The sequence below is a fragment of the Streptomyces sp. NPDC002138 genome (assembly GCF_040296485.1).
In the GTDB taxonomy this organism is placed as follows: domain Bacteria; phylum Actinomycetota; class Actinomycetes; order Streptomycetales; family Streptomycetaceae; genus Streptomyces.
This window is the reverse complement of sequence record NZ_JBEOXE010000032.1, coordinates 1-86900: the sequence shown is the minus strand read 5'-3', so window position 1 is coordinate 86900 and position 86900 is coordinate 1. Positions and strand designations below refer to the sequence as shown.

Annotated in this window: 74 protein-coding genes, 3 pseudogenes and 1 riboswitch; of the genes and pseudogenes, 48 read left to right on the top strand and 29 right to left on the bottom strand. The window is 72.6% G+C overall.

What is annotated here, in order from left to right:
• The first annotated feature begins 250 nt into the window (after nt 1-250).
• From uvrC to pgi, 11 genes are all read left to right on the top strand, one after another.
• Nucleotides 251-2278 carry an excinuclease ABC subunit UvrC gene (gene uvrC, locus ABT084_RS21670; protein WP_351046260.1) on the top strand — a complete coding sequence of 676 codons (2028 nt, stop codon included), beginning with the start codon at nt 251-253 and terminating at the stop codon, nt 2276-2278.
• The gene (rapZ, locus tag ABT084_RS21665; protein ID WP_351046258.1) at nt 2275-3222 is read left to right on the top strand and encodes an RNase adapter RapZ; all 948 of its coding nucleotides are present in this window, start codon (nt 2275-2277) and stop codon (nt 3220-3222) included. The genes uvrC and rapZ overlap by 4 nt, the downstream gene beginning before the upstream one ends.
• Nucleotides 3219-4289 (top strand): gluconeogenesis factor YvcK family protein, encoded by a 1071-nt coding sequence (locus ABT084_RS21660; protein WP_351046255.1) that lies wholly within the window; start codon nt 3219-3221, stop codon nt 4287-4289. Before rapZ ends, ABT084_RS21660 begins: the two co-directional genes overlap by 4 nt.
• Nucleotides 4280-5275: a DNA-binding protein WhiA gene (whiA, locus tag ABT084_RS21655; RefSeq protein WP_283452083.1), complete on the top strand. Its 996-nt coding sequence runs from the start codon at nt 4280-4282 to the stop codon at nt 5273-5275. The genes ABT084_RS21660 and whiA overlap by 10 nt, the downstream gene beginning before the upstream one ends.
• A 158-nt stretch (nt 5276-5433) precedes the next feature.
• A complete protein-coding gene (locus tag ABT084_RS21650) occupies nt 5434-8388 on the top strand; it encodes a M14 family metallopeptidase (RefSeq protein WP_351046252.1) in 2955 nt (984 codons plus the stop codon).
• A gap of 209 nt (nt 8389-8597) precedes the next feature.
• Nucleotides 8598-9602, top strand: coding sequence for a type I glyceraldehyde-3-phosphate dehydrogenase (gene gap / locus ABT084_RS21645; RefSeq protein ID WP_351046250.1), 1005 nt, complete (start codon nt 8598-8600; stop codon nt 9600-9602).
• 140 nt (nt 9603-9742) lie between these two features.
• Nucleotides 9743-10954: a phosphoglycerate kinase gene (locus ABT084_RS21640; protein ID WP_351046248.1), complete on the top strand. Its 1212-nt coding sequence runs from the start codon at nt 9743-9745 to the stop codon at nt 10952-10954.
• Nucleotides 10955-10960: 6 nt separating this feature from the next.
• Entirely contained in the window at nt 10961-11737 is a 777-nt protein-coding gene (gene tpiA / locus ABT084_RS21635) for a triose-phosphate isomerase (RefSeq protein ID WP_351046245.1), read from the top strand.
• A gap of 145 nt (nt 11738-11882) precedes the next feature.
• A complete protein-coding gene (gene secG, locus ABT084_RS21630) occupies nt 11883-12116 on the top strand; it encodes a preprotein translocase subunit SecG (RefSeq protein ID WP_351046282.1) in 234 nt (77 codons plus the stop codon).
• Between the two features lie 179 nt (nt 12117-12295).
• Nucleotides 12296-12631, top strand: a complete 336-nt coding sequence (locus ABT084_RS21625; protein WP_008741068.1) for an RNA polymerase-binding protein RbpA — start codon at nt 12296-12298, stop codon at nt 12629-12631.
• A gap of 159 nt (nt 12632-12790) precedes the next feature.
• Nucleotides 12791-14443 (top strand): glucose-6-phosphate isomerase, encoded by a 1653-nt coding sequence (gene pgi, locus ABT084_RS21620; protein ID WP_351046281.1) that lies wholly within the window; start codon nt 12791-12793, stop codon nt 14441-14443.
• A gap of 77 nt (nt 14444-14520) precedes the next feature.
• On the opposite strand, the gene pgl is transcribed toward pgi, so the two are convergent.
• From pgl to tkt, 5 genes are all read right to left on the bottom strand, one after another.
• Complete coding sequence (gene pgl / locus ABT084_RS21615) at nt 14521-15303, bottom strand: 6-phosphogluconolactonase (protein ID WP_351046242.1); 783 nt, start codon at nt 15301-15303, stop codon at nt 14521-14523.
• A 148-nt stretch (nt 15304-15451) separates the two neighbouring features.
• A complete protein-coding gene (gene opcA, locus ABT084_RS21610) occupies nt 15452-16501 on the bottom strand; it encodes a glucose-6-phosphate dehydrogenase assembly protein OpcA (protein WP_351046239.1) in 1050 nt (349 codons plus the stop codon).
• A complete protein-coding gene (zwf, locus tag ABT084_RS21605; protein WP_351046236.1) occupies nt 16498-18027 on the bottom strand; it encodes a glucose-6-phosphate dehydrogenase in 1530 nt (509 codons plus the stop codon). The genes opcA and zwf overlap by 4 nt, the downstream gene beginning before the upstream one ends.
• Nucleotides 18028-18032: 5 nt before the next feature.
• Nucleotides 18033-19151, bottom strand: coding sequence for a transaldolase (gene tal, locus ABT084_RS21600; protein WP_351046234.1), 1119 nt, complete (start codon nt 19149-19151; stop codon nt 18033-18035).
• 34 nt (nt 19152-19185) lie between these two features.
• On the bottom strand, nt 19186-21288 hold the full coding sequence (tkt, locus tag ABT084_RS21595) for a transketolase (RefSeq protein ID WP_351046232.1): 2103 nt from the start codon (nt 21286-21288) through the stop codon (nt 19186-19188).
• A 308-nt stretch (nt 21289-21596) separates the two neighbouring features.
• On the opposite strand from tkt, the gene ABT084_RS21590 reads away from it, so the two are divergent.
• The 3 genes and pseudogenes from ABT084_RS21590 (at nt 21597) to ABT084_RS21580 (ending at nt 25113) form a co-directional block, all read left to right on the top strand.
• Entirely contained in the window at nt 21597-22538 is a 942-nt protein-coding gene (locus tag ABT084_RS21590) for a heme o synthase (RefSeq protein ID WP_351046229.1), read from the top strand.
• Between the two features lie 24 nt (nt 22539-22562).
• Nucleotides 22563-22907 (top strand): annotated as a pseudogene (locus ABT084_RS21585) (hypothetical protein); the annotation flags it as partial.
• A gap of 1069 nt (nt 22908-23976) precedes the next feature.
• A complete protein-coding gene (locus ABT084_RS21580) occupies nt 23977-25113 on the top strand; it encodes an amidohydrolase family protein (protein ID WP_351046226.1) in 1137 nt (378 codons plus the stop codon).
• On the opposite strand, the gene ABT084_RS21575 is transcribed toward ABT084_RS21580, so the two are convergent.
• From ABT084_RS21575 to ABT084_RS21560, 4 genes are all read right to left on the bottom strand, one after another.
• Entirely contained in the window at nt 25110-26102 is a 993-nt protein-coding gene (locus tag ABT084_RS21575) for a COX15/CtaA family protein (protein WP_351046223.1), read from the bottom strand. The two genes, ABT084_RS21580 and ABT084_RS21575, sit on opposite strands and share 4 nt — an antisense overlap.
• Before the next feature lie 4 nt (nt 26103-26106).
• Nucleotides 26107-27264, bottom strand: coding sequence for a hypothetical protein (locus ABT084_RS21570; RefSeq protein WP_351046220.1), 1158 nt, complete (start codon nt 27262-27264; stop codon nt 26107-26109).
• 132 nt (nt 27265-27396) lie between these two features.
• A complete protein-coding gene (locus tag ABT084_RS21565; protein ID WP_351046217.1) occupies nt 27397-28164 on the bottom strand; it encodes an ABC transporter permease in 768 nt (255 codons plus the stop codon).
• Nucleotides 28161-29087, bottom strand: coding sequence for an ABC transporter ATP-binding protein (locus tag ABT084_RS21560; RefSeq protein ID WP_351046214.1), 927 nt, complete (start codon nt 29085-29087; stop codon nt 28161-28163). Before ABT084_RS21560 ends, ABT084_RS21565 begins: the two co-directional genes overlap by 4 nt.
• 399 nt (nt 29088-29486) lie before the next feature.
• On the opposite strand from ABT084_RS21560, the gene ABT084_RS21555 reads away from it, so the two are divergent.
• From ABT084_RS21555 to ABT084_RS21500, 12 genes and pseudogenes are all read left to right on the top strand, one after another.
• A complete protein-coding gene (locus tag ABT084_RS21555) occupies nt 29487-30248 on the top strand; it encodes a helix-turn-helix transcriptional regulator (RefSeq protein ID WP_351046211.1) in 762 nt (253 codons plus the stop codon).
• Nucleotides 30245-31660, top strand: a complete 1416-nt coding sequence (gene sufB / locus ABT084_RS21550) for a Fe-S cluster assembly protein SufB (protein ID WP_351046208.1) — start codon at nt 30245-30247, stop codon at nt 31658-31660. Before ABT084_RS21555 ends, sufB begins: the two co-directional genes overlap by 4 nt.
• A gap of 74 nt (nt 31661-31734) precedes the next feature.
• Nucleotides 31735-32913 (top strand): Fe-S cluster assembly protein SufD, encoded by a 1179-nt coding sequence (gene sufD, locus ABT084_RS21545; RefSeq protein ID WP_351046205.1) that lies wholly within the window; start codon nt 31735-31737, stop codon nt 32911-32913.
• Nucleotides 32913-33230 (top strand): non-heme iron oxygenase ferredoxin subunit, encoded by a 318-nt coding sequence (locus ABT084_RS21540; RefSeq protein WP_330329787.1) that lies wholly within the window; start codon nt 32913-32915, stop codon nt 33228-33230. Before sufD ends, ABT084_RS21540 begins: the two co-directional genes overlap by 1 nt.
• 7 nt (nt 33231-33237) lie before the next feature.
• Nucleotides 33238-34005, top strand: coding sequence for a Fe-S cluster assembly ATPase SufC (sufC, locus tag ABT084_RS21535; RefSeq protein ID WP_330329786.1), 768 nt, complete (start codon nt 33238-33240; stop codon nt 34003-34005).
• Nucleotides 34002-35258, top strand: a complete 1257-nt coding sequence (locus tag ABT084_RS21530; protein WP_351046202.1) for a cysteine desulfurase — start codon at nt 34002-34004, stop codon at nt 35256-35258. The genes sufC and ABT084_RS21530 overlap by 4 nt, the downstream gene beginning before the upstream one ends.
• 32 nt (nt 35259-35290) lie before the next feature.
• Nucleotides 35291-35752, top strand: coding sequence for a Fe-S cluster assembly sulfur transfer protein SufU (sufU, locus tag ABT084_RS21525; protein WP_053681643.1), 462 nt, complete (start codon nt 35291-35293; stop codon nt 35750-35752).
• Complete coding sequence (locus ABT084_RS21520) at nt 35749-36093, top strand: metal-sulfur cluster assembly factor (RefSeq protein ID WP_351046198.1); 345 nt, start codon at nt 35749-35751, stop codon at nt 36091-36093. Before sufU ends, ABT084_RS21520 begins: the two co-directional genes overlap by 4 nt.
• Nucleotides 36094-36290: 197 nt before the next feature.
• Nucleotides 36291-37718, top strand: coding sequence for a DUF3616 domain-containing protein (locus ABT084_RS21515; RefSeq protein WP_502968990.1), 1428 nt, complete (start codon nt 36291-36293; stop codon nt 37716-37718).
• Nucleotides 37715-39082 carry a DUF3616 domain-containing protein gene (locus ABT084_RS21510; RefSeq protein ID WP_351046196.1) on the top strand — a complete coding sequence of 456 codons (1368 nt, stop codon included), beginning with the start codon at nt 37715-37717 and terminating at the stop codon, nt 39080-39082. The genes ABT084_RS21515 and ABT084_RS21510 overlap by 4 nt, the downstream gene beginning before the upstream one ends.
• 55 nt (nt 39083-39137) lie before the next feature.
• Nucleotides 39138-39458 (top strand): DMT family transporter, encoded by a 321-nt coding sequence (locus ABT084_RS21505; protein WP_351046275.1) that lies wholly within the window; start codon nt 39138-39140, stop codon nt 39456-39458.
• Nucleotides 39455-40054 (top strand): annotated as a pseudogene (locus ABT084_RS21500) (TetR/AcrR family transcriptional regulator); the annotation flags it as partial. The gene ABT084_RS21505 and the pseudogene ABT084_RS21500, both read left to right, overlap by 4 nt.
• Nucleotides 40055-40561: 507 nt before the next feature.
• Here the strand turns inward: ABT084_RS21500 and ABT084_RS21495 are convergent.
• Entirely contained in the window at nt 40562-41437 is an 876-nt protein-coding gene (locus ABT084_RS21495) for a winged helix-turn-helix transcriptional regulator (protein WP_351046193.1), read from the bottom strand.
• 120 nt (nt 41438-41557) lie between these two features.
• On the opposite strand from ABT084_RS21495, the gene ABT084_RS21490 reads away from it, so the two are divergent.
• Nucleotides 41558-42745 (top strand): MFS transporter, encoded by a 1188-nt coding sequence (locus ABT084_RS21490; RefSeq protein ID WP_351046191.1) that lies wholly within the window; start codon nt 41558-41560, stop codon nt 42743-42745.
• 43 nt (nt 42746-42788) lie between these two features.
• Complete coding sequence (gene dapD / locus ABT084_RS21485) at nt 42789-43769, top strand: 2,3,4,5-tetrahydropyridine-2,6-dicarboxylate N-succinyltransferase (RefSeq protein ID WP_351046188.1); 981 nt, start codon at nt 42789-42791, stop codon at nt 43767-43769.
• Between the two features lie 138 nt (nt 43770-43907).
• Here dapD and ABT084_RS21480 read toward each other — a convergent pair whose 3' ends face one another.
• A complete protein-coding gene (locus ABT084_RS21480) occupies nt 43908-44162 on the bottom strand; it encodes a hypothetical protein (protein WP_351046186.1) in 255 nt (84 codons plus the stop codon).
• A gap of 218 nt (nt 44163-44380) precedes the next feature.
• Nucleotides 44381-46225: a DUF8508 domain-containing protein gene (locus ABT084_RS21475; RefSeq protein ID WP_351046272.1), complete on the bottom strand. Its 1845-nt coding sequence runs from the start codon at nt 46223-46225 to the stop codon at nt 44381-44383.
• A gap of 247 nt (nt 46226-46472) precedes the next feature.
• On the opposite strand from ABT084_RS21475, the gene ABT084_RS21470 reads away from it, so the two are divergent.
• The gene (locus ABT084_RS21470; protein WP_351046183.1) at nt 46473-48050 is read left to right on the top strand and encodes a hypothetical protein; all 1578 of its coding nucleotides are present in this window, start codon (nt 46473-46475) and stop codon (nt 48048-48050) included.
• Between the two features lie 291 nt (nt 48051-48341).
• Nucleotides 48342-49787 carry an alkaline phosphatase PhoX gene (locus ABT084_RS21465; RefSeq protein WP_351046181.1) on the top strand — a complete coding sequence of 482 codons (1446 nt, stop codon included), beginning with the start codon at nt 48342-48344 and terminating at the stop codon, nt 49785-49787.
• 91 nt (nt 49788-49878) lie between these two features.
• Here ABT084_RS21465 and ABT084_RS21460 read toward each other — a convergent pair whose 3' ends face one another.
• The 4 genes from ABT084_RS21460 to ABT084_RS21445 form a co-directional block, all read right to left on the bottom strand.
• Nucleotides 49879-50058 (bottom strand): hypothetical protein, encoded by a 180-nt coding sequence (locus ABT084_RS21460; RefSeq protein WP_351046178.1) that lies wholly within the window; start codon nt 50056-50058, stop codon nt 49879-49881.
• Between the two features lie 104 nt (nt 50059-50162).
• Nucleotides 50163-51362 carry a TerD family protein gene (locus tag ABT084_RS21455; RefSeq protein WP_351046175.1) on the bottom strand — a complete coding sequence of 400 codons (1200 nt, stop codon included), beginning with the start codon at nt 51360-51362 and terminating at the stop codon, nt 50163-50165.
• Nucleotides 51363-51473: 111 nt separating this feature from the next.
• Entirely contained in the window at nt 51474-51695 is a 222-nt protein-coding gene (locus tag ABT084_RS21450) for a hypothetical protein (protein WP_351046172.1), read from the bottom strand.
• 65 nt (nt 51696-51760) lie between these two features.
• Entirely contained in the window at nt 51761-53320 is a 1560-nt protein-coding gene (locus ABT084_RS21445; RefSeq protein ID WP_351046170.1) for an aldehyde dehydrogenase (NADP(+)), read from the bottom strand.
• Nucleotides 53321-53463: 143 nt separating this feature from the next.
• On the opposite strand from ABT084_RS21445, the gene ABT084_RS21440 reads away from it, so the two are divergent.
• The 8 genes from ABT084_RS21440 to ABT084_RS21405 all read left to right on the top strand — a co-directional run bounded on the left by ABT084_RS21440 (nt 53464) and on the right by ABT084_RS21405 (nt 61746).
• Nucleotides 53464-54306, top strand: a complete 843-nt coding sequence (locus tag ABT084_RS21440; RefSeq protein ID WP_351046167.1) for an IclR family transcriptional regulator — start codon at nt 53464-53466, stop codon at nt 54304-54306.
• Between the two features lie 132 nt (nt 54307-54438).
• Nucleotides 54439-55464 (top strand): hypothetical protein, encoded by a 1026-nt coding sequence (locus tag ABT084_RS21435; protein ID WP_351046164.1) that lies wholly within the window; start codon nt 54439-54441, stop codon nt 55462-55464.
• Nucleotides 55465-55589: 125 nt separating this feature from the next.
• Nucleotides 55590-56942 carry a sensor histidine kinase gene (locus ABT084_RS21430; protein WP_351046269.1) on the top strand — a complete coding sequence of 451 codons (1353 nt, stop codon included), beginning with the start codon at nt 55590-55592 and terminating at the stop codon, nt 56940-56942.
• Complete coding sequence (locus ABT084_RS21425; protein WP_351046162.1) at nt 56939-57601, top strand: response regulator transcription factor; 663 nt, start codon at nt 56939-56941, stop codon at nt 57599-57601. The genes ABT084_RS21430 and ABT084_RS21425 overlap by 4 nt, the downstream gene beginning before the upstream one ends.
• A gap of 62 nt (nt 57602-57663) precedes the next feature.
• A complete protein-coding gene (locus tag ABT084_RS21420) occupies nt 57664-59124 on the top strand; it encodes a peptidoglycan D,D-transpeptidase FtsI family protein (protein WP_351046159.1) in 1461 nt (486 codons plus the stop codon).
• Nucleotides 59125-59198: 74 nt separating this feature from the next.
• Nucleotides 59199-59777, top strand: coding sequence for a GNAT family N-acetyltransferase (locus ABT084_RS21415; protein ID WP_351046156.1), 579 nt, complete (start codon nt 59199-59201; stop codon nt 59775-59777).
• A gap of 103 nt (nt 59778-59880) precedes the next feature.
• Nucleotides 59881-60588, top strand: coding sequence for a DsbA family oxidoreductase (locus ABT084_RS21410; protein ID WP_351046153.1), 708 nt, complete (start codon nt 59881-59883; stop codon nt 60586-60588).
• Between the two features lie 84 nt (nt 60589-60672).
• On the top strand, nt 60673-61746 hold the full coding sequence (locus ABT084_RS21405; RefSeq protein ID WP_351046151.1) for an aminotransferase class V-fold PLP-dependent enzyme: 1074 nt from the start codon (nt 60673-60675) through the stop codon (nt 61744-61746).
• 43 nt (nt 61747-61789) lie between these two features.
• Here the strand turns inward: ABT084_RS21405 and ABT084_RS21400 are convergent, their stop codons facing one another.
• Entirely contained in the window at nt 61790-62869 is a 1080-nt protein-coding gene (locus ABT084_RS21400; RefSeq protein ID WP_351046266.1) for a pyridoxal-phosphate-dependent aminotransferase family protein, read from the bottom strand.
• A gap of 76 nt (nt 62870-62945) precedes the next feature.
• Here ABT084_RS21400 and ABT084_RS21395 point away from each other — a divergent pair, with 76 nt between their 5' ends.
• Together ABT084_RS21395 and ABT084_RS21390 are read left to right on the top strand one after the other, a co-directional pair.
• Nucleotides 62946-64040: an amidohydrolase family protein gene (locus ABT084_RS21395; RefSeq protein WP_351046148.1), complete on the top strand. Its 1095-nt coding sequence runs from the start codon at nt 62946-62948 to the stop codon at nt 64038-64040.
• A 293-nt stretch (nt 64041-64333) separates the two neighbouring features.
• Nucleotides 64334-65293: an SCO1860 family LAETG-anchored protein gene (locus ABT084_RS21390; protein ID WP_351046146.1), complete on the top strand. Its 960-nt coding sequence runs from the start codon at nt 64334-64336 to the stop codon at nt 65291-65293.
• Between the two features lie 43 nt (nt 65294-65336).
• Here the strand turns inward: ABT084_RS21390 and ABT084_RS21385 are convergent, their stop codons facing one another.
• Together ABT084_RS21385 and cobC are read right to left on the bottom strand one after the other, a co-directional pair.
• A complete protein-coding gene (locus ABT084_RS21385) occupies nt 65337-66563 on the bottom strand; it encodes a CapA family protein (protein ID WP_351046143.1) in 1227 nt (408 codons plus the stop codon).
• Between the two features lie 196 nt (nt 66564-66759).
• Complete coding sequence (cobC, locus tag ABT084_RS21380; RefSeq protein ID WP_502968989.1) at nt 66760-68220, bottom strand: Rv2231c family histidinol phosphate aminotransferase CobC; 1461 nt, start codon at nt 68218-68220, stop codon at nt 66760-66762.
• Between the two features lie 80 nt (nt 68221-68300).
• On the opposite strand from cobC, the gene ABT084_RS21375 reads away from it, so the two are divergent.
• Nucleotides 68301-69047 (top strand): ZIP family metal transporter, encoded by a 747-nt coding sequence (locus tag ABT084_RS21375; protein ID WP_351046139.1) that lies wholly within the window; start codon nt 68301-68303, stop codon nt 69045-69047.
• Between the two features lie 2 nt (nt 69048-69049).
• Here ABT084_RS21375 and ABT084_RS21370 read toward each other — a convergent pair whose 3' ends face one another.
• From ABT084_RS21370 to ABT084_RS21340, 7 genes and pseudogenes are all read right to left on the bottom strand, one after another.
• Nucleotides 69050-70468, bottom strand: coding sequence for a cobyrinic acid a,c-diamide synthase CobB (locus ABT084_RS21370; RefSeq protein ID WP_351046136.1), 1419 nt, complete (start codon nt 70466-70468; stop codon nt 69050-69052).
• Nucleotides 70469-70473: 5 nt separating this feature from the next.
• Nucleotides 70474-71073: a cob(I)yrinic acid a,c-diamide adenosyltransferase gene (gene cobO, locus ABT084_RS21365; protein WP_351046134.1), complete on the bottom strand. Its 600-nt coding sequence runs from the start codon at nt 71071-71073 to the stop codon at nt 70474-70476.
• The gene (locus ABT084_RS21360; protein ID WP_351046131.1) at nt 71073-73214 is read right to left on the bottom strand and encodes a putative cobaltochelatase; all 2142 of its coding nucleotides are present in this window, start codon (nt 73212-73214) and stop codon (nt 71073-71075) included. The genes cobO and ABT084_RS21360 overlap by 1 nt, the downstream gene beginning before the upstream one ends.
• Before the next feature lie 61 nt (nt 73215-73275).
• A pseudogene (locus tag ABT084_RS21355) lies at nt 73276-74961 on the bottom strand (cobyric acid synthase).
• On the bottom strand, nt 74958-75944 hold the full coding sequence (locus ABT084_RS21350; protein ID WP_351046128.1) for a cobalamin biosynthesis protein: 987 nt from the start codon (nt 75942-75944) through the stop codon (nt 74958-74960). The pseudogene ABT084_RS21355 and the gene ABT084_RS21350 overlap by 4 nt, the downstream one beginning before the upstream one ends.
• 36 nt (nt 75945-75980) lie before the next feature.
• Nucleotides 75981-76125: riboswitch (cobalamin riboswitch) on the bottom strand.
• 94 nt (nt 76126-76219) lie between these two features.
• Nucleotides 76220-76441 (bottom strand): hypothetical protein, encoded by a 222-nt coding sequence (locus ABT084_RS21345; RefSeq protein ID WP_351046125.1) that lies wholly within the window; start codon nt 76439-76441, stop codon nt 76220-76222.
• A 20-nt stretch (nt 76442-76461) separates the two neighbouring features.
• On the bottom strand, nt 76462-77733 hold the full coding sequence (locus ABT084_RS21340) for an inorganic phosphate transporter (RefSeq protein ID WP_351046122.1): 1272 nt from the start codon (nt 77731-77733) through the stop codon (nt 76462-76464).
• A gap of 343 nt (nt 77734-78076) precedes the next feature.
• Here ABT084_RS21340 and ABT084_RS21335 point away from each other — a divergent pair, with 343 nt between their 5' ends.
• Nucleotides 78077-79216 carry an alpha/beta hydrolase family protein gene (locus ABT084_RS21335; protein WP_351046119.1) on the top strand — a complete coding sequence of 380 codons (1140 nt, stop codon included), beginning with the start codon at nt 78077-78079 and terminating at the stop codon, nt 79214-79216.
• A gap of 106 nt (nt 79217-79322) precedes the next feature.
• Nucleotides 79323-80762 (top strand): hypothetical protein, encoded by a 1440-nt coding sequence (locus ABT084_RS21330; protein ID WP_502968988.1) that lies wholly within the window; start codon nt 79323-79325, stop codon nt 80760-80762.
• Between the two features lie 120 nt (nt 80763-80882).
• On the opposite strand, the gene ABT084_RS21325 is transcribed toward ABT084_RS21330, so the two are convergent.
• Both ABT084_RS21325 and ypfJ read right to left on the bottom strand, forming a co-directional pair.
• Nucleotides 80883-81278, bottom strand: a complete 396-nt coding sequence (locus ABT084_RS21325) for a VOC family protein (RefSeq protein WP_351046116.1) — start codon at nt 81276-81278, stop codon at nt 80883-80885.
• Nucleotides 81279-81352: 74 nt separating this feature from the next.
• Nucleotides 81353-82243, bottom strand: a complete 891-nt coding sequence (ypfJ, locus tag ABT084_RS21320; RefSeq protein WP_351046113.1) for a KPN_02809 family neutral zinc metallopeptidase — start codon at nt 82241-82243, stop codon at nt 81353-81355.
• A 288-nt stretch (nt 82244-82531) separates the two neighbouring features.
• Here ypfJ and ABT084_RS21315 point away from each other — a divergent pair, with 288 nt between their 5' ends.
• The 3 genes from ABT084_RS21315 to ABT084_RS21305 all read left to right on the top strand — a co-directional run bounded on the left by ABT084_RS21315 (nt 82532) and on the right by ABT084_RS21305 (nt 85693).
• The gene (locus ABT084_RS21315) at nt 82532-84130 is read left to right on the top strand and encodes an ABC-F family ATP-binding cassette domain-containing protein (protein WP_351046110.1); all 1599 of its coding nucleotides are present in this window, start codon (nt 82532-82534) and stop codon (nt 84128-84130) included.
• A 397-nt stretch (nt 84131-84527) separates the two neighbouring features.
• Entirely contained in the window at nt 84528-84749 is a 222-nt protein-coding gene (locus ABT084_RS21310) for a helix-turn-helix domain-containing protein (protein WP_351046108.1), read from the top strand.
• A gap of 164 nt (nt 84750-84913) precedes the next feature.
• Nucleotides 84914-85693 (top strand): enoyl-CoA hydratase/isomerase family protein, encoded by a 780-nt coding sequence (locus ABT084_RS21305; RefSeq protein WP_351046105.1) that lies wholly within the window; start codon nt 84914-84916, stop codon nt 85691-85693.
• A gap of 14 nt (nt 85694-85707) precedes the next feature.
• Here the strand turns inward: ABT084_RS21305 and ABT084_RS21300 are convergent, their stop codons facing one another.
• On the bottom strand, nt 85708-85944 hold the full coding sequence (locus ABT084_RS21300; RefSeq protein ID WP_351046103.1) for a hypothetical protein: 237 nt from the start codon (nt 85942-85944) through the stop codon (nt 85708-85710).
• A gap of 106 nt (nt 85945-86050) precedes the next feature.
• Here ABT084_RS21300 and ABT084_RS21295 point away from each other — a divergent pair, with 106 nt between their 5' ends.
• Complete coding sequence (locus ABT084_RS21295; RefSeq protein WP_351046100.1) at nt 86051-86500, top strand: Asp23/Gls24 family envelope stress response protein; 450 nt, start codon at nt 86051-86053, stop codon at nt 86498-86500.
• Nucleotides 86501-86520: 20 nt separating this feature from the next.
• Nucleotides 86521-86754, top strand: coding sequence for a hypothetical protein (locus ABT084_RS21290; RefSeq protein ID WP_351046098.1), 234 nt, complete (start codon nt 86521-86523; stop codon nt 86752-86754).
• Nucleotides 86755-86900 lie beyond the last annotated feature (146 nt).

Genomic DNA, 86900 nt, shown 5'->3' with positions numbered 1-86900 from the left:
GTTCTCCGACCGGATCAACCCCTGGTTCCGGGAGATCTCGGCCGACTGGGTGGACGACGTGCACGCCCTCCCTCAAACGCCGGCGGGGCTGGGTTTGGCCGGGTCCGGGGCCGGATGTGCCCGGCGCCTCAAACGCCGGCGGGGCTGGGTTTGGCCGGGCTCGGGGCCGGATGTGCCCCGCGCCTCAAACGCCGGCGGGGCCGGGGTTGGGGTCGTCCCGGTTGTCAGAGGCCGCAAGTAGGCTGATGCCATGGCCGACCCTTCCAGCTACCGCCCCAGACCGGGACAGGTCCCCGACTCCCCGGGGGTCTACAAATTCCGCGACGAGCACCACCGGGTGATCTACGTCGGGAAGGCCAAGAGCCTGCGCCAGCGCCTGGCCAGTTACTTCCAGGACGTGGCGGGGCTGCACCCGCGTACCGCCACCATGGTGACCACGGCCGCCTCCGTCGAGTGGACCGTGGTCTCCACCGAGGTCGAGGCGCTCCAGCTGGAGTACTCCTGGATCAAGGAGTTCGACCCCCGGTTCAACGTCAAGTACCGGGACGACAAGAGCTACCCGTCGCTGGCCGTCACCCTCAACGAGCAGTACCCCCGCGTGCAGGTCATGCGCGGCCCGAAGAAGAAGGGCGTGCGCTACTTCGGCCCGTACGGACACGCCTGGGCCATCCGCGAGACCGTCGACCTGATGCTGCGGGTGTTCCCCGTCCGCACCTGCTCCGCCGGGGTGTTCAAGCGCTCCGCCCAGATCGGCCGCCCCTGCCTGCTGGGCTACATCGGCAAGTGCTCCGCCCCCTGCGTGGGCCGGGTCACCCCCGAGGAGCACCGGGAACTGGCCGAGGACTTCTGCGACTTCATGGCCGGGCGCACCGGCACCTACCTCACCCGGCTCGAGGCAGAGATGCAGGAGGCCGCCGAGGAGATGGAGTACGAGAAGGCCGCCCGGCTCCGCGACGACATCGGGGCGCTGCGCCGCGCCATGGAGAAGAACGCGGTGGTGCTCGCCGACGCCACCGACGCCGACCTGATCGCGGTCGCCGAGGACGAGCTGGAGGCGGCCGTCCAGATCTTCCACGTCCGCGGCGGGCGGGTGCGAGGCCAGCGCGGCTGGGTCACCGACAAGGTCGAGGCCGTCGACACGGCCGGGCTGGTCGAGCACGCCCTCCAGCAGCTGTACGGCGAGGAGAGCGGCGAGGCGGTGCCCAAGGAGGTGCTGGTCCCGGCCCTGCCCGAGGACGCGCCCGCCGTCGCCGAATGGCTCGGCGGCCGCCGCGGGTCCCAGGTCAGCCTGCGCATCCCGCAGCGCGGCGACAAGAAGTCCCTGATGGAGACCGTCCACCGCAACGCCCAGCAGTCCCTGGCCCTGCACAAGACCAAGCGCGCGGGTGACCTGACCACCCGCTCCCGGGCCCTGGAGGAGATCGCCGAGGCGCTGGAGCTGGACACCGCCCCGCTGCGCATCGAGTGCTTCGACATCTCGCACCTCCAGGGTGACGACGTGGTGGCCTCCATGGTGGTCTTCGAGGACGGCCTGCCCCGCAAGAGCGAGTACCGCCGCTTCGAGATCAAGAGCTTCGAGGGGCAGGACGACGTCCGCTCCATGCACGAGGTCATCTCCCGCCGCTTCCGCCGCTACCTCCGCGAGAAGCTCAGGACGGGGGAGTGGTCGCCGGCCGACGGCGAGGACGAGGTGGGCGGCGAGGTCCCCGCGGAAACGGATGACGGCCGTCCCAGGCGTTTCGCCTACCCGCCCCAGCTCGTTGTGGTCGACGGCGGCCAGCCACAGGTCGCCGCCGCCCAGCGGGCCCTGGCCGAGCTGGGCATCGACGACATCGCCGTGTGCGGTCTCGCCAAACGGCTGGAGGAGGTCTGGCTGCCCGGCGAGAGCGACCCGGTGGTGCTGCCCCGCACCAGCGAGGGGCTGTATCTGCTCCAGCGGGTCCGTGACGAAGCCCACCGCTTCGCCATCCAGTACCAGCGCGGCAAGCGGGCCAAGCGGCTGCGCTCCGGCCCGCTGGACGACGTACCCGGACTGGGCGAGAGCCGCAGGCTGGCGCTGATCAAGCACTTCGGTTCGGTGAAAAAGCTGAGACAGGCGACAATCGACCAGATCTGCGAGGTCCCGGGCATAGGCCGCAAGACGGCCGAGACCGTGGCCGTGGCCCTCGCCCAGGCGGCTCCCGCCGCTCCGGCCGTCAACACGGCCACAGGAGAGATCATTGAGGACGAGGCCCCCGCGCCCGCGGGAGCAACGTCCGAACGGGGGAGCGAGCAATGACCGAGCACGACACAGAGCGCGACCGAGACGGAGCACAGGTGAGTACGGGCACGACAGTGGAGCCCGGCGATACCGCCGAGGCGGCCATCCCCGAGCTGGTGATCATCTCTGGCATGTCCGGAGCCGGCCGCAGTACGGCCGCCAAGTGCCTGGAGGACCTGGGCTGGTTCGTCGTCGACAACCTGCCCCCGTCCCTGATCCCCACCATGGTGGAGCTGGGCGCCCGCTCCCAGGGCAACGTGGCGCGCATCGCCGTCGTCGTCGACGTCCGCGGCCGCCAGTTCTTCGACGCGCTGCGCGAGTCGCTCTCGGACCTCGAGGCCCGCGGGGTGACCCGGCGCATCGTGTTCCTGGAGTCCTCCGACGACGCGCTGGTGCGCCGCTTCGAGTCGGTCCGCCGTCCGCACCCGCTCCAGGGCGACGGCCGGATCGTCGACGGCATCGCCGCCGAGCGCGACCTGCTGCGCGAGCTGCGCGGTGACGCCGACCTCGTCATCGACACCTCCAGCCTCAACGTGCACGAGCTGCGCGCCAAGATGGACGCCCAGTTCGCGGGCGACGAGGAGCCCGAGCTGCGGGCGACCGTCATGTCCTTCGGCTACAAGTACGGCCTGCCCGTCGACGCCGACCTCGTCGTGGACTGCCGCTTCATCCCCAACCCGCACTGGGTCCCGGAGCTGCGCCCCTTCACCGGGCTCAACGAAGAGGTCTCGGGCTACGTCTTCAGCCAGCCCGGCGCCAAGGAGTTCCTCGACCGCTACACCGAGCTGCTCCAGCTCATCGCCACCGGCTACCGCCGCGAGGGCAAGCGGTACGTGACCATCGCGGTCGGCTGCACCGGCGGCAAGCACCGCAGCGTCGCCATGTCCGAGAAGCTCGCCGCCCGCCTCGCCTCCGAGGGAGTCGAGACCGTCGTCGTCCACCGGGACATGGGGCGCGAGTGACCGGAAGGAGCCTGCGGCTGCGCCGGCTGCGCCGACTGACCGCCGGCCGCGGCGACACCAGCGCCCCGGCCGCCGGGCTGCGGCGCGGCGTCGCGCCCGAGGCGGTCACGCCAAAGGTCGTCGCCCTCGGCGGCGGCATGGGCCTGTCCGCCTCCCTCGCCGCGCTGCGGCGGATCACCGGTGACCTCACGGCCGTGGTCACCGTCGCCGACGACGGCGGCTCCAGCGGCCGGCTGCGCGAGGAGCTGGGCGTCCTGCCGCCCGGCGACCTGCGCAAGGCGCTGGCCGCGCTGTGCGGCGACGACGAGTGGGGCCAGACCTGGTCCCGGGTCATCCAGCACCGCTTCGAGTCCCGCGGCGACCTGCATGGGCACGCGGTCGGCAACCTGCTGATCGTCGCCCTGTGGGAGAAGCTCGGCGACCCGGTGCAGGCCCTGGACCTGGTCGGCAAGCTGCTCGGCGCGCACGGCCGGGTGCTGCCCATGTCCGCGGTGCCGCTGGAGCTCCAGGCGCTGGTGCGCGGCCACGACCCGGCCCGGCCGGACGAGGTGGACACCGTGCGCGGGCAGGCCACGGTGGCGCTGACCCCGGGCGAGGTGCAGTCCGTACAGCTGGTGCCGAGCGACCCGCCGGCCGTGCCGGAGGCCGTCGCCGCGGTGCTGGACGCGGACTGGGTGGTGCTCGGTCCGGGCTCCTGGTTCTCCTCGGTGATTCCGCACCTGCTGGTGCCCGAACTGCTCGACGCACTGGTCGAGACGAAGGCCCGGCGGGTGCTCTCGCTGAACCTCGCGCCACAACCCGGTGAAACAGAGGGCTTCTCTCCGCAGCGTCATTTGGAGGTTTTGGCCCGACACGCCCCTAAACTCGCCCTGGACGTGGTGCTGGCCGACGAGGCCGCCGTGCCCGACCGCGAGTCCCTCTCCGATGCCGCAAAACGGTTCGGTGCCGCGGTCGAGCTGGCGCCGGTGGCCAGGCCCGACGGGGCTCCGAAGCACGATCCGGAGCTGTTGGCCGCCGCGTACGACCGTATTTTTCGGATGCATGGAAGGATCGGCCCATGGCGATGACGCCCGCGGTGAAGGATGAGATCGCCCGGCTGCCCGTCACCCGCACCTGCTGCCGGAAGGCCGAGGTCTCGGCGATTCTGCGGTTCGCGGGCGGGTTGCACCTGGTGAGCGGCCGCATTGTCATCGAGGCGGAGCTGGACGCGGGCATCGCCGCCCGGCGGCTGCGCAAGGACATCCTGGAGATCTTCGGCCACTCCTCGGACCTGGTGATCATGGCCCCCGGCGGGCTGCGCCGCGGCAACCGGTACGTCGTCCGGGTCGTCGCGGGCGGCGACCAGCTGGCCCGCCAGACCGGGCTCGTGGACGGCCGCGGCCGCCCGATCCGCGGGCTGCCCCCGCAGGTCGTCTCCGGGGCGACCTGTGACGCGGAGGCGGCCTGGCGCGGCGCCTTCCTGGCCCACGGCTCGCTGACCGAGCCGGGCCGGTCCTCCTCCCTGGAGGTCACCTGCCCCGGTCCGGAGGCCGCCCTGGCCCTGGTGGGCGCCGCCCGCAGGCTCTCCATCGCCGCCAAGGCGCGCGAGGTGCGCGGGGTGGACCGGGTCGTGGTCCGCGACGGCGACGCGATCGGCGCCCTGCTGACCCGCCTCGGCGCCCACGACTCGGTGCTGGCATGGGAGGAGCGCCGGATGCGGCGCGAGGTCCGCGCCACCGCCAACCGGCTCGCCAACTTCGACGACGCCAACCTGCGCCGCTCGGCCCGGGCCGCGGTGGCCGCGGGAGCCCGCGTCCAGCGCGCCCTGGAGATCCTCGCCGACGAGGTCCCCGAGCACCTGGCGGCGGCCGGCCGGCTGCGCATGGAGCACAAGCAGGCCTCCCTGGAGGAGCTGGGCGCGCTCGCCGACCCGCCGCTGACGAAGGACGCGGTCGCCGGCCGGATCCGGCGCCTGCTGGCGATGGCCGACAAGCGGGCCCAGGACCTGGGCATCCCGGGCACCGAATCGAACCTCTCCGAGGCCGATGAGATGGCGGACAACCTGGTCGGCTGACCGAGCCCGCCCGGGCGGCCCCGGCCGCCCTCCTCCGAAAGGGGCCCGCACGCGATCCCGTGCGGGCCCCTTTCGGCGTTTCCCATTGACATGGGCATGTGGGGGTCGTGAGCCTGTCGTGCGAACTCTTTCGTGGCAGACGACGCCCAGGGGGGCACATGAGGCACCGCGCGAGATCGATCCTCGCCGCAAGCGCACTCGTCTTCGGTTCACTCGCCGCCGTACCGGTGGCGGCCCAGGCCCAGAACGGATCCACGGCGGGACCGGCCGCGGACGAGGTCCGGGTCTACGACGCCGACATCACCAAAGAACAGGTTCCGCTGGTCCTCGCCGCCGGCCAGGACGCCCACGAGCTGAACGAACAGGCGCCGGAGCACGGCACCGCCAAGGTCGAGCTGTTCCTCACCACGGTGCAGGCCAAGAAGCTCGGCGCCCAGGGCGTCAAGCTCGCCGAGCGCAAGGTCCCGGCGCAGGCCACCGCGCGGGTCAAGGCAGCCGGAGACGGGGTCTTCCGCCCCTACAGCGGCAAGGGCGGCCTCCAGGAGGAGATCGTCAGGACCGGGCAGAGCAACCCGGGCCTCACCAAGGTCGTCTCCATCGGCAAGACCGTCGAGGGCAAGGACATCCTCGCCGTCAAGGTCAGCAAGAACGCCCGGCAGACCGGGGACGGCTCCAAGCCCTCGGTCCTGTACATGTCGAACCAGCACGCCCGCGAGTGGATCACCCCCGAGATGACCCGGCGGCTGATGCACTACTACCTCGACAACTACGGCAAGGACCAGCGCGTCACGCAGCTGGTCGACTCCACCGAGATGTGGTTCGTCCTCTCCGCCAACCCGGACGGCTACGACTTCACGCACGCCCCCGACGGCGACCGGCTGTGGCGCAAGAACATGCGCGACAACAACGGCGACGGCAAGCACACCGCCCTCGACGGCGTCGACCTGAACCGCAACTTCCCCTACAAGTGGGGCTACGACAACGAGGGCTCCTCGGCGGAGCTGACGAGCGAGACCTACCGCGGCCCCAAGGCGGAGTCCGAGCCCGAGACCGTGGCCCTCGACTCGTTCGAGAAGCGCGTCGGCTTCAGGTACGCCGTGAACTACCACTCCGCCGCCGAGCTGCTGCTCTACGGCGTGGGCTGGCAGGTCGCCACCCCGACCCCCGACGACGTGGCCTACAAGGCCCTCGCCGGCACCCCGGAGCACTCCGCGATCCCCGGCTACTACCCGCAGGTCTCCTCGGAGCTGTACACCACCAACGGCGAGGCGGACGGCCACGCGGCCAACGTCAACGGCGTCATGATGTTCACGCCGGAGATGACCACCTGCCAGACGGCCTCCGACAGCGACCCGAACGACCAGTGGAAGTCCGAGGACTGCGCCTCCGGCTTCAACTTCCCGGACGACGAGAAGCTCATCCAGGCGGAGTTCCAGAAGAACATCCCCTTCGCCCTCTCCGTCGCCCAGTCCGCCGCGCACCCGGACAAGCCCGTCTCCTCGGTGGGGCTGAACGCCGCCGACTTCACGACCGATCCCTTCACCACCTCCTACGCCGCCCGCGGTGAGGACCAGAAGGTCTCCGTCACCGCCCGCAAGGCGCTGAAGGACAAGGAGCTCAACTACCGGATCAACGGCGGCCGCGTCCACGACGAGGACCTCAAGGCCTGGAAGGGCGGCCAGACCTACGGCGGCGACGACAACAACTGGTACGACGAATACCGCGCCTCCGTCGGGGGCACCCGGCCCGGGGACAAGGTCGAGGTCTGGTTCACCGGCCGCGACGGCTCCCGCCAGGTCTCCAGCGAGCACTTCACCTACAGCGTGGCCGAGCGGCCCCGCGCGGACGTCCTGGTGATCGCGGAGGAAGGCGCCAAGGCCCAGCAGGCCCAGACGTACGTGGACGCGCTGCGGGCCAACGGACGCTCCGCGGCCGTCTGGGACGTCGCCACCCAGGGCGTGCCGCACCACCTCGGGGTGCTCTCGCACTTCGGTACGGCCGTCCACTACACCGGCGCCCAGGCGCCCGGCGGAGCCACGCAGCTCGCGGTGCGCGACTTCCTCAACGAGGGCGGCAAGCTGATCGAAGCCGGTGAGCTGGCGGGCGGCGACGCCAAGGTCGGCCGCGCCCTCACCGACGACTTCAGCCAGTACTACCTCGGCGCCTACGACCGCAGCAACGCCACCGGCGCGAAGGGCTTCACGGGCGCGGGCGCGCTCGGCGGGGCCAAGGGCGCGCTCGGCGACGCCCCGGGCAACCCGCTGGACCGCCCCGGCTCGTACAGCGTCACCTCCGACGCGCTGCCCGCCGCGAGGTTCCCGCAGTTCAAGAGCGCCCAGGGGGGTCTGTACGACGGCATCGTCAACCCCTACGCCCCGTACGCCGGGTCCTGGATGGCCTCGGCCCTCCACAACGACAACGACTGGAAGCGCCTGGTCCGTACGGTCGACCTCACCGGGGTCACCGCCGCGGACCGGCCGCAGCTCAAGATGGCCCTGAACTGGGACACCGAACCGGGCTACGACCACGCCGTCCTGGAGGCCCACACCACGGGCGCCGAGGACTGGACCACCCTGCCGGACCTGGGCGGCCAGACCAGCGCCACGGTCCCCGCGGAGTGCGCGGGCGGCTTCTTCATCAACGGCCACCCCTTCCTGCGCCACTATCTGACCCTCGCGGGCGGCGGCTGCACCGCGCAGGGCAGCAGCGGCGCCTGGAACAGCTTCACCGGGTCCTCCGGCGGCTGGAAGCAGGTCACCTTCGACCTCAGCCCGTACGCGGGCAAGACCATCGAGGTCTCCCTCTCCTCCATCACCGACCCCGGCACCGGCGGCCGCGGGGTCTTCGCCGACGAGGCGCGGCTGTCCGTCGGCGGCGCCGACCAGGCGGCCGAGGGCTTCGAGACCTCGCTCGGGGCCTGGACCGCGCAGGGCGCACCTGCCGGAAGTCCCGAAGTTCCGGGAGATTGGTCCCGCTCCGGGGAGCTGTTCAAGTCCTACGCGGCGGTGACTACGCGTAATACCGTGCTCCTCGGCTTCGGCCTGGAGCACCTGCCGGCCGCGGCGGACCGAGCGGTACTCGTCGGTAAGGCGCTCCGCTCGCTGAAGCACTGACCTGCGACCCCACTGCCCCTCACGCTGCGTGAGGGGGCAGAAAGTCCTCGACGGCCCGTACCTGAGCGCGTGGTACGGGCCGCCGGGGCGTGTCAGGCCCCTTCCGATGTCACCCCCAAGCTCACGGAGAGGTAGGGTCATAAGCGGTCGGGGACATCCCATACAGCTCGCCGGCGGACAGGCCGGCGCACCAACGAGGAGATCGGTTCGTGACGATCCGCGTAGGCATCAATGGTTTTGGCCGAATTGGCCGTAACTACTTCCGGGCGCTCCTGGAGCAGGGAGCGGACATCGAGATCGTCGGTGTCAACGACCTGACTGACAACGCGACCCTGGTGCATCTGCTCAAGTACGACACCATCCTGGGCCGCCTCAAGGCCGAGGTCTCGCACACCGACGACACCATCACGGTCGGCGGCAACACCTTCAAGACCTTCGCCGAGCGCGACCCCGCGAACCTCCCCTGGGGCGAGCTGGGCGCGGACATCGTCATCGAGTCGACCGGCATCTTTACCAAGAAGGCCGACGCCGCGAAGCACATCGCCGCGGGCGCGAAGAAGGTCCTCATCTCGGCTCCGGCCAAGGACGAGGACATCACGATCGTGATGGGCGTCAACCAGGAGAAGTACGACGCGGCCAACCACCACGTCATCTCCAACGCCTCCTGCACCACCAACTGCGTGGCGCCGATGGCCAAGGTCCTCCTCGAGAACTTCGGCATCGTCAAGGGCATGATGACGACGGTCCACGCGTACACGAACGACCAGCGCATCCTGGACTTCCCGCACTCGGACCTGCGCCGCGCCCGCGCCGCCGCCGAGAACATCATCCCGACCACCACCGGTGCCGCCAAGGCCACCGCGCTGGTGATCCCGGAGCTGGCCGGCAAGCTCGACGGCATCGCGATGCGCGTCCCGGTTCCCACGGGTTCCGTGACCGACCTCGTCATCGAGCTGGAGCGCGAGACCACCAAGGAAGAGGTCAACGCCGCCTTCCTGAAGGCCTCCCAGGGCCAGCTGAAGGGCATCCTCGACTACACCGAGGACGCGATCGTCTCCTCCGACATCGTGAACTGGCCGTTCTCCTGCACCTTCGACTCCTCCCTGACCATGGTCCAGGGCAAGAGCGTCAAGGTCATCGGCTGGTACGACAACGAGTGGGGTTACTCCAACCGTCTCGTCGACCTCACCGTCTTCGTCGGCGGCCAGCTCTAATCTTCAGGGCAGGCACCGCGATGTGAAGCACCAGGGCTCGGACAGCGCGATGAAGCGCTGTGCGGGCCCTGTTGTTTGCCTCGTACCTCTCGCTCCGCACAGGCGAAAGCCATGTATGGGGATAAGGAGCAGAAATACATATGAAGACGATCGACGAACTTCTCGCCGAGGGCGTCACCGGCAAGCGGGTCTTCGTCCGCGCCGACCTGAACGTGCCGCTCGCCGGTACGGAGATCACGGACGACGGCCGCATCCGCGCCGTCCAGCCGACGATCGCGAAGCTCGCCTCCGCCGGCGCCCGCGTCATCGTCGCGTCCCACCTGGGCCGCCCCAAGGGCGCCCCGGACCCGGCCTTCTCGCTGGCGCCCGCCGCCGCGCGGCTCGGTGAGCTGCTCGGCCAGGACGTGGCGTTCGCGACCGACACCGTCGGCTCCTCCGCCAAGGAGACGGTCGCCGCCCTCGCCGACGGCCAGGTCGCCGTCATCGAGAACCTGCGCTTCAACGCCGGTGAGACCGCGAAGGACGACGCCGAGCGCGGCGCCTTCGCGGACCAGCTCGCCGAGCTGGCCGACGTCTACGTCGGCGACGGCTTCGGCGCCGTCCACCGCAAGCACGCCTCGGTCTTCGACCTCCCCGCGCGCCTCCCGCACGCGGCCGGTTACCTGATCGCCACCGAGGTCGCCGTCCTGAAGAAGCTGACCGACGAGGTCAAGCGTCCGTACGTCGTGATCCTCGGCGGCGCCAAGGTCTCCGACAAGCTCGCCGTCATCGACCAGCTGCTCGGCAAGGCCGACCGCATCCTCATCGGCGGCGGCATGGCGTACACCTTCCTCTACGCCAAGGGCTACGAGGTCGGCATCTCCCTGCTCCAGAAGGACCAGGTGGACGTCGTCAAGGAGTACATGGAGCGGGCCGAGAAGAACGGCGTCGAGCTGGTCCTGCCGGTCGACATCCTCGCCTCCACGGACTTCCCCGACCTCAAGGGCAAGACCCCGGCGGAATTCGTCACCGTCGACGCGGACAAGATCCCCGCCGACAAGGAGGGTCTGGACATCGGTCCCAGGACCCGTGAGCTGTACGCCTCGAAGATCGCCGACGCCGAGACCGTGTTCTGGAACGGTCCCGTGGGCGTCTTCGAGCACCCCGACTACGCCGGCGGCACCCGCGCGATCGCGCAGGCCCTCGTCGACAGCGACGCGTTCACCGTCGTCGGTGGCGGAGACTCCGCCGCCGCCGTGCGCACGCTCGGCTTCGACGAGAACGCTTTCGGCCACATCTCGACCGGTGGCGGCGCGTCCCTCGAATACCTCGAGGGCAAGACGCTCCCCGGCATCGCCGCTCTGGAGGTCTGACCCCGTATGACCACGCGCACTCCCCTCATGGCCGGCAACTGGAAGATGAACCTCAACCACCTCGAGGCCATCGCACACACCCAGAAGCTCGCCTTCGCGCTCGCCGACAAGGACTACGACGCCGTCGAGGTCGCGGTCCTGCCGCCCTTCGTCGACCTGCGCTCCGTCCAGACCCTGGTCGACGGCGACAAGCTGAAGATCAAGTACGGCGCCCAGGACATCTCGGCGCACGAGTCCGGCGCGTACACCGGCGAGATCTCCGGCGCGATGCTGGCGAAGCTGAAGTGCACGTTCGTGGCCGTCGGTCACAGCGAGCGCCGCCAGTACCACGGCGAGAGCGACGAGCTCTGCAACGCCAAGGTCAAGGCCGCCTACGCGAACGGGATCACCCCGATCCTGTGCGTCGGCGAGGGCCTGGACGTCCGCAAGGCCGGCGAGCAGGTCCCGTACACGCTGGCCCAGCTCGACGGCGGCCTCAAGGACATCCCGGCCGAGCAGGTCGAGTCCATCGTCATCGCCTACGAGCCCGTCTGGGCCATCGGTACCGGTGAGGTCGCCACCCCCGACGACGCGCAGGAGGTCTGCGGGGCGATCCGCACCCGCCTCGCGGAGCTGTACTCGCAGGACGTGGCCGACAAGGTCCGCATCCAGTACGGCGGCTCGGTCAAGTCCGGCAACATCGCCGCGATCATGGCGCAGCCCGATGTCGACGGCGCCCTGGTCGGCGGGGCGGCGCTGGACGCCGACGAGTTCGTCAAGATCGTCCGCTTCCGCGACCAGTGAGCTGCTTGATCGTCGCAGCGAGTATGCGGTAGCACGGATCCGTCGTACCCTTGCGGGGGCCGGCAGGCTGGACCAACAGCCGCCGGCCCCCGTCGGGGTTCACAGCACACCAGGGAATGTCAGAAAGTAGGAATCAGCCGTGATTATGGGGTTCTCGATCGCCCTGGTCGTCTTCAGCCTGCTGCTGATGCTCCTGGTGCTGATGCACAAGGGCAAGGGCGGCGGTCTCTCCGACATGTTCGGAGGCGGCATGCAGTCGTCCGTCGGCGGCTCCTCGGTCGCCGAGCGCAACCTCGACCGCATCACGATGGTGATCGGTCTGCTCTGGTTCGCCTGCATCATCGCGCTCGGCCTGCTCATGAAGTCGAACGGCAACTGAGCGATCCGGCCATTTCATCGGTCCGGCAGGCTCCGCCCGATCTATCATGAGGTCCGCGTCAGTGGTCCGGAAGTAGTAACTCCGGTCACTGGACGCGCGTTGGGCCTTACGTAGACTGGGGCGCCCGCGGCGGAATTCCATTCACGCTTCGCGGCACCATCACGCAGGGAGTTACGACCGTGGCAAGTGGCAACGCGATCCGTGGAAGTCGGGTCGGAGCGGGGCCGATGGGCGAGGCCGAGCGCGGCGAGTCCGCGCCCCGCCTGCGCATCTCCTTCTGGTGCTCGAACGGGCACGAGACGCAGCCCAGCTTCGCCAGCGACGCACAGGTGCCGGACACCTGGGACTGCCCGCGCTGCGGGTTCCCGGCGGGCCAGGACCGGGACAGCCCTCCGGCGCCCCCGCGCACCGAGCCGTACAAGACGCACCTGGCGTACGTACGCGAGCGCCGCACGGACGCGGACGGCGAGGCGATCCTCGCCGAAGCCCTCGCCAAGCTCCGCGGCGAGATCTGAGCGGCGCGCCCCACGGCGACGACCCAAGACGTCGGCCCGGCCCGCGGAAGAGCTTCTTCCGCGGGCCGGGTCTCTTTGTGTGTGTTGTCCGCCTTCTGATCCCTTAGGTTGGAGTACGGCGGGGCACAACAGGACGGAAGAAGTGGGTTGATGTCCGAGATGAACGCAGACGGACGTACGAGGCTCAACCGGACGCCGGAGTGGCTGGCACTCGGCAAGCACCGGGACGAGCTGGGGCAGACGCATCTGCGGGAGCTGTTCGAAGCCGACCCGGGCCGGGGCTCCGGTTACACCCTGCGGGCCGGCGACCTGCACATCGACTACTCGAAGCACCTCGTGACCGACGAGACGCTCCAGCTGCTGCGTGAACTGGCGGCCGCGACGGGCGTGGCGGAGCTGCGCGAGCGGATGTTCAGCGGCGAGAAGATCAACACGACCGAGGACCGCGCGGTCCTGCACACCGCGCTGCGCGCCGCGCCGGACGCGGTGGTCGAGGTCGACGGGGAGAACGTCGTCCCCGCCGTCCACGCCGTACTGGCGAAGATGGGCGGCTTCGCCGACCGGGTCAGGTCCGGCGAGTGGCTCGGCTTCACCGGCAAGCGCATCAAGAACGTCGTCAACATCGGCATCGGCGGCTCCGACCTCGGTCCGGCGATGGCGTACGAGGCGCTGCGCGCCTTCAGCGACCGGCAGCTGAACCTGCGCTTCGTCTCCAACGTGGACGGCGCGGACCTGCACGAGGCGCTCCAGGGCCTGGACCCGGCCGAGACCCTCTTCATCGTCGCCTCGAAGACCTTCACCACCATCGAGACGATCACCAACGCCACCTCGGCGCGGGAATGGCTGCTCGCGGGCCTCGGCGGGGACAAGGCGGCCGTGGCGCGGCACTTCGTCGCCCTGTCGACCAACGCCGAGAAGGTCACCGACTTCGGCATCGACGCGGACAACATGTTCGAGTTCTGGGACTGGGTCGGCGGCCGCTACTCCTTCGACTCGGCCATCGGCCTCTCGCTGATGATCGCGATCGGTCCCGCCGCCTTCGGCGAGATGCTCCACGGCTTCCGCACGATGGACGAGCACTTCCGCACCGCGCCGCCGGAGCGCAACGCCCCTCTGCTGATGGGCCTGTTGGGCATCTGGTACGGCGGCTTCCACGACGCGCAGGCGCACGCCGTGCTCCCGTACAGCCACTACCTCTCCCGGTTCACGGCCTACTTGCAGCAGCTGGACATGGAGTCCAACGGCAAGTCCGTGGACCGCGAGGGCGAGCCGGTGGACTGGCAGACCGGTCCCGTCGTGTGGGGCACGCCCGGCACCAACGGGCAGCACGCGTACTACCAGTTGCTCCACCAGGGCACGAAGCTGATCCCGGCGGACTTCATCGGTTTCGCCCGCCCGGTCCCGACGCTCTCCCCGGCCCTCGCCGCCCAGCACGACCTGCTGATGGCGAACTTCTTCGCGCAGACGCAGGCCCTGGCTTTCGGCAAGACTCCGGACGAGGTCCGCGCGGAGGGCGTCCCCGAGGCGCTGGTCCCGCACAAGACCTTCCGCGGGAACCACCCGACGACCACGATCCTCGCGCAGGACCTGTCCCCGTCGGTACTGGGCCAGCTGATCGCGCTGTACGAGCACAAGGTGTTCGTCCAGGGCGCGGTGTGGAACATCGACTCCTTCGACCAGTGGGGCGTGGAGCTGGGCAAGGTCCTCGCCAAGCGGATCGAGCCCGCGCTCACGGAGGGCGCCGAGGTCCCGGGCCTGGACGCCTCCACGCGGGCCCTGGTGGCCACGTACCGCGAGCTGCGCGGCCGCTGACCCCCCCGGGGCCGTACGGACGCAGGAGCGCCCCGCACCGGGACGGTGCGGGGCGCTCCCGTCGTGCGCCGGGTTCCTCAGGCGGAAGCCGGGGGGTACATCGCGGACGGCAGCTTCGCCGCGGCCGCGCGGTCCAGCAGCCACAGGGTGCGCGAGCGCCCGTATGCGGCGGCGGCCGGGGCCTGGACCTCGCCCGCGCCGCCGAGCGCGACGGCCACCGCGCCCGCCTTGTCCTCGCCGGCGGCCAGCAGCCACACCTCGCGGGCGGCCCGGATGGCCGGGAGGGTGAGGGAGATCCGGGTGGGCGGCGGCTTGGGGGCGCCGTGCACGCCGACCACCGTGCGCTGGGTCTCCCGGGCGGCGGGGTGCTCGGGGAACAGGGACGCCACGTGGGTGTCCGGGCCCACGCCCAGCATCAGCACGTCGAACCGGGGGACGGGGCCGTGGTCCTCCGGCGCGGAGGCCTTGCGCAGCTCCTCGGCGTAGGCCGCGGCGGCCGCGTCCACGTCCGAGCCGTACGGGCCGTCGGAGGCGGGCATGACGTGCACGCGCGCCGGGTCGACCGGGACGGTGTCCAGCAGGGCCGCGCGGGCCTGCGTGTGGTTGCGCTCGGGGTCGTCGGCGGGGACGTAGCGCTCGTCGCCCCACCACAGGTCCAGGCGGGCCCAGTCGATCGCGTCCCGGGCGGGGGCGGCGGCGAGGGCGGCCAGCAGGCCGTTGCCGTTGCGCCCACCGGTGAGGACGACCGACGCGCTGCCGCGGGCGGCCTGGGCGTCGACGATCTTTGTGATCAGGCGGGCCGCGGCCGCCTGCGCCATCAGATCCTTGTCCCGGTGGACGACGACCTGAGGAGTCGTCATGCCCATGATGATGCCGCCTTCGTGGTCGGGTTCGGGGGTGGTACGGACGCGCGCCGCGCCCGGGCGTCCGGGGGAGCGCACGGGCCGGGAAGCGGGTGTGCCGCCGTACCCGCCCCGGTGCGGGGGCGCGTACGGCGGCACGCCGTGCTCACTTGGCGGCGGTCTTCTTCGCCGCCGGCTTGGCCGCGGCGGACTTCGCCGCCGGGGCCTTCTTCGCGGGAGCCTCGGCCGCGGGCTCCGCGGGGGCGGCCGCCGGAGCGTCCACCGGTCCGGTCGCCAGGCCGGCCACGCCGAACTTCAGCGAGGCCTCGTAGGTGTTGTCCGGGTCCAGCCGGCGCAGTTCCTCCGCCAGCAGCTCGGCCGTGTCGCGGCGCTTGAGCGCCACCGCGCGGTCGGGCTGCCCCGGCATGCACAGGGTGGCCAGCGCCCCGTCCGCCCGGTCCAGGACGATCGCGCCGTCCTTGGTCTCCAGGCGTACGGCCGTCAGACCCGGGCCGTCGGAGTGGGTCCGGGTGACGGGGACCTCGAGGCGGTCCGCCAGCCACATGGCCAGCAGCTCGCAGCTCGGGTTCTCGTCCTCGCCCTCGACCGTGGCGGAGACGATCCGCAGCGCCTTCTGCTGGTCGAGCGCGGCCGCCAGCATCGAGCGCCACGGGGTGATCCGGGTCCAGGACAGGTCCGTGTCGCCGGGCGCGTAGGCGGCCGCCCGGCCGGCGAGGGCCCCGACGGGCTCCTCGGACGCGTAGGTGTCCGTGATCCGGCGCTGGGCCAGGGCTCCCAACGGATCGCCCGCCAGGTCCGCCGGCGCGCCCTGCGGCCACCACACGACCACCGGGGCGTCCGGCAGCAGCAGCGGGAGGACCACCGACTGCGCGTGGTCCACCAGCTCCCCGTGCAGCCGCAGCACAACCGTTTCGCCAGAGCCGGAGTCGGCCCCGACGCGGAGTTCCGCGTCGAGCCGGGCATCACGGCGACTGCGTGGCGAGCGGCTGACCCGCTTGATCACGACGAGGATCCGCGAGGGGTGCTCGTGGGCCGCGTCGGTGGCCGACTTGAGCGCGTCGTACGCGTTCTCCTCGTCCGTCACGATCACCAGCGTGAGGACCATGCCGATGGCCGGCGTGCCGATGTCCCGGCGCGCCTGCACCAACGCGGCGTTGATCTTGCTGGAGGTGGTCTCCGTGAGGTCGATCTTCATGGCCGGCGCCAGCTCCGTCCGTCTCGTGCGAGCATCTCGTCCGCCTCGACCGGTCCCCAGGTGCCCGCGGGGTACTGCGCGGGCTTGCCGTGCGTGTCCCAGTACTTCTCGATCGGGTCGAGGATGTTCCAGGACAGCTCGACCTCCTGGTGGCGCGGGAAGAGGTTCGCGTCGCCGAGGAGAACGTCCAGGATCAGACGTTCGTACGCCTCGGGGCTCGACTCCGTGAAGGACTCGCCGTAGGCGAAGTCCATCGTGACGTCCCGGACCTCCATGGAGGTGCCCGGAACCTTGGAGCCGAAGCGGACCGTCACGCCCTCGTCCGGCTGGACCCGGATGACCAGGGCGTTCTGCCCCAGCTCCTCGGTCGCGCCCGACTCGAAGGGCAGGTACGGAGCGCGCTTGAAGACCACCGCGATCTCCGTCACCCGGCGGCCCAGGCGCTTGCCCGTCCGCAGGTAGAACGGCACGCCCGCCCAGCGGCGGTTGTTGATCTCCAGGCGGATCGCGGCGTAGGTGTCGGTCTTCGACTTGGGGTCGATGCCGTCCTCTTCGAGGTAGCCGACGACCTTCTCGCCCCCCTGCCACGCGGCCGAGTACTGGCCGCGCACGGTGTGCTTGCCCAGGTCCTCCGGCAGCTCGACGGCCGTCAGGACCTTGAGCTTCTCCGCGACCAGCGCCTTGGGGTGGAAGGAGCCGGGCTCCTCCATCGCGGTCAGCGCGAGCAGCTGGAGCAGGTGGTTCTGGATGACGTCACGCGCGGCGCCGATGCCGTCGTAGTACCCGGCCCGGCCGCCGATGCCGATGTCCTCGGCCATGGTGATCTGTACGTGGTCCACGTACGACCGGTTCCAGATCGGCTCGAACATCGTGTTCGCGAAGCGGAGCGCCAGGATGTTCTGGACGGTCTCCTTGCCGAGGTAGTGGTCGATCCGGAAGACCTCGTTGGGCGGGAAGACGTCGTGCACCAGCTGGTTGAGCTCCTGGGCACTGGTCAGGTCGTGCCCGAACGGCTTCTCGATGACCGCGCGCCGCCAGGAGCCCTCCTTCTGGTCCGCCAGCCCGTGCTTCTTGAGCTGGGCGACGACCTTGGGGAAGAACTTGGGCGGGACGGACAGGTAGAAGGCGAAGTTGCCGCCCGTGCCCTGGGCCTTGTCCAGCTCCTCGATGGTCGACTTCAGCGTCTCGAACGCCTCGTCGTCGTCGAAATCGCCCTGGACGAACCGGCAGCCCTGTACCAGCTGCTGCCAGACCTCCTCACGGAAGGGCGTACGGGCGTGCTGCTTGACCGCGTCGTGCACCTCCTGGGCGAAATCCTCGTCCTGCCACTCGCGCCGGGCGAAACCGATCAGCGAGAAGCCCGGAGGCAGCAGGCCGCGGTTCGCGAGGTCGTAGACGGCGGGCATCAGCTTCTTGCGCGACAGGTCACCCGTAACGCCGAAAATGACCAGGCCGGACGGCCCCGCGATGCGCGGGAGCCGCCGGTCCTGTGCGTCACGAAGCGGGTTCGCTCCGTTTACAGACAAGGTGTTCAGGCCTCCGTGGGGGCGAGGCGCTCAAGCTCCGCCTCGGTCGACTTCAGCAGGTCAATCCAGGACGCCTCGAACTTCTCGACGCCCTCGTCTTCGAGCAGCTGCACCACATCGTCGTACGAGATGCCCAGCTTCGCGACCGCATCGAGCTCGGCACGCGCCTGGTCGTAGGTGCCGCGAATGGTGTCGCCGGAGACCTCGCCGTGGTCGGCGGTGGCCTCCAGGGTGGCCTCCGGCATGGTGTTCACCGTGCCGGGGGCGACCAGGTCCACCACGTACAGGGTGTCCTTGTACGCCGGGTCCTTGACGCCGGTCGAGGCCCACAGCGGACGCTGCTTGTTGGCCTGCGCCTTGTCCAGGGCCGCCCAGCGCTCGGAGGAGAAGACCTCCTCGTACGCCTCGTAGGCCAGACGGGCGTTGGCGAGCGCCGCCTTGCCCTTGAGGGCCTTGGCGTCGGCGGTGCCGATCGCGTCGAGGCGCTTGTCGATCTCCGAGTCCACGCGGGACACGAAGAAGGAGGCGACCGAGTGAATCTTGGACAGGTCCAGGCCGGCGGCCTTCGCCTTCTCCAGGCCCGCCAGGTACGCGTCCATGACCTCGCGGTAGCGCGCGAGCGAGAAGATCAGCGTCACGTTGACGCTGATGCCCCGGCCGATGACCTCGGTGATCGCCGGCAGGCCGGCCTTGGTCGCCGGGATCTTGATGAGGGTGTTCGGCCGGTCCACCAGCCACGCGAGCTGCTTGGCCTCGGCGATCGTCGCCGTGGTCTCGTGCGCCAGACGGGGGTCCACCTCGATGGACACCCGGCCGTCCTGGCCCTCGGTGGCGTCGTAGACGGGGCGCAGGATGTCGGCGGCGTCGCGGACGTCCGCCGTCGTGATCATGCGGATGGCCTCGTCGACGGTGACCTTGCGGGCGGCGAGGTCGGCGAGCTGCTGCTCGTAACCGTCACCGCTGCTGATCGCCTTCTGGAAGATCGACGGGTTGGTGGTGACACCGACGACGTGCTGCTGGTCGATCAGCTCCGCCAGGTTGCCGGACGTGATGCGCTTGCGGGACAGGTCGTCCAGCCAGATCGCCACGCCCTCGTCGGAGAGGCGCTTGAGTGCGTCTGTCATGGGAATTGCATCTCCTACTTGTCGTGTACGGGCGTCAGCGCGCGGCGGCGGCCAGCGATTCCCGGGCGGCGGCGATGACGGCCTCGGGGGTGAAGCCGAACTCGCGGAACAGCACCTTCGCGTCGGCCGAGGCACCGAAGTGCTCCAGCGAGACGATCCGGCCCGCGTCGCCCACGTACCGGTGCCAGGTCAGGCCGATGCCGGCCTCGACCGCGACGCGCGCCTTCACCGACGGCGGCAGGACGCTGTCCTTGTACGCCTGGTCCTGCTCCTCGAACCACTCGACGGACGGCATCGAGACCACGCGGGCCGGGACGCCCTCGGCCTGCAGCGCCTCGCGCGCGGCGACGGCGAGCTGGACCTCGGAACCGGTGCCGATGAGGACGACCTGGGCGTCAGCGGTCTCGCCCTGGGGGCCCGTCGCCTCGAAGAGCACGTACCCGCCCTTGGCGGCGTCCTCGTTGCGGTCGTACGTCGGCACGCCCTGACGGGTCAGCGCCAGGCCGTGCGGAGCACCCTTGCCGAACACCTTCGTGTGGCGCTTGAGGATCTCGCGCCAGGCGACGGCGGTCTCGTTCGCGTCGGCCGGACGGACCACGTTCAGGCCCGGGATCGCGCGGAGCGCGGCGACGTGCTCGACCGGCTGGTGCGTCGGGCCGTCCTCGCCGAGGCCGATGGAATCGTGCGTCCACACGTAGGTGACCGGCACGTGCATCAGGGCGGAGAGGCGCACGGCGTTGCGCATGTAGTCGGAGAACACCAGGAAGGTGCCGCCGTAGATGCGGGTGTGGCCGTGCAGGGCGATGCCGTTCATGGCCGCGGCCATGGCGTGCTCGCGGATGCCGAAGTGGATGGTGCGGCCGTACGGGTCGGCCTCCGGCAGCGGGTTGCCCACCGGCAGGAACGAGGAGTTCTTGTCGATGGTGGTGTTGTTGGAGCCGGCCAGGTCGGCCGAGCCGCCCCACAGCTCCGGGATGACCGCGCCGAGCGCCTCGAGGACCTTGCCGGAGGCGGCGCGGGTGGCGACGGCCTTGCCGGTCTCGAAGACGGGGAGCTTGTCCTCCCAGCCCGCGGGCAGCTCGTTGGCGTTGATCCGGTCGAACTCGGCGGCGCGCTCCGGGTTGGCGGTGCGCCAGGCGGAGAAGTCCTTCTCCCAGGCGGCCTTGGCCTCGCGGCCGCGGTCCCCGAGGGCGCGCGTGTGCGCGATGACCTCGTCGGCGACCGCGAAGGTCTGCTCCGGGTCGAAGCCGAGCACGCGCTTGGTGGCGGCCACCTCGTCGTCGCCGAGGGCGGAGCCGTGCGAGGCCTCCGTGCCCTGGGCGTGCGGGGCGGGCCAGGCGATGATCGAGCGCGCCGCGATGAAGGACGGGCGCTCCGTCTCGGCCTTGGCGGCCTGGAGGGCGGCGAACAGCGCCTTCGGGTCGAGGTCGCCGTTCTCCTGCTGCGCGACGCGCTGGACGTGCCAGCCGTACGCCTCGTACCGCTTCAGGGTGTCCTCGGAGACGGCCGTCTCCGTGTCGCCCTCGATGGAGATGTGGTTGTCGTCCCACAGGAGCACCAGGTTGCCGAGCTTCTGGTGGCCCGCCAGCGCGGACGCCTCGTGGGAGATGCCCTCCTGGAGGCAGCCGTCGCCCGCGATCGCGTAGATCATGTGGTCGAACGGCGAGGTGCCCTGGGCCGCCTCGGGGTCGAAGAGGCCGCGCTCGTAGCGGGCGGCCATGGCCATGCCCACCGCGTTGGCGATGCCCTGGCCGAGCGGGCCGGTGGTGGTCTCCACGCCCGCGGTGTGGCCGTACTCCGGGTGGCCGGGGGTCTTGGAACCCCAGGTGCGGAACGCCTTGAGGTCGTCCAGCTCCAGGCCGAAACCGCCCAGGTAGAGCTGGGTGTACAGGGTGAGGGACGAGTGCCCCGCGGAGAGCACGAAACGGTCCCGGCCGACCCATTCGGGGTCCGCGGGGTCGTGGCGCATCACCTTCTGGAAGAGGGTGTACGCGGCGGGGGCCAGGCTCATGGCCGTACCGGGGTGGCCGTTCCCGACCTTCTGCACCGCGTCCGCGGCGAGAATGCGGGCCGTGTCAACAGCGCGCTGGTCCAGTTCGGTCCACTCGAGCTCTGTGGTCGTCGGCTTGGTGCTCACCGTGGGTCAGGGCTCCTCTCCACATGTCGAATCCCGGTGACGTACCGTGCACCGGCGCGATTCCGAGCCTACCCTTGACCCGGCGTGCAGCTATTCGAGTGCCTTCACACCGTCACCACCTTGGCACGTCCCGTACCTCGTCGCAGCGGCCCCATGACGGGACGCGGCGGGTCGGCGCGATCGGCCCAACACGGGGCGACCCCCGCGCGGGGCGACGCAAGGGCAACGTCTAGAGTGGCGTGGTACGCGCAAGTCTTCACCGGGCCTTCCTGTCCGGAGCTTGCTGGGAGTCTCTGTCAGGGGTGTGCGTGACGGCCGTCGAATCCCGTCCAGCGGGGGTGCTCGGTACCTCTTCCGGTCACCGGCCGTTCGGGGCCCGGGCCATGGCCTTCGTGGCGCTGACGAAGCCGCGGATCATCGAGCTGCTGCTCATCACGACCGTGCCGGTGATGTTCCTCGCCGAGCAGGGCGTGCCGTCGTTGTGGCTGGTCCTGGTGACCTGCTTCGGCGGCTATCTGTCCGCGGGCGGCGCGAACGCGCTGAACATGTACATCGACCGCGACATCGACGCGCTGATGGACCGGACCGCGCAGCGACCGCTGGTGACCGGCATGGTCAGTCCCCGCGAATGCCTGGTCTTCGGCATCTCGCTCGGGGTGATCTCCACCCTCTTCTTCGGCCTGCTGGTCAACTGGCTGTCCGCCGCGCTCTCGCTCGGCGCGCTCCTCTTCTACGTCGTGGTCTACACGATGCTGCTGAAGCGGCGCACCTCGCAGAACATCGTGTGGGGCGGGATCGCGGGCTGCATGCCGGTGCTGATCGGCTGGTCCGCGGTGAAGGACGAGGTGTCCTGGGCCGCGGTCATCCTCTTCCTCGTCATCTTCTTCTGGACGCCGCCGCACTACTGGCCGCTGTCGATGAAGGTCAAGGACGACTACGCGCGGGTCGGCGTGCCGATGCTGCCCGTGGTCGCGGGGAACCGGGTCGTGGCGCGGCAGATCGTCCTCTACAGCTGGGTGATGGTGGCGGTCTCGCTGCTGCTGACCCCGCTGGGCTACACGGGGTGGTTCTACACCTCGGTGGCGCTGCTGGCCGGTGGCTGGTGGCTGTGGGAGGCGCACGCGCTGCACGCCCGGGCCAAGTCCGGGGTGACGGGTGCGAAGCTCAAGGAGATGCGGCTGTTCCACTGGTCGATCACCTATGTGTCGCTGCTGTTCGTGGCGGTGGCCGTGGATCCCTTCCTCCGGTGATTACTCGCCGGTAGCATGCCGTCCATGGCAGATACCGCAGCAGTCACTCCCGAGGCCACCGGCGACAAGAAGCAGGACCGCACCGCGGCGAAGCTGGCCAAGCAGATCGAAGCCTTCGCCAAGCGGCACGGCGGCGCGGAGGGCCAGCTCGCGTACATCGGCCAGGCGGGCACGCGGATCGTGCTCGTCGGCGCCGACGGCGGCTGGGGCGACCTGGTGGCCCCCGCCCACGACACCGCGCGGCTCGCGGCGCAGAAGGCCGGCCTGACCCTCCAGGACACCTTCGACGGCGAGATGGCGGCACGCGTCCGCACGGGCCCGTACGAGTGGACCCGGATGGCGGGCATCCAACTGGGCGGCCCCGCGAACCCCCCGCCCGCGCCGGCGGTGGCAGAGCCGGAGCCGGTGGCTGTGGCCGAGCCGGAGCCGGTGGACGAGCCGACGGCCGCTGCCGCCGCGCCTGCGGCTCCGGCCGCGCCGAAGCCTGCGGCTGCCGCCGCGCCGAAGCCCGCTGCCGCCGCCGCGCCTGCGGCGAAGCCCGAGGCTGCCGCGCCCGCTGAGGCGAAGCCCACGGCTGCCGCTCCGGCCCCCGCGGCTGAGGCGAAGCCCACGGCTGCGGCTGCGGCCCCCGCGGCTGAGGCGAAGCCCACGGCTGCGGCTGCGGCCGACGCGAAGCCCGTGGCTGCTGAGCCCGCTGCCGCCGCCGCGCCTGCGGCGAAGCCCGAGGCTGTCGCCCCGAAGGCCGACGCCGCCGAGCCGAAGCCGGTTGCTGCCGCTGAGGCGGCCGCCGCGCCTGCGGCTCCGGCAGCGCCTGCGGCGAAGTCCGAGGATGCCGCCTCGAAGGCCGCTGCCGCTGAGGCTGAGGCTGTGGCCGCGCCGAAGACCGCGGCCAAGCCCGACGCCGAACCGGCCGCGAGTGAGTCCGCAGCCGCCGCAGCCGAGGCGGCGAAGCCGAAGGCCGCCGAGTCCGCGGCCGCCGCTGAGGCGAAGCCGGAGGGCGAGGCGGGCTCCGCCGCGGACGCTCCGGAGGAGTCCGAGCCCGAGTCCGGGAAGTAAGCCACGCCGCAGGCCGTGGTTCCGGCTGGGCCGGACGGCGTGCGGGCCCGGCTGCGCCTGGTCCGGTGTCCGGGGCTTGGGCCGTGCCGGGCCCTGGGCCGGGTTGAGCCCGGTACGGGGGCCGGCTCGCCGGGGACCGTACCGCGGGCTCGGCCGATGCGCGGGGCCCGGCGCTGGACGTGGGCTCGGCAGAGCTGGAAGGGCCCGTCGCCGCCGGGAGGCGGGTGGGCCACGGGCGGCTGGCCGGGGGTGTCGCGGCCCCCCGCTCGGCAAGGGCGGGGGATCGGTCAACAGCGCGAGCAACACCTCACACCCCGCTCACCCGTTAGGACGGGTGGAAGCGCACCCGCGCGTTCCCCCTCGTCCGCAACGGGATGCCCGGATGATCGAAACGCCGCCCCTGGTGGACCAGTACTGCCACGGAGTGCTCCGCACGGAGCTGGGCCTCGGTACCTTCGAGGCCCGGCTGGGCCGGTCGGTGGGACCAGCCGCCGCCGGGACCACCTTCTTCGACACCCAGGCCGGCTTCGCCGTGCGCCGCTGGTGCGCGCCGCTGCTCGGGCTGGAGGCCCACTGCCCGCCCGCCCACTACCTGGCCCGCCGCCGCGAGCTGGGCGTCCTGGAGTCGGGGCGGCGGCTGCTGCGCGGATCCGGGATCGCCGCCTACCTCGTCGACACCGGCGCGCCCGGGGACCTGACCGGCCCCAAGGAGCTCGCGCTGGCCGGGGACGCGGAGGCCCACGAGATCGTCCGGCTGGAGTTGCTCGCCGAGCACGTCGCCGACACCTCCGGCACCGCGGAGGGCTTCCTCGACAACCTCGCCGAGGCCGTCCGGCACGCGGCCGCCGGAGCCGTGGCCTTCACCGCCCGCACCGGCACGGGCTACGGCACGGCCCTCGCGTTCGCGCCCGAGCCCCCCGGCCCCGACGAGGTGCGCGCGGCGGCGCAGCGGTGGCTGGCCCGGCGGGTCAAGGGCGGGGCGGTGCGGGATCCCGTACTCGTGCGCCACCTGCTGTGGAGCGCGGTCGGGTCGGGGCTGCCGCTCCAGCTGCACGCGGGCGCCGGGGATCCGCGCGAGCGCCTCGACCGGGGCGACCCGGCCCTGCTGACGGACTTCGTACGGGCCACGGCCGGCCTGGGCACCGATCTGGTCCTGCTGCACGGATACCCGTACCACCGGCACGCCGCCCACCTCGCGGCCGCGTTCCCGCACGTGTACGCCGACCTCGGCCCGGCCCTCGCCCGCACCGGCGCGCGCGCCGACGGGGTGCTCGCGGAGCTGCTGGAGCTGGCGCCCTTCGGCAAGCTGCTGTTTTCCAGCGGCGGCCGCGATCTGCCCGAACTGCACGTCGTCGCGGCCAGGGTGTTCCGGCAGGCCCTGGACCGGGTGCTCGGCGGCTGGGTCGCCGACGGCGCCTGGTCCTGGCGGGACGCGGAGCGGGTGGCGGCCCTGCTCGCGGCGGGCAACGCCCGCCGCGTCTACCAGCTGGACCGTCCTCAGGGGAAAGAGACGACCTAGACCGAGGCCGAGAGCGCCGGGTCGGACTGGGCCGGGATCTCCGCCCGCTGCCCGGGCCGTTCGCGCAGGCTCAGCGCCACCCGCAGGACGGCGATCCACACCAGGCAGGAGCCGAGCATGTGGGCGGCGACCAGCGCCTCCGGCACCTTGGTGAAGAACTGGACGTAGCCGATGCCGCCCTGGGCGAGCAGCACGATCAGCAGGTCGCGGGCGCGCGCCCGCGTGTCGTCCGGGGCGTCCACCACCCGCAGCACCAGCCACATCGCGACGGCCAGCGCACACACCAGCCAGGCGGTGACGGCGTGCACGTGGGCGGTGGCCGTCCAGTCGAACGGCATCCGCTTGATATCGCTGCTGTCTCCCGCGTGCGGACCGGTACCGGTGACCACCGTGCCCGCCGCGATCAGCACCAGGGTGGCCGCGAGCATCGCCCACGAGAGCTTGCGCACCGGCGCGGGAACGCGCGGCCGCGGCGCCGTGTCACCCTCGCGGGTGCGCTGCCAGGTGATCGTCGTGACGGTGATCAGCGAGGTGGCGAGCAGGAAGTGGCCCGCCACGCTGTAGGGGTTCAGGCCCGTCATCACGGTGATGCCGCCGAGTACGGCGTTCCCCATCACGATGACGAACTGCGCCCACCCGAGCTTCGTCAGCGACCGGCGCCACGGCTTGGCCGAGCGGGCCGCGACGATGCCCCAGCCGACGGCCGCGCACAGGACGTACGTCAGCATGCGGTTGCTGAACTCGATGGCACCGTGGAAGCCCTGGGCGGGCGTCGCAAACAGGCTGTCGTCCGTGCACTTGGGCCAGGTGTCGCAGCCCAGCCCGGAGCCGGTCAGGCGGACCGCCCCGCCGGTGACGACGATGACCACACTCATCACGAGTGCGGCGAGCGCGGCCCGCTGGACGATGCGCGGTGACGGCGTCCAGCGGCTGGCGATATAAGCGAGGGGGGAGAACACGCCCCCTATCGTAGGCCGCGCCTTGTGCAAAGTTTCACGAGGGGCCCCCGTCAGGTGTGTCAGGCGCGTCACTTGGGGATTCCGGGGCGATCATGAGCCGGAACCGGGCGCCCGCCGGGTCCCCTTCCTCCTGCCACCACACCCGGATCCGCCAATGCGCGCCGGGGCCGGGGTAGTCCGGGGACTCGGTGAAGCCGCGGAAGAGTTCGGCCGCCACCTCCTCCGCCGTCCTATTCGTCACTTCTGCACTGCTGTGCCAGGGATGCCCCTGTACGTTCCACAGCCCGTCAGGACCACGCACGTCGAACCGCCACACCGCGAGCCAGGGGAGGGCGGCCAGCGTCTCGGCCACGCGGTCGCCGTCCAGCCGCAGCCCGGCCGCGATCCGGTCCGGCTCGACGCCCTGGATCCGGGCGGCCAGCACGGCCTGGGGGAGCAGCCGTTCGGGCAGCAGCCCGTCCGCGCGCAACCCCACCAGGGACTCGAAGTCGAGGAAGCGCAGCCGCAGTTCCAGCTGGCGCGCGATGTGCTCCAGGGCGTCCTCGGCCTCCTGGACCTCCTCCGGCCCCGGGCTCACCTGGAGCAGCCGGCGGAAGTCCCGCTCGGCGTCCACCGCCCACGCCACCGCGTCCTCGGCCAGCCCCAGCTCGGCGAGCCGGTCCCCGAGGAACACCTTGGCCTGGGCCAGACCGCGCTGGTTGACCGGATCGTGCGGATCCAGCCCCGCCAGGACGTCCACGGCGCCGCGGGTCACGTCCAGGGCCCGCTCACCGGCCGCCCGCTCCATCGGGCTCGGGCCCTCCTCGGCGGCCGCGCCCAGCGGGTGCCGGGGCAGCCGGTCCGCGTCGCTCAGCGGCCAGGCCAGCCAGACACCCTGGTTGATCAGGCCGCGGGCGTACCAGCGGGCGTACTCGGGGGAGTGACCGGCGGCCTGCTGCGCGTGGTGCAGCCCCTCCTCCAGGGCGGACAGCGCCCCGGCGCGGTCCCCGTCCGCGAAGCGGCGGGCCGCCAGGTCGCCGAGGCGCAGGCCGAGCCGGGCCGCGCACTCGGGGTCGCCGCGGGCGGGCTCGCGCAGCGCGGCGATCAGCTCGCCCAGGATCCGCTCGCGCTCCCCGGGCTCCGCGTGCGCCTCGCCCGACCGGATCCGCGCCCACTGTTCGTCCAGCCGCAGTGCGGCCTCTCGCTGCGCCATGCCCGCCCCCCGGCTTCGTGTCGTGTGGAGGCGTCCATCCTCGCGGGAAGGCCGTGGCGGGGGGAAGCTCTTCTCTCCCGGCGCAATACGGAACCGGTCACTCCCGGATGGCCCCGGAACCCGCCCCGGCGGCTACTCCCAGCGGAAGAAGCGCGCCGCGGCGCCCAGGCCCAGCGCCGACCAGACGGCCAGCACGGCCGCGTCGCCCCACGGCATCCCGCCACCCCGCTGGAGCACCTCGCGCAGCCCGTCGGACAGGGCGGTGATCGGCAGCAGCTCCAGGGCGGAGCGCACCGCCTCCGGGAACTTCTCCATCGGCACGATCACCCCGCCGCCGACCAGGAGCAGCAGGAACACCAGGTTGGCGGCGGCCAGGGTCACCTCGGCCTTGAGGGTGCCCGCCATCAGCAGCCCGAGCCCGGAGAAGGCGGCGGTGCCGAGCAGGAGCAGCGCGGCGACCGACAGCGGGTTCCCCTGCGGGGACCAGCCGAGCCCGAGCGCGATCACGGACAGGAGGGCGACCTGGAGCACCTCGGTGACCAGGACCGAGAGCGTCTTGGCGGCCAGCAGCGCCCGGCGCGGCAGCGGGGAGGCCCCGAGCCGCTTGAGGACCCCGTAGCGGCGGTCGAAACCGGTGGCGATGGCCTGGCCGGTGAAGGCGGTGGACAGCACGGCGAGGGCCAGCACGCCGGGGGCGAGGAAGTCCACGGACCGGTCGGCGCCGGTGTCGACGATGTCGACGGCCGAGAACAGCACGAGCAGCAGCGCCGGGATGATCACGGTCAGCAGCAGCTGCTCGCCGTTGCGCAGCAGCATCCGGGTCTCCAGCGCGGTCTGCGCGAAGATCATGCGGGATACGGGCGCGGCCCCCGGTCCCGGGGTGAACGTACCGGCGCTCATGCGCGCAGCTCCTTGCCCGTGAGTTCCAAAAAGACGTCTTCGAGGGTGTGGCGCTCGACCGTGAGGCTGCTCGGCATGACCCCGTGCTGGGCGCACCAGGAGGTGACCGTGGCCAGGAGCCGCGGATCGATGTCGCCGGTCAGGCGGTAGACGCCGGAGCTGGTCTCGGCGGCCTGGGTGCCGTCGGGCAGCGCCTTGAGCAGGGAGGCGAGGTCGAGGGCGGGGCGTCCGGTGAAGCGCAGGGTGTTCTCGGCGCCGCCGCGGCACAGCCGCTCGGGGCTGCCGTGCACGATGACGCGGCCCGCGTCGACGATGGCGACCTCGTCGGCGAGCTGCTCGGCCTCGTCCATGTGGTGGGTGGTGAGCACGACGGTGACCCCGTCGGCGCGCAGTTCCCGTACGAGGTCCCAGGTCGCGCGGCGGGCCTGGGGGTCCAGGCCGGCGGTCGGCTCGTCCAGGAAGACCAGCTCGGGGCGGCCCACGACGGCCATGGCGAGGGACAGCCGCTGCTGCTGGCCGCCGGAGAGGCGGCGGTAGGCGGTGCGGCCGCAGTCGCCGAGCCCGAGCCGCTCCACCAGCATCCCCACGTCGAGAGGGTCGGCGTACAGCGAGGCCATGTGGCGCAGCATCTCGACGGCGCGGGCGCCGGAGTAGACCCCGCCGGACTGGAGCATCACGCCGATCCGCGGGCGCAGCGCCGGGGCGTCGGCGACCGGGTCCAGGCCGAGGACGCGGACGGATCCGGCGTCGGGGCGGTGGTAGCCCTCGCAGATTTCCACCGTGGTCGTCTTGCCCGCGCCGTTGGGACCCAGGACGGCGGTCACCGAGGCGCTCGGGACGGTGAGGTCGAGGCCGTCCACCGCGGTTTTCGGGCCGTACCGCTTCACCAGTCCGCGGATCTCCACGGCGGGGTCGTTGCTCATGCGGGTGAGTCTACGGAGGCGCGGAGGGGGTCCTTGGTCCCGGGTCTCGAAGGCCACGGGGCCGTCCTTTCGTGACTTTTTGCCACCGAATGGAGCAGCGAGGCGTATTCAGCCTGGCGATCCTGGACGGCCGGGCCGGATTCGGTGACCCTTTCCGGAATCTGATGTTCACCGTGCCTGGAAACATCGTGGGCGGAGGACTGCTGGTGGGAGCCGTGTACTGGTTCACCGGCGGGCCCCGCGTGAGCGCGGAATCATTGCGTCCGGTTGGTTCGGGTCACGCTGCGTCGATAAATAAGGTAACCCTTAGTGATGGAGGCCACCAGGCGTGGCCTCCATCACGGCTTGTCGCCCCGCGGGTATTTACGCAACAATGGCGTTGTGAAATACGGCGAACGGATGACCGAGTCCCCCCAGGGGGAACTCGCGACCGGAGAGCGGTCAACCCGCAACCGGGTCGCGCGGTCGATCCTGGACCACGGTCCGTCGACCGTCGCCGACCTGGCCCAGCGGCTCGGCCTGACCCAGGCCGCCGTCAGGCGCCACCTCGACGCGCTCGTCGCCGACGACGTGGTCGCCTCCCGGGAGCAGCGGGTGTACGGCGCCCGGACCCGGGGCAGGCCCGCCAAGGTCTTCGCACTCACCGACTGCGGGCGCGACGCCTTCGACCAGTCCTACGACGCCCTCGCCACCGAGGCCCTGCGCTGGATCGCGCAGTCCGCCGGCGGCGGGGAGCGGGGCGAGGCGGCGGTCGCCGCCTTCGCCAAGGCGAGGCTGGAGGCGCAGGCGGTGGCGTACCGCGCCGCCGTGGACGCGGCGGACCCCGCGGACCGCACCGAGGCTCTTGCCAGGGCGTTGACCGCGGACGGGTACGCTGCTACGGCGAAGAGCGCACCGGGACCGCACAGTGGTGAGCAGCTCTGCCAGCACCACTGCCCGGTCGCCCACGTGGCCGAGCAGTTCCCGCAGCTGTGCGAGGCGGAGACCGAGGTCTTCTCCCGTCTGCTCGGGACGCACGTGCAGCGGCTCGCCACCATCGCCCACGGCGACGGGGTGTGCACGACCTTCATTCCACGAAGCGCCGGACCCGCCGCACGCGCCCCACACACCGATTCATCAGCATCAGCTTCTGTACGCACCGCCGGGAGGAACCCCGCATGACCACGGAGATTGCTCACCCTGAGCTGGATGGCCTGGGCACCTACGAATACGGCTGGGCCGACTCCGACGCGGCCGGCGCGGCTGCCAAGCGAGGCCTGTCCGAAGAGGTCGTCCGCGACATCTCGGGGAAGAAGTCCGAGCCCGAGTGGATGCTGAAGCTCCGCCTCAAGGGCCTCAAGCTCTTCGACAAGAAGCCCATGCCGAACTGGGGCTCCGACCTCTCCGGCATCGACTTCGACAACATCAAGTACTTCGTGCGTTCCACCGAGAAGCAGGCCGCTTCGTGGGAGGACCTGCCCGAGGACATCAAGAACACGTACGACAAGCTCGGCATCCCGGAGGCGGAGAAGCAGCGCCTCGTCGCCGGTGTCGCGGCCCAGTACGAGTCCGAGGTCGTCTACCACCAGATCCGTGAGGACCTGGAGGAGCAGGGCGTGATCTTCCTCGACACGGACACCGCGCTCAAGGAGCACCCGGAGCTCTTCCAGGAGTACTTCGGCACGGTCATCCCGGTCGGTGACAACAAGTTCGCCTCGCTGAACACCGCCGTGTGGTCGGGCGGCTCGTTCATCTACGTCCCCAAGGGCGTCAAGGTCGACATCCCGCTCCAGGCCTACTTCCGCATCAACACGGAGAACATGGGCCAGTTCGAGCGGACGCTGATCATCGTCGACGAGGACGCCTACGTCCACTACGTCGAGGGCTGCACCGCTCCGATCTACTCCTCGGACTCGCTGCACAGCGCCGTCGTCGAGATCATCGTGAAGAAGGGCGGCCGCTGCCGCTACACGACGATCCAGAACTGGTCGAACAACGTCTACAACCTGGTCACCAAGCGCGCCGTGGCGTACGAGGGCGCGACCATGGAGTGGATCGACGGCAACATCGGTTCCAAGGTCACCATGAAGTACCCGGCGGTCTACCTGATGGGCGAGCACGCCAAGGGCGAGACCCTGTCCATCGCCTTCGCGGGCGAGGGCCAGCACCAGGACGCTGGTTCCAAGATGGTCCACATGGCGCCGAACACCTCCTCGAACATCGTCTCCAAGTCGGTGGCGCGTGGCGGTGGCCGCACCTCGTACCGCGGTCTGGTCGAGATCGGCGAGGGTGCGCACGGCTCCAAGAGCAACGTGCTGTGTGACGCCCTGCTGGTCGACACGATCTCCCGCTCGGACACGTACCCGTACGTGGACGTCCGCGAGGACGACGTCTCCATGGGCCACGAGGCCACCGTCTCCAAGGTCTCCGACGACCAGCTCTTCTACCTGATGAGCCGCGGTCTGACCGAGTTCGAGGCCATGGCCATGATCGTGCGCGGCTTCGTCGAGCCGATCGCGCGCGAGCTGCCGATGGAGTACGCGCTGGAGCTGAACCGGCTGATCGAGCTGCAGATGGAGGGCTCGGTCGGTTAGTCCGACCGCCGCCCCACTCCGCAGCGCGGATCCCTTTTTGACGCACGACGCAGGAAGAGAGCAAGACGACAGCCATGGCAGAGGCTCAGAACATTCCGGCTGGTTCGACCACCGCCGGCGCGATCGCGGTGGCCGCCGAGTCCACCGTCGCCACCCGGATGAGCGCGCCCCCGTCCTTCGACGTGGCGGACTTCCCCGTGCCCCACGGCCGTGAGGAAGAGTGGCGCTTCACCCCGCTGGCCCGCCTGCGCGGTCTCCACGACGGCACCGCGGTCGCCAACGGCACCATGAAGGCCCAGATCGACGCGCCCGAGGGCGTGACGATCGAGTCGGTGGACCGTGACGACGCGCGCGTCGGCAAGGCCGGTACCCCGGTCGACCGCGTGGCGGCCCAGGCGTTCTCCTCGTTCGCCAAGGCCACGGTCGTCACCGTGCCCAAGGAGCAGGTGCTCACCGAGCCGGTGCGCGTCTCCCTCCACGGCGAGGGCGGCACCACCTTCGGCCACACGGTCTTCGACGTGCAGGCCTTCGCCGAGGCGATCATCGTCATCGACCACACCGGTGACGGCGTGCGCGCCGCCAACGTCGACTTCCTGGTCGGCGACGGCGCCAAGCTCACCGTGGTCTCGGTCCAGGACTGGGACGACACCGCCGTCCACTGCTCCCAGCACAACGCGCTGGTCGGCCGTGACGCGAACTTCAAGTCGATCGTGATCACCTTCGGCGGCGACCTCGTCCGGCTGCACCCCCGCGTGAACTACGCCGGTCCCGGCGGCGAGGCCGAGCTGCTCGGCCTGTACTTCACCGACAAGGGCCAGCACCAGGAGCACCGCCTCCTCGTCGACCACGGCGCCCCGCACTGCAAGTCGCACGTGGTCTACAAGGGCGCGCTGCAGGGCCAGGACGCGCACGCGGTCTGGATCGGCGACGTCCTCATCGAGAAGACCGCCGAAGGCACCGACACCTACGAGATGAACCGCAACCTCGTCCTCACGGACGGCGCGCGGGTCGACTCGGTGCCGAACCTGGAGATCGAGACCGGCGAGATCGTCGGCGCCGGCCACGCTTCCGCGACCGGCCGCTTCGACGACGAGCAGCTGTTCTACCTCCAGTCCCGCGGCATCCCCGCCGACGAGGCGCGCCGCCTGGTCGTGCGCGGCTTCTTCGCGGAGCTGGTCCAGCAGATCGGTGTCGACGACATCGAGGAGCGCCTGCTGGCGAAGATCGACACCGAGCTGCAGGCGTCCGTCTGATGACGTACGTCAAGGCCTGTGCGCTGAGCGAGCTGGAGAAGGACACCCCCAAGCGGGTGGAACTCGACGGCACGCCGGTGTCCGTCGTCCTCACCGAGGGCGAGGTGTTCGCGATCAACGACATCTGCTCGCACGCGAACGTCTCCCTCTCGGAGGGTGAGGTCGACGACTGCATGATCGAGTGCTGGCTGCACGGCTCGGCGTTCGACCTGCGGACCGGCAAGCCGTCCGGCCTTCCGGCGACGCGCCCCGTACCCGTATACCCCGTCAAGATCGAAGGGGACGACGTGCTCGTCTCCCTCACCCAGGAGTCCTGAGGTATCCATGGCAACGCTTGAAATCCACGACCTGCACGTCTCCGTCGAGGCCGAGAACGGCGCCCGCGAGATCCTCAAGGGCGTCGACCTCACCGTCAAGCAGGGTGAGACGCACGCCATCATGGGTCCGAACGGCTCCGGCAAGTCCACCCTCGCGTACTCGCTCGCCGGTCACCCGAAGTACACCATCACCGGTGGCACCGTGACCCTCGACGGCGAAGACGTCCTGGAGATGTCCGTCGACGAGCGCGCCCGCGCGGGCGTCTTCCTCGCCATGCAGTACCCGGTCGAGGTCCCCGGCGTCTCCGTCTCCAACTTCCTGCGCACGTCGGCCACGGCGATCCGCGGCGAGGCCCCCAAGCTGCGCACCTGGGTGAAGGAGGTCAAGTCCGCGATGGAGCAGCTCCAGATGGACCCGGCCTTCGCCGAGCGCAACGTCAACGAGGGCTTCTCCGGCGGTGAGAAGAAGCGCCACGAGATCCTCCAGCTGGAGCTCCTCAAGCCGAAGATCGCGATCCTCGACGAGACCGACTCCGGCCTCGACGTCGACGCCCTGCGCCAGGTCTCCGAGGGCGTCAACCGCGTCCGCGAGACCGGCGAGGTCGGCACGCTGCTGATCACGCACTACACGCGGATCCTCCGCTACATCAAGCCCGACTTCGTCCACGTCTTCTCCGAGGGCCGCATCGTCGAGTCCGGCGGCGCCGAGCTCGCCGACAAGCTGGAGGCCGAAGGCTACGAGGCGTACAGCACGAAGGGTGGCGCGACCGCGTGACACAGCTGCCTGGCCTCCTCGACATCGAGGCGATCCGCAAGGACTTCCCCCTGCTGGATCGTGTGGTCCACGACGGGAAGAAGATCGTTTACCTGGACAACGCGGCGACTTCGCAGAAGCCGCGCCAGGTGCTCGACGCGCTGAACGAGTACTACGAGCAGCACAACGCCAACGTCCACCGCGGCGTGCACGTGCTCGCCGAGGAGGCCACGGCGCTGTACGAGGGCGCCCGCGACAAGGTCGCCGCCTTCATCAACGCACCGAGCCGCGACGAGGTGATCTTCACCAAGAACGCCTCGGAGTCGCTCAACCTGGTCGCGAACATGCTCGGCTGGGCGGACGAGCCCTACCGGGTCGACCGCGAGACCGAGATCGCCATCACGGAGATGGAGCACCACTCCAACATCGTGCCGTGGCAGCTGCTCTCGCAGCGCACCGGCGCGAAGCTGAAGTGGTTCGGCCTCACCGACAACGGCCGCCTCGACCTGTCCAACATCGAAGAGGTCATCACGGAGAAGACGAAGATCGTCTCCTTCACGCTGGTCTCCAACATCATGGGCACGGTCAACCCGGTCGAGGCGATCGTCCGGCGCGCCCAGGACGTCGGCGCGCTGGTGCTGATCGACGCCTCGCAGGCCGCTCCGCACATGCCGCTCGACGTACAGGCGCTCGGCGCCGACTTCGTGGCCTTCACCGGCCACAAGATGTGCGGCCCGACCGGCATCGGCGTCCTGTGGGGACGCCAGGAGCTGCTGGAGGACCTGCCCCCGTTCCTCGGTGGCGGCGAGATGATCGAGACCGTGTCGATGCACGCCTCGACCTACGCCCCCGCGCCGCACAAGTTCGAGGCCGGTACGCCCCCGATCGCCCAGGCCGTCGGCCTCGGCGCGGCCGTGGACTACCTGACCGCGATCGGCATGGACAAGATCGCCGCGCACGAGCACGCGATCACCGAGTACGCGGTCAAGCGCCTGCTCGAGGTCCCCGACCTGCGGATCATCGGCCCCACCACGGCCGAGGACCGCGGCGCCGCGATCTCCTTCGTGCTGGGCGACATCCACCCGCACGACGTCGGCCAGGTCCTGGACGAGCAGGGCATCGCGGTCCGCGTGGGACACCACTGCGCGCGCCCCGTCTGCCTGCGCTACGGAATTCCCGCGACGACGCGAGCGTCGTTCTACCTGTACTCCTCTCCGGCCGAGGTCGACGCGCTGATCGACGGGCTGGAGCACGTACGGAACTTCTTCGGATAACGACGAGGGCGACGAAGGCGACGAGGGACGCAGTGAAGCTGGATTCGATGTACCAGGAACTGATCCTGGACCACTACAAGCACCCGCACGGGCGCGGCCTGCGCGACGGCGACGCCGAGGTGCACCACGTCAATCCGACGTGCGGTGACGAGATCACGCTGCGCGTGAAGTACGACGGCGAGACGCTCACCGACGTCTCCTACGAGGGCCAGGGCTGCTCCATCAGCCAGGCCAGCGCGTCCGTACTGAACGAGCTGCTGGTCGGCAAGGACCTCGCCGACGCGCGCCGGATCCAGGAGACCTTCCTGGAGCTGATGCAGTCGAAGGGCAAGATCGAGCCCGACGAGGCCATGGAAGAGGTGCTGGAGGACGCGGTCGCGTTCGCCGGTGTCGCCAAGTTTCCCGCGCGGGTCAAATGTGCTCTGCTGAGCTGGATGGCGTGGAAGGACGCGACCGCCCAGGCTCTGGGCGACGCGGAGAGGAAGACGGCATGACCGAGAACGCGACGCCCGAGGCGTCGATGAAGCCGGCCAGCGAGGAAGAGGTCCGCGAGGCCCTCTACGACGTGGTCGACCCCGAGCTGGGCATCGACGTCGTCAACCTGGGCCTGATCTACGGCATCCACGTCGACGACGCGAACATCGCCACCCTCGACATGACGCTGACGTCCGCGGCCTGCCCGCTGACCGACGTGATCGAGGACCAGGCGAAGTCGGCGACGGAGGGCATCGTCAACGAGCTGCGCATCAACTGGGTGTGGATGCCGCCGTGGGGCCCGGACAAGATCACGGACGACGGTCGCGAGCAGCTGCGCGCGCTCGGCTTCAACGTCTGATCCCAGCCTGACCGCCTGATCGCGGAGCGCGTGGACAGGGCCCCCGGCACATCGTGCCGGGGGCCCTGTCCGTTACCGGAGCTCTGCGTTCCCCGAGTTCTCCGTACGGATGAGTTCCGTGCACCGGGAGTTGGCCAGGGTGGCCGAATCTTCTCGACGGCCGTCACATCGTGACGCAGCAGTCGAGAGGACCATCTGTGACCGTTCGTCCTTCACCGGTACGCCGTGCGGGTGCCGTGGGAGCCGCCGGGGCCGCGGCCCTGCTCGTCGCCGGGCTCACCGGGCCCGCGTTCGCGGCCGGGGCGCTGACCGCCGGGCCCGCGCCGGCCATCACGCTCTCCGCCGGGTACCTGTCGGGTGCCGTCGGCGCGGTCGGCGACCCCGGGGTCGGTGTGGCCGTGACGCAGGCCGGGGCTCCGGGAGCCCTCCTCAAGGTCACCGTCACCGCCTCCAGCAACCCGGCGGTCGCGCGCGTGGGCGACGTACGGATCGAGCGGACGCGGGGCGGCCGCGAGCTGACCGTGCACCCGCGCGCGCAGGGGTACACCGACCTCACCGTCGAGGTCACCGGCCGGGGCGGCAAGAAGGCCACCGCCACCCTCGGCTACGCCGCTTCGGCGCGCGTGAGCACCCCGGCCGCGGGCACGCGCTACCTGACCGGCTCCTCGGACGCCTCGGCGGCCGTGGACGCGGGCGGCGGGTACGCGCTGGTGGCCGACGACGAGTCCAACGTGCTGAGGCTGTACGACCGTTCCCGCTCCGGCGCGCCGGTCAAGACCTGGGACCTCGGCGCCGCCCTCGGGGTGAAGAAGGAAGTCGACATCGAGGCCGGCGCCCGGGTCGGCGACACCGTCTACTGGACCGGCTCGCTCGGCAACAACAAGGACGGCAAGTACAAGGCGGAGCGGAACACGGTCTTCACCACGAGGATCAGCGGCTCCGGCGCCGCCACCGAGGTCACCTTCACCGCCGCCTACAAGGGCCTGCGCGAGGACCTGATCGCCTGGGACACCGCCCACGGCAACCGCTACGGCTTCGCCGCCGGCACCGCCGCAGGGCAGGTCCCGAAGCGGATCGACGGGTTCAACGTGGAGGGGCTGGAGTTCGCGCCCGGCTCCACGACCACGGCCTACCTGGGCTTCCGCGCGCCGCTCGCGCCCGCCGTCCCCGGCGGCAAGGCGCTGATCGTGCCCGTCACGAACATCGACCAGGTGGTGGCGAAGGGGGCCGAGGCCGCCTTCGGTCCGGCCATCGAGCTGGACCTCGGCGGGCTCTCGATCCGTGACCTCCGCAAGAACGCGGCGGACCAGTACCTGATCCTGGCGGGCTCCTGGGCCGCCGACGACAACACCGATCCCTACGCCCTCTACTCGTGGGACGGCGTCCCCGGCCACGCGCCGAAGAAGCGCGCGGACCTGCCGACCGCCGACCCCGGCGGCTGGGAAGCGGTGGTCGCCGTACCCGACCTACGGGCGCCCGGCGCCCGCGTCCAGCTGATCACCGACAGCGGCTCCGCCGACCTGTACGGCGACGGCACCGAGGCCAAGGACCTCGGCCACCCCGAGTGGAAGAAGTCCCGGTCCGCATGGTTCACGCTCCGTTCCGTCCGTGGGGGACACCGATGAAGAAGCAGCTGGGTACCGCAGGAATCGCCGCGCTGATGCTGGCCGGCCTGATGAACACGCCCGCGCAGGCGGTGACGTACGGCACGCCGACCATCGCGCTGTCCGCCGGGTACCTCTCCGGGGCCGTCGGCGGGGTCGGCGACCCCCTCGTCAACGTCACCGTCGCCCAGAGCGGGGCCGACGTGTCGGCCCTCACCGTCAGCGCGTCCGCGTCGAGCAAGTCCTCGGTGGCCGGGACCGGTGACGTGACGGTGACCGGGACCGGAGCGGTACGGCAGCTCGCCGTCACCGCCCGCGGCCGCGGCTACACCAACCTCACCGTCAAGGTGACCGGGCTGGGCGGCAAGAGCGCCACCAAGACCCTGTACTACGCCGCCTCTGCGGCCGTGCAGAACCCGGCCGACGCCCGCTACCTCACCGGATCCTCGGACGCCTCGGCGGCCGTGGACGTCGGCGGCGGCTACACCGTCGTCGCGGACGACGAGTCCAACGTGCTGCGGCTGTACGACCGTTCCCGCTCCGGGGCGCCCGTCAAGACCTGGGACTTCAGCTCGCAGCTCGGGGTCACCAAGGAGGTGGACATCGAGGGCGCGACGCGCATCGGCAACACCATCTACTGGACCGGCTCGCTCGGCAACAACAAGGACGGCGAGTACAAGGCCCCCCGGAACACGGTGTTCACCACCACGGTGAGCGGATCCGGGACCACGACGCAGCTGGCGTACGGACGTTCGTACACGAAGCTCCGCGACGACCTGGTGGCCTGGGACACGGCGAACGGGAACCGCTACGGCTTCGCGGCGGGCACCGCCGCCGGTGAGGCGCCCAAGCAGATCGACGGGTTCAACGTGGAGGGGCTGGAGTTCGCGCCCGGCTCCACGACGACGGCCTACATCGGCTTCCGCGCGCCGCTGGCGCCCGTGGTGCCGGGTGGCAAGGCGCTGATCGTGCCGGTGACCAACTTCGATCAGGTGCTCGCGAGCGGGGCCAAGGCCGCCTTCGGCGCGGGCATCGAGCTGGATCTCGGCGGGCTCTCGATCCGTGACATCCGCAAGAACGCGGCGGACCAGTACCTGATCCTGGCGGGCTCCTGGGCGGCCGACGACAACACCGACCCCTACGCCCTCTACTCGTGGGACGGGGTGGCCGGGCACGCCCCGGTGAAGCGGGCCGACCTGCCCACCAGCGACGCGGGCGGCTGGGAGGCCATCGTCGACGTACCGGACCTGAGCGTGCCGGGGGCCCGGGTGCAGCTGATCACCGACTGCGGGTCGGCGGACCTGTACGGGGACGGCGTCGAGGCCAAGGACCTGACGCACGCGGAGTGGAAGAAGTCGCGCTCGGGCTGGTTCACGGTCGGCTAGTCGGCCGGCTGGTTGGTGTGTACGGGGGTACATAACGATGTGTACCCTTGTACGCATGCCATACGTACTGCTCGCCGCCGCCATAGCCGCCGAGGTGGCCGGGACCACCGCCATGAAGTTCAGCGAGGGCTTCACCCGGCTCTGGCCCTCGCTCGGGACCCTGCTCGGCTATGTCATCGCCTTCAGCCTGCTCGCGCAGACGCTGAAGACCATGTCGGTCGGTACGGCGTACGCGATCTGGGCCGGGGTCGGCACCGCCGCCATCGCCGCGATCGGCATGGTCTTCATGGGCGAACCGGCCACCGCCGCGAAGATCGCCGGGATCGCCCTGGTCATCGGCGGGGTCGTGCTGCTGAACATGGGCGGGGCGCACTGATGGGTGCGGGTGGTGGTGCCGGTGGTGGTGCGGGCGGTGGTGCGGGTGGCGGGGGCGCCGGGGGCGTGCGCCGGTACGACCCCGAGCGGCGGCAGCGGATCATCGACGCGGCGATCCGGGTCGTGGGCGACAAGGGGATCGCGGGGCTGACGCACCGCAGCGTGGCCGCGGAGGCGGACGTACCGCTCGGCTCGACGACCTACCACTTCAAGACCCTGGACGAACTCCTGGTCGCGGCCCTGCGCCAGGCCAACGAGGGCTTCGCCCGGGCCCTCGCCGACAGCCCCGCCCTGGCGGATCCGGCGGGCGACCTGGCCGCCGCGCTGGCGCGGCTGCTCGGCGAGGTGCTGGCGGCGGACCGGGGGCGGGTGGAGCTGGAGTACGAGCTGTACCTGGCCGCCCTTCGTCGGCCCGCGCTGCGGCCCGTGGCGGCGGAGTGGGGGGAGGCGATGGCTTCCGCCCTCGCGCTCCGCACGGATCCGGTGACGGCGCGGGCCCTGGTGGCGGTCCTGGACGGCATCGGCCTTCAGGTCCTCCTGACGGGCGCCCCGTACGACGAGCCGTACGCCCGCGACATCCTGTCCCGCGTCCTGCCCCCGGGAGGCGCGGCCCGCCGCCTGCCCTCCGGGGGCGCCTCAAACGCCGGCGGGGCTGGGGGTGGCTCGGCTGTTCCAGGCCGCCTGGCGGCACATTCAGCCTGCCCGGGGGACGGTTCCAGCCCGCCCGGCGGCACATTCAGCCTGCCCGGCGTTTGAGGGCCCGCGGGGGGTGTGTGAGCCTGCGGCAGGCGTTCGGGGGTCGCCGAGGTGCGTCCCGCGCGTCGCCGGGGCGCGCCTCAAACGCCGGCGGGGCTGGGGGTGGTTCGGCTGTTCCGGGCCGCCTGGCGGCACATTCAGCCTGCCCGGGGGACGGTTCCAGCTCGCCTGGCGGCACATTCAGCCTGCCCGGCGTTTGAGGGCCCGCCGGGGGCGTGTGAGCCTGCGGCGGGCGTTCGCGGTGTTGCCGAGGTGCACCCCGTGCCTCGCACGGGCGCGTCGAACGTCGGCGGGGTGGCGGGGGCCAGTTTCAGCCCGCCCGGCGTTTGAGGGCCGGGCCCCGCCCGGTCAGGGGGTTGCGCGGACCGCTGCCAGGGCGGTGGCGACGCCCGCCTCGATGTCCGGGACGGGGTAGATCGCCTCGAGGACCGTGCGGTCCCGCGCCACCACCAGGGTCAGCCGCTTCAGCCGGCTCACCCCCGCCGCCCGGAACGTCGGCAGCCGCAGCGCCGCCACCAGCGAGAGTCCCGCGTCCGACAGCAGCGGGAACCGCAGCCCCTCCGCCTCCGCGAACTCCCGCTGCTCGTCCGGCCGCTGGGTCGAGACGCCGTGCACCGTCGCTCCCGCCGCCGTGAACTCCGCCAGCTGGTCGCGGTACGTACAGGACTCCAGCGTGCACCCCCTGGCCCCCGGGATCCCGCCCCAGCCGGGCGGGTAGGACTCGGCCCGGGCGTAGGCGCCGGGGAAGCAGTACAGGACCGTGTACGGGCTGTCCGCGACCGGGTCGCGCAGCTCCCCGGAAGCGTCCGGCAGCACCAGCTCCGGCAGCCGCGTGCCCTTCAGCGCGTGCACCCGCGCCGCCTCCCGCGAGGCCTCGTCGGCGGTCGCCGTCATCTCTCCCCCTCCCAGTACCCAGGTGTCCCCCCAGTCCTGCAGGGCCACCAGCACCGGCAGCAACGCCCACCCGCGCGGGGTCAGCCGGTATTCGTGCCGGACCGGGCGTTCCTGGTACGGCTCGCGCGTCAGCACGCCCGCCTCGACGAGCAGCCGCAGCCGCTCGGCCAGCACCTTGCGGGACATGCCCAGCTCGCGCTGCAACTCCTCGAAGCGGTGCAGGCCGCGCGCGCTGTCGCGCACGATCAGCAGCGTCCACCAGTCGCCCACGACGTCGAGGGCCTGGGAGATGGCGCAGTCGGCGTCGCCGAGCCGCGTGCGCTGGGCCATGGGCACTCCTTTGTCCGTTGACCCGAGGCTGTCATGCTGACATAGTCCGTTCCCAAAAGGAACTGACTCGATGGACCAGGAACGGAACCGGGGGCGGACGTGCTGCGGGGATTCAAGGACGTGCCACGCGTGGTGTGGCTGCTGGCGGCTGGGGTGTTCGTCAACGCCGTGGTCAGCTTCACCTTCGTCTTCGTCTTCCTGTACCTGACCGGCCCGCGCGGCCTCGCGGTCACCCAGGCCGGCCTGGCCACCGGCCTCGGCGGCATCGGCCTGGTCGCCGGGAACTTCACCGGCGGCTGGTACGGCGACCGCTTCGGCCACCGCCGGGTGCTGCTGAGCGCCTCCGGCCTCGGCGGGCTCGTCCTGATGACCTTGCCGCTGCTGCCCACCCCGCTGCTGTTCGCCGCCCTGCCGCTGGCCCAGTACGCCTCCGGGGTGGTCCGCGCCGCCAACTCCGCGCTGGTCGCCGTCACCGTCCCCGAAGGCTCCCGCCGCCAGGCCTACGCCGTCGTGCGCAGCGCCTCCAACGGCGGCTTCACCATCGGCCCGCCGCTCGGAGCGCTGGTCGCCACCGGGATCTCGTACGACTGGCTCTTCGTCTGCGACGGCATCGGCACCCTCGTCTTCGCCCTCTGGACCGCCCGGGTCGTCCCGGCCCGCGGCGCCGCCCGCTCCGCCGCGGTCCGGGACGGGGGTCCGGGCCGCGGCGGCCTCTGGTCCGAGCTGCGCGCCCGGCCCGCCGTCCTCCTCCTGCTCGGCGCGATCCTGATCGTCGACCTCGTCTACCGGCAGCAGTACTCCGCCTTCCCCGTCTTCCTCGCCGACCACGGCCAGGGCGCCCGCGTCTTCGGCTTCGCCATCGCCCTCAACGGCGCCGTCGTCCTGCTGCTGGAACTGCCCGCCGCGCTCGCCCTGCGCGCCCGCCCGCCGCTGCGCGTCGTCGGGGCCGGACTGGTGCTGGTGGGGGCGGGGTACGCGATGCTGCTCCTGGGCGCCGGCGTGGCGAGCGCGGTCGCCATGATGCTGCTGCTCAGCCTCGGCGAGATCCTGTACAAGACCACCGCCACCGCCTACGTCGCGGACCAGGCCCCCGAGCACGCCATCGGCCGGTTCCAGAGCCTGTACGCCGGGGTCTCGGTCAGCGGAGTCGTGCTCGGGCCGCCCCTCGGCGGAGCCCTGTACGCCGCCGCGCCCGGGCTGCTGTGGCCGCTGTGCGCGCTGCTCGCGGGCGGCGCCGGGGCGCTCGTCCTGTACGCGTCCGCGCAGCTCGGGGCGGGTCGTGCGGCGCGCGCCGCGACCGGCACATGAGACCGGTTCGCTCCGGCGGGCCGTCGCCGGTTAGGTTTCGGGCATGACTGCTACGCGTACCACCGGCGCCGTCGCCGCCGGACTTGCCACCCTCGCCGCCGACGGCACCGTCCTCGACACCTGGTTCCCCGCCCCCCAGCTGGTCGCCGAGCCCGGCCCGGCCGGGACCGAGCGCCTCACCGCCGAGCAGGCCGTCGAGCTGCTCGGCGACGGGGCGCGGAAGGCGGTCCGCCAGGACGCGGTCCGCGGCGTCGAGGTCGTAGCCGTCCGCACCGTGATCTCCTCCCTCGAGGACAAGCCGCTGGACGCGCACGACGCGTACCTGCGCCTGCACCTGCTCAGCCACCGCCTGGTCCAGCCGCACGGCCAGAACCTGGACGGCCTCTTCGGCCTGCTCGCCAACGTCGCCTGGACCTCGCTGGGCCCGGTCGCCGTCGACCAGATCGAGACCGTCCGCCTCAACGCGCGCGCCGAGGGCCTGCACCTCCAGGTGACGTCGATCGACAAGTTCCCGCGCATGACCGACTACGTCGCCCCCAAGGGCGTGCGCATCGCCGACGCCGACCGCGTCCGCCTCGGCGCGCACCTCGCCGAGGGCACCACCGTCATGCACGAGGGCTTCGTCAACTTCAACGCGGGCACCCTCGGCACCTCCATGGTCGAGGGCCGCATCTCCGCGGGCGTCGTGGTCGGCGACGGCTCCGACATCGGCGGCGGCGCGTCCACGATGGGCACCCTCTCGGGCGGCGGCAAGCAGCGCATCTCGATCGGCGAGCGCTCCCTGGTCGGCGCCGAGGCGGGCGTCGGCATCGCGCTGGGCGACGAGTGCGTCGTCGAGGCCGGCCTGTACGTGACCGCGGGCACCCGCGTCACCCTCCCGGACGGCCAGATCGTCAAGGCCCTGGAGCTCTCCGGCGCCGACAACATCCTCTTCCGCCGCAACTCGGTCACCGGCGCCGTCGAGGCCCGCCCGAACAACGCGGTCTGGGGCGGCCTGAACGAGATCCTGCACAGCCACAACTGAGGCTCCGCGCACCCGCTCCACCGCGCACCCGCTCCACCACACGACGAAGCCCGTCGGCCGGACTCCGGCCGACGGGCTTCGTCGTGTGGCGCGTGTGTGGCGCGTGTGTGGCGCGCGCGTGTGTGTCAGGCGTGTGTGTCAGTGCAGCGGGATCGTGCGGACCAGGCCCGCGAAGGCCTGCTGCTCCGCCTCGGTCAGCTCGACGCGCTCCAGGGGGTGGGCACTGGAATCGCGCTGGGCCGGGATCACCGAGAGGCCCTCGAAGGTGCCTGGCTCCGGGTGGTGGAAACGGCTGTCGAACATCATGTGGCCGAGACCCAGGATCCAGACGAAGCCGGCCACGAGCAGGACGGCGAGGCCGATTTCCTGGGCGAGGGAGATGGAGGGGAACACGCGGTCCTCCAAGGGGAGCGGGGGCGCAAGATCGGGCGTGGAGATACTCAACACCACAAATCGCGGATTGAGTAGAGGTGTGGCCAGGATCACGCCAGGGCCGAAGGTCCCGATGTGCGCGGGGAAGAGGCCCGTTCAGGGCCCCGGCGCGCGCCCCCACGCGGCGGGGAGCCCGGCCGGGACGGCGGCCGGGCTCCCCGCGGATCACGGGGTGCGGGCTACGGGCGGAAGCGCAGCACCTGCGGGTCGTGGTCGCTGTTCTGCGCCGAGAACTCAGCGTTGATGTGCACGCTGTCGTACGTGTAGCCGGTGATCGCCGGGCTGGTCAGGATCTGGTCCAGCACCTGGGCGTTGCCCTGGTAGACGTACGAGTAGCGCTCCGACTTCGGCAGCGACTGGATCGCCGGGTACAGCGCCCCGCCGTCGCGCAGCGCGTTCGTGGTCCCCGAGAAGTCGAAGTCGTTGATGTCACCGACCGCCAGGACCTTCGCGTCCTTCTGCGTGGCCAGCAGGCTCTTGACGAAGCCGTTCACGGCCTGCGCCTGGAGCAGCCGCTTGGCCTCGGAGGAGCGGACCGGGGGCTGGTGGACCGAGGTCAGGCCCTCGTCGCCGCCCTTGGAGCCGAAGTGGTTGGCGATCACGAAGACCGTCTTGCCCTGGAACACGAACTCGCCGGCCAGCGGCTTGCGGCTGTCGGTCCACGCCGGGTTCGCCGGGTCGATCCGGCCCGGGGAGTGGGTCAGGGCCGCCTGGCCCTTGTCGCCCGTGGTCACGGTGGTCGCGGTGAACGCGTCGCCCGGGGCGCGGTCGGTGAAGGAGACGCGCAGCGGGTTGAAGAGGAAGACCTGGCGGATGTTGCCGCCGGGCTCGCCGCCGTCCTTGTTGTTCTCCGGGTTGACCGTGCGCCACTGGTACGCCGGACCGCCCGCGGCGGTGATGGCCGCGGTGAACTTGGTCAGAGTCTGCTCGGCGGAGACCGTGCCGTCGTTCTTGGCGCCGTTGTCGTCCTGGATCTCCTCCAGGGCCACGACGTCGGGGGAGGCGAGGTTCTCGACGACGGCCTTCGCCAGGTTGTCGAACTTGGTCTGCGGGTCGCTCGGGTCGAGGTTCTCGACGTTGTACGTCGCCACCGCGAGCTGGTCCGCGGCCTGGGGCTTGGTCTTCTCGGGGGCGAGGGTGCCCGCCGTGACCTTGCCGAGGGTGCGGGCCACCAGCGTGTAGCCGCCGAACTGGTTGAAGTCCAGGGGACCTTCGGTGGGTCCGGTCAGCTTGTCGCCGACGTTCGCCACGGGGAAGGGCTGGGTGGCGATCGGGGCGAGCTGCTGGATCTGGAGCCGGCCGGTGTTCTGGGAGTCGTACGAACCGTAGAGCGTGCCGCCGCGCTTGAGGGTGTTCTCCCAGCCCTTCACCGTGACCCACAGCTCCGCGTGCGGGTCGGTGGCGCCGACCACGCGCGAGGTGGCGATCTTGACGTTCATGCCCTCGAGCGACTCGTAGAAGTCGAGCGCGTAGCGCGAGGGGTCCAGGGTCAGCCCGTTGATGCTGCCGGCCGCGGCCGGGTCGCCCGCCGGGGCGTACGCGGCCGGGACCGAGTACTCGTTGATGGAGACGGCCTCGGGCAGCGCGTTGCCGGAGGAGACCACGGTGACGACCGGCTTGGTGATCTGCGTGAGCGACTGGTTGCCGGAGGACACGCCACCGGGGATGTACTCGCCGACCGTGCCCGAGACCTTCACCGCGTCGCCGACGGCGACGGTCGGCACGGAGCTGGTGAAGACGAAGATGCCTTCGCTGGTCGCCGCGTCGTCGTCCGCGTCGGGGTCCTGGATCCAGAATCCGCGCGAGCCGTAGCCGCGGACGCCCGTCACGATGCCCGCGACATCGGTGACCGCCTTGCCGTTCAACGGCGATATGCGGGTGGTGCCCTGGATGTCGTGGATGCGGATCGGGTCGGTGGCCGCGGCGCCTTCGGCGGCATCGGCGGAACCGACGAGCAGACCGGTGGCCAGAGCGGTGGCCACGAGGGTCGCGACGGCGGCAGAACGGGGATGCGAGGAGCGCATGGGCAGGAACTCCGGTGTGTGGGTGGGGTTGAGCGGAGCGGGCACGCGAACCGCGCGGCATCCGGGTGGGACGCCGAACAGATCTACGCGCGTCAATTTCCTTTGTGGCCAGCGACATTGTCAAGGCCTCCAGGGAATACGGCTGCTGACTGTGGGATGAACCAAAGGCGATGACCCCCAAAGAGCCGGCCCCGTGCGTCTACGCTGGTGGGCGCTGTCACACAGTTCACGCGAGGAGAACCACCCCATGTCCGCTGAGGCGCACCCCACGTTGCCGCCGGTCCGGCTGCATTCCGACGCGGAACTGGCGCGCGACGCCCTCGCCGCGCCGCTGTTCGCCCGCGCCGTTCGCCTGGCCCGCTGGGCCACCCCCGGCACCCCGGTCGGCTCCGGCGGCGAACTCCTCGCCGACCGGCTGCCCGAGGCGGTGCGGCTGCTCGGCTTCGAGGACGACGCGGACGGGGCGGCGTACGCGAGCGAGGCCTGGCGGGTGGCGGTGGACACCGGCCTCGTCGAGGTGACCGATGTCGAGGACCTCCTGCCCGAGGAGGCCGGGGACGGATCCGGCGGCGCGGACGCGGCGGATGCGGCGGACGCGGCGGACGACGTGGACGGCCCCGACGCGGCCGCGCTGGAGGGCGTACCCGAAGCCTTCGGGGTCGCCGGGCCCGGCGAGGACCTGGCCCTGGTGACGGGTGGCGCGCCCGGCGACGTACTGGACCTGTGGCTGGCCGCGCTCGACGCCGTCCTCGCGGACGCGGCGGTGCCCGACCTCGACGACCTCGTCGACGCCCTGGACGCGGGCGGCGAGATCGACTTCACCCGGCTCGACTGGAACCCGCAGCGCGAAGCCGACTTCCTCGACGGGGTGCTCGCCAACCTCTATCTGCTCACCGTCGCCGAGGGCGGCGCCGCGGACACCCCGGTGCCGCTGCCCGTCCTGGCCGCTTCGATGGTCGTACCCGACGGCATGGCCGAGCCCACGAACGAGGTGCTGGAGCAGGTCTCGGACGCGATGATGCGCCTGGACGACCAGTTCCGGCAGCTGGAGCCGATCGGGCTGGTCGTCTTCCGGCCCGTCGACGAGGAGCTGATGGCCGAAGCGGACGACGAGGAACTGCTCCCGGCGTCCGGCGACCTCGACGACGAGGACGTCTCCCGGTACGGCATGGTCCGGTTGACCCCGCTCGGCCTGTACGGGATCCGCGCCCGCATGCGGGAGGCCGGGGTCGAGGCGCCCGCCATCGGCGACTTCGCCGACAAGGGGGCGGACGCGCTGCTCGACGCCGTCTCCGGCTACCCCGAGGGCGCCGCGCAGGCCGAGATCGAGCAGTGGATCGACGGCCGCGAACTGCCGGAAGCCGTCGCCGAACTGCTCGCCGCCGCGCGCGGCGCGGACGCGGGCGGACCGCTGCGGCGGCTGCGCTGCCAGCAGGCCCTCGCTCCGGCCGGACCGGCCGCGGAGCCGGTGGTCCGGGCGGTCCTGGACGACGGCGAGCTCGGCGGCCTCGCCCGGGTCTGGCTCGCCGAGCACGGCGCCACCGACGTACCGCCGCCCTCCGAGGACATGGTGTTCTGGCTGACGGTCGACACGATCGCGGCGCAGCTCGCCGATGACGCGGAGTCCGACGAACTCCCCGAGCTGATGGCGGGCCTGACGGCCCACCACACCGGCTTCTTCGACACGGCGTGGCGGGTGGAGCACCCGTGCACCGCGCAGGTCCTGGAGGCGATGGGCCGTCTGCACCCGGACCGCAAGTCCGCGAAGGAGGCCCGCAAGGCGGCTTTCAAGGCGCGTTCGAGGCGGCCCGCGGACGGCGGCTGACGCGGCGGGCGTGGCGATCGTGGGTGGTGACGAGGCGGTCGTGGGCGGTGACGAGGTGGTCGTGGGCGGCTGACGCGGCTGACGCGGCGGTCGTGGGTGGGGGCGCGGTGCTCGCGGGCACGTGTCGGCCAATCGGGGCCGGGTAACGCGCCGTTCCCCGGCGGAGCGGGCGGGTCGGCGGCGGGCAAGGGGACTACTCCATTTGGCGGAGAAGTCGGCCGCCGTTCACGTGGGGGCGCGATTCTGGCCCCGCCGACCCGCACGATGCCTACTCCCCCTCCAGGAGAACCGATGCCGCTCAGTCGCAGAGACTTCAACGCCCGCACCGTCCTCGCCGGAGCGGGCGTCGCGCTCACCGGTACGGTCGGGGCCCTGGCCACCGCCCCCGGAGCCCTCGCCGCCGACGACACCGACCGCCACGACGACGGGCACGGCCGCCCCGGACAGCCCGGATACGGTCCGCTCGTCCCGGACCCGGCGGGGATGCTCGCCCTGCCGGCCGGGTTCTCGTACCGCGTGATCACCCACAGCGGGGTCACCACGCTGGACACCGGCGAGAGCACCCCCTCCAACCACGACGGGACGGCCGCCTTCGCGGGCCACCGCGGGGTCACCCTCCTGGTCAACAACCACGAGCTGAAGGGCAAGCGGGCCGGCTGGGCCCACCCCGTGCCGCTGGCCGAGGGTCTCGTCTACGACCCCGCCGCGGCCGGCGGCTGCACGGTCGTCGAGGTCCGGCGCGGCGGCGAGGTCGCCGAATGGGTCGGAGTCGCCGGTACGTCGACCAACTGCGCGGGCGGTGCCACCCCCTGGGACACCTGGCTGACCTGCGAGGAGACCGAGGACCTGGCCGGCAAGAACGGCATGACCAAGGACCACGGCTACGTCTTCGAGGTCGACCCCGCGGACCGGCGGGCCAACCGCGACCCGCAGCCCATCAAGGCCTTCGGCCGGTACGCCCACGAGGCCGTCGTGATCGACCCCCGCAGCGGCCACGTCTACCTGACCGAGGACGCCTCGGGGCCCAACGGGCTGCTGTACCGCTGGACCCCGCCGCACGGCTTCCGGCACGGGCGCGGCAAGCTGCGTACGCTCGCCCCCGACGCGGGCGTGCTGGCGGCGGCCAAGTGCTTCGACAAGGCCGGGCAGTTCGTGGACGACCTCTCGCGCGCCACCAAGGTCGGCACCGTGTACGGGGTCGACTGGGCGGAGGTCACCGACCGGGACGCGCGCACGCTGTCGGTGCGCAAGCAGTTCGCGGCGGGCGCGGTGACCCGGGCCCGGAAGCTGGAGGGCATGTGGTGGGCCGACGGGGGGACGTACTTCGTCTCCTCCTACGCCCGCGAGGAGAGCCCGGGCGCGGCGCACGACGGGCAGGTCTGGTTCTACGACGCGAAGCGGCGCACGATCCGGCTGATGGTGATCTTCGGGGTGAACGCCGATCCGTCGGCGGACGGCGCCTTCGACGGCCCCGACAACATCACGGTCTCGCCGTACGGCGGCCTGATCATCGCGGAGGACGGCAATGGCCTCCAGCACCTCTTCGGGGCCACGGAGGAGGGGCGTACCTACCCGCTGGCGCGCAACCAGCTGAACATCGGGACGGCGGCGGAGCCCGAGTACTCGGAGTTCACGGGCGTCTGCTTCTCCCCGGACGGGAAGACCCTCTTCGCCAACATCCAGGAGCCCGGCATCATGCTGGCCATCACCGGGCCGTGGCGGCGCACCAAGCACTGACGCGCGACCGCCCCGTGCGGACGGCCGGTGAGGCGGTCCGCACGGGGCGGTTCAGGGGCCGCTCGGCCGGGACCGGGGGAGCGGCGGTGGCCTACCAGGCCGCGGAGCCGACTTCCTCGCGGCTTCCCGCGGCCCATTCGCCGAGGAGGAATTCATACGCCTCGGAAGGCCACTCGCTGTCCACCCCGGTCTCGACCAGGTGCCGGATCGCCTCGTTCGCCTCGGAGGCGGACGGGCGGGCGGGACCCACGGTCGGGAGTGTCTTGTACATGGGGTCAAGGCTACGGGCGGGCACTGACAGCAACCTCCGGATTAAGGGTGGAACGCATCACCCCGGGTGCTCCGCAGGTGGGCGGTCAGCCCCGCCCACCTGCGTCAGAGCACCTGAGCGCCGGGTTTGACCATGCCCCGCACTGTGCGGGACTTCACAAACTCTCCGATGGCCGTCATCTCCCATTCGCCGGAGAACTGCTTGATCAGCTTGGCCATCATCACGCCGGTCTGCGGCTCGGCGCCCGTGAGGTCGAAGCGGACCAGCTCCTCGCCGCTCGCCGCGTCGATGAGCCGGCAGTAGGCCTTGGCGACCTCGCTGAACTTCTGGCCCGAGAAGGAATTGACCGTGAAGACGAGGCCGGTGGCCTCGGCGGGGATGCGGCCGAGGTCCACGACGATGACCTCGTCGTCCCCGGCGCCCTCGCCGGTCAGATTGTCACCGGAGTGCTTGATGGCGCCGCCCAGGATCGAGAGCTTGCCGAAGTAGCAGCTGTCGATGTGGTTGCGCTGCGGGCCGTAGGCGATGACGGAGGCGTCGAGGTCGATGTCCCGGCCGCCGAACGCGGGCTCCCAGCCGAGGCCCATCTTGACCTGGGAGAGCAGCGGGCGGCCGCCCTTGACCAGGGAGACGGTCTGGTTCTTCTGGAGGCTGACCCGGCCCTTGTCGAGGTTGACCTTCCCGGCGCCCGGGGCGGGCGCGGGCGCGGACGGCGGGGCGATGGGCGGGGCGAGCGGAGCGGCCTGCGGGGCCGGGGGGAAGGCGGCGGGGGCGGGCGCGGCGGCGGCCGGGGCGGCGGGCTCCTCGTCCACCGAGACGCCGAAGTCGGTGGCGATCCCGGCGAGGCCGTTTGCGTACCCCTGGCCGACGGCGCGGACCTTCCAGACACCGCCCCGCAGATAGACCTCGACGACGACCAGCGCCGTCTCGGTGCCCAGCTGCGGCGGGGTGAAGCTGGCGATCACCGCGCCGCCGTCGGCGTCGCGCACGGTGGCGGTGGGCTCCACGCCCTGGAAGCTCTGCCCGGGGGCGTCCGGGCTGGCGGTCACCACGATGCGCTCGATGCCGGGCGGGACCGCGGAGGTGTCGACGGTGATCGAGTCCGGCGCCGAGCCGCCACCGGACCGGTAGCTGACACCGGGACCGGAGGGCTGGTTGTAGAAGATGAAGTCGGCGTCGGAGCGCACCTTGCCGTCCGCGGCGAGCAGGAGCCCGGATACATCCAGCCGTACCGGAGCAGCCACATCCACCGTCACGCGGACGGCATTGAGCGGCAGGTTCGAACCAGGGGTCATAGCGGTCATGCCCGGAGAACGACCGAAGGCCCTTTGCCGTTCCCTTACCCGCGCTTCCTTACCGCGCGCCTTACCGCGCGCCTTACCGCGTGTCCTGTCCGTGCGGCGGTACGAGAGGGTTCAGCGCCGGTTGCGGGGGTGGTTCCTGGCCATCCGCTCGTTGCCGAACTTGTACGCGCCGGTCCAGCGGGCCATGACCAGCTGGGGGTCCCCCGCCGAGGCCTCGGCCAGGAACTTCTCCGCCCGCGCGCCGCGCAGGGTGCTCGCCTCGCGGCCCTGATGGGTGATGACGACGGTGCCGTCGCGGCGCTGTTCGTACGTGAATCCGTGGGGTCTCGGCATGGCGGCAGCCTGCCCCGCGCGCGGCGGGGCGGGCAACCGCATTTGCTACGCGCCCGTGGTCCGGGTCATGAGGCCGGGGTCCCGGTCACCAGGCGGGGCAGCCCCAGCGGGTTGGCCTCGCGCAGCTCCGGCGGAAGCAGCGGGTCCGGCACCGACTGGTAGGCCACCGGGCGCAGCCACCGCTCGATCGCCGTCCCGCCGACCGAGGTGGAGGTCGAGGTCGAGGCCGGATACGGACCGCCGTGGTGCTGGGCCGGGGCCACCGCGACACCGGTCGGCCAGCCGTTCACCACGACCCGGCCGGCCAGCCGCGTGACCTCCCCGATCAGCCGCGCCGCAGGGGCGCTCTCGGGTGTCGTGTCCTCGGGCGCGGCGCCCGCGCACTCGGCCGCCGACAGCTGGAGGGTGGCCGTGAGGTTGCCGGGGAGCAGGGCCAGTACGGCGGCCGCCTCGCCCTGGTCGGCGTACCGCACGAGGACGGTGACCGGACCGAAGCACTCCTCGAGCAGCGTCCCGTACGCCTCCGGCTCGGCCAGGAGGCCGCGCGCGGCGACGGTCAGGCAGCCCGCGGCGACGGTGTGCGCGCCGCCCGGGCCGGGCGTGACGGGCGCGGTGACCCCGGGCAGCGCGGCCCGCTCGCGGACCCCGGCGATGAAGTTCTCCCGCATCCGGTGATCGAGCAGGACGCCCGGCTCGGTCTCCCCGAGCGCCTTGACGAGCGCGCCGACGAGGGCGTCGCCGTCCGCTCCTTCGGGTACGAGCACCAGCCCGGGCTTGACGCAGAACTGGCCGACGCCGAGCGTGACCGAGCCCGCCAGCCCGGTACCGATCTCCTCGGCGCGCTCCGCGGCGGCCGCGGGCGTGACCACGACGGGGTTGAGGGAGCCGAGTTCGCCGTGGAAGGGGATCGGGACGGGCCGGGCGGCGGCCGCGTCGAACAGGGCCCGGCCACCGCGGACGGACCCGGTGAACCCGGCGGCGGTGACGAGCGGGTGACGGACCAGCTCCAGGCCCGCGTCGAACCCCTGGACGACGGACACGACGTCGGCCGGTAGCCCGGTGGCCTCGGCGGCGCGGCGCAGCAGCGAGGCGCAGAGTTCGGAGGTGGCGGGGTGGTCCGGGTGGGCCTTGACCACGACGGGGCAGCCCGCGCCGAGCGCGCTGGCGGTGTCGCCGCCCGGGACGGAGAAGGCGAGCGGGAAGTTGGAGGCGGCGTAGACCGCGACCACGCCGAGCGGCACCTTGTAGCGGCGCAGTTCGGGCCGGGGCGGGGCGAGGGCGGGGTCGGCGCGGTCGATCCGGACGTCGAGGTACGAGCCGTCCTCGACGGCGTCGGCGACCGCGCGCAGCTGATACGTCGTGCGGCCCAGCTCGCCGGTGAGGCGGCCCGCGCCGAGCGCCGTCTCGGCGTCGGCGGTCTCGACGACGGCCGTGACGGAGGCGTCCAGAAGATCGGCGGCGGCGCGCAGGAAGGCGATGCGGGCGGCGCGGTCGGCGAGCGCGCCGCGGGCGGCGTGGGCCGCTCGTACGGCCTGGTCCACCTCGCGGGGCGTGGCCTCGACCGCAACCCGCTCGCGCTGCTTCCCGGTACGGGGGTCCACACTCCAGACTGGTGTTCCTGCCATGGCGCACTGCCTCCTGCGTTCTGGAGATGAATCGCGGATCGTTCAGTATTCTGAACGCCGTTCCGGTAGATGAATGATCACATCCGCTGTGGACTCTATTTCCGTGTCTTCGGGGTTGACAAGACAAAGGGGCGAGAACGCGCATGACGACAGCCGAATCGGGGGGTCCCGCGGCGAGTGCGCCGGACGACGCGGCCGCGGGTGCGCCCGAGGACGGGGCCGCGGGTGCGGCGGCGGGCGCGCCGGTGAAGTCGGCGGTGCGGACGGTGCGGTTGCTGGAGCACTTCGCGGCGCGGCCCGGTCTGCACAGCCTGGCGGACATCCAGCACGACCTCGGACTGCCCAAGTCCAGCCTGTACATGCTGCTGCGCACACTGGTGGGCATGGGGTGGGTGGAGACCGACTCCCAGGGGACCCGGTACGGGATCGGCGTACGGGCGCTGCTCGTCGGGAGTTCGTACATCGACGGGGACGAGGTGGTCGCGGCGGCGCGGCCGACCCTGGACCGGCTCTCCGACGGGACCACCGAGACCATCCACCTGGCGCGGCTGGACGGCACGAGCGTGGTGTACCTGGCCACCCGGCAGTCCCAGCACTACCTCCGGCCCTTCACCCGGGTCGGGCGGCGGCTGCCCGTGCACTCGACGGCGCTCGGCAAGGCGCTGCTCGCCACGCACACGGACGAGGAGGTGCGGCTGCTGCTGCCGGAGCGGCTGGAGGCCGTCACGCAGCACACGATCACGGACCGGGAGGTGCTGATCGAGGAGCTGGCGCTGGTGCGCGAGCAGGGGTACGCGGTGGACCGGGAGGAGAACACCCTGGGGCTGCGCTGCTTCGGGGTGGCGGTGCCCTACCGGACTCCGGCGCGGGACGCGGTGAGCTGTTCGGTGCCGGTGGCGCGGCTGACGACGGGGCACGAGCAGGTCATCAAGGCGGCGTTGTTCGAGGCGCGGGACCGGCTGACGGTGGTGACGCGGAGGATGTGAGGCGGTCGTCGGTCTCGCGGTCGTCGGGCTCGTGCTCTCGCGGTCTCAGGGGGGGGGCTCTCCCCCGGGTGGGGGAGACGGATCACCTTCACGGGGGAGGTGGCGGGGCGGCGGGGAAGGGACCGTTGGCTCATGAACACGCGAGCCGTGGAGACGGCGTATCCGACGCAGTCGCCGGACCGGGGGCAGGGACCCGGGCCGAGCTCGGCCGACCCCGTACCGGGGGCCGGGCGCAGGGTGTTGCGGGGGGTGGCCCTGGCCGCCACCGTGCCGTACCTCACGCTCAAGGCCGCCTGGCTGGCCGGGAGCAGGATCGGGATACCGGACGGCAGTGTGCTGCTGGAGCCCGGGCTGTTCTTCACCGTGGCCAATTCCGTCACGCTGGCGATGGACGCGTGCGTCATCGTGCTCGTGCTGGTGCTCACCCGGCCGTGGGGCGTGCGGGTGCCGGGCTGGCTGCTGACCGTCCCCGCCTTCGTGGCCACCGGGCTGCTGACGCCGATCCTCACGGGGTTCCCGGGCCAACTGCTCATACGGGCGCTGGGCATGGGGGCGGCCCCGGCCGCGGCGCGGGCCGTTCGGGAGCCCTTCCTTGATCCCTGGGTGTTCCATGTCGTCTACGGCGGTTTCACCGTTCAAGGACTTGCCCTCGCCGGATTGTTCGTGCCCTACGCGCGTCAGCGCTGGGGACACCGGTGGCAGGGCGCGCCGGAGCGGCGGCTCCCGTCATCCACGGGGGTGGTGGCGGGAGCCGCGGCGACAGCGGGCCTGGTGGTGGGTGCGACGTACCTGTACTGGGCGTGCGGGGGCGCCGCCGGGCTGAGCGCGTTGCAGCGGGCCGAGCGCACCGCGGACGGGAGCGTGGTGTCGGTGGTGCACGCGGCCTGTGCGATCGGAGCCGGGGCGGGGGCGGTGCTGCTGGCCCGGGGCCGGGGCCGGGTCAGGTGGTCGCTCGCCCTCGCGTGGACCGGGTCGGCGGCGACGTTCAGCTGGGGCTGCTGGCTCCTGATCGCCTCCCTGAGCGGGGAGTTCGCGGGAGCGCGGGGGAGTACGGAGGTCATGTACCTGACCTACGCTGGCCAGATGATCATCGGATTGCTCGCGGCCGCCGTGCTCACACGGTTCCTCACCGCGCGCCACGCGGACCGGCCGACGTGACGCCGCCGGGCCCGCGGGGGGCGCGGCTCAGCAGGGCCGGGATGCGCACGGTGGGGCTCAGTAGGGCCAGGGTGGTGACGGCGGGGCTGCGCTGGGTGCATCTGGTGCTCGGCGGGGCGCTGTTGATGCCGTACTTCCTGCTCGCGCAGGTGGTGGTGGGGGTCGCCGCGGGCGGGGTCAATGCCCTGACGTCCCTTCCGCTGATGCTCATCGCGTACGCGGTGGCGCTGCCGCTGGTGGCCGCCAGCGCGGTGTTCCCCTTGATCCGGCCGATGTCGGTGGGTGTGGTCCGGGTGCTGTGCGGGGTGGAGGGGGAGCGCCTCGCCCAGGGGCCCGGCCGGTCCTGGGAGGCGCGGTGTCGGACCTCGGTCTGGTGGACCCTGCATCTGGGGGTCGGCGCGGTGGTGAGCGGGATGACGCTGGCGGTACCGCCGATGGGGGTGGTGCTGATCGCCCTGCCCGTCGTGAACGCGCTGCGGGACACGCCGACCGGGCCCGGCTGGTTCAGTACCGGGTCCGAGCCGTACGCCGCCCCGCTGGTCGGGTTCGGGCTGCTCGGCGGGCTGGCGCTCTGCGCGGCGGGGGCCGGGGCGCTGCTGGCCCGGCTGGCGCCCGTACTGCTCGGGCCGACCGGGGCGGACCGGCTGGCCGCCGCCGAGGAGCGGGCCGCCGACCTGGCCGTGCGGAACCGGCTGGCCCGGGAGCTGCACGACGCGGTGGGACACGCGCTGAGCGCCGTCACCCTCCAGGCGGGGGCGGCCCGGCGGGTGCTGGACACGGATCCGGAGTTCGTCCGGGAGGCGCTGGCCGCGATCGAGGACACCACGCGGCGCACGGTGGGAGAGCTGGACGCGGTCCTGGGCCTGCTGCGGGAGGGGGACGGAGTGGGCGAGCGGGCCGGCGCGGCGCCCGCCCCGACCCTGGCCGCCGACCTCGAAGGGCTGCTGGCCCGGAGCCGGGCGGGGGGCGTCCCGATCACGGCCCGCCAGGATCCGGGGCCCGTTGGCGACTGGGGGCAGCTGCCCGCGATCGTCTCCCGGGAGGCGTACCGGATCGTGCAGGAGGGCCTGAGCAACGCGCTGCGGCACGGGGGCGGTGGCCCGGTCGAGGTGCGGATCCTCGTACACGACGGTGATCACGTGGGCGGCCACGGCGACGATCAGGACCGCGACGACGACCGCGAGCGCCTACGCGGCCACGGCCACAGCTACGGCCGCGAACACGAACACGAACACATACGCGCGCGCACCCGCGCGCGCGGCGGCGGGCTTGGCCGCGGCGGACATCGCGAACTGGAGTTGATCATGACCAATCCCGTGGGCGCCCCCGAGGGAGCGGAGCCCCGCGTCGGCGGGGGCCGCGGGCTGCGTGGGGCCGCCGAGCGGGCCGCCCTGCTCGGCGGCCGGGTGGAGGCGGAGCAGCGGGACGGGCAGTGGCTGCTGCGCGCCGTGCTCCCGCTGGGCGCGGGTGCCCGGTGAGCCGCCCGCCGCTCCGGGTCGTGATCGCGGACGACGAGCGCATGGTCCGTACCGCCCTGCGGGTCATCCTCGACGCCGAGCCGGACATGGAGGTGGTCGGCGAGGCGGGTTCCGGAGCCGAGGCCGTCTCCGTGGTCCGGTCGCTGGCGCCCGACGTGGTCCTCATGGACGTCCGCATGCCCGAGGTCGACGGCCTCCGGGCCACCGAGCAGATCCTCGCCACGATGGCGGAGCCGCCCCGGATCGTCGTGGTCACCACCTTCGAGAACGACGCCTATGTGTACGAGGCGCTGCGCGCGGGCGCCGCCGGGTTCCTGCTCAAGCGCGCCCACCCGGACGAGCTGATCGGCGCGGTCCGGCTGGTCGCCCGCGGCGATTCGCTGCTCTTCCCGGCGGCCGTCCGCTCCCTGGCCGCCGCGCACGGCCCCGCACGGTCCGCCGCCGCGGCCTGGGCGGCCCGGCTGACCGACCGGGAGGCCGACGTTCTGCGCCTGATGGCGGCCGGGCTGTCGAACCACGAGATCAGCGAGCGGCTCGGGGTCGGCCCGCAGACCGTGAAGACGCATGTCGCGGCGGTCCTGGCCAAGACCGGCTCCCGCGACCGGACCCAGGCGGTGATCGCCGCCTACGAGGGAGGCTTCCTCATGAGGAAAAGCTGAGAACCCCGCCACAATCGGGGCAGAGTGGAACGCCCGGGACCCCTGATGCGTCTTTCCCAGAGATGAACAAGACGATCAGGCGCGCGTCGGTCTTCTGTCTGCTTCTGGTGCTTGCCCTGCTGGTGCGGGTGACCTGGGTGCAGGCGTACCAAGGCCAGGCCCTCGCAGACGACACGCACAACCGGCGGAACCTCATCGGGCAGTACCAGAACCCGCTGGGCAACATCATCGTGGGCGGGGAGGCGATCACCGGCTCGGCGAAGACCGAGGGGAGCAAGGACTTCGGGTACAAGCGGACCTACACCGACGGCCCGCTGTACGCGCCGATCACCGGCCACACCTCGCAGGTGTACACCTCCACGATGCTGGAGGGGATCTACAAGAACATCCTGAACGGGTCGGACAACCGGCTGAAGTCGTTCATGGACATCCTCACGAACAAGCGGGCGGACCCGGGCAACGTCCTGACGACGATCGACAAGGGTGTCCAGAAGGCCGGTTACGACGCCCTCCAGGGCAAGCAGGGCGCCGCCGTCGCCATCGACCCGGGCACCGGCGAGATCCTCGGCGTCGTGAACAACCCGTCCTACGACCCGGGCAGCATCACCGGCAGCGGCAAGGACGCCGAGGCGGCCTGGGTGAAGCTCTCGGCGAACCAGGGCGCGCCCATGATGAACGTCGCGCTGCGCAAGCCGCAGGCCCCCGGCTCCACCTTCAAGCTGGTCACCCTGGCGGCGGCGCTGGAGAACGGGCTGTTCAGCTCGATCGACCAGCCCACCGGCATCCCGGACCCGTACACGATCCCCGGCACCACGACCGTGCTGAAGAGCGAGGTGCCGACCCCGGGCTGCAACAACGTGACCCTGCGCGACGGCCTCAAGAAGTCCTGCAACAACGTCTTCGCGGAGCTGGCCTACCGGCTCGGCCAGGACAAGATGCGGGACATGGCGGAGAAGTTCGGCTTCAACACGGACGCCAAGATCCCGATCGGCACCACGCCGACGAGCAAGTACCCGTCGAAGAAGATGTCCAAGGACCAGGTGGCGCAGACGGGCATCGGCCAGTTCGACGTCCAGGCCACCCCGCTCCAGATGGCGATGGTGACGGCGGCGATCGAGAACGGCGGCAAGCTCGTCGCCCCGCACGTGGTCTCCGAGGTCACCGACTCCGGCGGCAACGTCCTGGAGAGCTTCAAGGACCCGAAGTCCCAGCAGGTCATGAGCGAGAAGACGGCGTCGATGATCCGTGACGCGATGAAGACCGTGGTCTCCGACGGCGGCGGCAAGCCCGCGCAGGTCTCCGGAGCCGAGGTCGGTGGCAAGACCGGTACCGCGCAGCGCGGCGTCAACAACAGCCTCGCTCCGCTGGCCTGGTTCACCTCGTACGGCAAGACGAGCGGCGGCAAGCAGATCGTGGTGGCCGTGGTCATCGAGAACTCGGACACGGACCGCTCCGAGATCGGCGGCGGCAAGCTGGCGGCCCCCGTCGCCCAGAAGATGATGGAGGCGTGGCTCAAGAAGTAGCCGACGCCACACGCGACGTACAGAAGTACGAACGCGCCGGGAACCCGCGAGGGCCCCGGCGCGTTCTCTTTCCCATGATCAGGACCGCAGTCCCCGCCGATCTCGACGCGATCGCCGCCCTGCACACCCGCGCCCGCGCCACCTACTACCGCGGCCGGATCCCCGAGGACGCCTACGCGGGCGACGGCGAACCGGCCCGGACCCGCGAGGGCTGGTCGCGCGCCGTCGCGCGCGGCGACGGCGCGGGGGACGCGGGCGGGGACGGCGGCGGGGTGCTGTGCGCGGAGCAGGACGGCGAGCTGACCGGGGTCGCCGCCTTCCGCACCGTGGCCGGTGAGACCACGCTCACCCAGCTCCACGTCGACCCCGCGCACTGGCGCCGCGGCACCGGCGCCGCCCTGCACGCCGCCTGCCTGGACCGCTGGCGCCGGGCGGGCGTACCCCGGGTCCGCCTGGAGGTCTACGAGCACAACCTGCGGGCCCAGGCCTTCTACGCCGCCCACGGCTGGCGCTCCGACCCGCACGCCCCGCGGTCGGGCTCCCACCACACGCTCTGGCTGACGGTCGCCGCCCCGGCGGACGGCCCGGACGGCCCGGACGGCACGGATGCCACGGAGGCCCGGGACGCCACGGTCGCGACCGCCGGGGAATGACGGGGAATGACGGGAGCGGGGTGGGCGTTGTGCCCGCTGGGACGGCGGAAGTGACCCTTCCGCGCCCCGACAGCCCACCCCGGACCCGGAGAGAAGAAGGATCATGCGCGTCGAGATCTGGAGCGACATCGCCTGCCCCTGGTGCTACATAGGCAAGGCCCGTTTCGAGAAGGGGCTGGCCGCCTTCGCGCACCGCGACGAGGTCGAGGTGGTCTTCCGCTCCTTCGAGCTCGACCCGAACAGCGCCAAGGGCAGCGTCGCACCCGTCGTGGAGATGCTGGCCAAGAAGTACGGCCGCACCCTCGACGAGGCCCGCGGCATGGAGGAGCACGTCGCGGCGAGCGCCCGCGCCGAGGGGCTGACGTACCGCACCGAAGGCCGCGACCACGGCAACACCTTCGACATCCACCGCCTCCTGCACCTGGCCGCCGCCCGCGGCCGCCAGGACGAGCTGCTGAACCTCGCCTTCCGGGCGAACTTCGCCGAGGAGCGGTCCGTCTTCGACTCCGCGACCCTGCTCGCCCTCGCCGTCGAGGCCGGTCTGGACGAGGCGGAGGCCGGCGCGGTGCTCGCCGATGCCACCGCCTACGCCGACGCGGTGCGCGCCGATGAGCGCGAGGCGGCCGAACTGGGCGCCAACGCGGTGCCGTTCTTCGTGCTGGACCGCCGCTTCGGGATCTCCGGCGGGCAGCCCGCCGAGGTGTTCACCCAGGCGCTGGAGCAGGCCTGGGCCGGCCGCGAGCCGGTCGGGACCTCGGCCGAGGCGGAGGCCTGCGAGCCGGACGGAGCCTGCGCGGTGCCCACCCCCTAGGCAGCCCCGCCAACAGGGTGGCCGGCTCCGCCACGGCCGAACCGGCCATGGACGGTGGGCCGTTACTGAAGCAGAGTGGCGGTCATGGACCTGCCTCTCGCCGGAGCGAGCCTCGCCGACATCACCCGTGCCGAGTTCGCGCACACCACCGCCTACCTCAACACCGCCACCTGCGGCGTGCTCCCGCGCGCCGCGGTGGCGGCCGTCCACGCCCTGGCCGACGCGGCCGGGGCCGGGGATCCGGCCGGGTTCGGTGACGCCGCGGTCGTGAGCCGGGTGCGCGAGGCCTTCGCGCGCCTGACCGGCGTCGCCCCGCAGCGGGTGGCCGTCGGCTCGGCCGTCTCCACCCACGTCGGGCTGGTCTCCGCCGCGCTGCCCGCCGGGTCCGAAGTGCTCTGCGTCGAGGGCGACTTCGCCTCGGTGCTGAACCCGTTCGTGGTGCGGGGCGACCTGAAGGTGCGCCTCGTGCCCCTGGAGTCGGTCGCCGGAGCCGTCCGCGCGCAGACCGCGCTGGTCGCGCTGAGCGCCGTACAGTCCGCCGACGGCCGGATGGCCGACCTCGCGGCGATCCGGGAGGCGAGCGCCGGTCACGGGGCGCGGATGCTGGTGGACGCGACACAGGCGGTCGGCTGGCTGCCGTTCGACGCGGCGCCCTACGACTACACGGTGACCGCCGGGTTCAAGTGGCTGCTCGCCACGCGCGGGGTCTCCTACCTGACGGTCTCCGAGGAGGCGCAGGAGACGCTGGTGCCGCTGCACGCCGGGTGGGTGGCCGCCGAGTCCACGCAGGACTCCTTCTACGGGCCCATGGCCGAACTGGCCCGGGACGCACGGCGGTTCGACGAATCCCCGGCCTTCCTCGCCTACCACGCGGCCGAGCCGTCACTGGCGCTGCTCGAGCGGATCGGCATCGAGGCGGTCCACGCCCACGACACGGCGCTGGCCGACCGCTTCCGGGCCGGGCTCGCCGCCCTCGGTCACGAGCCCGCCCCCGGCCGCGCTCCGATCGTCTCCGTCCCGGGCCTGGCGGACCGCAGGGACGCCCTGCTGGCGGCGGGCATCGCGACCGCCGCCCGCGCCGGCGCGCTGCGGGCCTCGTTCCACCTGTACAACACGGAGGCGGAGGTGGACCGGGCGCTGGACGCCCTGTCGGGCTGACGCCGCTCCCAGGCCCTCCAGGCCCTCCAGGCCCTCCGGCCCTCTAGGCGGTCGCCCCCCAGGCGGCGGTGGCCGCCTCCAGGGCCGGGGCCGACGGCACGGACAGCGCCGTGGCCAGGGCCGTCAGACAGGCGTGCACGACGGGGAGTGCGGCCGCCGGTCCGAAGTGGTTGACCCGGATCATCTCGTGCGCCAGTGCCCCGCCCCCCGCGGCCAGCGGCGCCGAGGGGTCGACCGCCAGCGCCCCGGTGACCACCAGCGAGGCGTCCGGCACCCGCAGGGTGGTGGCCACCGGCGCCGCGTCCGCCGCGTCGTGGACGTACGGAGCCACCCCCAGCGCCGACGCCCCCGCACGGGTCGCCGCCGCGGCCGCCGCGTGCCGGGCCATCAGGGCCGCCGGGCCCTCCTCGGCGATCCGGGCCAGGCAGGCCTCCAGCGCGAGCATCTCCAGCTGCGCGGGAGCGTGCAGCAGCGCCGTGCGCCCGCCGTCGATCCAGCGCTCCTTCCAGTCCAGCAGGGAGAGGTACGAGCGGCGGGGCGCCGCCGGGTTCTGCGCGAAGCGGTCCCACGCGCGCTCCGAGACCGATACCGCCGAGACCCCGGCGGGGCCGCCCATCGCCTTCTGGGCCCCGATCACGCACAGGTCCACGCCCCACGCGTCCGGCAGCAGCGGTTCCGCGCCCACCGAGGCGACCGCGTCGAGCATGAACAGCGCGCCGTGCGCCCGGACGACCTCGCCGATCTCCGCGACCGGGTTCGTGTTCCCCGTCGCGGCCTCCGCGTGCACGAGCGAGACGAAGTCGATCTCCGGCCGCGCGGCGAGGGCGCGTTCGACCTGCGCCGCGCTCACGGCGGTGTCGAAGGGCACGGTCAGGTCCACCACGGTCGCGCCGCAGTCGCGCAGCCAGTTGCCGAAGGTGGTGCCGTACGGCCCCGTCACGATGTTGAGCGCCGTCGAGCCCGGCCGCGCGCCCGAGCGGATGCAGCCCTCCAGCGGGAGCAGCGCCTCGCCCTGCGTGATCACCACGTCCTGGCGGGTGGAGAGGAGCTCCGCGACCCCCCGTTCGATCGCCGCGAAGCGCTCCGCGGTCAGCGGCGGCAGGTCAAGGAGGGGGTGGGGCACGGTGCTGGTCACGGTGGTGCTCTCTTCGTTCGAGGTTACGGGCAGAGCGTACCGAGCGGGTGGCTACAGTGCGGCCATGAGCGATGTGCTGCACGTGAAGGGGCGGATTCTCGTCGGACCGGACGAGGTCCGCGACGAGTTGTGGGTCGTCGGTGGCCGGATCTCGTACGAGCGCCCGCGCGCCGGGGCCGCCGCCCACGAGGTCACCACCGTCACGGGCTGGGCGCTCCCGGGCCTGGTCGACGCGCACTGCCACGTGGGACTGGACGCCCACGGTCCGGTCGACGACGCGACCAGCGAGAAGCAGGCGCTGGCGGACCGGGAGGCGGGCACCCTGCTGATCCGGGACGCCGGTTCGCCCTCCGACACCCGCTGGATCGACGCGCGCGAGGACCTGCCGAAGGTGATCCGGGCCGGTCGGCACATCGCCCGCACCCGCCGCTACATCCGCAATTACGCCCACGAGATCGAGCCCGCCGACCTCGTCGCGTACGTCGGCCGCGAGGCCCGGCGCGGGGACGGCTGGGTGAAGCTGGTCGGCGACTGGATCGACCGCGAGGTGGGCGATCTGACCGCCTGCTGGCCGCGCGCCGAGGTGGAGGCGGCCATCGCCGAGGCGCACCGGCTCGGCGCCCGCGTGACCGCCCACTGCTTCGCCGAGGACTCGCTGCGCGACCTCGTCGAGGCCGGCATCGACTGCGTCGAGCACGCCACCGGCCTGACCGAGGACACCATTCCGCTCTTCGCCGAGCGCGGGGTGGCGATCGTGCCGACGCTGGTCAACATCGCGACGTTCCCGAAGCTGGCGTCGGGCGGCGAGGCCAAGTTCCCCCGCTGGTCGGCCCATCTGCGGCGGCTGCACGAGCGGCGGTACGACACGGTGCGTGCGGCGTACGACGCGGGCGTGCCGGTGTACGTCGGTACGGACGCGGGCGGTTCGCTGCCGCACGGGCTCGTCGCCGCGGAGGTGGCCGAGCTGGTGAAGGCTGGTATCCCGGCCTCGGCCGCGCTGTCGGCGACGGCGTGGGGCGCGCGCGCCTGGCTGGGGCGGCCCGGACTGGAGGAGGGCGCTCCGGCGGACCTGGTGGTCTACGGGGAGGACCCGCGCGCGGACGTGTCCGTACTGGCCGATCCGCGCCGGGTGGTGCTCGCGGGCCGGATCCGCGGCTGAGCGCGCGTAGCTGGGCGCAGGGGGGGCGAGCGCGCCGGGTTGACCAGGGCGTGACACCGACGAGCTCCTGGTCGTTAAGGATGGCCGAAACCTGTGGTGCGCGGGGTTTCGGCGCACTCCTGCGCCTCAGGATTCGAATATCTGCGTGGAAACCACCCTTTGGGGTGAACTCACGCCAGGTTGTCACTCCTTCACTCTCAGTGCGTAAAACTTCCGGGGTCCAAGCCGTCGGCGCACGCGATGTCCCCCATTGGCGGCGCGACGGCTCCCACCTCCCTGGGGGTTCCACCACCTTGAACAGCAACACCTTCCGCAGGCCCGCGGCCGCCCTGCTCGCCGCGGGAGCGGTCGCCCTGCTCACCGCACCCGCCGCCCACGCCACGGGCGGCTCCGGTGCCGGGAGCACGGGCAGCGCGGGCGGCTCCGGCACGGCCGGCGCCGTCGTCCTGCGCGCCGGGCTCGACGTGGGCCTGCTCAACAAGACCGTCGACGTGCCGCTGACCGCCACCCTCAACGAGGTCAGCGCGCCCGCCGACGCCGCCAAGACCGCCCTGACCGTCACCCTCGACGGGGTCGACCAGGGGCAGCCGGTGAGCGTCCTGCGCGCCGACACCGCCACCTCGAAGGCCACGGCGGACAAGACCGGGGCGCGGGCCGAGGCGAACCTCGTCCACGCCGAGGTCCACGTCCCCGGGCTGCCCCTGCTCTCCCTCATCGAGGTGGAGAAGGTCACCTCGAAGGCCGTCTGCGAGCCGGGGAGGGCGCCGGTCGCCACGTCCAACGTGCTCGGCACGGTGACCGCCCTCGGCAAGAAGATCACCCTGTCCGCGGGCGGCCCGACCCGGGTCGTGGTCCCGGGCGTGGGCGAGGTGAGCCTGGAGCTGTCCGGTACGCAGACCACCTCGACCACCGCCGCGGCCGCCGCCCTGCGGCTCAAGGTGTCGGTGAACCCCGGCCATCTGAACGTCGCCCAGGTGACGGGCGAGCTGGTCCTGGCCGAGGCGCACTGCGAGCGCGCGGGCGGCATCGCGCCCTCCGTCGCCCCCTCCACCGCGGCCTCGCCGCAGGTGCCCGCGAAGCCCGCGGCGGTCGTGGACGTCAAGCCCCACTCCGGCGGGGCCGAGGCCAACCTGGCCGAGACCGGGGCCGGTTCGGCCACGCCGTACGTGGCGGGCGGCGCGCTGCTCCTGCTGGGCGGGGGCGCCGCGGCCCTCGTCGCGACCCGGAACCGGAGCCGCGGCCGGATCCAGTAGCCGCCGTACCCCGCCGTACCCCGCCGGGCCGTCCGGAGATGTCCTAGCGGGTCGCGTGCGTCAGCCCCTGTGCGCCCGCCCGGCGCGACAGCACGGCCTCGGTCACCTGCTGGTCCACGGCGGCGTACTCCGCCCGCTTCCCGGCGCTCAGCCCGGTGTCGGAGGCGGCGCAGGCGGCGCACACCACGCGGAACGGCGGGGCCATGTCCGAGTACTGGGTGAGGAATTCGGCCTTGGTCACGTCCCAGCGGTCCGGCCGGCCGGTCGACGGGGTGAAGGTGAAGCGCGGGATCGAGCCCATGTTGCCGCGCTTCATCTCCGGCGGCACGAAGCTGGCGACCTGGTCGCCCATCCCGTAGACCACCCAGGTGCCGTTGAGCTTCTCGTAGGGCTGCGGGACGTGGTTGTGGGTGCCGAGGATCAGGTCGATGTCCGGCTCGCCGGCCGTCCGCGAGGCGGTCAGCGCCTGCGCCAGCTCCAGCTGTTGCTTGTCGGGAGCGGTCTGCCATTCGGTGCCCCAGTGCACGCTGAGCACCACCACGTTCGCGCCCGCCGCCCGCGCCGCGCGGGCGTCGGCGATGATCCGCTGCTGGTCGATGAGGTTCACGGACCAGGGTTTGCCCTCGGGCACCGGGATGCCGTTCGTGCCGTAGGTGTACGACAGTTGGGCGATCTTCGCGCCGCCCGCGCTCAGCAGCGCGGGGGTTTGGGCCTCCGCCGCGCTGCGGGCCGAGCCCGTGTGCTTGACGCCGACCCGGTCGAGGTGGTCGAGCGTGCGGGCGAGGCCGGGGAAACCGGCGTCCAGCGTGTGGTTCGACGCGGTCGAGCAGCTGTCGTACCCGGTGTCCTTGAGGGCGTCGGCCAGCTCCTGCGGGGCCTTGAAGGTCGGGTAGCCGGTGAAGGGGCCGCCCGGCTCGCCGTACGGTATCTCGTGGTGGCATATCGCGAGGTCGGCGGCGCTCACGACGGGCTTGACGCCCGCCAGTATCTTGCGGAAGTCGTGGCCCTCGCCGCCCGCGTCGAGGGCCGAGCGCTCGATGATCGACGGGTACGGGATGATGTCGCCCGTCCCGACGAGGGTGAAGGGCCGGGCGTCGGACGGCACGGCCGCATCGGCCTTCCCCGTCGCGGCGGGCTCGCGCGCGCCGCCCCCCAGCCGCTGCCCGGCCGCCGCGTCCCCGTGGTCGAGCAGTCCCGGTACGGCGTGGACGCCGCCGGCGACGATCGCCAGCCCCGCCACGCCCGCCCCGATCTTGGCGGATCGTCTCATCCCGGTGTTCCCCCGAACCCTGTGTCCCGGCCGGTCACGGCCGCTGCTTCCGTGTCCCGGCCGGTCACGGCCGCTGCTTCCCGGGCCACTCTCGCACGGCCGTTCGTGGCGGGCGAGGCGGGCGAGATGGCCGGGAAGCGGGTCCGGGGCACGGGTCCGGGGCACGGGTCCGAGTGCGCGGGGCCACCCGGGGGGCTCAGGACGACGTCAGCGTCAGCGCGTGGTCCAGCGCCTGCAGCAGCCGCCCCGTCGTCGCCCGGTCGCGCACCGCCAGCCGCAGCCAGGACCGGTCCAGGCCGGGGAAGGTGTCCCCCCGTCGGACGGCGAAACCGAGGGCCCGCAGCCGGGCCCGTACCTCCGGCGCCCGCTCCACCCGGATCAGGACGAACGGGCCCGCAGCCACCCCCGCCACCGTGACCTCGTCGAACTCGGCCAGCCCGGCCAGCAGGTGGATCCGGTCCACCTCGATCTGCCGCGCCGCTGCCTCCGCCTCCGCCAGCGCCGCCGGGGCCACGCACGCCTCGGCCGCCGCCAGCGCCGGGCTCGACACCGGCCACAGCGGCTGCGCCGCCGACAGCGCCGCGATCACCGCGGGTTCGGCCAGGACGTACCCGATCCGCAGCCCCGCCAGCCCCCAGGTCTTGGTGAGGCTGCGCAGCACCACCAGCCCGGGTACGTCCGTCCGCCCCGCCAGCGCCTCGCGTTCGCCCGGCACCGCGTCCATGAAGGCCTCGTCGACCACCAGCGTCCGCCCCGGCCGGGCCAGCGCGGCCAGCCCCGCCGCCGGGTGCAGCACCGACGTCGGGTTGGTCGGATTGCCGATGACCACGAGGTCCGCGTCCTCGGGTATCGCCGCCGGGTCCAGCCGGAAGCCGTCCTCCGGCCGCAGCAGCACCCGCTCCACCCGGTGCCCGGCGTCCCGCAGGGCCGCCTCCGGCTCGGTGAACTGCGGGTGCACCACCACCGGCCGTACGGCGCCCAGCGCCCGCGCGATCAGCACGAACGCCTCCGCCGCGCCCGCCGTCAGCAGGACCCGCTCCACCGGCAGCCCGTGCCGCGCGGCCACCGCCGCCCGCGCGGCCCGCCCGTCCGGATAGGCCGAAAGGGTGTCCAGCGAGGCGGCGATCCGTTCCTTGAGCCAGGCCGGGGGAGTGTCCGACCGTACGTTGACGGCCAGGTCCACCAGCCGCCCCGGCGCGTCCACCAGCTCCGCGTCCCCGTGGTGGCGCAGGTCGTGCGCCTCCGCCCGGGCCACCGCGCAGGTGGCCGCCGCCGACTTCCGCTTCGGTACGAGCAGCTCGCCGCCCCCCGCCAGCGCCGCCGCCTCCGCGACCGAGGGGGTCCCGGCCGCCGCCCGGGCCGCCTCGCTCGGATGCGGGACCGCGATCCGCTCCAGCTCCGCGGGACCGTACGTCAGCAGTGGCACGCCGAAACGCTCCGCGGCTCCCGAGATCCCGGCCTCGGCCGCCTTCGACTCGACCGTGGCCAGCGCGCTGAGCGCCGCCACGGCCAGCCCGGCGTCCCGCAGGGTCTCCTCGACCAGGGCGCAGACCTCCGCCGCCGAGACCCCCGCGCGGCCGCCGACCCCGACGACCACCCGCTCGTACCCGCTGTAACCGCCCTGCTCGCCCACCCGGGGTCCTCGCTCCCTCGTCATCGTCAGCCGTCAACATTCCGTCGCCCGCCACCCCGCGCGCGAAGGTGCGCGCGGGCCCGGCAGTCGGTATTCAGGGGCCTATGGCCGTGATCGTGGCGTTGGGCGCGTTCCTGATGACGCTGGCGGGCGGATGGACGGCGCAACGCGTCACCGACCGCCGCCACCTCGTGCTGGGCCTCGCCGGCGGGCTGATGCTCGGCGTGGTGGGCCTGGACCTGCTGCCGGAGGCCATGCGGGCGGCCGGGCACGAGGTGTTCGGCGTCCCGCTGGCCCTGCTGCTCTTCGTCTCCGGCTTCCTCGTCGCGCACGTCGTCGAGCGGGTCCTGGCGGTCCGCCAGGCCTCCCACGGCGGCGAGAACGGCTCCGGACACGCGGAGCACGGCGGCAGGGTCCCCGAGGTCGGCCTGACGGCCGCGGGCGCGATGGTCGGCCACAGCCTCGCCGACGGGGTGGCGCTGGGCGCCGCCTTCCAGGTCGGCGGCGGGATGGGGGTGGCCGTCGCGCTGGCCGTGATCACCCACGACTTCGCCGACGGGTTCAACACCTACACCCTGACCAGCCTGTACGGGAACGCCCGCCGCAAGGCCCTGATGATGCTGTTCGCGGACGCCGTGGCCCCGGTCATCGGCGCGCTGTCCACCATGCTGTTCACCCTTCCGGAGGAACCGCTCGGGGGATACCTCGGCTTCTTCGCCGGGGTCCTGCTCTACCTCGCGGCGGCCGAGATCCTGCCCGAGGCGCACCACCGCCACCCCGCCCTGTCCACGCTGATGTGCACGGTGGGCGGAGTGGCGGGCATCTGGCTGGTCGTCGGCCTCGCGGACTGATCTCACCGGGCGTCCGCTGCCCCTGCGCCCGCGGCTCCCGAGGCGGGGGCCGCGCCCTCCGCCGCGCGCGCCGCGGCCACGAAGCGCCACGCCACCGACGGCTCCGCGGCCCAGTGCGTGTGCAGGTAACTGGCGTGCACGCCGCCCCGCACGAAGCCCTCGACCCGGCGCTCGGGGTGGGTGAACCCCCACGCGGGCGCGGCCCCCGCCCCCGGCTCGATCACCGTGCGGTGGAACTCGTGCCCGCGCAGCCGGGTCCCGGCCCGCGCCAGCGGGCTGTCCGACACCGCCACCGCCTCGCGGTAGCCGAGGGTGAGCCGCTCCGACATCCGCGCGTCGGCGTCCAGTACCCCGCACATCGGCTTGCCGTCCAGCGAACCCGCCAGGTAGAGCAGCCCGGCGCACTCGGCGGCGACCGGGGCCCCCGACGCGGCGAAGGAGGCCACCGCGGCCCGCAGCGGGGCGTTGGCCGACAGCTCCGGCGCGTACACCTCGGGGAAGCCGCCCCCGATGACCAGCCCGGCGGTGCCCTCGGGCAGCGCCTCGTCCCGCAGCGGGTCGAAGGTGACGACCTCGGCCCCGGCGGCCGTCAGCAGCTCGGCGTTCTCGGCGTAGGAGAACGTGAAGGCGGGCCCGCCCGCGACGGCGACGACCGGCCGCCGACCGGGGGCGGCCGCGGGGCGGAAGTCCGGCGCCCCCGCGGGGTCCCACGCCGCGCAGTCCAGCGGCGGCGCGGTCCGGGCCAGCGCCATCAGGGCCTCCAGGTCGCACCCGGCCCGCACCTGCTCGGCCAGCGCCGCCACCGAGGCCAGCGCGTCCGCCCGCCGCTCGGCGACCGGGACCAGACCCAGGTGCCGCGAGGGCGCCGCGACCTGCGGCACCCGGCGCAGCACGCCGAGCACCGGCATCCCGGCCTCCTCCAGCGCCTCGCGCAGCATCACCTCGTGCCGGTCGGAGCCGACCTTGTTCAGGATCACGCCCCCGATCCGCACCTGCGGATCGAAGGACGCGAAGCCGTGGGCCAGCGCCGCCACCGACCGGGACTGCGAGGACGCGTCCACCACGAGCACCACCGGCGCCCGCAGCAGCTTGGCGACCTGCGCGGTCGAGGCGAGTTCGCCCCGCCCGGCGGCCCCGTCGTACAGGCCCATCACGCCCTCGACCACGGCGAGGTCGCACCCGGCCGACCCGTGCGCGAACAGCGGGCCGATCAGCTCCGGCCCGGACATGAAGGAGTCCAGGTTGCGCCCCGGCCGGCCGGTGGCCAGGGCGTGGTAGCCCGGGTCGATGTAGTCGGGCCCGGCCTTGTGCGGGGACACGGCGAGGCCGCGTTCCGTGAAGGCCGCCATCAGGCCCGTCGCGACAGTGGTCTTGCCGCTGCCGGAGGACGGCGCGGCGATCACCAGGCGCGGGACGGTCACGGACGTCACCACTCGATGCCTCTCTGGCCCTTCTGGCCGGTGTCCATGGGGTGCTTGACCTTGGTCATCTCGGTGACCAGGTCCGCGAACTCCACCAGCTTCTCCGGTGCGTTGCGGCCGGTGATGACGACGTGCTGGGTCCCGGGGCGGTCGCGCAGCACCTCGATCACCTCGTCCACGTCGATCCATCCCCAGCGCAGCGCGTACGTGAACTCGTCCAGGACGTACAGGGTGTGCGTCCCGGCCGCCAGGTCGCGCTTGACCTGCTCCCAACCCTCCTTCGCCGCCTGCTCGTTGTCGAGCTGTGCGTCGCGCTGGACCCAGGACCAGCCCTCGCCCATCTTGTGCCAGACGACCGGGCCGCCCTTGCCGGTCTCGCCGAGGGCCTTGAGCGCGTTCTCCTCGCCGACCTTCCACTTCGCCGACTTGACGAACTGGAACACCCCGACCGGCCAGCCCTGGTTCCAGGCGCGCAGCGCCAGGCCGAAGGCGGCCGTCGACTTGCCCTTGCCGGGTCCGGTGTGGACGAAGACCAGCGGGCGGTTGCGACGCTGACGCGTCGTGAGTCCGTCGTCGGGAACGACGGACGGCTGTCCCTGCGGCATTAAGCGGCCCTCCTGAGGGTCGGGGATGAGGTGCGTACGTTCTTCACGAGCCCGGCCAGCGAGTCGGCCCGCAGCCCGTCGAGGGTCACGGCCGGACCGCCCAGATCGGTGGCCAGGACCCCGGCGAGCCCGAGCCGGACCGGGCCCGACTCGCAGTCCACGACCACCGAGGCGACGTGCTCGCCCTGGAGCAGCAGCGCGGCGCGGCGCGCGAGCGCCCGGGCGTCCCCGCCCGCCGGGCCCGCCGAGGTGGCGCGGCCGTCGGTGACGACCACCAGCAGCGGGCGGCGCGAGGGATCGCGCAGCCGCTCGACGCGCAGCACCTCGTGGGCCTTGAGGAGTCCCGCCGCCAGCGGGGTGCGCCCGCCGGTCGGCAGCCGCTCCAGCCGGGCCGCCGCCGCGTCCACCGAGGAGGTGGGCGGCAGCGCCAGCTCGGCGCCGGTCCCGCGGAAGGTGATCAGGCCGACCTTGTCGCGCCGCTGGTAGGCGTCCAGCAGCAGGGACAGGACCGCGCCCTTGACCGCGCCCATCCGCTTGCGGGCCGCCATCGAGCCGGAAGCGTCCACGACGAACAGCACGAGGTTGCCCTCGCGCCCCTCCCGGGTCGCCTGGCGCAGGTCGTCCTTGCGCACGACCAGTCCACGGCCGCTGCGCCCGCGGGCCAGCTGGTGCGGGGCGGCCGCCTGGATGGTCGCCGCCAGGTGCAGCTTGGTCAGCTGGCCCCGGGGGCGCTGCGCGCCGGTCGTGCGCCCGTGCGCGGTGCGGGCCCGCGAGCGCCGTCCCGACGCGCCCTCGCCGAGGCCCGGGACGCTGAGCATCTTGGTCCGGAAGGGGTCCGCGGCCCGTACGGCGGCCTGGGTGGGCCCGTCGGCCGCGTCGGCGCGGGCGGGGGCGGGGGCGGGCTCGGGGGCCTGCTCCGGCTCCGCCGGATCCGCCGGGTCCGCGCCGCCGTCCGTCCCCGGAGCGGACTCCGGCGCCGGATCCCGTCCGTGGTCCTGCGGCGGCACCCCGCCGCCGTCGGGCCCCCCGTCCGGGCCTCCGTCCGGTCCGCCCTCGGGTCCGCCCTCCGGTCCGCCGTCATCCGGACCCTCGGGCTCCGGCTCGGGCTCCGGGTCGGGTTCGGGCTCCTCGTCCGGGAACGAGTCGAGGATCTCGTCCAGCATGTCCTCGTCCAGCCCCGGCGCGTCGAAGGGGTTGCGCCGCCGCCGGTGCGGCAGCGCCAGCAGCGCGGCCTGGCGCACGTCCTCCTTGCGCACGTCCGTGCGCCCGGCCCAGGCCGCCAGCGCGGTGGCGGTGCGCGCCATCACGATGTCGGCCCGCATCCCGTCGACCTCGAAGGCGGCGCAGGTCGCGGCGATCTGCATCAGCGCGCCGTCCCCGAGCACCACCCGGCCCAGCAGCTCCCGCGCGGCGACCACCCGGGTCCGTACGTCCGCCTCGTCCCCGGCCCAGCGCGCGGCGAAGGCCGCGGAGTCGTCCTCGTACGCGAGCCGGCGGCGCACCACCTCGACGCGCTGCGCGGGCTCGCGGGAGGCGGCGACCTCGACGGTCAGCCCGAAGCGGTCCAGCAGCTGCGGCCGCAGCTCGCCCTCCTCCGGGTTCATCGTGCCCACGAGCAGGAAGCGGGCGGCGTGCCGGACGGAGACGCCCTCGCGCTCGACGTAGGAGGCGCCCATCGCGGCGGCGTCGAGGAGCAGGTCGATGAGGTGGTCGTGCAGCAGGTTGACCTCGTCGACGTAGAGGATCCCGCGGTGCGCGTCGGCCAGCAGGCCCGGTTCGAAGGCCTTCACGCCCTCGGACAGGGCCCGTTCGATGTCGAGCGCCCCCACCAGGCGGTCCTCGGAGGCGCCGACGGGCAGCTCCACCATCCGCGCGGGGCGCGCGGCCCCGCCGCCGCTCTCGTGCGGGCCGTCGGGGCAGGCCGGATCCGGTGCGGCGGGCGCGCAGCTGAACCGGCAGCCGGGCACGACGTCGACCTGCGGCAGCAGCGCGGACAGCGCGCGCACGGCGGTCGACTTGGCCGTGCCCTTCTCGCCGCGCACCAGCACGCCGCCGACGGCGGGGCTCACCGCGTTGAGCAGCAGCGCGAGGCGCAGGTCGGCCTGGCCGACCACCGCGGTGAACGGGTAGGGCGTGCTCATGCGTTGCTCACTCCTTCGAAGGTGCGGACCGTACCCGGGGCTCCGCCCCGGACCCCGCGCCTCAATCGCCGGCGGGGCTGGTTTTCGCTGCCGTTGTCCGCTCGGCGCGGCCGAGTTGACCGCAGGGCAACTTCAGCCCCGCCGGCGTTTGAGGCGCGGGTCCGGGCGGGGCCCGGTTTCGAGAAGGGGCGGGTAGGGGAAAGCCCCCGCAGGGCCAGGGCCGCCGTCACGGCGCACCCGGCGGGAGGAAGGGGAGCCCGGCCGGAGCCCCGCCCTCGATCAGTCGCAGCAGCGCACCCGTATCCGCGTGCTCCTCGATCAAATCGCCCAGCAGATCAAGCTGTTCCTCCCGCAGGGAGCCGAAGGACGTGTCCGGCGCCGGGACGAAGCGGCGCCCGGCCGCCGACGCGACCTCCCGCAGGAAGGCCCGCCGGAACCCGTCGCTCTCCAGCGACCCGTGCCAGTGCGTGCCCCACACCTCACCGACCCGGCACCCGTCCAGGAAGGGCACCCCGCCCCGCACATCGGCCACGCCGTGGTGGATCTCGTACCCCAGGACGGCCTCGCCCAGCGCCCGCCCGCTCGGCCGGGCGAGGGTCTTCTCCCGCTCGAAGCGCACGCGCACCGGCAGCAGCCCGAGCCCCTCGACGACCCCGGCCCGGGACTCGACCTCGTCCTCGATCGACTCGCCCAGCACCTGGAAGCCACCGCAGATCCCCAGCACCGGGCGCCCCTCGGCGGCCCGCCGGGCCAGCGCGTCGGCGAGCCCGCGCTCGCGCAGCCAGGCGAGCGCCTTCACGGTGCCGCGGGTGCCGGGTACGACGACCAGGTCGGCGTCGGCCAGCTCCTCGGCCCGGTCCACGAACCGCACCACGACGCCCGGTTCGGCGGCCAGCGCGTCCACGTCGGTGAAGTTCGACATGAGCGGCACCGCGCACACCGCGACCCGCAGCACGTCCTCGCCGACCGGCGGGGCCACCACCGACTCGCGCACGGCGCCGCGCAGCGAGACCCGCAGGCCGTCCTCCTCGTCGATGCCCAGCCCGTGCCGGAAGGGCAGCACGCCGTAGGTCGCGCGCCCGGTCAGCCCGCGCAGCATCTCCATGCCGGGCTCCAACAGGGACACGTCGCCGCGGAACTTGTTGACCAGGTAGCCCGCGATCAGCGACTGGTCCTCGGGGGAGAGCAGCGCCGTCGTACCGAAGAAGGAGGCGAAGACCCCGCCGCGGTCGATGTCGCCGACCACGACCACCGGGAAGCGCGCGGCCCGCGCGATGCCCATGTTCACGATGTCCGTGCGCCGGAGATTGATCTCGGCCGGACTGCCCGCCCCCTCGCAGATCACGGCGTCATACGTGCCCCGCAGTTGCTCCAGGCAGTCCGTGACGATGCCGAGCAACCGCTCCTGGCGCCCGCCGTGGTAGCCACGGGCGCTCATCTCGCCCACCGGCTTGCCCAGCAGCACCACCTGGCTGCTGCTGTCGCTGCCGGGCTTGAGCAGCACCGGGTTCATCAGCGCGGTCGGCTCGACCCTGGCCGCCTGGGCCTGCATCGCCTGGGCGCGGCCGATCTCGGCGCCCTCCAGCGTGACGAAGGAGTTCAGGGACATGTTCTGGGCCTTGAAGGGGGCCACCTTCACGCCCTGGCGGGCCAGCCAGCGGCAGATGCCCGCGGTGACCACGCTCTTGCCCGCGTCGGAGGTGGTTCCGGCGACCAGGAGTCCGCCGCCGCGCCGCGCGCCGCTCATACGCGTCCCTTCGTAGTACGACCGGATGCGCACGGTGATGCGCACAGTGACGACACCAGCAACCGCAGGGACACACAGGCGCCGAGGGCGATCCAGGTGACCCGGCGCGACAGCCGTACGGCCCGCTCGATGTCCGCGACCTCGACCGGCCGGCCCGCGGCTCCGTTCAGCACCGCCCGGTGCTCCACGCGCCCGGCGTAGGCCAGGGTCCCGCCGAGGCGGACCCCGAGCGCCCCCGCGAAGGAGGCCTCCACCGGTCCGGCGTTCGGGCTGGGGTGGGCGGCCGCGTCCGCGCGCCAGGCCCGCACGGCGCCCCGCCGGTCGGGACCGGCGAGTACGGCGGCCAGCGCGGTCAGCCGGGCGCCCGGCCAGCCCGCGAGGTCGTCGAGCCGGGCCGAGGCCCAGCCGTAGCGCAGGTAGCGGGGGGACTTGTGGCCGACCATCGCGTCCAGCGTGTTCACGGCGCGGAAACCCAGCAGCCCGGGCACCCCCGCCAGCGCGCCCCACACCAGGGCGCCGACGACGGCGTCGGAGGTGTTCTCGGCGACCGACTCCACGACGGCGCGGGCGATCTGCTGCTCGTTCAGCGCCTGCGGGTCGCGCCCGCACAGGTGGGGCAGCCGCTCGCGGGCCACCTCGGCGTCCCCGGCGGCCAGCGCGCCCCCGATGGCACGGGCCTCGCGGCCCAGCGAGGTGCCGCCGACCACCGCCCAGGTGGCGGCGGCGGTCAGGGCGATACGGGCGGCGGCGGGCCGGGAGCGCACGGCGCGGGCGCCCAGCGCGCCGAGGGCGGCCGCGCCCCCGGCGCACACCAGGGCGTGCACGGCACCCCTGGCCCGGCTCTCGCCCCACAGGGCTCGTTCGACGGTGGCGGCGGTCCGCCCGAAAGCGGCGACGGGATGCCCGCGGCGAGGATCACCGAGGATCCGGTCGCCGATCAGGCCGGCCGTCGCGCCGTACGCGAAAACGCGGTCGGCACGCATGTGGCAGGTAGGTCCTCACTCAGGGTCCGCGCCCTGGTTCGACGTGTCCGGTGGCGAGAGTTCCTGGCTCCCGGGAGCCCCTGGCTCCTCGGTGACAGTGGCGGGACCGCGCCGGATTCGCACCGGACTTCCTCTTCATGCCGCCGTGTTGGCTCCGGCAGTCCACCACGCCCCGCGAACGCCCGTCAACTTGCCGTTGACCTGCGAAAGCTCCCCCCGGCTCGGAGCCGGAGGGAGCTTTCGGACGTGCTGGTGCGGACGGGGTGCGGGTGGTGTCAGCCGACGATCAGGTAGATCGCGTAGCCGACGGCCACCGCGCAGAGCGCGAAGCAGGCGTAGGCCCCGGTGCGCGCCAGGTGGGCGGCGCCGCCCTGGCCCGTCGCGGTCTCGTGCTTCGACAGTCCCAGGATGCCCAGCGCGAACAGGGTCACGAGGGTGACCGTCGCGGAGAGGCTGACTCCGAACACGGAGCCGAGTGCTGCCCAGTCGATCTTCATACTGCCGATTCCTCTGCGGGTCAGACCGCGGCGGCGGGCGCCGCCGGTGCCGGGGGAGCGGCCGGGGCCGGGGTCGGGATGGTCGCCTTGAAGCTCTCGTCCGTGACCGCGGCGGTGGTGCCCGCGACCGGCGGGACGGCGACGGCGGCGATCGCGGTGGTGACCACGCCCGGCGCCTCGGCCGCGGTGTCCGCGACGTCGTTCACGTTGTGGTGGTCGACGACCTGGCGGCGCGAGATCAGCCAGATGGCGACGCAGGAGCCGATGAGGAAGAGCGTGACGGCGGCGACACCGACGTCACCGGTCCGCATGACCAGCTCGGCGCCCGCGGAGACCAGGGCGGCGGCCGGCAGGGTCAGGCCCCAGGCCATGAACATCCGGCTGGCGGTGGACCAGCGGACCACTCCGCCCTTGCGGCCCAGACCCGCGCCCATGACCGCGCCGGAACAGGCGTGGGTGGTGGAGAGGGAGAAGCCGAGGCTGGACGAGGCCAGGATGACGCTCGCGGCCGAGGTCTGGGCGGCGAAGCCCTGCTGCGGCTGGAGGTCGGTCAGGCCGCTGCCCATGGTGCGGATGATGCGCCAGCCGCCCAGGTAGGTGCCCATCGCGATCGCCATGCCGGCGGAGACGATGACCCAGACCGGCGGGTTGGAGCCGGGCGCGAGCGCCCCGCCCGCGACCAGCGCCAGGGTGATGATGCCCATCGTCTTCTGCGCGTCGTTGGTGCCGTGCGCGAGGGAGACGAGCCCGGCCGAGGCGATCTGACCGGCCTTGTAGCCCTTGGCCGAGGTCTTCGCGTCGACGTTGGAGCCCAGCTTGTACGTGAGCCTGGCGGCCAGCATCGCGGCCACACCGGCCACGATCGGCGCGGCGACCGCGGGGAGCAGCACCTTGGTGACGAGCGTGCCGCCGTTGACGGCGCCGAGACCGGCGGAGGCGACGGCCGCGCCGACCAGGCCGCCCATCAGGGCGTGCGACGAGCTGGACGGCAGGCCGACCAGCCAGGTGACGAGGTTCCAGAGGATCGCGCCGACGAGCGCGGCGAAGATCACCTCTGGCTGGATGCCTTGCTCGTTGACCAGGCCCTTGGAGATCGTCTTGGCGACCTCCACGGACATGAACGCGCCGACGAGGTTCAGCACGGCGGACATGGCCACCGCCGTCTTGGGCTTGAGTGCGCCGGTCGAGATGGTGGTAGCCATCGCGTTGGCCGTGTCGTGAAAACCGTTCGTGAAGTCGAACACGAGAGCGGTGATGATCACGATCCCGAGGAGAAGCGTTATGTGCTCCATTTACCCAGGCTTCTGTTTGACGTCAGTGGCAAGCCGACCGTAGGCAACCTGGGTGAACGGAAGATGAACTGAAACGGGCGGAGCGGTGTACCGATCGAAGGCCCTTTTGAGCGCCTCGCCCTCATTGATTCATGGATATATCGATTTACGCACGTCAGGGGCGGGTTGCCGACCGCCGGGCCGAGGGTCTTCCGGTCCGCTTTCCCCTCGTCCGGACCCCGCCGGGGAGACCTGGATCACAGGGTGGAGGGGTCCGGTCCGGCGGGCCGCGCGCACCGGGCCCGCCCGCCCGGAAGGACTCGCTCCGGATGCCGTGGCGGCCCGGCCGCCCGACACTGGAGCGGTGCGCACCGCTACAGCGACGGCAGCGGCCGTCACCACCCTCACCGCCGCCGCAGGCGTGGCCGCGGTCGCCGCGCTGGCCGCGGGCCGGTACGCCGCCGACGCCGCCCTGCGGACCGACCCCGGCCGCCCCCTGCCCGGCGGCCCCCGGCTCGTCGTCCACTCCACCGCCGGGGACCAGGTCGTCCTGACCCGGTCCCTCGCCTCCCAGTGGCCCGGTACGTACGCCCTGGCCGCGCCCGGGGTGCACGCCGTGGTCGGCGCGGTCCTGCCCGACGTCCCGCACGACCCGGACGCCGTGGTGCGGCGGCTGGTCGGAGTCACCCACGGCGCCCTGGCCCCGGGCACCCGGGTCCGGCTGACCCCGCAGATCCACCTGGGCAACCCGCGCACCGCCCTCGGGCTCGACCACGCCGACGTGGACGTCCCCGGCGAGCTGGGCGCGCTGCCCGCCTGGTTCGTGCCCGGCGCCCGCGACACCTGGGTCATCACCGCGCACGGGCTCGGCGGCACCCGGGAACACCCGATGGTGGTCATGCCCTTCCTGCACCACCACCGGCTGCCGGTCCTCGACCTCGCCTACCGCGGCGACCTCGGCGCGCCCCGCCCGCCGGACGGCCTCGGCCACCTCGGCGCCTCGGAGTGGCGCGACCTGGACGCGGCCATCCGCTACGCCCTGCGCTTCGGCGCCCGCCGGGTCGTCCTGTACGGGTGGTCCACCGGCGCGACCATGGCCCTGCACGCCGCCGAACGCTCCGCGCTCGCCGACCGGATCTCCGGCCTGGTCCTCGACTCCCCGGTGCTGGACTGGCACACCACCCTGCGCCGGCTCGCCGCCGCCCGGCGGACCCCGGCCGCGCTGCTCCCGCTCGCGGTCCGGGCCGCCGAGGGCAGCGCCGGGCTCCGGGCCGACGCGCGGGCCCCGGGCGCCGATCCGAGGGCGCTGCGGATGCCCGTACTGATCTTCCACGGGCCCGACGACACCCTCGCCCCCTGGGAGCCCTCGCGCCGGCTCGCCGCGGCCCGGCCGGACCTCGTCACCCTGCGCACCGTCCGCGACGCCCCCCACGGGGCGATGTGGAACGCCGATCCGGCGGGCTACGAGGAAGCCCTGCGCAGGTTCCTGACCCCTCTTATGTAGCCACCGTGGCGCGAAGGGCCGTTTGTCCCGATATCACCCCTTGACTGCCGACGGTAACCGCCGGTTCCGTTTGGGCTTTCGGGCCGTGACGGGCGAGACTGCTTCCGTGACGTCCCGAAAGCCTGATGAGCAGTTGGCTCGCGACTCCAGACTCCGCCTCGTCTCGCCGCGCTCCGTCGCCACGGCCCGCAAGGCGGTGACCGACCGGAGCACCCGGCCGGCCCCCCGGCCCCCGGCGGGCACCCCCGCCGCGCCCGACCTCGCGAACCGGGCCCGCGCCTCGCTGGCGGACGCCGTACGCCTGGCCCGCTGGGCCGAGCACCACCTCGGCGTCGCGGACGGGCCCCGGCCCGCCCCGGCGGGCGCGCTGCCCGCCGCCGACGTCGAACGGGCCGCCCGGCAGCTGGGTCTGACGCACGGCCAGATCCAGGTGGGCTGGGACCGCGCCCGGCTCGCGGGCCTCGTCGAGATGCACGGCGGACACGCCCGCCCCGGCTGGCGGCTGCGCGCCTGGGACCGGGACGACACGGCCGTCCTGCGCGGCTGGGTCGCCCTCTTCGACGCCTGGTCGCTCGTCCACCCGGCGCCCGCCGACATCGCGCCCTCGGCCGTCGCCGAAGTGGTTGAATCGATGCCCCAGGTCCTCTCCCTGCTCCAGCTCTCCGCCGGTCCGGTCACCGTCCCGGCCCTGCTGGACCTGCTCGGCCAGCGCGTCGTCGAACTGCGCGACGAGCGCTGCGAAGTCCCCTACGACGCCCCGGCGTCCGAGCACGGTCAGCCGGGCTCCGGTTCCGGTTCCGAGACGGCCGTCGCCGACCGGCCCGTCCCGCTCGCCCGCCTGCTGCGCTGGGCCCTCGGCGGCCTGGCCGCCGTCGACGCCGTCACCCTGGGCCCCGCCCAGGCCGCGCTCACCCCGCTCGGCAGCTGGGCGGTCTGGGTCAAGCTGGAACAGATCTGCGTGGCCGCCCAGAGCCCCGCCGGGAACATCGAGCAGTCCGCCGCCGCCATGCTGCACGGCTGCGCCCGGCTCACCCCCGGCCCGGCCCGCGCCGAATACCTGGCCTGGCTCGCCGCCCGGCCCGTCGGGCACGCCGTCAGCGAGCTGCTGCACGCCGCCCGCGGGGAGGACGCGCTGCTGCGCGGGCTGGCCTTCGAGGCGCTGCGCGTGGTCGGCGCCCCGGCCGAGCCCGAGGTGCGCGCCGCCGCCCGCGAGGCCACGCTGCGGCCGTACGCCCTGCTCTGGCTCGCCGAGCACGACGGCGTGGACCCCGACGAGGCCCAGGACGTGCTCACCCGCGAGGAGTCGACCTGGCTGTGGGTCGACACCGCGGCCGCCATCGCCGACCACGGCGAGGCGGAGCTGCTGGCCCGCCACCTCGACTCGGCCGTCCGCACCACCGTCCCCCGGCTGCTGGACGAGGTCCGCGCGGTCGGCCACCCCCGCACCGTGCAGGTCCTCGTGGCCCTGGCCGCCGCCCACCCCGACCCGGCCCTCGCCAAGGCGATGCGCCGCGCCGCCTTCCAGGTGCACACCGGCGGCGTCTAGTGCCGCGTCAGGCAACGTTTGCCCGTCGCGACGGGGCGAACATTGCCTGACGCGGCACTAGGCCGTCTCTTTGGCCGCGGGCCGGGTCCGCGAGTGGGGGGCGGGGACCGGCTCCGCGGTTCAGACCTGCGGGGCGTACGTCCCGAAGCTCCAGATGTTGCCCTCGCCGTCGCGGGCCATGTAGTCCCGCGACCCGTAGTCCTGGTCGGTCGGCGGCATCAGGATCTCCACCCCGTGCTCCACGGCCCGGCGGTGGTGCGCGTCCACGTCCTCGACCACGATGTACACCCCGGTCGGGCCGCCGTCGGCCATGGCCGCGTCGAAGACCCCGCCCCGGCCCTTGCTGCCCAGCATCACCATGCCGTTGCCGTACGCCAGCTCGGCGTGCATCACCGCGCCGTCCTCGCCCTCGTACACGGCGGCCTGGGTGAAGCCGAAGGCCTCGGTCAGCTGCTTGATGGCGGCCTGGGCATCGCGGTAGAGCAGCGTCGGAAAGATGGTCGGAACACCTGCCATGGCGATCACTCCCTCTTGTGAACGTGACCCGTGAATGTGACCCGGACCACAAGTCTCGCAGGCGGGTGTGACAGTCAGCGGAAGGTGTTGCACTGGGCCATGTCGCCCGTCCGGTAGCCCTGGTAGAACCACTGCTGACGCTGTTCGGCGCTGCCGTGCGTCCAGGACTCCGGGGTCACCCGGCCCTGGAACTTCTCCTGGATCCGGTCGTCGCCGACCGCCGCCGCCGCGTTCAGCCCGTCCTTGACGTCCTGCTCGGTCAAATTCGTGATCAGCGGCCGGCCGGTGGCCTTGTCCGGGGTCGTGGTGGCGTGGTGCGCCCACACGCCCGCGTAGCAGTCGGCCTGCAGCTCCACCTTGACCGCGTTGCTGTTCGCGCCCTGCTGTCCGTCCTGGGCCTTCTGCAGGGTGCCGGTCAGGTTCTGGATGTGGTGCCCGTACTCGTGGGCCACCACGTAGGCCTGGGCGAACGGGCCGCCGCTCGCGCCGAACTTCGTCCGCAGGTCGTTGAAGAACCCCAGGTCGAGATAGACCTGCCGGTCACCGGGACAGTAGAACGGGCCCACGGCCGAGGTGGCCGTGCCGCAGGCGGTGCCGACCCGGCCGGTGAAGAAGACCGTCTGCGCCGGGGTGTACCGGCCGCCGCGCCGGGTGAACTCCTGCTTCCAGAAGTCCTGTGTGCTGTTGACCACTCCCACCAGTCGGCAGTCCTCCCGCGCGTTCGCGTCCCTGCCCGTCTTGCAGGTCTGCTGCACCTGCGCGGCCGACGAGGAGGTGACGGCGGGCTGCGGACTGCCGTCGGAGAGCCCGAGCTGCTCGGGGCCCACACCGAAGAGCAGCCCCATGACCAGCGCGATGAGGCCCACGATGCCACCGCCGACCGTGGCCCGGCCGCCCGGGATGCGGCTGCCGCGCACGTCGTTGACCTCGGACGTGTCCAGATTCGCGTCGTCGTCGAACTGCATCCCGCACCGGCCTCTCATCGTGACGTGGGGGGAGGTCAGTGGCCGCCCCTGCGGCGAGTATCAACCTCTACGACCCCTTCATCCTGGTACCCATGCCCGGAGCGCGGCGTCGCACGGGGGCCGAACGGGGGACACCGGCCGGCGCCCGCCCGGGGGCGGGCGCCCCGAAAAGTGGTTGCGCGCCCCCGGTAGAATGTCTCCATGGCAAATCTCCTCGCGGATTAGCGGCGTCGGAAGTCTCGCGTCCCTGCCCCCCTTCCGCCGTCCCCACCGCCCTGGAGTATTTCCGTGATCACCGCAACCGGCGTCGAACTGCGCGCCGGCGCCCGCATCCTCATCGAGTCCGCCTCCTTCCGCGTCGCCAAGGGCGACCGCATCGGCCTGGTCGGCCGCAACGGAGCGGGCAAGACCACCCTGACCAAGTGCCTCGCGGGCGAGGGACAGCCCGCCGCGGGCACCATCACCCGCTCCGGCGAGGTCGGCTACCTCCCGCAGGACCCGCGCACCGGCGACCTCGAGGTCCTCGCCAGCGACCGGATCCTCTCCGCGCGCGGGCTCGACGTCCTGCTCAAGAAGATGCGCATGAACGAGGAGCGCATCTCTTCCGGCTCCGGCGCCACCCGCGAGAAGGCCATGCGGCAGTACGAGCGCCAGGAGACGGAGTTCCTGACCAAGGGCGGGTACGCCGCCGAGTCCGAGGCCGCGACCATCTCCGCCGCGCTCGGCCTGCCCGACCGGGTCCTCGGCCAGCCCCTGCACACCCTCTCCGGTGGTCAGCGCCGCCGCGTCGAGCTGGCCCGGATTCTCTTCTCGGACGCCGACACCCTGCTCCTCGACGAGCCCACCAACCACCTCGACGCCGACTCGATCGTCTGGCTGCGCGACTACCTCAAGAACTACCGCGGCGGCTTCGTCGTGATCTCCCACGACGTCGACCTGGTCGAGACCGTCGTCAACAAGGTCTTCTACCTGGACGCCAACCGCGCCCAGATCGACGTCTACAACATGGGCTGGAAGCTCTACCAGCAGCAGCGCGAGGCCGACGAGAAGCGCCGCAAGCGCGAGCGCCAGAACGCGGAGAAGAAGGCCGCGGCCCTCAACTCCCAGGCCGACAAGATGCGCGCCAAGGCGACCAAGACCGTCGCCGCGCAGAACATGGCCAAGCGCGCCGACCGGCTGCTCGCCGGCCTGGACGCCGTCCGCGTCTCCGACAAGGTCGCCAAGCTCCGCTTCCCGGACCCGGCGCCCTGCGGCAAGACCCCGCTGACCGCCGAGGGCCTGTCCAAGTCGTACGGCTCGCTGGAGATCTTCACCGACGTCGACCTGGCCATCGACAAGGGCTCGCGCGTCGTCATCCTCGGCCTCAACGGCGCCGGCAAGACGACCCTGCTGCGCCTGCTGTCGGGCACCGAGAAGCCCGACACCGGCACGGTCGTCCCCGGTCACGGCCTCAAGCTCGGCTACTACGCCCAGGAGCACGAGACCCTGGACCCGGAGCGCTCGGTCCTGGAGAACATGCGCTCCTCGGCGCCGGACCTGGACCTGGTCGCCGTCCGCAAGACGCTCGGCTCCTTCCTGTTCTCCGGCGACGACGTCGACAAGCCGGCCGGGGTCCTCTCCGGCGGCGAGAAGACCCGCCTCGCCCTGGCCACCCTGGTCGTGTCCTCGGCGAACGTGCTGCTCCTCGACGAGCCCACCAACAACCTCGACCCGGCCAGCCGCGAGGAGATCCTCGGCGCGCTGCGCACCTACAAGGGCGCCGTCATCCTCGTCACGCACGACGAGGGCGCGGTCGAGGCGCTGGAGCCGGAGCGGATCATCCTGCTCCCGGACGGCGTCGAGGACCTGTGGGGCCCGGACTACCGGGACCTGGTGGCCCTGGCCTGAGCCGCTCCCCGGGTGGTCAGAGGGTGGTCCGGGTGGTGGACCGGGGGTGGTCCGGCGCGTTGATCCAGTTCCTTATGGATCATTCGGCCCACGAGTGATCCATCATCTGAGTGAGAACGTCTCGTACCCCCGCACCCTGTACAACGGCCCCGGCCGCGCGCTCATCGCAGCGCGGCCGGGGCTCGCTGTTTTTCGCGTGTGGCCCCTGACCTGGAGATTCCCACCCAGGGTCGCGGCGCGTGACGGAGGGCAAGGGGCGGAAGGGGAGATTCCGTTCTGCGCGGGTGTCCACTCCTCGGGAAAAGCGCTCGCGCCGACCTTGCCGAATGGGTGGCCAGGAAGCCCGAGAGGGGTGATCATGAGAAGTCCAGAGCGCACTTCCCATGAGGAGGCACGGGTGGCCGAGACTCTGAAGAAGGGCAGCCGGGTAACCGGCGCCGCGCGCGACAAGCTCGCGGCAGACCTGAAGAAGCAATACGACTCCGGTGCGAGCATCCGGGCGCTGGCCGAGTCAACCGGCCGGTCCTACGGGTTCGTGCACCGGATGCTCAGCGAGTCCGGAGTCACACTGCGTGGTCGCGGTGGCGCGACGCGCGGAAAGAAGGCGACTTCGGCCTGAGGCCCCGGCCGCAGGCTTCGGTCCGATCCAGGCCATCCGGCCGGGTTCGAAATCGCTCCTAGGTTCCTTCGGTGACCCCCGGTCGGCCCTGTGGTCGACCGGGTGGTTACTGTGCAGTCACTTAAGGCCGAGTCCGCGGCCGACTGCACACCGGAGGCACACAGATGGCTCTGCTCGACAAGGACGGCGTACGGCTCACCGTCGACGACACGGTCGCCTCGGTGACACTGACCAATCCGGCCAAGCGAAACGCCCAGTCCCCCGCGCTCTGGCGGGCGTTGGCAGAGGCCGGCCGGTTGTTGCCGGGCACCGTCCGGGTCGTCGTGCTGCGCGGCGAAGGCCAGTCCTTCTCCGCCGGACTCGACCGACAGGCGTTCACGCCCGAAGGCTTCGAGGGCGAGCCGTCCTTCCTGGACCTGGCGCGTGGCTCCGACGAACAGCTGGACGCCACCATCGCCGAGTACCAGGAGGCCTTCACCTGGTGGAGGCGCAACGACATCATTTCCGTCGCCGCGGTGCACGGTCATGCCATCGGCGCCGGCTTCCAGCTCGCGCTCGGCTGTGACCTGCGCGTCGTCGCGGACGACGTGCAGTTCGCCATGCGCGAGACCAGCCTGGGGCTGGTGCCCGACCTGGCCGGTACGCGGCCGCTGATCGAGCTGGTCGGCTATGCGCGCGCGCTGGAGATCTGCGCCACCGGGCGCTTCGTCCACGCGGAGGAGGCCGAGCGGATCGGCCTCGCCAATCTCGTGGTGCCGGGGGCCGAGCTGGATGCCGCCGTGCGGGATCTGGTGGCGGCGTTGGTGGCTCCGCCGCGGGATGCGGTGATCGAGACGAAGGCGTTGCTGCGGGGGGCGGTCGGGCGTGCCTACGACGACCAGCGGGTCGCCGAGCGCGCCGCCCAGTCCCGCCGCCTCCGAGACCTGGCCGGCTTCTCGGACTGACCCGGCCCCTGCCCTCAATCGCCGGGCGGGCTGGATTTGAGCCATTTCAGCCTGCCCGGCGATTGAGGGCTCGGCGCCCCGTGCGCCGACACCCGGCCCCCGTCCCGGGCCAGGCCGAAGCCCGCCAGGCCCAGCGCGCCGCCGACCCCGTCGAGCAGGACGTCCACCGGGCCCCCGACCCGCTCCGTCCAGCCCGGCTCCGGGTCCCGTCCGCGCGCCCGGTCTCGAACCTCGATCGCGGTCGAGGTCAACGGTGATCGCCACATCTCTTCCGGGCCGACCGGCGTAGTCCCGGCGCATCGGCGGCGGAGCGCGCTTACGGTGGTGGTAAGTCCGTACGCGAGAAAGGACACGGCGATGAGCGACTCGGCATCCGGATCCGCATCCGCAGCGGGGGGCCCCACCAGGGAACCGGCCGACCGGGGCCGCACCAGCATCGCCGACGGCGTGGTGGAGAAGATCGCGGGGCTGGCCGCCCGCGAGGTGGTCGGCGTCCACGCGATGGGCAGCGGCAGCGGCCTCTCCCGCACCTTCGGCGCGGTCCGCGACCGGGTCCCGGGCGGCGCGAAGGCGTCGGTCAGCCGGGGCGTCAAGGCCGAGGTCGGGGAGGTGCAGACCGCCCTCGACGTGGAGATCGTCGTGGATTACGGCGTGTCGATCCGCGCCGTGGCCCGCGCGGTGCGGGAGAACGTGATCTCCGCCGTGGAACGGATGACCGGCCTCGAGGTCGTCGAGGTCAACGTCGCGGTCAGTGACGTCAAGCTGCCCGACGAAGAGGACGAGGAGCCGGAATCCCGGCTCCAGTAGGCGCGCCGAGAGGAACCCGCATGAGCATGGCGGTCGTCGGCCTGGTGGCCGGCATGGCACTGGGGTTCGCCGGGTACTTCGGCGGGTTCGGAGCCTTCCTGCTGGTGGCGGCGCTCGGCGCCGTCGGATTCTTCGTGGGCCGGTTCCTGGACGGGGACCTCGACCCCGGGGACTTCTTCCGCCCCCGCGACCGGGGCTCCCCGCGCGACGGGGACCACGGCGGCGGCCGGGGCCTGGGCGACCGGCGCCGGTGAGGCCGCGATGAACACCCCGCAGCACGGCGCCGGCCCGGCCGCGCCCCGCGGCTGCCTCGATGTCCGCCTGCTCGGCGGTGGCCCAGTAGACGAAGCTCGACCGGTCGGTCGACGTACGCGGTGCGACCCGGGGCCGGATGACCATC

Coding starts and splice junctions, on each gene's coding strand:
- tal (WP_351046234.1), bottom strand. CDS start 19,151: ATGACAGACGCACTCAAGCGCCTCTCCGACGAGGGCGTGGCGATCTGG.
- ABT084_RS21360 (WP_351046131.1), bottom strand. CDS start 73,214: ATGAGCACGCCCTACCCGTTCACCGCGGTGGTCGGCCAGGCCGACCTG.
- ABT084_RS21510 (WP_351046196.1), top strand. CDS start 37,715: ATGAAGAAGCAGCTGGGTACCGCAGGAATCGCCGCGCTGATGCTGGCC.
- ABT084_RS21465 (WP_351046181.1), top strand. CDS start 48,342: ATGCCGCTCAGTCGCAGAGACTTCAACGCCCGCACCGTCCTCGCCGGA.
- pgl (WP_351046242.1), bottom strand. CDS start 15,303: ATGACGACTCCTCAGGTCGTCGTCCACCGGGACAAGGATCTGATGGCG.
- ypfJ (WP_351046113.1), bottom strand. CDS start 82,243: ATGCAGTTCGACGACGACGCGAATCTGGACACGTCCGAGGTCAACGAC.
- ABT084_RS21420 (WP_351046159.1), top strand. CDS start 57,664: ATGAACAAGACGATCAGGCGCGCGTCGGTCTTCTGTCTGCTTCTGGTG.
- ABT084_RS21435 (WP_351046164.1), top strand. CDS start 54,439: ATGAACACGCGAGCCGTGGAGACGGCGTATCCGACGCAGTCGCCGGAC.
- ABT084_RS21385 (WP_351046143.1), bottom strand. CDS start 66,563: ATGAGACGATCCGCCAAGATCGGGGCGGGCGTGGCGGGGCTGGCGATC.
- whiA (WP_283452083.1), top strand. CDS start 4,280: ATGGCGATGACGCCCGCGGTGAAGGATGAGATCGCCCGGCTGCCCGTC.
- ABT084_RS21555 (WP_351046211.1), top strand. CDS start 29,487: ATGACCGAGTCCCCCCAGGGGGAACTCGCGACCGGAGAGCGGTCAACC.
- ABT084_RS21570 (WP_351046220.1), bottom strand. CDS start 27,264: ATGGCGCAGCGAGAGGCCGCACTGCGGCTGGACGAACAGTGGGCGCGG.
- ABT084_RS21345 (WP_351046125.1), bottom strand. CDS start 76,441: ATGAAGATCGACTGGGCAGCACTCGGCTCCGTGTTCGGAGTCAGCCTC.
- ABT084_RS21415 (WP_351046156.1), top strand. CDS start 59,199: ATGATCAGGACCGCAGTCCCCGCCGATCTCGACGCGATCGCCGCCCTG.
- ABT084_RS21405 (WP_351046151.1), top strand. CDS start 60,673: ATGGACCTGCCTCTCGCCGGAGCGAGCCTCGCCGACATCACCCGTGCC.
- sufB (WP_351046208.1), top strand. CDS start 30,245: ATGACCACGGAGATTGCTCACCCTGAGCTGGATGGCCTGGGCACCTAC.
- ABT084_RS21410 (WP_351046153.1), top strand. CDS start 59,881: ATGCGCGTCGAGATCTGGAGCGACATCGCCTGCCCCTGGTGCTACATA.
- ABT084_RS21520 (WP_351046198.1), top strand. CDS start 35,749: ATGACCGAGAACGCGACGCCCGAGGCGTCGATGAAGCCGGCCAGCGAG.
- ABT084_RS21325 (WP_351046116.1), bottom strand. CDS start 81,278: ATGGCAGGTGTTCCGACCATCTTTCCGACGCTGCTCTACCGCGATGCC.
- ABT084_RS21495 (WP_351046193.1), bottom strand. CDS start 41,437: ATGGCCCAGCGCACGCGGCTCGGCGACGCCGACTGCGCCATCTCCCAG.
- ABT084_RS21375 (WP_351046139.1), top strand. CDS start 68,301: ATGGCCGTGATCGTGGCGTTGGGCGCGTTCCTGATGACGCTGGCGGGC.
- dapD (WP_351046188.1), top strand. CDS start 42,789: ATGACTGCTACGCGTACCACCGGCGCCGTCGCCGCCGGACTTGCCACC.
- sufD (WP_351046205.1), top strand. CDS start 31,735: ATGGCAGAGGCTCAGAACATTCCGGCTGGTTCGACCACCGCCGGCGCG.
- ABT084_RS21540 (WP_330329787.1), top strand. CDS start 32,913: ATGACGTACGTCAAGGCCTGTGCGCTGAGCGAGCTGGAGAAGGACACC.
- ABT084_RS21340 (WP_351046122.1), bottom strand. CDS start 77,733: ATGGAGCACATAACGCTTCTCCTCGGGATCGTGATCATCACCGCTCTC.
- secG (WP_351046282.1), top strand. CDS start 11,883: ATGGGGTTCTCGATCGCCCTGGTCGTCTTCAGCCTGCTGCTGATGCTC.
- ABT084_RS21450 (WP_351046172.1), bottom strand. CDS start 51,695: ATGCCGAGACCCCACGGATTCACGTACGAACAGCGCCGCGACGGCACC.
- ABT084_RS21295 (WP_351046100.1), top strand. CDS start 86,051: ATGAGCGACTCGGCATCCGGATCCGCATCCGCAGCGGGGGGCCCCACC.
- ABT084_RS21290 (WP_351046098.1), top strand. CDS start 86,521: ATGAGCATGGCGGTCGTCGGCCTGGTGGCCGGCATGGCACTGGGGTTC.
- pgi (WP_351046281.1), top strand. CDS start 12,791: ATGAACGCAGACGGACGTACGAGGCTCAACCGGACGCCGGAGTGGCTG.
- ABT084_RS21560 (WP_351046214.1), bottom strand. CDS start 29,087: ATGAGCAACGACCCCGCCGTGGAGATCCGCGGACTGGTGAAGCGGTAC.
- ABT084_RS21475 (WP_351046272.1), bottom strand. CDS start 46,225: ATGCGCTCCTCGCATCCCCGTTCTGCCGCCGTCGCGACCCTCGTGGCC.
- rapZ (WP_351046258.1), top strand. CDS start 2,275: ATGACCGAGCACGACACAGAGCGCGACCGAGACGGAGCACAGGTGAGT.
- ABT084_RS21640 (WP_351046248.1), top strand. CDS start 9,743: ATGAAGACGATCGACGAACTTCTCGCCGAGGGCGTCACCGGCAAGCGG.
- ABT084_RS21350 (WP_351046128.1), bottom strand. CDS start 75,944: ATGCGTGCCGACCGCGTTTTCGCGTACGGCGCGACGGCCGGCCTGATC.
- cobC (WP_502968989.1), bottom strand. CDS start 68,220: ATGACGAGGGAGCGAGGACCCCGGGTGGGCGAGCAGGGCGGTTACAGC.
- opcA (WP_351046239.1), bottom strand. CDS start 16,501: ATGAAGATCGACCTCACGGAGACCACCTCCAGCAAGATCAACGCCGCG.
- cobO (WP_351046134.1), bottom strand. CDS start 71,073: ATGCCGCAGGGACAGCCGTCCGTCGTTCCCGACGACGGACTCACGACG.
- ABT084_RS21455 (WP_351046175.1), bottom strand. CDS start 51,362: ATGACCGCTATGACCCCTGGTTCGAACCTGCCGCTCAATGCCGTCCGC.
- ABT084_RS21430 (WP_351046269.1), top strand. CDS start 55,590: ATGCCGTACTTCCTGCTCGCGCAGGTGGTGGTGGGGGTCGCCGCGGGC.
- ABT084_RS21505 (WP_351046275.1), top strand. CDS start 39,138: ATGCCATACGTACTGCTCGCCGCCGCCATAGCCGCCGAGGTGGCCGGG.
- tpiA (WP_351046245.1), top strand. CDS start 10,961: ATGACCACGCGCACTCCCCTCATGGCCGGCAACTGGAAGATGAACCTC.
- ABT084_RS21470 (WP_351046183.1), top strand. CDS start 46,473: ATGTCCGCTGAGGCGCACCCCACGTTGCCGCCGGTCCGGCTGCATTCC.
- ABT084_RS21460 (WP_351046178.1), bottom strand. CDS start 50,058: ATGTACAAGACACTCCCGACCGTGGGTCCCGCCCGCCCGTCCGCCTCC.
- ABT084_RS21305 (WP_351046105.1), top strand. CDS start 84,914: ATGGCTCTGCTCGACAAGGACGGCGTACGGCTCACCGTCGACGACACG.
- uvrC (WP_351046260.1), top strand. CDS start 251: ATGGCCGACCCTTCCAGCTACCGCCCCAGACCGGGACAGGTCCCCGAC.
- ABT084_RS21650 (WP_351046252.1), top strand. CDS start 5,434: ATGAGGCACCGCGCGAGATCGATCCTCGCCGCAAGCGCACTCGTCTTC.
- ABT084_RS21580 (WP_351046226.1), top strand. CDS start 23,977: ATGATCGAAACGCCGCCCCTGGTGGACCAGTACTGCCACGGAGTGCTC.
- ABT084_RS21565 (WP_351046217.1), bottom strand. CDS start 28,164: ATGAGCGCCGGTACGTTCACCCCGGGACCGGGGGCCGCGCCCGTATCC.
- sufC (WP_330329786.1), top strand. CDS start 33,238: ATGGCAACGCTTGAAATCCACGACCTGCACGTCTCCGTCGAGGCCGAG.
- ABT084_RS21445 (WP_351046170.1), bottom strand. CDS start 53,320: ATGGCAGGAACACCAGTCTGGAGTGTGGACCCCCGTACCGGGAAGCAG.
- ABT084_RS21440 (WP_351046167.1), top strand. CDS start 53,464: ATGACGACAGCCGAATCGGGGGGTCCCGCGGCGAGTGCGCCGGACGAC.
- ABT084_RS21395 (WP_351046148.1), top strand. CDS start 62,946: ATGAGCGATGTGCTGCACGTGAAGGGGCGGATTCTCGTCGGACCGGAC.